We start from the raw sequence: 91503 nt of genomic DNA, 5'->3' as shown, positions 1-91503 counted from the left end.
GCAATCTTGCTCTTTTCGCTCAAGTTGGTCAGTCAATTGAAGACACTTCTGTTCCCATTGTGCAATAATATCTTGATGTCCAGCGCAATCTTGCTCTTTTCGCTCAAGTTGGTCAGTCAATTGAAGACACTTCTGTTCCCATTGTGCAATAATATCTTGATATCCAGCGCACTCTTGCGCTTTTTGCTCAAGTTGATCAGTCAATTGAAGACACTTATATGCCCCTTGTGCAATAATATCTTGATATCCAACGCACTCTTGCTTTTTTTTCTCAAGTTGTTCAGTCAATTGAAGACATTTCTGTTCCCCTTGAGCAATAATATCTTGATATCCAGCGCACTCTTGCTCTTTTTGCTCAAGTTGTTTAGTTAAATGCTTGTTCTGATAAATTGCCAATGCAAGCATTAAGCTTCCCCCACAACACACTATCATTGCCAAACCGAACAAAAAATCCACTGAGTATCCCGAATACCACGACTTCCCCATCCATATGATGCAGAAAATCATAACGCCGCATCTTACACTCCCACATTTTTTCCCCCATTTCCAAATGACCTTAATTATAGCTATTATGAAAGCTATTGCCAATTTTATGTCTTCTTCCATTCTTGCTCTCTTTTATTCCCACCAATATTTAACGCAGCTCTTTTATCGATCCCTCGATATTGTATCATTGTGTGTACATCTGATTTGAAAATCACTACATATTATATTTTAATAAAAACAATACACAAAATATAGATGTTTTTATTGGTAAAATAAAACAATTTGTATTTAATAATGCTGTTTTAATGATTTATGTACTTTAAAGAAAAGCCTTATAAGCCCTCAAAATGCATGATCCATGAAATATTGATTTTCAAAGTAATAAAAACCTTAACTCAACCAAACAGCAAAACAAACTGCGTGCTTTGTTCGCACTGTTTTATAACATCAATAAAAAGCGCCTCTGCCTATTTAGCAGTTCTTCTTTAAGTAGCCCAGCACCATCATACTCTTATGCCAGCGCCCCCCGTTGTGATAGCCCTTGAAACTTGAGACGATTCATAAAGAGGACTTATTCTTTCTAAAGTGTTTTATTCACGCGAGCTCTCTCTGCTTGCCACATACAAGAGACATGGTTTTGATTGATTTAATATAACTACATTTGGCATGAGAAAATCCTATGTTTTTCATGATCTTTCATGAAAAACAATGAGTTATCATTATAAATCAACGTGACAGTGCTGTTATGAAGAGAACTCTCCCCTTAATTATTCATAGAGATTAACGTGGCATCGTTTTACATTCTATACACAGAAGTGTCTTTATAAAAATGTCAGGCAGAAAAAAGAACAGCCCGTTAAAAAAGAAAAACACCTCAATGCTTGCTTTTCTTTTTTCCATGAGAGATTTAAATTGATAAGCCTGTCTGAAAAGAATACTGTTTATGCCCTTAAAGATACTGCTCTTGTATCAAGATCACTTACTCAGATGAAAATTGCAGTTGAGCCAAATGCGCATAAACATTATTTTTTATAATGAGTTGTGTGTTCCTTCTTCCACAAAAGCGCCTTTATCCATCACGAGAATACGATCTGCTTTTAAAATTGTTGCCAAACGATGTGCAATGACCAGGATTTAGGATTTTGCATCAATCCTTCTAAGGTATCTTGCACCAACTTTTCACTGTTTGCATCTAAAGCAAATCTTGCTTCATCAAGTGGCAACATTTTGATTTATAATAATAATTCATTGTCTTGTATGTTGAATGAGAATCCCGAATACCGTAAGATTCTCTCATTTCAAACCTGTTCCATGGTGAACCAATCAAAACCATGTCTTTTGCACGTACCAAGCGGAGAGAGCCCGCGTGAATAAAAAACTATTAAGAAAGAACTTAAAATGCCTATAATAAATTATCTCAAGTGCCAAGGGCTGTAGCAACATCCACGAGTTGGCAAATATAATGACGGTGCCAGCTTGCAACAAGAGGGCTGCATTTCTTAAAATCGCCAGTACAATACCAATGCGTTGTTTTTGCCCCCCAGAAAGCATAGTACCACGTTCTTCTACTTGCGTATCCAAGCCATCTGGTAAAGCTTGAATAAATTCAAATGCATTGGCAGCTTTAGAAGTGGCCAAAATTTCCTCTCCATGGGTATGTTCAGTTCCAAAAAAAGAAGAAAAGTTTGCAATTATTTTATTTCAAGTCTTTATACTCTAGGGAAGAAAGGATTTATGCATATATTCAAAATGATTTTTTAATTTAAAAAACGCAACCACAATGATTTATAAGTGTTTAAGACCCATCTGTTTATGTCGGATGCGTTTTTGAATTAATATTTAAAGTGCACTCTTTGATAGGATAAAAATCCATCCATTTGCAATCGATTTGTTTAAAACCTTTGTTCCCCATAAAAAGGAGGCTTTTACATGCCAATATTACCAAAACGATTTTTGAATTTAGAAAGACGACCACCACGATCTACGAGTGTTTGGGAGCCACCTGTCCATGCCGGATGCGTTCTTGGATCAATATCTAGATTAAGAGTATCGCCTTCTTTTCCCCAAGTAGAGCGCGTCGTATATTGGGTTCCATCCGTCATAACAACGGTAATTTTATGATAATTGGGGTGAATATTCGCTTTCATGCGTCAAACCTTTTGCGTTTATAGAATGAAATAGCACTTGCTTGTTTTTTTAAGTGCACTTCCTTTGTCTTTTTGATACATTGATTAAAGTATTTATTTCTATAACTGAGCACGCATCAAAAAACAAGTGTTCAAGATACATCATTGTATCAAGTGTTACAAATCCAATACAGTGAGCAAAATTTTATGACATTACGTTCTCGTTCAGAAAAATCGACAAAGTCTTCCCCTAAAAAATCTTCATTCTCTTCGCTTGCAATTTTTGTTCCTTATCTTTTGCGCTATCGTTGGTTGTTTATCTTTGCTTTTCTAGCGTTATCTGTTGCTGCTCTAGTCACATTAGCTTTGCCTGTGGCTATCCGCCAAATGTTTGATCATGGGTTTTCTACTTCAAGCCATGGACATATCAATTTTTACTTTGGAATTTTGTTTATCTTAGCCTTGTTTCTCGCATTTGCTTCAGCAGCCCGTTATTACTGTGTTATCACCTTGGGAGAACGGATTGTTGCCGATTTACGGCGTGATGTGTTTGTCCATATTATGAAACTTTCTCCTGCTTTTTTTGATCGATCACATTCAGGAGAGATTGTTTCAAGGCTTCTAACAGATACCACACAAATAAAATTAGCTGTGGGCTCTACCGCCTCTACCGCTTTGCGTCAGCTGATTATCGTGATCGGAGCCGTCGTAATGATGGTGATCACCAATGCTAAATTGTCTTTGTTGGTTTTAGCAGCTATTCCTGTTGTGGCCATTCCCTTGGTAGTCTTTGGACGTAAAGTTCGCTCTCGTACCCGCGCGGCGCAAGATCGTCTCGCAGATGCCAATGCTGTTGCTACAGAGCAGGTAAGTGCTATTCGCACTGTGCAAGCTTTTACCGCTGAAAAACTCGTTACAATACGTTTTTCACAATTGATAGAACGTGCTTTTCAAACAGCACGTGCTTCTGTAATCTTGCGCTCCTTTTTTACGGGGTTTGCAATTTTTTTGGTTTTTAGCAGTGTGGTTGCTGTTTTATGGATTGGATCGCGCGATGTTTTGAATGGAACGATGACAGGAGGGACATTAGGGCAATTTGTCCTTTATGCGGTTTTTGGAGCTTCTACTTTTGCGCAATTATCGGAACTTGGGGCAGAATTAATCCAAGCAGCAGGCGCTGCTGAACGGCTTGCCGAATTATTACAAGAACAACCTACTATTGTAGCACCTAAAAATCCTTTATCATTGGCGCAACCTGTTCGAGGTGAACTTGTTTTTGATCAAGTTGATTTTACCTATCCTTCTAGACCACAAGAGAAGGTTTTACGCTCACTTTCCTTTTCTGTAAAAGCAGGCGAAACGGTTGCTTTTGTTGGGGCTTCCGGAGCAGGAAAAAGCAGCATTTTTTCTTTGATCCTTCGTTTTTATGATCCGACAAATGGAACAATTCGGTTGGATGGCACAGAAATTAATCGCCTTTCTTTACAAGATTTACGCAGTGCAATTTCCTATGTTCCACAAGATGTTGCTATTTTTGATGGAACATTGCGTGATAATATTATTTTTGGAACTGAAAATACCCATGAAGAAGAAATCCTTGCTGCTGCTAAAGCGGCTAATGCACTTGAATTTATTCAAGCTTTACCAGATGGCTTGGATACGCAAGTAGGAGAACGCGGTACCATGCTTTCTGGGGGACAAAAACAACGCATTGGTATTGCGCGGGCAATTTTAAGAAATGCACCCCTGTTGCTGCTTGATGAAGCAACATCGGCTTTAGATGCAAACAGTGAAAAGTTGGTGCAAGACGCCTTAGAAGGGTTGATGCAAAACCGCACAACCTTGGTCATTGCACATCGTTTGGCAACAATTTTAAAAGCAGATCGCATTCTTGTTATGGATAAAGGCGCCCTTGTGGAAGAAGGAACCCATGCCGAACTTGTGGCAAAAAATGGCGTTTATGCTTACCTCGCAAAACTCCAATTTTCACCCGAATAAGTAATCTTGATACAAGAGCAATATCTTTAAGGGCATAAACAGCACTTTTTTCAGACAGGCTTATCAATTTAAATCTCTCATGGAAAAAAGAAAAGCAAGCATTGAGATGTTTTTCTTTTTAACGGGCTGTTCTTTTTTCTGCGCAAGATGGAGTATTTTTATAAAGACACTTCTGTGTACAGAATATAAAATAATACCCAGTTAAATCGCTATGGGCTATTAAGATGTGCAAGGAGTTCTCTTCATAACAGCACTGTCACGTTGATTTATAAGGATAATTCATTGTTTTTCATGAAAGATCATGAATACCATAGGATTTTCTCATGTCAAACCCTCATAGTGAGTCAAACAAAATCTCTTGGCTTGCTCATCACAAGCAGAGTTGGTGTGTGGAGTAAAACGGTACAAGAAAGAGGTAAAATACCTCCCTTGCCCCTTTACGTTCTAAGGGCTGTCAAAACATTGGGGCGCTGACAAAAGAGTATACGCTGGCAAAAAGTATAATAGGTGCTCGCTTGCTGAAACCCTTATGCGGCTCACTTGATAGGCTCTAGGGACACAAGCACTACCCTAAAGACTGACCACACTCTTTAAAAAACTGAATATGAAAAACTTTTCATACCCTCTCTCACCGCTATAAATAATAGTGTTTACCGAAAATCATGACAAATTGTAATTCACAAATACGCTTCTCTCTATTACAAGAATATCCTTTTCTTCTCTTTCAAAAAAACGAACACTGTTTGCAGATCCATATTATTGAAAAAGAGCAAAGACTCTTTTAGCACTTTTGAGCTTCTTATAACTTTGTGAGAGCACATGAGCAACAGCTTTTATAATAAACTGGCTTTTGGCAAAATTGTAAAATTTTACCAAATTTATTGTTTTTAAATATCACCACGACCACTGTTCTGCTCTTGCAGACACGCAACCTCAAAACAACGTCTCTTTGCTCACAAATCGTCTCTCCAGCTCTCTCTTTCAGTCATAGCCCATAAAATAAGGATAGAGTACTTCGATTGAATACCATCTTCTCACCCCCTCCAAGCCCAATATATTTTACAGCCCTCAACTTTATAGCACCCCCTGTCGTGCTTTAAGAAAGCATTTTAACGATGATAAGAACATGTACAAAGAGGATATATCTTTAGGGTATTTATGTTTTAAAGCTTGCACTAAATCATAATTTTTTTGTATAGCGAGCCAAGTGTGTGTAAAATACACACCCTAACCATTTCAAATCATTCAGCTGTTTCAGGAACAGATAAGCCAAGTTCTACGATTATATCTTCAATCACAAATTCATCGAAGTGCAGCGGATTTTCATCATTTTTTAGCGCTCCTCTTCAGTAATCCTCTAGATAATTAACTCATTCAGCATCTATACCAGCAAAGCGAAATATTATGTGCTAATTTTTCTTTACATTCATTAACCAAGAACCCTCAAAATGACCTTTTAGCGGATAGAGCTAAAAGGATAAGTCTTCAAAACCATTTGGTGAGATAGCTATATCAAGAGCACCTAAAATACGCCTTAGTTTCTAAGATAGGCAACTTCCCCCTTTTATCGTATCAGTCTTGTAGAAGGCTTTAAACCCTTTATGTTTAAATCAATAAATCATAATTGGATTATATTGCATAAAGATGCTTTTTCTCATTTTTCCATTTAACACACGATAAGTTACCATTTAGGCACGATGAGAAGCTTGCCCTTTATATCATGATTTCAGAACCGCATGAGAAGAATAAAAGATGATGTGGCTTAATAAGAGAGTTTGTTCATAAGCCGTTTGGGTGTCTTAATCAAGGATGCCGTTAGGCGCACCGCCCTTGTAAAGGGTTGCCTTGAGGCTTAAGGACCCAAGGCTTGTTAGTCCCTTCATTAAAAGCGGGTTTGATGTTATGATTTTGGAGAGCGATTATTAAGAATTTGAGAGGCAGACAGCCTCTCATTTTTATTTGTATGCAAACGAATTGCACTCTATTTATTCAGGGAGAATAAGAACATACCCAGGAGGTGCTAAACGGAATAAGAGAGCGTCGTAACCCCACGCAGCAGACAGGCAGCAAATAGAAGAAACGCCTTCAGCAATTGCCATGAGTAATGCGAACGATATACCGGCTTCATCTGCTGTTGCGTCACGGCGTTCTAAGTAGTATCCGACAAAAAAGAAAAAGCACCCTATTCCACTCACCGACCCAAAAACTTTTAATGCGGTATGAACCGGTCCACGTATGCTGAGCAAGATAATAAAAATTATGAAAGTAAATACTGTAAAGATCCCTTCGAATACCCCACGCACCATATTGCACAATTTTCGCATCATAATTGCAGAAAAGCTCTGTTCTGCGTATCGATTTTTTCTTTTGATGCTTGTATTCTTAGAAGATATGCTGTTATTTTTAGAAGATATACCGTCCACAACTCCCCCCGTTTTAAGCCAAGATGCTATGAAGTTATTTATTTTTAATTATATCATCACAAAATACAAGAAAAATTTATCCATTTTAACGAAAAAATAGGTGTTTTATTGAGGTACAAATCTATTTTCTTTCGCAAGAGTTATTCAATTCGTTCGCCAATAGAAAAACTACCCCCATTGAAGAGGAAGCTATCCTGACGCAGAAAAGCTTCATAAGCTGTATTCCAATCCGCTCAGAAATCGCAACTCTCTAATCTACCCGCTTAATCCACCTTTGAAACTGCAATAAAATAAATTCTGCTGATGACAAGTAATGATAACATGAAAAAGAAAAAATATCACAATATCAAACTCTTCAATACAGTATGAGCTTTCTGATTTTCACTCAAAAAGCAAGTGCCCACCCATGAACGACACCATACTAAAGTGCTGTGCATTCACAAATTTCCTAGCATTATCTCCCCTTCTCGAAATTGCACCTCTCCCGCAATCTTATCTCTCGATAGCACCCATTAAAGACTTTTAAAAGGTCCAAGGAAAAAACTCTCTGAGAAAGCTTTCAAGTCTAAAACGCCCCCGCCATTTTTATCATGATGAGGGCACAAAAAATCACGCAGAAATATGAAAAATCTCTCCGCATTTAAAAACAGAGCTTGTGCTTCAAGCGCACGCTTTTTCTTGTTCTTTTGTCCATTGTCCCAAAGCCGCAAGATGATTCATCCGAGCCCGATGACGAAATGCCTTCTGTGCAACAGCAATATTCTCATCTTTTCCTGCCCATGCTTTTAAGGCAGCTGCTTGCAATGCGCGTCCATAGGAAAAGGTCAATTTCCAAGGCAATACGCCCAAAGAATTCATAGCAGATAAATGCGCCGTTGCTTCCTGATCAGACTGCCCTCCAGAAAGAAAAGCAATTCCTGGAACAGCAGCAGGAACAGTTTGTTTAAGCACTTGGACGGTCTTTTCAGCAACTTCTTCAACAGAAGCCTTGCGTGCATCCTTTCCATCAATCACCATATTGGGCTTTAAAATCATCCCCTCCAAAAGAACACGAGCTTCAAACAATTCTTTAAAGACAGCCTGCAAAACAGTGCGTGTCACCTCAAAGCAGCGTGTGATTGAATGCCCACACGATGATCCATCCATCAACACTTCCGGCTCAACAATGGGCACAATATTGAACTCCTGACATAAGGCAGCATAGCGTGCAAGAGCTTGTGCATTTTGTCTTATGGCGCCTCTTGTTGGCAAAGTGTGTTCATCAATAGCAATTACCGCACGCCATTTAGCAAAACGTGCTCCCAAAGCATAATAATCTTTTAGCCGCTCACGAAGACCATCCAACCCTTCGGTAATTGTCTCTTGGGGAAAAGCCGCCAAGGGTTTTGCACCGGTATCAACTTTAATGCCTGGCAAAGCGCCTGAATCCCGAATAAGATCCGTCAACATTTTCCCAGTTGATGCTTTTTGCCGAATGGTTTCATCAAATAAAATAACCCCAGAGATGGCGTTTTCCATCGCTTCTTTTGTACTAAAAAGCATTTCACGATAAGCACGGCGCTTATCTTCATTGGATTCAACACCAATGCTTTCAAAACGCTTTCCAATGGTCGCCCTACTTTCATCTGCCGCCAAAATACCTTTACCCGCATGCACCAAAGCAAGTGCAATATCTTCAAGCCGTTCATTCATAAAAAAATTCCTCTTTATTTTGTCTTAATTTCTAAAAATGCGCAACACTATCAAAAACACTCTACACGACTGTATAATTTTTCTTTAACCTTCCCCTTCAAAGAAGCCCTTTAAGCCTGCATAAGGGCAAGAATACCAGGAAGAACCTTACCTTCCATCCATTCCAAAAAAGCTCCTCCAGCAGTTGAGAGATAAGTAAAATCATTGGCAACACCGGCATGATTAAGGGCAAAAACCGTATCGCCCCCTCCCGCAATTGAAACCAACTTTCCCGTCAAACTACGTTCTGCTGCATGGCGTGCAACGGCAATGGTTCCCTTATCAAAGGGAGGCATCTCAAAAACACCAAGGGGTCCATTCCACACAAGAGTAGCAGCTTCATCTATCGCAGTATTGATATGCGCAATAGAGCGCGTCCCAATATCCAATATCATGCCATCTTGTGGAATATCTTCAATGTCATAAAGACGATGCGGTGCATCTTTTTCAAAACGAAATCCAACGACAGCATCCTGAGGGAGCAGAAGCGTACAGTGACACTCTTGCGCTTTTTTAATAATTTTTTTTATCGTTTCCATCAATGCATGTTCACACAGAGACTTTCCTACATGGATACCTTGCGCAGCTAAAAAACTGTTAGCCATCCCCCCACCAATAATTAAGGAGTCAACTTTTTCCACCAAATGATTGAGCACAAAAAGCTTACTAGAAACCTTTGCTCCTCCCACAAGGGCAACCACAGGACGTGCTGGATTGCCAAGTCCTTTTTCTAATGCCTGCAATTCACCTTGCAAAGAGCGTCCTGCATAAGAAGGCAACAAATGCGTTATTCCCTCCACCGAAGCATGGGCACGATGAGAAACTGAAAAAGCATCATTGACATAGAGATCTCCATTATGAGCCAAAGCTTCTGCAAAAGAACAATCATTCTTTTCTTCACCAGCATAAAAACGAACATTTTCAAGCAGTAAAACACCACCATTTTGTAATGACTCAACTGCAACCTGAACCGCCGAACCGATACAGTCAGGAGCAAAAGCAACCGGCTGATTAATGATCTTTTCCAGCACTTGCACAACAGGACGGAGTGAAAACTCTTGCTCTACCTTTCCTTTGGGGCGACCACAATGAGAAAGCAGAATAAGTTTAGCACCACGCTTTTGTAGCTCAACGAGTGTCTCTTTATGTCGTACAAGACGCGTCTCATCGCATACCTTACCTTGCGCCATAGGAACATTAAAATCTACGCGCACCAGAACACGTTTACCCAAAACATCAACATCATCAAGTGTACGAAACCCCATCACTGCTTCCTCTTCACTTTCCATTGTTTCAAATAAAAACGCATCCAACAACCCTGCCCACTTTTCTTTCCACTTATCCCCCCTCTTTGCTTTTACAAGAGATCCACGACAGCCCATCTCTCACCCTCTGTTTGAAAAGCCAAAGCTTTTATCGTCAAATGTACAAAAGCCCACCATTGCTCTTAATCTTCATATTCCATTGTGGCAAACAAATGCATTGGCTCAACTTGATCTCTATTAAAGCTTCCTTTTACTTCTAGGAAAAAGAGTTTACATCTCCTGTTTTCTAACGTTTTCTCAAAAGGTATCTCGTTCAGATCTTACTTTTTCAAAGTTTACTCTTTCATGCATCTTTTAAAAGCACGTATTGACACAGTATTAAAACAAAACACATCATCAATTTTTCAATAGCCTCTTCTCTCTAGCGCATGAGAACAACAGCCTCTAACTGTTTTTCTCAAAATTGCACAAAAATGAGACTTTTCCCTATAAAAAGAGGACCCTGAGGTCCTCTTATATTGTCTTAGCAAAAGCCACAGCCGTATCACTCATACGGTTAGAAAAGCCCCATTCATTATCATACCAAACCAGAACGCGACAGAGCTTACCATCAATCACTTTGGTTTGATCATTGTGGAAAATAGCTGAATGAGGATTATGATTAAAATCACAACTCACGAGTTTCTCTTCTGTAGTGTCCAAAACACCCTTCAAAGAACCTTGTGCAGCAGTAGCAATAGCTGTATTAATTTCTTCGATTGTTGTGGAACGCTTAGCGATAAATGTCAAATCAACCACAGAAACATTAGGGGTCGGAACACGAATCGATACACCATCAAGCAATCCCTTTAATTCTGGCAAAACCAATCCCACAGCTTTTGCCGCTCCTGTTGAGGTAGGAATCATAGAAAGAGCTGCCGCACGTGCACGATAAAGGTCCCGATGCATTGTATCCAATACAGGTTGATCACCCGTATAAGAATGGATTGTTGTCATAAAGCCCTTTTCAATGCCCACCGTGTTGTGTAAAACTTGTGCAACAGGCGCCAAACAATTGGTTGTACAAGAAGCATTTGAAACAACGCGATGCTCGCTGCTTAAAGATTGATGATTAACCCCATAGACGACCGTAAGATCTGCTCCTTCAGAAGGCGCAGAAATAAGAACACGCTTTGCCCCCGCATCTAAATGAGCACTTGCTTTATCACGCGCAGTAAAAATACCCGTACATTCCAAAGCAATATCGATATCCAAATCTTTCCAAGGCAATTGAGCAGGATCACGCTCTGCGCATACCTTTATTAAACCACCTCCCACATCAATAGCATCCCCTACCACCTTAACGATCCCAGGAAAACGCCCATGAACTGAATCATAGCGTAATAAATGGGCATTTGTTTCCACCGATCCCAAATCATTAATTGCAACCACTTCAACATCTTGTCGTCCACTTTCCACAAGTGCACGTAAAATATTGCGACCAATACGACCAAACCCATTAATTGCAACACGAACTGTCATTTCACATGTTTCCTCATCAATTTTTAAAAGCACAACATTTAAAACACAATAAATGGGTATTTCACCAATCCAAAATCATTAATTCCCACAATGTCAATATCTTGATCACTCACTCACTTATCCACAATAATGCACAAGATCATCCACAATACTGCACAGAATATGATGCCCTACAATCACCCCATTCATGACAACACAAGCTGTCACTTTGTCTTTTCCTCTTTGATCTTTTCCAGCCCTTTTTCAACGGTGGCAACAACATTTTCCCAAGTAATACCAAAATGCGCATAAAGGGCATCAATTGTTCCACTTGCCCCAAAGCCCTCCATACCAATAAACACACCATCACAGCCAATAAAACGGTCCCATCCTTGGGCGACAGCAGCTTCAATGGCAACTTTAATCGGTGCATCTCCAATGAGAGCACGCTGATAGGAGAGAGATTGTTGAGAAAAAAGTTCAAAACAAGGCACAGAAACCACACGCGTTGGGATGCCTTTTTCTTCTAACACCGCATGTGCTTCCACTGCAATTTGCAATTCTGAACCAGAAGCAAACAGCGTCACTTGTGCATCATCGCTAGCTGTTAGAAATTCATAAGCACCAAGCATACAGAGATTTTCTTCTTCATACTCTTGACGCAAAAGCGGTAGATTTTGTCGACTTAAAGCCAAGGTAGAAGGCGTCCCGCATGCTTTCAAAGCCAATTGCCAACACTCGACTGTCTCCATAGCATCGGCAGGACGGAACACAAAATGATTAGGCATTGCACGCAGGCAAGCCAAATGCTCTACGGGTTGATGGGTCGGACCATCCTCACCAAGACCAATAGAATCATGAGTCATGACATAAATCACCCGCAACCCCATGAGAGAAGACAAACGCATAGCAGGACGCATATAATCAGAAAAGCATAAAAAGGTTCCCCCATAAGGAATAAAGCCGCCATAAAGGGCAAGACCATTCATCACAGCTCCCATTGCATGTTCGCGAATTCCATAATGCAGATAGCGCCCTGAAAAATCTTCAGCAGAGATACTTTTCATCTGGCTACTTTTTGTATTATTAGATCCGGTTAAATCAGCCGAACCACCAATAGTCTCAACAACGACTTCATTGATCACTTCAAGAGCCATTTCCGAAGCTTTACGCGTAGCAACAACGGGGCGCTCTTCAACCAATTTCTGTTTATAAGTATCAATAGCGCCATCAAATCCGCCCACGAGATCGCCCCGCATCAATCTTTCAAACTCCACACGCTCTGAGACAGGAAGATCAGCAAATTTTTCTTCCCATTTTTGGCGTTTTTTAGCAGCATTGAGACTAGCCAAGCGCCAATTATCGAGAATATCGGCTGGAATAACGAAAGGCTCAGCATCCCACCCTAACGCGATACGGGTTTCAGTGATTTCTCGTGCGCCCAAAGGGGCTCCGTGAACTTTATTGGTACCCGCTTTATTGGGTGCTCCAAAGCCAATTGTTGTTTTACAAGCGATCAAAGTTGGTTTATCGGAATTTTGTGCCGCCTCAATAGCCCGCGCAATTGCTGCTTGATCATGCCCATTGACTTTATGTGTCTCCCAACCAGATGCCTTAAAACGCGCAATCTGATCTGTACTGTCAGCAAGGGAAATCTCTCCATCGATAGAAATATTATTATCGTCCCACAACACAATAAGCTTATTGAGTTTCAAATGACCAGCAAGGGAAAGTGCTTCTTGAGATATCCCTTCCATAAGGCATCCATCGCCCACCAACGCATAAGTGTAATGGTTGATAAGATCACCAAAACGAGCATTTTGCAAACGCTCTCCAAGAGCCATCCCCACAGCATTAGCCAACCCTTGTCCAAGAGGACCAGTCGTTGTTTCGATTCCTGCCACATGCCCATATTCTGGATGCCCAGCAAGCTTTGCTCCTAATTGGCGAAAATTTTTGAGATCTTCAATGCCAATATCTTCATAACCAGAAAGATACAAGAGAGCATAAAGCAACATAGACCCATGTCCTGCTGATAACACAAAACGATCACGGTTAGGCCAGCGAGGTTTTTTGGGGTCATGAGCAAGGAATCTTGTATAAAGAACCGTAGCAATATCGGCTGCTCCCATTGGCAAGCCCGGATGACCAGAATTTGCTTTTTCAATCGCATCAATAGCAAGAAAACGGATAGCATTGGCCATCTGATTCTGTTGGTGGGTGTTTGTCATGAATACTCGACCATTTCGTTAAATACGTTATTCTGTTGCTTTTTCCGTATTCTCTTAAAATTCTCAAGAAATACTATTTTCTAACCATTAGCGTGAGACTTTTTGCCACCACTTCAATAATATTAATAACATTCCCCTCACGCGTTCTGTATATCCATGTCATTTATGCCAATACGCGCAAAAAATCCAGCTTTTAATTTATATCTATCCCCTGCTTTGCTTGCTAAAATATCCTACATACTTAAAAATAAAATGCACACAACACAAGAGTGAAAGTGATTCGTTTTTGCATAACACATTGATAAAGGATACAATTACCCAAAGGATAAAAGCAATGAACCAAGAGACTACAGTTCTACAAGATGCTTTAGAGCACCTAGAAAAGGCACTTAGAACTTTAGAGATCACCATAATAAACCGCAATGCCGTTATTGATAAAAATAACGAATGGGAAGAAGAAATCCAACGAATGAATGCTGACCGCAGCCATCTTGCCCAAGCGCTTGACAAAGCTGAAGCCCAAATTGAACGCTTAGAGTCCGTAAACAAAGAAGTTTCCAAACGTCTTATTAAAGCAATGGAAACAATTCGTGTTGTCATTGATAGATAAAGGTTTGAATGTATGGAAACTGTTTCCGTTACCATTGATGGTAAAGTTTATCGCATGGCTTGTGACAAAGGACAAGAACGTCGTCTTATTGCGCTTGCTGCTCAATTGGATCAATATATCACACATTTAAAGAACAATTTTGGTGAAATTGGCGACCATCGTTTATCGGTTATGGCTGGCATAATGATTATTGATGAAATGGAAGAAATAAAACGAGAAAATAAAAAATTACAAGAAGACTACAATACTCTTTTACGACTCCACAACGAAAGAGACCGCACCATGGGGAAAATTATGCGTGACACCACACAACGCATTGAAAATCTCACAAACCAATTGCTCAAAGATGATCAAAACCGCACAAACCTTCAAGAACAAGAACAGGAACAGGAAGATTTCTAAAAAGTACATCAGCGCATAATAAACCAGAGATTTGACTTGTCCGCCACATCTCACAGGATAAAAATTCTTAAACCCACACCAGTGTGTAAACAGTCTGGTTTTTTATAGGAAGGATTCCAGCTACTCACGACTTATGGGATTAACTTAAACCTCAACAAGAAAGCCCTACCCTGAATATTTACCTCCGCACAAACGCTTCCTACATCAAGGAGACTGCCTTATATCACCACATTTCAAATGAGATGTCTTTTAACCGCGCAATAAGATAACAAAATCAACATCATTGTAAAAAAATCATATAAATGACAACAGCAACAAACAAATAAAGCACCCTTCGAAAAAAAGAGCTATATTCATGTTCCCTATGAATGCATGCCCAAAAATCCTTGCCCCTTAGATAATATCAAGCAGATTCAATATATATTAAAAAATAACCTTATCTATTATACCGTAAAACACCGCTATTTGATACTATAAGCACCATGGAGTCTTTGCACCTGAGATGTCCATCCGATGAAACCCACCGAAAAGAACCGTATCATTTATAAACCAGCGTGAATTAAGTATTTTCATCCTTTAGAGCAGGAAAAAAGTCAAACCCGAAGAGTATGTTAATCTCATACAACCTCAAACATCATAAACAACAATAATAGCTCTTGAAAACATCCTCTACCGCTATTTTTATCCTTATAACAATTCATCCATATTTCTCTCCCCACCCCTCAAAATCTCCAAGCTTAATAAAAGAAAGAGCAAGTCGGCATCATCATTATAGTCAGCCCTCAATATTGCGATAGCCCCCTTGGCTCGTAAAACGATTCATAAGAGGGACGCCTTTCTTGTACAGCTTTTTCCCATAAAACCCACCCGCTTGTGATGTACAAACAAAGAGTTATGATTAACAAAACATAAATAAATTTAAGAGAATCTTACGGAATTCGGGGTTCTAATTCAAGTTTAATAACGATAAATTATCATTATAAATCAATATGTTGCAAATGCTTCGACAAAGCATATTTTAAAAACACATTCACCCATCACTTTTTCTCATAACATACCAGTACGATTTTTTAGGCACATAATTTTAATTTTATTCAATTCTGTTTGCAAAAGTTTAAAATGGGAAAAATTTCAAGGCTCTTATCCAAAAAGCGAAAGAATGAACTCTCATTATCAATAAACATCTCGCTCGTATAAACATCAATAAAGCATCCCCAATCTGTCTCAATGAAATAAAAGGGGGGCTCCCATTAAATGCCTACCGTAAAAGCAGTTTCCTCAGAACTAAAACAAAATCAACAGACAACATCACCGCATCTGCTTCCATCCCCAAACTGGACGACCTAATGCAACACCTTGCTATCTTACGATAGGAGATAAAAGAATAATGGGTCTATGGAGGCATTCACAAGAAGCGCACACCCGTTGTTTTTAAAGCCTGTTCAAAGGCGCATGAAAAAACACCATGCGTAAACGGCTCAAATCCCTTTCGTTCCATCTTGAGAGACAGAAGCAATACGCAAGAGATTTGTCGCACCAGGCGTTCCAAGGGGAACACCAGCTGTCACAAGGAAGCGATCTCCCCCTTTGCAAAAACCTTCCTGAAATGCAATGACTGCTGCTCGATCAACCATATCTTCTAAATTGCGAGCATCTTGCGTGACCACACAATGAAGCCCCCAAACGAGAGCCAAACGCCTTGCTGTTTCCACAATGGGCGATAAAGCAATAATCGGTCTATTAGGGCGTTCACGAGAGGCGCGCACCCCCGTTGTTCCTGAAGCCGTATAGGCAACGATAGCGGATAGAGCAAGTGTTTCAGCAATCTGACGCGCAGCAAGAGAAATCGCATCCGTTCCTGTTGATTCTGGTGCTGGATGTTGTGCTCCAACCTGAGCGGCATAAGTGTGATCCTGTTCGATTTGTCGCGCGATTCGGTCCATCATAAGCACAGCTTCTTCAGGATAACGACCAGAAGCAGATTCAGCAGACAACATCACCGCATCTGTTCCTGCATAAACTGCTGTAGCAACATCCGACACTTCTGCGCGTGTGGGAACAGAAGATGTGATCATTGATTCGAGCATTTGTGTTGCCACCACAACCGGTTTTCCAGCTAAACGACAAGCTTTTATCAACTCCATCTGAAGTGCAGGGACCTTTTCCAGAGGCATTTCCACACCGAGATCACCCCGTGCAATCATAATACCATCGGAAATTTCAATAATCTTCTCTATATGCTCCAAGGCTTGAGGCTTTTCGATTTTAGCCATCAAAGACACCTTACTTTTCGTCAACTGACGCACCGCCATAATATCTTCTGGACGTTGAATAAAAGAAAGAGCAACCCAATCAACAGGCTGCTGTAAAAGAGCCTGAAGATCCTCCTTATCTTTTGACGTCATCGAATCAAAAGGCAAAATTGTATCGGGAAAACTCACACCTTTTCGATCAGAAATACGGGTACCAGAAACCACACGACACTGGACAGAATAACCATCACATACTTGCGCGCGCAGTTCCACCCTTCCATCATCAATCAACAACCGGTCCCCTGGTTTAACAGCCGCAAATACATCCTCATGAGGGAAAAAAACACGCTGCGCATCGCCAAGAACATCGCGATTATCTAATGTAAAGCTTTGCCCAACACGCAAATCTTCTTGCCCCTTAGCAAAACGCCCCACACGCAGTTTTGGCCCCTGAAGATCCACCAAAATACCTATGGGACGTCGAACTGTTTTTTCAACTTCTCGTATAGACTCGACCAAATCACCCAGCATATCACGATCAGTATGGCTCATATTAAGACGAAAAACGTCTGCTCCTGCCCTAAAAAGCTTTTCAATCATCAAACGAGAAAAAGAAGAAGGACCAAGAGTCGCAATAATTTTTACTTTACGTGCACGTTTCACGGTGGAGAATTTCCTGAAAGAGAAGGTATAACTGAATTGTTTAACAAAGACTCATCCGTCAACTGTACCATCCAACTGGTTTGATTTCCGGTATCGATCTCTTTAAATTCAGCCTTTTGATATCCTCGAGGGAAACAATCATGAACCCCTTGAATAGTAAATTGGCTATCTTGCACACACATGGTCACAGAGCCTGCCCAGTTCCCTTTTTTTTGTGCCCCTTCCGCATAAAAATAATAAAACCGTGAAGCAAGAGGCCCCTCAATTAAAGTTTTACATTCCGTCACTGGTACCGTCCACCAGCCTTCGCTCACCCACCCTGAAAATGTACGATATCCAAGAGCAACCCCTACAGACTGTTGGGTTGTATTACAAACTCTAAAGTCAGCTTTTGCAAAAACAACAAGGGGAAACAAGAGCAAAATGCTCAAGAGAAAAACTTTTAATCCTTTCTGAAACACCCAATATCGCTTTTTTAAAATCACAAAACTTCCTCTATAATGCCAAATTCTCAAAACAAATTACACATTTCTTTTTTTTAAAGCTTTTCAAATCTAAAACGTATATTTTTATATTTTTCTTTTTATAGCCCTTTTATCAATGCATATATCTTAAAAATTTTACAAAATATTTAAAGTCAATTTGTAAAAAAGCTGTGTAGCTTGATTTACTTTTTATTTTCAAGCTTTTTTAACATAAATTCGTCGTCGAAAAACAACTTAAAATATATAACCTGGAGAAAAATACAATGAACGATACAGTAACCGATCAAACACACGCTATATCCGTAAACCAATTACGCTCTTTTATCGAACGTATTGAACGGCTAGAAGAAGAGAAAAAAACCATTTCTGATGATATTAAAGACGTTTACACTGAACTTAAAGGCTCTGGTTTCGATAGTAAAGCTGTTCGAAGCATTATACGGCTGCGTAAAAAAGAAGAACATGAACGAATGGAAGAAGAAGCAATCATTGAACTTTATAAAAATGCGCTTGGTATGAATTAAAACCATTGATAACGTTGGAAATTTTTTTAAGAAAAGAAAATGCAAAAAACAAATGAATGTATAAAAATTTCACCCAACAATAAGCCGTTTGTGTAACTTGTAACGAGACTATCGGTCACAGAATACACAATATTGCAACAGCCCTCACATTTAAAAGGATTTATACAGAGAATTTTTATTCTTGTTCTTCAATAATTTTTATCCACATAAACCCTCACTTGTATGCCAACCTATGCCAACTCAGTTTGTGATGTGCAAGAGAGGTGTTTTTTATGATTAAACATCAATAAATTTGAAATGAGAAAGTCTTCCGATATTGAGGACTCTCTTCAAATTAAAAAAATGAGTTATGATGATAAATCAATTTCTTATCTACGAAAAGAAACATATGAAAGCGGTCAGCCGTTGAAATCCGCTAAACGAGAGTCTGAACCGTTTACAAAAGAAGAGGTGGTTAAGGATCTTCGTCTTTTAGGATAGGGAAAAGTGCAGCAATATTTACACATTTGATAAAAAGACCCTTAACAAAACTTTATTCGAATCTATTAACGGACTCATAAAGATCATTGATTCGAGAGGTTAGAATGTGATCTCTCCATTTTCCAGAAATCATCAAATAGTCTTTGGCATAGCCTTCTTTTTCAAAATGAAGGCGTTTTAATAAACGTTCGCTTTTTATGTTCTCAGGTCTATAATTTGCCATCACTCTATGCAGATGATAAACATGAAAGATATGGCGTATTAGAGCCGATAAACTCTCAAACATGAGACCTTTGCCTTGTTGTTTTTCATCAAGAGAAAAACCAAGATGACAGGCTTGAAAAACACCCCGAACCACATTTGTAAAATTCACAACACCGATGACTGTGTTTTCATTTTTTAATCGTACAGCATATCGGTATGCTTGTCCCTGTGCGCTTTCATAAGCAAATGCATTGGCTCGTGTTTCCCAAGCTGTTAGGCTGTGGTAACCATCAGATCTAACAGGTTCAAAAGGACGCAGATGATTCGCATTACGGAGGAAATAAGAAGACAGTTCAGCTGCATCTTCTAAACCGATCAATGTGGAAATTGTTCGCTTTGTTTTAATTGCCATCATTTTCTCCTCCTAGACAATGTCACAATAACACGTTGATTTATCTTAACAAATCATCATTTTTAAACTCAAATCATAATGTCGAATACAGTAAGCTTTTCTCATCACAACACTTCTTACGTTAGAATCAATGAGGATCTTTTGCTTTTCCGTCATAAGTGGGGGTGGTATGTTTAAAGCATAAGGTAAAGACAGGGGAATATTTCTTATGAATGCTCTCAAGTTCTAAGGGGCGCTGTAGCAACATTGGGGACTGGCAAAGTATGCAAGGGAATTGGCGTACTTCCATATACGAAATTTTGAAAAAACTTACGGCAAAGATAGTTTTGTTTCTTTGCCTTGTAAGCTCAGAGCATGCTTGTTTTGCGCTACCATATCACTGCTCCCCCGTATACAAATCCCAATGACCATCGCCTTGAGATGCTATATGTTACAGTGCAATCTAAAAAGTCTCTGCCATAACTCGTCAACAACACTGTTCCCGCTAAATCAGCGACAAACTCTTGTAACAAATTAAAGAAAAGCGATGATGCAATACAAATCTTTTAAAGTTTTTAGATATTATCGTGAACACGATTCCATTTCTTCGCGTAAAATTTCAAGTTCTAACCATTCTTCTTCTTTTTGTGTGCAAGTATTTTTCTTTTTTTCCAACGTTGTTGATAAACGCTCAAAACGCTCTTTATCACTGCGATAAAGGGCTGGATCAGAGAGTTCTTGCTCAATTTTTTTGATTTCGTCCTGTAAAACAGCAATTTCTTCAGGCAATTTTTCCAATGCATAAACCTGCTTATAAGACAATTTACTTCGTGTTTTTTTCTCTCGCCCTATCAAGCTATGATCTATTGATGTATCCTGTTTTGAAAGCTCTCCCACATGAGATTTTGAAGGTGTTTTACGTTGCGATAATTCTGTTTTTTTGCGTTGTAAACGAAGAGCATGCTGGTTTTGCGCCATCATATCACTATAGCCGCCCGCATACAAAATCCAATGACCATCACCTTGAGGTGCCAACATATGCGTTACAGTACGATCTAAAAAGTCTCTGTCATGGCTGACCAACAATACTGTCCCCGCAAAATCAGCAATAAATTCTTGCAACAAATCCAAAGTTTCCATATCCAAATCATTGGTCGGTTCATCAAGAATCAAAAAGTTTGCAGGACGAGAAAGAAGTCGTGCAAGCATGAGGCGTGCTCTTTCTCCCCCTGAAAATTCTTTAAGGGGAGTGCGAGCTTGTTCCGGTAAAAATAAAAAGTCTTTCATATAAGAAACCACATGCCGCTCCAGCCCATTGATCACAAGAGTATCACCTCTTCCTCCCGTTAAATAATGCGCTAAAGTTTCTTCTTCATTTAAAATACGTTGCTGATCAAGCAATGCCATAGAGAGGTTATAGCCATGCCTCACCGTTCCACTATCCACGGCTTCTTGCCCAATTAATGCAGAAAGGAGCGTTGTCTTTCCGATTCCATTGGGTCCTACCAAACCGATTCGATCACCCCGCTGAATGCGCAAAGAGAAATCTTTCACGATAATGCGATCACCATAGGATTTTGAAATTTTCTTTGCTTCAAGCACCAATTGCCCAGAATCATGACTTTTTGCTGCTGTCAAAAGTGCATTTCCTGGCTGCCCTTTATAGGTTTGATGACGCTGTCTTAAGTCTTTTAATTCGCCTAAGCGCCGTACATTACGCTTACGCCGTGCGCTCACGCCATAACGCAACCATTGCTCTTCACGAGCAATTTGGCGCCCCAATTTATGCTGTTCGATGGCTTCTTCTTCCAGTGCTTTATCACGCCAATTTTCAAACTCAGAAAAACGCTTTTCCAGTCTTTTGGTTGTGCCACGATCAAGCCATACCGTTGACCGTGTAACATTTTCTAAAAATCGTCGATCATGGGAAATCACCACAATCGCTGAACGCAAAGAAGCCAAAACAGCTTCCAGCCATTCAATAGTTGGTAAATCAAGATGATTGGTTGGTTCATCTAAGAACAAAATATCGGGTTTTGCAGCAATGGCCCGTAACAATGAAACACGCCGCTTTTCGCCTCCCGAAAGCGTTTCCAATTTTTCCGTCCCAGAAAACCCTAAATTTGTGCGAAGCGTATTAATCCACTGAACATCAGATATATCATCCAGCCCCGCTTCCATATAAGCGTTAATATCTTCAAATCCTGAACAATCCGGATTTTGTGAGACATAACGGAGCGTTACTCGCGGGTGGCGAAAAATTTCGCCACCATGAGGTTCTAATATTCCTGCGGCAATTTTTAATAAGGTCGACTTTCCACAACCATTACGGCCAACCAACGCAATACGCGCCCCCTGCTCAACCGATAAAGAAGCTTGATTGAGCAAAGGCGTTTTTCCAAAATTTAAGAAAATGCGGTCAAGCCGCAAAAGCGGCACCGCCATTAACGAACGCGGCGCGGACAAGGTGCTTTATACATCACCCCTCTTGCATCACGGTAAGCACACAATTGCCGTACAGGAACTCTCTGTCCACAAGGTGCTTGGTAAACATGCCCTCTACGACCACGATACGTGCACAATTGTGATACCTGTCTTTGTTGTTTTCTTTGATTTGCAGCTGCACCTGTTACTGTTCCAGCCAAAGCACCAAATGCTGCACCGGTAAGTGCTGCTCCAGGCGTACTTCCACCAATAGCAGTTCCAGCCAAAGCACCGATCGCCGCTCCTCCTACGCCGTAACGTGCAACGCGTTCATCGTTTGTAGTACAAGCGACTGAACTGAAACCAATGGCTGAAACAACGGCCACTTTAAAAATTGATTTTAACATATCAAAACCTTTCCTTCTCAAGATCAATACATATATCGTTTATGTCGGCACTTCATCACTAGGCCCCCCCCTGCCTTATTCAAAATATATTGGAAGAGCTTTATGGAATAGGTACAGACGCTAACAATATAGCTTTTCCAGAACCTAAATAGCAAGAAAAGGTTCCACAAATACGGTTAGAAAGTGTTAAAGAAGAGCCAAATGACACATTTTTGTCACAAATTGGCCATTTTACCCCTTTAAGAGTCAAGCCTTTTAAATCAGAAAAGCCGATAATACTAAACAAACATCCCTTAGGCAAATCATACGAACAAGGTTTTGACAAAACCGGCCAACCTTCTTCCGAACCGCTTGTCAACAACACTGAAATACCCCTTTCAGCCATCATCAACGCTTGCGTCATATGAGAAAGGCTATGATCACTTCGCTCCCCTCCCAAAGCACCGCACAAAATAAGCTTTTTAGCGCCATTTTGCAGCGCTCTTTCACATGCCAGAGCACTATCTGTCATATCTTTATCAGAGGGAAAAACTTCACGCGGAACATGACTATATTGACGTATTAAGTTCTCATCTGATGAATCAAAGTCCCCTAACCACAACTCAGGCGTCACATTAAGCGCTGCCGCATGACGCATACCACCATCAGCAGCAATTACCCGACTGTTTTGAATTTTATTAAGCAAACGATCAGTGATATGAACATCCCCATTTAATAATATCGTAAATGTTGTCATGCCATACTTTGCCTTTCACAAAATTTTCTTTACAGTGCATCTTTTTATAAGTGAGAGTCATTTTTTATAAACAAAAAGCGTGATATAGCCAAACGAATCCTTATTCTTAATGCCTTTCTTAAAGAAACATACGATACAAAGATACAAATGCAATTTGCCAAATTACTCCGCAGAAATAATGTGCACCATGGTCCAACGCACCCCATTTTTCACCGCAATTTTCTTTTTCGCTCTTGCCTGTATAAAGCCACTCTCATAAGTTTAACGTTTCTCCTTTCAGCTTGTCATACACCCTTTTCTCAAAATGATAGGCTTTCTTCCACTTCTTCTAAAACGATCAAACGTACCAACAACCACAATATCTATGTCACATTAAGCGCTCTGCAACACCCACGTATTTTGCAAATGTATGGTGGCGCTTATCATGACGCAAAACTTGAACACCTTTTAGCAAAGATTGTCCGTAAACTAGCAGTTGCATCCCATAGTTCTCATCAAAGCTATTCTGTAACAATTTTAAACTCAGAAACTATCAACGCTTTTGCGCTCCCCAACGGCTCGATCTACATCACTCGTGGTATGCTGGCATTAGCCAATGATTCTTCAGAAGTTGCAGCCATTTTAGCCCATGAGATAGCACATATCAGAGCCAATCATGGCATTTTACGCCTGCAAAAAGAAGCCCAATTAAAGATGACCAATCATATGTCTTCACGTCTTCTTTCTTCTATTGGCAAAAAACTTCATAACCCTATGCAAAACAAGCAACAACTCGCGCAATTTTCCCGCAATCAAGAGCTGGAAGCTGATTCCCTTGCGCTCGAAATGCTCCAACAATCAGGATATGATCCTTTTGCTTCACCACGCTTTCTTCAAACAATGGAAGCCTACAGTGCTTTTCGTAATATTTCTGGCACCCAAAATGCCTCTCTAGATTTTTTAGCCTCCCACCCAACTACCCCTCAACGCATTCGGCTTGCGATAGAAAAAGCGCGTAAAATCAGTAAAGGGAATAGTAAAATATCCGATCATGATTCTTTTCTCAAAAGCATTGATGGCATAATTTTTGGAGGAGGCTTTTATACAGGTTTTGTACGAGGCAACCAATTTATTCACCCACAATTGCGCATAGCTTTTTCTGTTCCAAACAATTTTACAATAGAACATTCAGCACACACTGTTTGGGCCAGTGGACCAGATAAAATTGCGATTCGTTTTGACGCTATCCCACATCCTGCTGAAATATCTGCGATTGATTATTTGAAAAGCGGCTGGATTATCGGTCTAGATCAATCATCTATCCGCCCCATCACAATTCAAGGGCTCCCCAATCAAGAATTTATGCGCCAAGAATCCCAAAGCCAAAGTTTACTTGGAGCAAGGGCCCATGCTACCAATGATCAATGGCAATTTGATGTGGTTGTCATTCCATTCAACAACCACATCTTTCGTTTTTTGACGGCCGCTCCACATAATTCTCGAAATTTTGCAGAAATTGCCCAAAAAACGCTACAAAGCTTTCATTCTCTTTCATCTTCACAGTTAAAAAAATTGCAGCCCTTAAAAATCCGTGTTGTCCGTGTTAAACAAGGAGAAACCGTTGCCAATCTTGCAGATAAAATGCAATACACACCATATAAAGAAAAACTCTTTCGCATCCTCAACGCCCTCTCACCAACGCAAACTTTACCCGCAGGTACAAAAGTGAAAATTATTACAGAATAAGCCTTTCTTCTCATCCGTTACAGTTTTGATTCTTTTCTGCCTGTATCACGCCCTCCCCCTTAAAGCATATTCGAAAATAAAGAGGAACACTTTAAAATCCAACTTCATCATGCCTTTATAGGTCTCCGTTTGATATATATATTTCCTCCAACTAACAGCCCCCTATCTTCCTCTGTTTATCAGTAGCGCCCCCAAGGAGGCATATTCCTAAACAAATATGAACACCCCCTAAAACTGACTTTATCATATTCTCATATGCCCCCACTTAATACATTCTCTTTCCTCCCCCCCCCCAAAGCCTTTCACTGCTTATATATCGTAAGCGTCTTCTGAATGAACCGTAAGGAGAGCAGAACGCAATTTTTGCAAAGCCCTAGCTTCAATTTGACGCACGCGCTCTTTCGAGATTCCTAACTTTTCACCTAAAACTTCGAGAGTCGCCCCCTCTTCATTTAAGCGACGAAAGCGAATAATTTCCAACTCCCGTTCGTTGAGAATTTGCAACGCATCGTAAAGCCATTGTGTACGCCGTTGACCATCAATGACTTGCTCAATTAAAGCATCAGGAAGAGGACTATCATCCACCAAAACATCCATCTTAGCAATGGGATTATCACTGTTCTCAGAAACAGAAACACTCAAGGAATTATCAGAACTGGAAAAACGAAAATCCATCGTTTCAACATCGCGCACGGAAACACCGAGTTTTTCAGCGATTGTGCGAAAAATATCCTGTTTTGACAAAGCACTATCATCTTGTATCAGTTTTGCACGCAAACGCCGAAGATTAAAGAAAAGTGCTTTTTGCGAAGAACTCGTTCCCCCTCGAACGATTGACCAATTTCGCAAAATATAATCTTGAATAGAAGCGCGTATCCACCACGTTGCATATGTTGAAAAACGCACTTCCCGATCAGGTTCAAAACGTGCAGCTGCTTCCAATAGTCCCACATACCCTTCTTGTACCAAATCCCCCAATGGCATTTTGAAACGTTTAAACCGATTAGCAATAGCAATCACTAAACGCATATGAGCCGCTGCAATTTGATGCATGGCATCATCATCACGTTTGTCTTTCCACCGCAGAGCCAAATCATGCTCTTTTTGTCGTTCAAGATAAGGTGCTTGCATAGCAGAACGCATCATATTACGTCCTAAGCTTTTGTCTGCATCGCTATAATTTTTGCTGCTTTTATAAACAGCATTTGAAAGATTACCCATAATAACCCCTTGCGATTAAAATTATCAAAATTGATTTGGCAACGACATCATTGTTCTTCGCTTAAAAAGAACGCAAAAGTTGTTAACTTCTGTGACCACTACTTTAACGTGTAATTTTATAATCGCAATTGTTTTTTTTACTGTCATGGTAAAACTTCTTGTCATAAGACACAATTTCACCTGCAAAATGCCTTTACAATATGCCTTTTAGCCTATGAAATATTTGAAAAAACTTTCTCTTCACTTTTCATGACAAAACAGCAAAAAAATAAAGTGATCATGCAAAAGAAATGCCGTTTTTTGATAACCGGTTCCGTTTCCTTTTAAATTGAAGAATTTATTTATGCTTTTAGCTTTACAATACAACTAATAAGTGTAATTTGCAAATATAAAGCATCCAAACTGAATGAAAACTGAATGAAAAAAGAATCATTCAAGTTTTAAAGGCGCAAAGAAACAGCAAAAAATGACAAGAGTGATTGAAGCAAACGCAACAAACGTGTTAAAGAAAGAGCACCATTATGAAATTGTCGCAAAAAGCTTTTGACCAGTGTCACACTGAGAAAGAAAATGATCATGGATAGCAAGATTGTTCAACAGAATGAGATTCTTCAAGATGATATTCTCATTGAAAAACACGGAAGGGGTAAATTTGAAGGTTTTCGTTTTTATGCCAACAAAAACAGTACCGATCAAATAGCTGAGAAGCAAATTTCAACAGAGAATGAGAATTTGATTCTTGCTTTTTCCAAACGCGCGACACGTTTTTGTGCTTCTGCAAATGGAGATTTTACCCTCAGTTCTGATGGAATTGTGCGCTGGATTGGTCAACCCGTAGGACAACTTGTAGCAACAGAAGATTTTTTTAAACCAAAACTGATTGTTTTAGCAGATGAACAACTCACGGGAGAATCCCGCAATAACGTTGTGAAACGATTAGAACGCTTTGTCACCTTTCATTTTGAAACGACTTTAAAACCCCTGTTTGATTTGCGCAATGCTGATAATTTAACGGATTCAACAAACAGTCTTGCTTTACAACTTTTTAACTCTTTAGGGATTTTACCACGCCGCGAAGTCTTAGACATTGTCAAAAACCTTGCGCAAGAATCACGTGCCGTTCTTCGGCGTCTAGGCGTGCGTTTTGGCGCTTTTCATATCTATGTTGCCGGAATGCTTAAACCTGCTCCGGTTCAAGCCATTACTCTCCTGTGGAATCTTCAAAATGCGGGACAAGATCAAACTGGTTTGGGTGAAGTTTTTTCAGCATTATCTGCTGGTCGAACCTCTTTAATTGTTGACCCTACCTATAACCGCCAATTTTATCAATTAGCCGGCTACCGAATCTTAGGACAACGTGCTGTACGGATTGATATTTTAGAACGTCTTGCCAATCTCATCCGTCCCGCACTTCATTGGAAACAAGGAAGTGATCCTAAACCCGATGGAGCCTATGATGGCAAAAGTTTTTTTGTTACACCAGCCATGATGTCCATTCTTGGGGCCAATGGAAACGATATGGAAGAAATCCTCAAAGGACTTGGTTATCAATCGTACAGCATAAGCAATACTGTTTTTGAACAAAATCTCTTTGCACACCAAGCCTCTTCCCCTGTCAATAGGGCAATGCAAGATGTTCCTGCAGCAGAATGCGTTGGAAGTCAATGGCAAACAGTAAGCGATTTAGAAACAACACGAGAAGAAAAAAATACCTCATTCCCAAACACTTCATCCTCTGGTATTGAAAAACATCTCCATAAAACCAATCGTTTACCAGCAGCTGAACCTGTTGGGAATTTTGCCAAATCCCCTCGCTCTACAGAAGAAGATAAAGTTATTTTGTTATGGCATTATAAGCATCAATTTCCCCACCATGCACAAAAAAAACGTGATAAATTAGGAAATAAGTGGCAAAATAAATCGAAGAACGCTGTAAAAAAAGCGGAATACAAAAATGAAAATTCCCCTCAAGAAGCACCATCACAAGCAAAACGCTCTCATAAGTTCCACAAATCCCAAGGGAAACATGCAAATCATAAGCCCTTTCAAAAAGAAAAGCGCCTTAATCCTGATTCACCTTTTGCGAAACTAGCTGTACTACGCGATCAACTCACCAATCATAAAAACACGCACACACTTTCCTCTAAAGAGAATTAAAGTAACAAATGGAGTTTGATCTTGACCCACGTAGTAACCGACAACTGCATTCACTGCAAATATACGGATTGCGTTGAAGTCTGCCCAGTTGATTGTTTTTATGAAGGGGAAAATATGCTTGTTATTCACCCCGATGAATGCATCGATTGTGGTGTTTGCGTGCCAGAATGCCCAGCAGAAGCGATTTTACCTGATACAGAACCAGGATTAGAAAAGTGGTTAGAACTCAATCTTCATTATGCAAACAAATGGCCTAATCTAACCACCAAAAAAGATCCTCTTCCTCAAGCAAAAGAAATGGATGGTGTTCCAAATAAATTAGAAAAGTATTTTTCAGAAAATCCAGGAAGTGGCGAAGAGTAATGATAAAGTGTACACTCTCCTCCTTCAACGATTGAAAGACTTCTCTTGTAAAAATAAAAAATCCTTAAGCGAAATGATTGATTCTTTTAAATTTTGATGTTAGTGTTATTTTAACATGATCATCTTTCTAAGTATTTTTCTTTGCTTGTTATAGTAAAGCGGTGTATTTTTTTTTGATTTAAAAGTACTCGGCTTTTATGCTCACTTAATTGGTACAATATACTTGGTTAAAGAAAACTCAACCCTCAGGTTTATAACCTGTTTTCCGATACATTTGTTGATCATAAGGGAGTAAACTAAAATATGGCATCCCAACATGGAACGTCTTCCAAGACCAAAGAATTTGCAACCTCTGAATATATCGTCTACCCTACGCATGGAGTAGGACAAATTATAGCGATTGAAGATCAAGAAGTTGCAGGACATAAATTAAAACTTTTTGTCATTCATTTCGCGAAAGATAAGATGGATGTCAAAGTCCCCATTGCAAAAGCCCTTTCCGTTGGAATGCGTAAATTATCTGCTAGTGATTCTGTCGAACGTGCCTTAAAAGTTTTACGTGGAAAAGCACGCGTTAAACGGACCATGTGGTCACGTCGTGCACAAGAATATGATGCTAAAATCAACTCAGGAGATCTTATTTGTATCGCCGAAGTGGTCCGTGATCTTTTCCGCTCTAATCTACAGCCTGAACAATCTTACTCTGAGCGCCAACTTTATACAGCTGCTCTTGAAAGAATGGCCCGCGAAATTGCGGTTATTAATAGTCTTTCTGAAACAGAAGCTATCAATCTCATAGAGATGCATCTCTCCAACAAGCCGGAACGCGAGTTTAAAACTGAGAGAGAAGAAACAGATGAAAACAGTAAAGCTGTCTACGCTGCATAATACACTCTTTCATCATAATGATGATATTTCGATAAAACCAGCGAAAAGCTGGTTTTATTTTTTAACATCCTCTCTGCCCTTAAGGACAAAGTTTCTTAACCAGCGCCAATCTATAAACAATCTAACTTTTCGACAAATTCCTCTTCCTCATTTTCTTTCTTCATAGATAACAAACTGATTAATCATCATAATCTAGCATTATTCATATTAAATTAGAATCTTGAATATGGTAAGATTACTCATTTCAAATTTCTCTCATGTTGAAGCAATCAAATCACTTGCTTGTCAATCACAAGTGGAGCTGATCTGTGGGTAAAAACTGTACAAAAAGAGCGAGACACTGTCTCAAGCACCAAAGGATATACCAACATTGGAATCTGGCAAGATGTGTAAGGCTGCAGGCTTGCTTTTTTATTAAGCGTAAAGATCATAGTGCCGTTTATACACTACACCGAAACTTTACCATTTACCCCCTTCTACAAAACCATTGGAACATTCAAAAACACCGTCATAAAATGGATGCCACAAATATTGAAAAATATTCCTTTTAAAAAAAGCGTGACAGTACAACATAAGCATATTTTGTCTTGGGCACTCTATTTTGCATGAGAAGCATTCCCCCCATTAAAAAACGCGATAAAAAAAGCATGAACTAAAACCATCATCTCCATTCTGTAAAAGGCATTCCAAATACTTTTGAAAGCTGTAAAATTAACTTAAAAAATAACAATAAAAATGAACGTTAGCATTGCCCCTTTCAATTTCATATTTTTCCAAAATGAGGTTTCTTATTTCAGAGATTACGAAATATATGCAATATTCTTACTCCAATCGGACACAAAAAATCTAGAACGATTCATAGAACTCTTAAAAGTCTCAATCTCTGTTTCAAACAAACCGCTAAAGATTGGATATTCTCAGCAGGAATTGTCCAGATATCATCTTCAATCTGATCTTCACGAATATGACGCAAAGGATTAGTATGAACGCCTGTCAGGATAAGCAAACGCAAAGCCAGTTGTGTTATGTTTTGTGTTTTACAGAGTAACTGATAAAAAGCAGGGACATCTTTCCAATCCATAGCTGGTCTATTTTACGTTTTATGACGTTGCTTACCTTAAGAGCGCGCGTGCTTTTTTTGCTTGTAAATCAACATCCAAACCCTAATGCAACCGCATGTTTAAGACAAAGATTAAGACGCTTCAGTGCTGTCTGAGCTGTTCCAGCTTTTGCATGCCAAATGGGAGAAAGCGTATTGCGTATCTCAGTTTGCGTAATCTCTGAAACGGGCAGACAACCTAATTTGGGGAGAATATAAAGGCGTCAGTGTAAAAACCAATCACACGCCTCACCATCATTTTTTAATTCAGCTTTACGGCTTTCAAAAGCATCTAAAGCAATATTTTTTAAATAATGGAGATTGCGCATTGCCTCACGCTTTTGTTTCTCACGTTCTTTAATGGGATCACGCCCCTCACGTAAAACAGCACCCCACCCAATTGCCAATTCACGGACTTGTTTAAAGAAACATCTCGCAACGCTCCCAAGCCCATTTCGCGGCCCCCGTGAAAGGTATAACGGTAAATCCATTGACCACCCCCATCTCTTACGTTTGTGAAGAAGCAAGCCGGTACCATCATTATATTTTCCAGCTCGTGGGTGTTACGACAGCCCTTGGCTCTTAAGACGATTCATAAGAACCATTTCTAGTCCTTTCTTATACAAATTTTATCCACACACTCATCCCACTTGTGACGTGCAAACGAGTGGTTTTGATTGATTCTAGATAGAGAGATTTGAAATAAGTGAATCTTACGTTATTCGGGGTTCTAATTCAATATGAAAAACAATGAATTATATATATAAATCAATATGTTGTCTAGTGATGAACAGATAACAAAAAAATCATAAACTTAGGTAAGAAACACTATAAAATCATTCATAAACCAGCTATGAACTGGAGAATCGTACCGGCTTTGATAAAATACTTTGCTCACCCCCACACATAACATATCTGGTTTTAAGTTTACTTATTTTTACAAGCTGTTCGCAACAAATCCCTTATATTCACAAAAATACGAAAAATATATGGACAATTCTTAGTTCAAAAATATGAAAAGACAGCGTGATATTCATAGAAAAGTCTCATGCACTTTTATCATAAAAAGCACTAAAGATTATTGAATGTGTACAACTTCTGTCTTGTAACGGTTTTCTCTTTTCTGCTCATAAGAAAGCACGCTGGCATCAGCATACACTTAACCCCAATGTTACAACAATTCTTACATTTGAAAATATTCATTATAAACATTTTTCCTTTTTTATAGAGTTTTCACCCACATGCCAGCCCCACTTGTGACCGAAAAGCAAGTGATTGTCATTGATTCAACATGGGGAAAAATTTGAAATGAGAAAATCCTACGATAGAGCTTCCATTCAAGGCGCAAAACAACAAATGATCTTTATAAATCAATGTGATGTCGATCTCTATTTTTTTAAGGAGAATCACATGTCACAATATAAGTCTATAGACAAACCATTGCCTTAAATATTCTCATAACAAACACCGGAAAACACCGGTATGCTTAAATCCTTACATAGATCAACCGCCTTAAACGATGATATTTTACGGTCTAATAGGATTCTCTCTATAGTCAATAAAGATTAAGTGCGATACAAAATGATTCTATTACTGAGCTAACTTATATCAATACCCAAGCTCTTAACGAAGTCATCATAAAAGACACTGATACAAGCAATCCCTTATAGCCTCTCAAGAAAACAAGAAAATCATCTCCCACAATAGAATCATTTCTCTACAGCAAAACTTTATCCCACACATGTTCTCAAGAAAAAGTGAAAAACGCATCTTACCCAATGCATTCACTAATGAAATAAAAGAAGTTCACCACTGGAAAAGAAAGAAAACGCTAAAGTTTTAACCACTAAAACAGAACGCCCACGATACATTCCCTGTTCCACATCGATAGAAGACGACGCAAGGGAACCTCAACATTCATCTTAAAGCGAAAATGCACGCCCCAAGCGTGCATTGATCGATGAAATAAAAGAAGTTGACCTCTGGAAAAGAAAGAAAACGCTAAAGTTTTAACCACTAAAACAGAACGCCCACGATACATTCCCTGTTCCACATCGATAGAAGACGACGCAAGGGAACCTCAACATTCATCTTAAAGCGAAAATGCACGCCCCAAGCGTGCATTGATCGATGAAATAAAAGAAGTTGACCTCTGGAAAAGAAAGAAAACGCTCAGTCTTTAACCACTAAAACGGAACGCCCACGATACATTCCCGTTTTCAAATCAATGTGATGAGGACGACGTAATTCACCAGAATTTTTATCTTCGATATAAGTCGGCGCCTTCAGAGCATCAGCCGAACGGCGCATGCCCCTCTTCGCTGGAGAGGTTTTTCGTTTAGGTACAGCCATAAAAAGACACTCCAAATCCATTAAAACAGAAAAAGCAATGTCAAAAATGACAATGCTTCATTTAAAATACCATAAAATTTGAGTATATTATACACTGATAAAAAAGAAGAGGCAATGTCAAAATGATCCTCCTCTTACCAAAAATGACCTTCCTGTTATCAAAAATGGTGTCACAATAATCAAATGAATATCAAAAACACTGCAAAATTTAAGAATTTTATACACCAATGAAAGCTTTTTTATAAGCCCTTCATTCAATTTTTATTTGGTTTAAAAAGGGATTTGCGCATACAGTAGAGATACGGATAAAAAGAGAAGTTGATTTTTAATAAAAAACGACGCCAATTTATGAAAACAAGAAAAAGCGACAACCTTTCTCTTTAAACTTCATAATTTCATTTTTGTAAAAACAAAGGAAGCAAGAATGCACGAATTTACCACCCTTCTTGCAAAACATAGAGACACCGTTGAAAAACGGCTTGATACCCTGTTAAGTGATCAAATCCAAAATGGTGAAATTTCACGCCCTAAAAACTTAATCAAAGCCATGCGCTATGGTGTGCTGAACGGTGGAAAACGCTTGCGTCCTTTTCTTGTAATTCAAAGTGCTGCACTTTTTGACGTCCCTGTAGAACATTCTCTTGATGTTGCATGTGCCTTAGAATGTATCCATTGTTATTCGCTCATTCATGATGATCTTCCCGCTATGGATAACGATATACTCCGGCGTGGAAAACCCACCGTCCATATAGCATTTGATGAAGCAACAGCAATTCTAGCAGGCAATGCCCTCTTAACATTTGCCTTTGAAATTATTGCTCATAAAGCTAGTATTTTATCTACAGATATTAGAATCAAGCTGATCACGTCTCTTGCACAATCGGCAGGACTTGGCGGTATGTTAGGTGGACAAATGCTGGACCTTGAAGCTGAAAAAAGACCGCAAGAAAGTACTGACATCATCACTCTACAACACATGAAAACAGCAGCCCTGATAAGCTTTGCTTGCCAAGCAGGTGCCATCATTGGCAATGCATCTAAAGAATTAACTGAAAAACTTACTGATTTTGGTACCTATCTTGGTTTAGCTTTTCAATTAACCGATGACCTTCTTGATGTCACCGCCAACACGCAAACCCTAGGAAAAACGGCTGGGAAAGATGAAACGGCACAAAAAGCCACTTTTGTTCATCTTTACGGCATTAAAGAAACCCAAAAAAAGCGAGATACACTCATCAGTAAAGCAGAAGCATTCTTACATCCTTTTGGCGCTAAAGCACTCCCCCTCCAACAAGCAGCACACTTTAGTGCAATACGCCAAAATTAAACTTCATCCACCTATTGTACATAGTGTACACCGTCATATTTATTGAATGCATAATAGACTTTTCCAAGAAACATTACCATTAATCTCCATTATAGTCCTTATCATGAAATGGGTGCGACAAATCTTAAGAGGAATTTCATTAAAACAAGCCGCGTAAATTTATAACACAAATGCATTCTAGGTATCCTATTTTGCATGAAAAATGCCTTTCATTAAAGACTAAAAGAAACAAAATGTAAAACAATGCGTAATCACCATGTTTTAAAAGATATTACAGTGGGTAGTGGGTGCTTTAAAGCCGAATAAAAAACAACCGGAAAGAGAAAAACTCGTTTTCTCCTTTATGTCTTTAATCTTCTAACGATAAGGCAAAAAATAAACAGAATAAGTAATAAAACAAGGCATTTTATAAACCCGCAAAAAACAATAAAAATGCCGATTGGCTTTGTAGCCTTATCAAAGTCATCTGTTGTTTATTGCCAACCCTAGGAGTACACTGCCCTCAGTAAAGAGTCGTAATTTTTATGCCTTTCCACGCTATCTTGTTGTAAAAGATCAAATATGGTCACATTCTGTAAATTCACTCGTGTATTACTTGCTCTCTAAAAACACTTTTACAAAAGTGCTCGTTGTTTAGTTTAGGCATCATTTTTTTGAAGCTCGTATTTAAAATATCAGAAAAAAATGAATATAATCGCTATTTTGATTTTTATGCCACCCTCAAAGAACAAAGTCTTTTAATCCAATCTGCTCTGTAAACAGTCTAGTGTCCTACCGAGTAGGTTTCTCTCGTTTTCCACGCATGCGATTCACTTAAACTAAAGACGCAATAAACAAGACTTAAGAATATTCACCATACACTTCTTAAAATACTTAATGTATCAAACAAGATACCTTCACCACCCCTCAAATGACAGTATGTTACGGCATAACAGGATAAATAAAGCCATTAATTTCAATAGAACGAAAGACCAAAAAAATATTATTACCGATCTCTCTTTTCTTAGCAAGAAATATATAATACATTGATTTATAATGATAATTTGCGGTTTTTAACTTGAATAAGAACCCTGAATACCGTAAGATTCTCTCATTTCAAATCTGTGTATGTTAAATCAATCAAAATCACTTGCTTGCACGTCACAAGCGGGAAAAGCCGTGTGGGGCAAAACATCAAAGAAAAGACTAAAAACTGCCTCTTATGAACCGTCTTAAAAGCCAAGGGCAGTCCGCAACATTAGGGGCTAGCAAAGTGAATAATTGTGTCGGCATGCTCCTTCAAAAGCAGAAACATTTTTATTTACAAAAGTGTGTAATAACTTCAATTGAATAATAATCATGATCACTGTACAACTTTAATTCATCACGCTCTTTATCTCGTTTATTCAATTCATCACATAAAAAGAAAATTGATAAGATTAAACAGAGAATGATCATTGCAACAGAAAGATAAAAAAAGTCCTTATTATTATATATAATAGCGCAATCTAATTTGTGATAAGTAGTTTTTTCAATCCAAGTGCAAATTTCCTCCTTTAAATGCAATTTTCTTATTAAGATGAAAAGCATCATTGTAAGTGAACCTATGCCTGTTGTAAAAGCTGGAAAATATGTCCACCTTTTGAAGCCATAATAAAAAAACATGCAACATGGCCAAGAAAATGCCGCGATTATCAAGAGTATTATAGCCATTGAATATCCTTCGAGAGAATTTTTCTCATTATCCATTCAATGTCATTTGTAAATTCTTCTTGGTTTCATCATGTCATATATCGTGTTTAGCTCTATGCAAAAACGCGCTATTTGTTTAACATTTTCATCATCACCGGTCCTCATACTCGACACGAGATCAATCATTTGTGTTTTGAAACTCATGCCATTTTCACTTGAAGAATTAAGAAACTTTTTCGCGTAATCAATCATGGGGTCGGTAGAATTCATAGACATATTATAAGCCCAGATAAAATCGCTTTCTCTCCAATTATAGTCATAACGCAAACTGCTTATGACATTGAGTAACATATCTGCTGATATCCATTCATTATAATCACCACGCAATAAATTAACAAAACGTCCACATAAAACAATCAGTATGTGACGATGCCGTATAATGTCAAACTTTGGTACGATATTCTGATAGCCACGGCTATAGACGAAATTTCTTGCTTGTTCCTGCTTTTGAAAATGTTCAAAAGCCTCGTATTTTTCACTTATATATTCTTCGTAAAGTTTATTATACTACTCTAGACTATCTACGCGCGTACATCCCAACAACACAGATACAAAAAAAGAGTTATAAATGTTACAACACGCGTTATGGATAACGATTTCATCGCTTTACCTTTTAATGACCATAATTTGTACGGCTTAACAGATTCCTATCAAATATATCAATATATGCTGTTTTCTTGTGGCTTATTTATAGCAAATTGTACTCAACAATATTTCTGTACTTGGTTTTATTCCCTCTCAACGAGGGGAGATATCATTCAAAGTTTCCATAGATAAGTTTATTATCTGGATAAGAGTATTTTCTAACATCAGAAAATACAGAGCTAACGCCACAATCAAAGAGAAAATACTCAAAAATGAGAATGTACAACGTAAAAAAATTATCTCAACAAGATGATTGATATTTTAAAGGAGGCAATGGTAAAATCCGCTAAATATACCAACAATAAAATAGATCATCAAAATATCAAAATCGATCATACGGGAATTCTTATGAGGACAGGCTATAAATTGTCCGACTGCTTAAATTAGCTCTAATGAGATAAAGGGTTACCAGCAAGGAACCAATGAAAATGGGAAAACTGCTCTATCACCATTCCTTAATAAGCATATAATCTGGCACAATCATTTTCTTTATCAGCGTCCACTCTTGTCAGCAACTCTTTGTGCAATATTCATGAGCAGCATTTTCATTTCTTTTGTAATGATTGTTATGCCACGCCCACTTATAACGTACAAGCAGGTGACTTTGATTGCTTCAACATACATAGATTTTAAATAAGAATAACTGAGACTATTCAGCTTTCTCATTCAACATGCAAAAACAACGATGCGCCTTAATAAATAAAAGCCTTGCCCCACTATGAAACCCTATAAAATACGTATCGTAATAAGTTAATATTTTCACTGAACTTTTTTGAGAGTTCCTTCTAAAAAAAATACCGCCAACAAGTAAATCAATAAATAAATAGCAAAAATATAAACGAGTGAGAAAAAGCCAAATATATTGACCATATACGCACTCATGTAAAAAAATACCAATAAGCTAAATCTCCCAACGGTTGACAAGAAAGATTCATATGTAGCCCTGAAATGATCACTAATACTATCGTGCAAGATAACTTCTACACGAAGATATGTATACTTAATGAGATAAAAAATCATACAGACTAAAATGACAGCCATTTCTTTTCTTGGTTCAAAGAAAGCGACTGTAGAAATCAGTAAAGCCGAAAGAAACAACAGTAAAATAAAATTCACTCTTTCACTTAGTTTTGTAAAGAGAAAACTAGCCAAGAGCTGAGAGAGCAATATCAATGAAAATGTCACACCAAGATCAAAATAAGTGACATTAATATTATGATCTTTAAATATCCACTGCCAATACTGCGAGAATATATTGAAAAAAATCAATGAAAAATAAAAGCATAAAGAGATATAAGGAACTTTAATAAAAATAGATAACATCTCCTTAGCTTCACAAATGAGAGAATTCGCTTTATTTGGTTTTTTCTCCCCCTTCAAGTCATCAAGAAAAAACAAACCAAATAGTGTTGTCATCAACATTAAAAACGCCGCGATATACCATATATATTGGCTCGAATAATCAGCAAAATATGCCCCGATTAAACTGAATATAAACATGCCGATGTAATTATATTGAGAGCTGGAACCAAGCACTTTTTTAGTGGATGTCAATTTTTCTTTTGCATATTGAACAAGTAAAGCATTATAGGCTCCAGCAATTAATGTCAGCGATAAGGCATTAAAAGTTTCTGCCAAAAGAAAACCATAAAAGCTTGTAGAAAATCCCATGAGAAAGAGCCATGTGGCAGCAAAAGCCGCTGCCAAAACGATCGATATTTTATAACTTTTTCGATCAGCAAAATATCCCAGAGGAATATCGGTAACCATCATAATAAAAGCCTGAAACGACTTAATGACACCTATATCAATAAGCGTTAAGCCTTTTTCAAGCATATAAAAGACAATAAAGGCGCCAGTTAAAATCCTTATACCGTTAAATAAAAAGCCAAACGCTAATATACTTGTCATGCACTCCCCCAATAACGCCAAAAAAGGCACCCGTATACATCATTTTATATCAATATAAAAGCTTACATTTTACGACAAATAGGACTATAATCGCTATAAGGATTTCCAATCCTATCAATTTGATACCCCAAAAAATGCTGGGAAAATGCCTGAAAAATCAATAAACAATGTTCTTTCTATAATTTGATATTTGAAGAATCCGTTAAATATTTTACTGTCTCAAGAGCAGCCAAAAAACCAGCAACAACATTTACGGATCTATTTAAAGTATTCATATCGTTTTGCTTAATAGTCTTAACACACTCAAACTCATTAATATCCTTCATAAGCTTCTGATTCTAAAACAGGCATATCATCTGGTTTTACCTAAAATAATAAGCAACCAACAACAGTATTGACCATAGCTAAAGCAGCATACAACAGCACCATCTTCACATTGAAGACAGCTTGTTTAAAAAAAAACGACACACCCTTTTTACTTCAACCTTATGCGATTTTTACCTCAACCTTGCCCAAAGCGTGTATGAATATAATCACTCAAAAGCGCTTCAAATTCTTCAGCAATGTGATCACCCCGTAAAATTTTTACCTTTTGTCCCTCAATAAAAACAGGTGCCGCAGGACTTTCCCCCACTCCAGGCAAAGAGATTCCAATATCCGCATGCTTTGACTCCCCCGGTCCATTGACGATACATCCCATCACAGCAACCTTCAAGCTTTCAACGCCAGGGTATTTTTCACGCCAAACAGGCATATTTTTGTATAAATCTGCTTCAATTTTTTGTGCCAATTGTTGAAAGACCGTTGAGGTTGTGCGCCCACAACCAGGACAAGCCGCAACAACAGGCAAAAATTGCCGAAACCCCATCACTTGCAAAAGTTCTTGCCCCACCTTTACTTCTCGTGTCCGATCACCACCAGGTTTTGGTGTTAAGGAAATTCGTATCGTATCACCAATCCCTTGCTGTAATAAAATACCCAAAGCCACCGAAGAAGCAACAATGCCCTTTGTTCCCATCCCAGCTTCCGTTAATCCCAAATGAAGAGCATAATCACAACGCGCCGCCAAGGTGGTATAAACAGCAATAAGATCTTGGACATCACTCACTTTAGCAGAAAGAATAATTTTATCACGCCCCAATCCTAACTCTTCTGCTAAAGCAGCCGAAAGCAAAGCCGACTGAACAACAGTTTCCCGCATCACTTCAGCAACCGATAAAGGATTTTCTTGCTGTGCATTTTCATTCATAAGCCGTGTTAACAACGCATTATCAAGAGAGCCCCAATTCACGCCAATGCGAATAGGTTTATGATACCGACAAGCAATCTCAATAATTTCTGCAAATTGACGATCTTTTTTTGCGCCAAAACCAACATTTCCAGGATTGATGCGATATTTTGCAAGCGCCTCAGCACACGCAGGATGCTCTGATAAAAGCTTATGGCCAATATAATGAAAATCCCCCACCAATGGGATAAAAAATCCTAACCTCTCCAATCGCTCCCGTATTTTTGGTACAGCTGCCGCCGCTTCATCGCGATCAACAGTAATTCGAACCAATTGTGAACCAGCTTGCCAAAGAGCAGCTACTTGAGAAACAGTTGCATCAACATCAGCGGTATCTGTATTGGTCATTGACTGTACAACTATCGGGCTCTGCCCCCCAATAATCACATCACCAACAGCAACACCAACAGATCGACGACGCTCAAGTGGTTTAGATAAAAAATAGGTCGTACTCATCAAGTCCTCAAATTTTTAAAACCTGCGCTATCAATCATTATTTACATTGACTTCCTCCGCGCTTCAAAGGACGAAAATTACACCGCCCACCAATCTTAACAGATTGCTCTCAAAAGGTTCTACCTACTAACACTGATGCAATACAATTCATAGGTGGATTCATTCTATAGACGCACCGGATAAGTTCTACTACTTCTGTTCAAGTTTATACTTCTACACTTGGTTGCTTCAAAAAGAAACTGAAACAAAACAGAGACAATACTGTATTTTTAAGTTGCATGCCGATACCTTAATCAACGTCACCACAAAACAGTGTTTACAACACAACAGATAACGCCTAACAAAGCGCAATTTTTAAAAATGCATGAAAGACATCGCCAAATTAATCCAACATATTGATTTATAATAATCTATTTTTTACAAATTTGAATAGCAACCCCAAATATCGTAAGATTTCCTCATTTTAAATCTTCTTAATTGAATCAATCAATACCACTCCCTACAGCCACAAGAGAATAGATAGATAAAAACTCCTTATAAACTATTTCAAGTGCCAAAAGCTATCCCAACACTTTAAACAAACAAAAAAATGAAGACATCGCCCACCATCTTTATGAATGAATCTTACACCATTTTGTAAAAATTTTTACCTTACATCCTTAACAAACACCATCACGAAATGAACTCAAGTACATTAAGAAATGCCTCATTAAACCCAAACTTTTAATTCTCATCTCACCCACGCGCGGCATTATCAATGCAACCTTTCAATGTTCAAGCCGTTATAGCAAAACCCCAAACACCATCCCAACTGTCACACAACAATTTAACACATGAAGGAGTCAATAAATGTGTCTATTTTCACCCCATAGAAAAAATGCTAAAATTAAAAAACGTATAGCACAATTAAAAAGAGAGCTGGTCCCCGTAAATCATTGGAGTTTTCAAAATGATAGCTTTGAAAATATTTCTGAGCTGTTTAACACATGGAAACAAAAAGGCCGTCACGCACTTTATCACCTCAACGAACATGCTACAGAATTAAAGAAAAAAGCGAAAGAAAATCCTAAAAAAACCCTCGCATTAGCAGCAGGAGTCGTTTTAGTAAGCTTCTTACTGATCCGTAAAAATTAATAACACAACCAATAACCTTCCCTTTTAATGCCCGCCTTAAAACGGGCATTTTTATGGTTTACAAAATATAAACTTTACGTCTTCCTCCTAACTTTACGCCCTCACCCAAAAGGATAAGTTTCCCATCCGACCCAGTCTATAATCCAATTTTTTATCTGGCTTCCCCCTACCCCCATCTTCCAAACATGCGGTGACACCACACCTCAAAGGACAGTGTTGTGCAAAACCACAAGCAAAGCTTCCAATACTCCACCCCCCCTACTGAGTTAGTTCAAAAGAAATGGAAGTGAGTAAAGATGCATGCGCTTTAATATTCTAAGGAACATTATTTTACATCATGACATAAAAGTATAAGAAGCCTAAGAGCTTTAAAACATGTAGTATAGCAAACCAAACGAAATCTTCCAATGTAAACAACCACTTGCTATAAGTAAATGACGCAAAAATTAAACTGAAAAAACCCAAAATTTCATCCTCCAGAATCGACTCGCTGCGAAGTATCTACATAGGTAACCACGGACATGCCAGGAATGAGTTTTTCAATCCCTTCCTGCCCAGGATCTAAAGCAATCCGTACTGAAATACGTTGCGCAATTTTGATAAAATTACCAATTGTCGTATCCGTTTTTAACAATGAAAACTCTGAGCCTGTAGCAGGTGCAAAACGAACCACACGCCCTGTTAACTTTTTGTTGTTCAATGCATCAACAGAAAAAACAACCGGTTGTCCCACACGCATCTGAGAAAGTTGCGTTTCCTTATAATTAGCAATAATCCAAATATCATCAGAAATAACAGAGACCAATTGTGTCCCCGGCATAACATATTGCCCTACCCGCGCTCCAACTAATCCAATATAGCCTGTTCGAGGAGATAAAATCTTTGTGTGATCGAGATTAAGTTTTGCCAACTCAACACTCACCTTCGCTCCCGCAATTTCTGACTGTAAACTTTGCCGTTCAAGATCCAATTGTTTTTGCAATTGGCGTTTTGTTTCAAGAGCTGTCAAGAGTTGTGAAAGAGGACGAGAAACAGAACTTGCCGCATCACCAAAACCTAACTTTTTACTATCTGGAACAACATTGGAAAATGCTCGTGAACGCGCCAATTCCACCTCTGCTGTATTAATTTCGCCCTGCAAAAGCTGTGCTTGTAATTCAATACTTGCCAGTTTTGCATTTTTTGAATCGAGAACAGCCTGTGCCCGTGCAAGCTGCTGCCGAAAAAGAGAATCATCGAGCTCAAAAAGCAGCATTCCCTTTTCAACGCGTTGATAATCTTGCACATAAATCCGTGCGATTACCCCAGAGATCTGTGAACTAACCAGAGTAACATTGCCCTTAATAGAAGCATTATCCGTTATTTGAATGTTACTCACAAAAGGAGGAAGCCTCCAAGCCCACAAAATCAGCAAAACACCCGTAATGCCCGATAGGAATGCAACAATCGTAGCTTTTGACCGTAATTTTTTTATCATTTTTTTTGCACCCCTCTTTTTATGACATTACTCTACTTTTCTAATGCACGCAAAGAGCATGACTTAACAATCATTGTGACAAGAAAAATAACGAATACAACCATTGAAATATAAAAATAAAGCCGAAAAACGTCATCATAAGCAAAAATATTTGCTGTTAACTTAAATTTCTCTATCAACATAGAAGTACCCTGCTCACTTCTCAAGCCATTGGGAACAGAAACACCATAAGAAGGCGAAAATAAAGTATTCATCTCACCAGAAATAAGCGGATCAGTAATAATAATATTTTGTGTTAAGGACTCAAAGTTCTTATGGGCAAAATAAAACTGAAGGCTGCCAAAAAAAGCCGACCCCATCAATCCCCCTGTCACTTGCGTTAGCAAAAAAACAGCAATAAAACTTAAAACGTAACGCGGTCCTCGCTCACCAGCGATCACAAACCCTTTGAAAAGAGCAGGAGGCAAAAAAAGTGCATAACTAAAACTCACCAACCCTTGGCTCAACATCATATCTTGTGGGCGCGTTAAATGGTTTACATGACTATCTAAATAAGCTCCTAACGCCAAACAACCCAAAGACAACAAATAAAAATAATCCTCACGCCCCGCCCGTAAAAAAAAGACACAAACAGCCCCCCCTAACAGAATCCCTAATGTCACCGCAAGATACATGGGCGCCATCTCACGATTGAGCAAACCAAAAAGATTAAAAAACCCTACGGGCAAATTTGACCGCTCCAATAAAAAAACATGAAAAATAAATAAAATAAAAACAGATTGGACCATTTCTTTACTGAAAATCCAACGGAGATCAATCAACGGTTTTTCTCTATTAAGCTCAATAATAATAGCAATAGCCAACGAGAAAATAGCAAGTGCGAGCCCCCAACCAATCCATGGTGCTTCATACCACCAATACAATATGCCAACAGACATGATCACAGCATTTAATCCAAGACCAAGAGCAATCAAACCATAGCTTATCCAATCTAATTTTTGAATAACCTTACTACGCACAACAGGAGTAAGAGGCAAAGTATAGATACAGACCAAGCTGATAAGAACCAACCCCATTTCCAGAGCGGAAAGACTGGAAAAACCACCATTTTCCAGCAAATCAGGAGAAATCAAACGTGATAAAGGTGCCGCTAAAGCCGCATTCATATAATTCAAACTAAGACCAACAGTAAACTTCTTTGCTGGAGCAAAAGCCTCCATCATATAAAGCAGCGCAAGCGAAGCCAAAGGAGCAGCAGCAATCCCAGCAAAAAAGCGAATAATCAATGCAGAACGCAAATCCGTAACAAAGAGCTGCAACACGCAAACCAAAACAAAGCCAAGAATTGATAATTCAGCAAAAGCGCGCAGCCCAAATTGATAGCGGATTTTGATCAACATAATCGCTACACTCACATTTGGCGCCATATAAGCCGCTACCAGCCATGTCGTCTCGGCCAAAGTTGCATGAAAATCACCCGTAAGATGGACAATGTTAGACTGAACAATATTAGCCCCTAAACCATAAGCCCATTGCAAAATAAGAGAAGCAAAAATATAAACAAAGCACTTTGGCAAAGGTCCCGCAAAGACACGACCAGGATGAGGAAAAGGTTTTGCACTCCTTTTAGCAGACACAACCGTACTCTTTTTTCCGCTCATGTCATCTTTTCCTGTAACTCTGCTACGCTTCTATCAACACAGCACCATCAGCTGACAACTGCTGGAAAAAAGCCTCTATTTTATGATTGTCCTCATCACTTGTCCCTCCTTCTAACGTCGCTTGAATCTGCAAAATCTGCTGTTCTAATACATCAAAAGAAAGATTCTCTACAGCCACAACGTGCTCTACCAATAAAGAGCAGCCTGAAAAGGTAATATTTGCAACGCCCCCGCATACAGCAAATAATTTTTCACCCAAAGAGGTGCGAACACGAACACTGCCCAACACAATACTTGCCGCCAATGGCGCATGGTGCGCCATAACTGTCAAATAACCTGAGGCTGAAGGAAGAACAACAGACACGACCTGCTCTGAAAACACAATTTTTTCAGGCGATATAAGCTCAAATAAAAAATGCTCTTCTCTATTGTTTTCCACAAAAGTCTCCACAATACCCGATATAAGGACTCTTTGTTTTCTTCAACGACTCGTCCTTTTTAACGAAAAATACCCATGACAGTTTTCTCTTGAATAAGAAGCCTCTTACTAAGAAGCCTCTGCCATGAGACGCTTTCCTTTTTCAAGTGCTTCATCAATCGAACCAACCATATAAAAAGCAGCTTCTGGCAAATCATCATAATCGCCAGCACAAAGACCTTTAAAGCCTTTGATTGTCTCTTCTAAAGGAACGAGTTTCCCCGGTGAACCAGTAAAGGCTTCCGCAACATGGAAAGGTTGTGAAAGGAAACGTTCAATTTTACGCGCCCGCCCCACCAGCAACTTGTCATCTTCAGAAAGTTCATCCATTCCAAGAATAGCAATAATATCCTGAAGCGCTCTATAACGTTGTAAAATGGTTTGTACTTGACAAGCAACTGTGTAATGCTCTTCCCCCACAATCAATGGATCCAACATACGCGAGAAAGAGTCAAGCGGATCAACCGCTGGATAAATCCCCTTTTCCGCAATAGAGCGCGAAAGAACAGTTGTTGCATCCAAATGAGCAAAAGACGCTGCCGGCGCCGGATCCGTCAAGTCATCTGCCGGAACATAAATTGCCTGAACGGAAGTAATAGAGCCTGTTTTTGTACTGGTAATACGTTCTTGCAACGCCCCCATATCCGTTGCCAAGGTAGGCTGATACCCAACAGCAGAAGGAATACGCCCTAAAAGAGCAGATACCTCAGCTCCTGCTTGCGTGAAACGGAAAATATTATCCACAAAGAAGAGAACATCTTGTCCTTCATCACGGAAACTTTCTGCAATTGTCAATCCTGAAAGAGCCACACGCGCACGCGCTCCTGGTGGTTCATTCATTTGCCCGTAAACAAGAGCACATTTTGACCCTTCCGTTGAACCATTATTCTCTTTTGGATTCACATTCACGCGACTTTCGATCATTTCATAATAAAGATCATTTCCTTCACGTGTACGTTCTCCCACACCAGCAAATACAGAATAGCCACCATGTGCCTTTGCAATATTGTTTATAAGCTCCATAATGAGAACGGTTTTTCCAACACCAGCACCACCAAACAAGCCAATTTTACCCCCTTTAGAATAAGGGGCTAACAAATCCACGACTTTAATACCGGTGACGAGAATTTCCGAAACAGTCGATTGCTCAACATATTCAGGTGCCTCTTGGTGAATAGAACGTGTTTTGGTTGAAGCGATTGGTCCCACATTATCCACCGGTTCCCCAATCACATTCATAATACGTCCCAACGTTGCTTCTCCTACAGGAACGCTAATTTGTGTGCCTGTATCCACAACCTTTTGGCCCCGCATCAAACCATCAGTCGTATCCATAGCAATCGTACGCACAGTATTTTCACCCAAATGCTGCGCAACTTCTAATACTAAGCGATTACCTAAATTCTCTGTTTCCAAAGCGTTGAGAATATTTGGCAATTCACCTTCAAATTGCACATCAACGACAGCACCAATAATCTGCTTGATTTCACCAACAGCGCCTTTTGCATGCTCTTCTTTTTTTGCGGATGTATCTTTTTTTACAGGTGTATCTTTAGCTGCATCACGCGCAGGTACAGAGGAAGCCTTTACATCCACTTGAGATTTCGAAGCGGCTTTTTTCACGCCGGAACGAGCAGCTGGTTTCTTTTTTTCACCTTTTTCTGTTCCTTTGCTTGAGGTTACTGCTTTTACCATCAATTCTTACCTTCTCCATTTAAAGCGCTTCAGCGCCCGCAATAATTTCGATCAATTCTGTCGTAATCTGTGCTTGACGTTGACGATTATAAGCCACCGTCAATTTACTAATCATTTCACCCGCATTGCGCGATGCATTATCCATAGCTGTCATCTTGGCGCCCATTTCACCAGCAACATTTTCTAGCAAAGCCCGAAAGATTTGCACCGAAAGATTACGTGGTACAAGGGCCTCTAAAAGAGACGCAGCATCAGGTTCATATTCATAAACAATCGATTGTGAACCTTTGTTATGATCGGTTTGCTCCACAATATCTATTGCCCTAACAGTTGCTTTTGGAGCAACCATTGGAATCAAATCCAAAGCTGTTGGACGCTGATTAATTACGGAAACAAATTCAGAATAAAACAGCGTACAAACATCGAAAGCGCCTTCATTGAATAAATCAACAATCCGTTGACTAATCATCACTGCTTCTGCAAAACCAATTCGCTTTACAGCATGCAAATCGATATGATCAATTATCAAGCCTTTGTAATCACGCGATAAAATATCCGCGCCTTTTTTACCCACAGTGATAATTTTTACTATTTTATCAGCCGCCAACAATGCCTTAATCTGTTCACGTGCACGACGAGCAATTTGCACATTAAAAGCACCACACAAACCGCGCTCAGCAGTACACACCACCAAAAGATGCACATCATCGCGCCCCGTACCACGCATAAGAGTAGGCGCATCAACACCATCTACATCAGCAGCAACACTGGTCAAAATATCAGCCATTCTCTTCGCATAAGGGCGTGCAGACTGCGCTGCCTCTTGAGCACGATGCAACCTTGCCGCTGCAACCATTTGCATAGCTTTGGTAATCTTTTGTGTTGCTTTAACCGAAGCGATACGGTCTCTAAGATCTTTTAGTGAAGCCATTCAAGCATTCCATCAATTCATCACGAGAAATTTTTCGCATAAGTATCAAGAACAGTTATCAACTTATCTTTCAGCTCATCTGTTATTTGCTTTTGCTCAGCAATTGCCTTTAAGAGATCTTGATAATCACTACGCAACAGCACTAAAAGTCCCTGCTCAAACCGCGCAACATCAGAAACCGCCAAAGCATCAAGATAGCCATTCACACCCGCGAAAATAACCACCACCTGTTCTTCTGTTTTGAGCGGAGAAAATTGCGGCTGCTTCAACAGCTCTGTCAAACGCGCACCCCGATTTAACAGACGCTGGGTTGACGCATCCAAATCAGAGCCAAACTGCGCAAAAGCTGCCATTTCACGATATTGCGCCAATTCACCTTTAATCGAGCCAGCAACTTGCTTCATTGCCTTAATTTGTGCAGCAGAACCAACACGCGATACAGAAAGACCAACATTTACAGCAGGACGAATTCCTTGATAAAACAAATTAGTCTCTAGAAAAATTTGCCCATCAGTAATCGAAATCACATTTGTAGGAATATAGGCAGAAACATCATTTGCTTGCGTTTCAATAACCGGCAAAGCTGTCAACGACCCAGATCCATTTTCCGCATTCAACTTCGCAGCCCGCTCTAAAAGACGCGAATGCAGATAGAAAACATCTCCCGGATAAGCTTCACGACCTGGAGGACGACGCAATAAAAGAGACATTTGACGATACGCCACCGCCTGTTTTGATAAGTCATCATAACCAATCAAAGCATGTTGCCCATTATCACGGAAATACTCACCCATAGCACACCCAGCAAGAGGTGCAATAAATTGCAGTGGTGCTGGATCAGAAGCGGTCGCTGCAACAATAATAGAATATTCCAGCGCTCCACGTTCTTCTAAAACTTTAACGAATTGTGCCACCGTCGAACGTTTTTGACCGATAGCCACATAAATACAATAAACTTTGTCTTGCTCTCGTCCAGCCCCTGTCTCATGAAAAGGTTTTTGGTTTAAAAATGTATCGAGCAAAATTGCTGTTTTTCCTGTTTGGCGATCACCAATCACCAATTCACGCTGCCCCCGTCCAATAGGGATGAGTGCGTCAATCGCTTTCAATCCGGTCGACATCGGTTCATGGACAGACTGACGCGGAATAATTCCAGGAGCCTTAACATCGACACGACGACGCTCTGTTGCTTTAATGGGCCCCTTACCATCGATAGGGTTTCCCAACGCATCAACCACACGCCCAAGCAAAGCGGGACCCACAGGAACATCGACGATAGCACCTAACCGCTTTACACAATCACCTTCACGAATATCACGATCTGAGCCAAAAATGACCACACCAACATTATCAACTTCCAAATTGAGTGCCATACCACGCACACCGTTTGGAAAAGCGACCATTTCCCCTGCTTGGACATTATCCAAACCATAAACGCGAGCAATACCATCCCCTACAGAGAGAACCCAACCAATTTCTGAAACCTCAGCCTTTTGGTCAAAGTTTTTGATTTGCTCTTTTAGAATTTTTGAAATTTCAGATGGTCTAATATCCATCAGCTGACCTCTTTTTTCAATGCAAGCTTAAGTGAAGACAATTTTGTGAGAAGAGACGTATCAATTTGAGACGACCCCACACGAACGATTAATCCACCAAGAATTGTTGGATCCACAACGATGTGCAGCAAGACTTTTCCTCCAACAACACCTTCCAAAGCCTCACACAACTCTTGTCTTTGTTGAGAACTTAAGGCGCGCGCAGAAACAATTTGCGCAGTAACCTGCCTACGAGCGCGTGCAACACAATGCTGGAAAGCACGTAAAATACCAAATACAGCACTAAGCCTACGGTTTGTGGCAATAACGCGTAAAAAATTACCAATGACCTGCCCTGCATTTTTATCAGCAAATTTGATGTTTGCACAAACAGATTGCATCACCTTAATTTGCTCTTTAACTGAAAAGAATGGACTAAGCACAAAGCGTTTTAAATCCTTATGCTCCAAAACAAGCAAAAGATCCTCTACTGCCTTTTCAACCTTTTCAACGTTTCCGGCTTCTTGAACGCAATCAAAAAGCGCTTGCGCATAGCGTTGATCTACCAACAGCAGCGGTATGAGAGAAAATGAATCCGACACGAAATACCGCCTCTTTCCCTTGAGCGACTCTCTGATAGTTATCAGATGAAATGAAACAGACATTCTCAATCTTAAGAATCTTTTTCTTAAAACCTAGAACAAAAATCACTTGGTTTCTAGCATAGACATAGCCGACTCGCAACACCACAAATCGCTGCTTTTTAAAAATTTTAATAAAATATTCAAAATATTTTTGAAAAGCATTTTTTTTAGATATACAGGATGGCATCACAGTTTTTTTATGCCTCTTTTTGACATTCTCTGAGCGATTTTTTCACTCTCTTTGATTTTTCTTCAAATGCCCTTGCCACCAAACGCTCTTGTCACCATAAAAAAACACTCCCTTTATCACCACAAGACCTTTAATGAGATGCAGCTGCGATTGAAAAAGTCTATTATTTCAAACTGATAAGAAAGAAAAAACAATGAATATCCTCCTAAAAATTAAAGAAAACATTGATTTATAATGATAATATATCATTTTTCATACCGGATAAGCTTCAAATATCGACAAATTCTCTCTTTTCAAATTTTTTTATCAAAATCACGCCCTTCATTAAGCCCGCGTAGCTTCACTTTATATGGCACTATATTGCACTGATTTTAGAAGAAACATAGATCAATATCAATTTGAACGCGAATAGAATTGGGTATTTTGGGTGTACAACTAAGCATTTTCAGCCCTTATAATCCGCCTATCAAAAGAATACTGTCCCTCATACAAAAAAGAAGTAAAAGCCGAAATGATAGTGCCCTCGAAGAAGAGAGGCCCTTCTGCTGGTTCTATAACAAAGATATTTTTTCCCGTGGCTCCACTTAATGCAATGGACATGTATCATATTTTGCTGCCTGGATGCTTATTCTGAATAATATAAGAGTTCAAGTAAAGCACCTTAAGCAAAGAGACCTTCACTTTATGCGATACTGGTTTTAGAAAAAACTTTGCGGATCAATATCAATTTGAACCCGAACGGAACTGGGCATTTTGGGTGTACCGCTAAGCATTGCACGTATAAACCCTTGTATATCAAAAGAACGCTGTCCTTGCAGCAAAAGCCGAAAACGATAACGCCCCCGAACCAAAGCCAAAGGCGCTTCTGCTGGTCCCATAACCGAGATATTTTTTTCCCGTGGCGCTGCCTGACGCAATGCGCGCGCATAATATTCTGCTGCTTGGCGCTGTTGTGCAGACACAATCAAAGAGGCAAGCCGCCCATAGGGGGGCAAATGATAATGCTGACGCGCTGCAATCTCACGTGTGTAAAAATCTTCTGGCTGGCATGCAAGTAAGGCTTTGATGACCGGATGATCTGGTTGATAAGTTTGCAATAATCCTAAACTTTTCAATCCCACACGCCCTGCTCTTCCGGTAACTTGAGAAAGCAGCTGATAGGTACGTTCACTTGCGCGTAAATCGCCATTGGCAAGACCAAGGTCAGCATCAATAACGCCAACCAAAGAGAGCTTGGGAAAATGATGTCCTTTAGCGACCAACTGTGTTCCAATAATAATGTCCACATCGCCATTGGCAATGGCTTGCAATTCGCTTCGCAACTGCCCAATTCCTCCTTTAAGATCTGTTGAAAGAATCAATGATCGTGCCTGTGGAAAAAGCATTTTTGTTTCTTCTGCAATTCTTTCCACACCCGGTCCACAAGCTACAAGATGATCTAAAGTTCCACATTCAGGACAGGCTTCAGGAAGCGGTTGATGATATCCACAATGATGACATTTCAGTTGCCCTTGCGCGCGATGTTCTACCAACCAACTTGAACAATCGTTACAATGAAAACGATGTCCGCAAATTCGGCATAAAGTTAAAGGTGCATAACCACGGCGATTAAGAAAAAGAAGAGCTTGTTCACCCTTATCAAGCGTTTGTTTTAAAGCTCTTTCAAGAGCAAAGGAAATAAAGCGCCCCTTTTGCACCCCTCCTTGACGCATATCAACCACCCGCAACTGTGGAAGTGCGACTTCTTTAAAACGGGATGGTAAATGCACCTTTTGATAACGCCCTTTTAAAACATTGGCTTGGCTTTCAATCGACGGTGTGGCTGAGGATAAAATAACAGGAAAATGCTCAAAAGAGCCCCGTGCAACAGCCATATCACGCGCATGATAAAAAATGCGCTCTTCTTGTTTATAAGCGCTATCATGCTCTTCATCGACAACAATCAAGCCAAGCTCATGAAAGGGAAGAAAAAGTGCCGAACGAGCCCCCGCAACGACACGCACCCGCCCTTCTGCAACTTGCCGCCAGACGCGTTCTCTACGACGTGGCGTCAAATCAGAATGCCATTCTGCTGCCGCAGCGCCAAAGCGTGCATAAAAACGATCTAAAAACTGCTGAGTTAAAGCAATTTCCGGCAATAAAATTAAAACCTGCTTGCCCCCTTTGAAAGCTTGAGCGACCGCTTCAAAATAAACTTCCGTCTTTCCTGATCCGGTAACACCATCAAGCAAAAAAACTTGAAACTGAGAAGATAAAACACCTTCCCGCAATAATGTTGCTGCTTCATTTTGCGCTCCCTGCAACTGAGGGGGACAAAAATCAGGATCAGGCATTGCCACAAGATCAGGAGCAGGAACCTTAACATCTTCAAAAATTCCTAGCGCTTTTAAACCTTCAACAACAGAAACCGAAGTTCCAGCCGCATGTGCCAGACCAGAACGTGTCCATATCTTCTCATTACGCACCAATTCCAAAATCCGTGATCGCGCTGGTGTGAGACGTTCTACATTTCCACCACAATATCGCAAACCCAGCATCTGCGCTTCCGGCTCTAAAGCAGCCGGTACCGACAAAACCAATCGTGCTACAAGACCAAAAGGTGCCATTGTATAGCGACTAACAAAACGCAAAAATGTGATCATTTCTGCCTTTAATGGGGGACAATCAAAAACATGAAGCAGAGAGCGTAATTTTTCACGCGCCACAGGAGCAGACTTTTGCCCATCGGCTGTCTGCTCTCCAACGTCCACAACAAAACCGCAAAGCTCACGCCCCATCAACGGAACCCGAACAAAGGAACCAACGTTCACCTCCATAGAAGATGGAACTTTATAACTATAAGCGTGAGCAACAGGAAGAGGAACCAATACGGATACAATCTTTTCCTCTATCATGTTTGAATTCATCTTTTAAACCAATCTACGACCTATTGAACACCAACAGGCCTAAACCTTAATCTTTAAACACTCTTATAAAATTCATTGCAGGATTCAATCCCCCCGATTACAACACTTTTCTAACAAAAATTCTTTTTAATACTCATTTCATCACCAAAGTGCCAATAAAAGAACCAATCTCATCGTCTATAATAAAAAACTCTATAGCAAAAAAAACAGCGCCATTCTTCTGTGCAAATAAAGCGCATCACTATTAAGCATTCAACATGCTATCGGTTAAGTGCATCCTTCAACAAAGCGATCCCATAGTATGACTTCTTCCCAACGCACACTTTTATTTTTTTACCGCCTCATATCTCAATTTATCTTCAACAAACTGATTTATAAAGATATAATCATCATTTTACCTATTGTAATAAAACCCTCAATACGATGAATTTTTCTCATTTCAACCCCATCGAGGAACATTTGTAAATCCTTATTGATGAAAGAGTATCCCATGATTTTAATTATAGGGAGAATAATATTGCAAATGGAGCCGTTACAATATTCACCTTGGCTTTGTGCCAAAACGTGAAAACACGTGTATACATCTTTCAGCTTGATTGAGAATCAAGCAACAATACAAGCAGCACAAAAGCGTATTGTTGAAGAATGGAGAACACAGAATAAATCAATGTAATTGACCATAAAAAAACCCTTCATGCGTAAAATTTTACAGGCGTTCTTCAACAGTGTTTTACGACAAAATAAATCCATCCGCTTTCATCAAAAACAAAGTTAAACATACCCCCTAAAAAAGGAAGGTATCTTATGATGCACTCTCAAATATCAAGAGCAATCGCAAATAGGAAATGAGCAAAGTGTTTGATAATGCTAGCTTATTTCCATAAATATAAAAACACCGCTACGCAAAGATGCCAATACGCAAAAATGTTGGTACGCAATGAATTCTATACCTTATCACGAGTAACACTATGAAATGGGTGTGGAAACGATAAATCATATTTCTTTACCGAAAACGGGTACATGATTAACACCATAGCATTCTTGTTCTTTACACAGATATTAATTCTTTCTCTTGCTTTTGCAGTCAACAATAGCGCATAACAAAAAATAGGATAAAGCTAAAAAGAAGAGGTTAGAGATGAAATTTTTTGTGGATAGCGCCAATATTGAAGAAATTCAAGAGTTACAGAATTTAAGCCTTGTTGATGGTGTTACCACCAATCCCTCTCTTATCCTAAAATCAGGACGCAATATTCTTGATGTTACAAAAGAAATTTGTGCTCTCGTTAGCGGACCTGTTTCTGCTGAAGTTGCAGCAACGGAATTTGAAAGCATCATGAAAGAAGCAGCTGTTTTAGCAAAGATTGCCGACAATATTTGTATCAAGCTTCCTTTAACACTCGATGGATTAAAAGCCTGTAAAGCCCTCACAGCAGCAGGACTAAAAACAAATCTCACACTTTGTTTTTCTGCCAATCAAGCCTTATTAGCCGCCAAAGCAGGCGCAACATTCGTTTCACCTTTTATTGGTAGACTTGATGATTGTGGAAATGATGGAAGTGAACTGCTTCATGAAATTCGCACAATTTATGATAACTATAACTTTGAAACACAAATCTTGGCCGCTTCAATCCGCACCGTTAATCATGTCAAAGAAGCAGCACTCAGTGGTGCTGACATTGCAACAGTTCCACCAGCAATCTTAAAAGCACTGGTCAAACACCCTCTCACCGACAAAGGGTTGCAAATATTCCTCGACGACTGGAAAAAAACAGGACAAAATATTGCTTAATATCTAGAATTTTTATTGGAAAGATCTTTTGAAAGTAACAAAAAGATCTGTTCAGCCAACTCTTCCGCAACACGTTTTTTTGCATCTTCTTCTGCTTGCAGCGTTGCATATTCTTGACGAAGTCGCTCAAAAGATGCATTCATCATTGCTGTTCCTTTTGCAACAAGAGTATTTTTCATATCCTGCAAAGTGTAAGAAGCTCTGCTCATAACAGTTCCAACAGAAGGTCGTCCCTTTCTCTTTTTCTCGAAATCAACCTCTATCTGCATAGATTCTCTTGTAAAGACGGATATCTGTAATGCCAATTGATAAGCAGGTAGAGAAGGTTTAGCACCATTTCCATACAAAAGAAAAAGCAGATGGTTGCGCACCATTTGTCCAAAACGATCCGAAGGTTCTTCCACAACAATAGAAGCAAGCTTTTGCGCTAATCCCAAAGAAGCTTGTCCAGAAGGGTATCCAGAAGCAGGATTCCCATAAGAAGCAGAATCCATTGTCATTGCACTCTGCAACTCTTGACGGTAAAGCGGTTCAACTTTGCATCCACACAACAGTGTGAATACACCAGCTAAAATGACAAGAATAGAACTTCTAAAAAACGACATTCACAATCCTTTGTGGAACAACAATGATTTTTTTCACAGGCTTTTCAATTAGCTGCGCCTTTACAAAATCTAACGCCAAAACCGCTTCTTTAATCATCACCTCATCAGCAGTTGCTGCAACGCTCACCTCACCACGTTTTTTACCATTAATTTGTACTGGCAAAGTATAGCATTCCGCAACGGTTAACGTGGGATCATAAATAGGCCAAGCAAGCGCAGATATTAAATTTTTTCCCCCTAAAGCAGCATGACATTCTTCTGCTAAATGGGGCATCATGGGTGCAATCATAGCAAGAAAAAAATCCATAGCTTGACGTAAAGAAGCTTTCATTTCATCGTCAACACTTTCTATCCTATTTAACAACGGCGCCATAATATTCAAGAATTCATAAAGGCGTGCAATAGCCCGATTAAAAGCGAATTTTTCCAAATCATCTTCTACAGCGTGGAGCGTGCGATGTGCGACCTTTGAGAGTTCCAAAGCCGCTCCCTGATGCCCTGCACAAGGCGCCACATCCTTTAAAATAGAAGCACTCACAGCCACATGGCGCCAAACACGCTGTACAAAGCGATGTGCACCTTCAACACCAGATTCTGTCCAAATGACATCCCGCTCGGGAGGAGAATCTGACAACACAAACCAACGCACAGTATCAGCGCCATAAGATGCAATAATATCATCAGGATCAACGACATTCTTTTTTGATTTTGACATTTTCTCAATCAAACCAATCGTCACTTCACTTTGATCGGTTAATTTATAAGCACACCGCTTTCCATCTTTTTCAACAATCGAAATTTCTGCTGGAGAAACCCACCCTTGATCATCCCGATAGGTTTCATGCACCACCATCCCTTGGGTAAAAAGCCCCTTAAAAGGCTCATCTACCGTCACATGACCGACCAATTTCATAGCACGCATAAAAAAGCGCGCATAAAGAAGATGCAAAATGGCATGCTCAATTCCACCAATATATTGTTGCACAGGCAACCATTCAGCTGTTGCTTGTTTGTCAACAGGTCCCTGCGCAAAAGGAGCCGTAAAGCGTGCATAATACCAAGAAGAGTCAACAAATGTGTCCATGGTATCGGTTTCGCGTTTGGCAGGTTGACCACAGGAAGGACAAGTAACATTTTGCCATGTTTCATGTCGTGCAAGAGGATTTCCTGGTTGATCAAAAGTAACATCATCAGGCAACACAACCGGTAAATTGGCACGTGGAACAGGAACAACCCCACAAGTTGTACAATGGATCATCGGAATGGGGCACCCCCAATAACGTTGACGTGAAATCCCCCAATCACGCAAACGAAATTGCACTGTTTTCTTCCCTTGCGGTTGCCCATTGAGCATTTGTTTTTCAAGCTTTTTAGCAGCTTCTTCAAAAGCTTGTCGGGGTGTCAAACCATCCAAAAAACTGGAATTGATCATCACCCCATCACCCGTATAAGGTGTTTCAGGTGTGACAAAATCTTCTGCTTGCTCTCCTTTTGGCAAAACCACGGGTTTTATTGGAAGATCATATTTACGCGCAAAATCGAAATCTCTCTGATCATGAGCTGGACAACCAAAAACAACCCCTGTTCCATAGTCCATAAGCACAAAATTCGCGATATAAACGGGAATATGTACTGTTGAATCGAAAGGATGAACAGCCAAAAGGGGCGTGAGAAACCCTTGTTTTTCAGCTGTTTCAAGTGCTGCCGTTGTCGTTCCACCACACCGACAATTTTCAATAAAAGCACTCAACGCTTTGTCTTTTTTTGCCAAAGCTTGTGCAATAGGATGATCAACAGACAGAGCCAAAAAGGAAGCGCCAAACAGTGTATCAGGACGCGTTGAATAACAAACAACCTCATCAAATTTCTCACAAACATCATCAGCATCACCCGCCGACTTTAAGGCCCAACGAATCAGCAAACCTTGTGATTTTCCAATCCAGTTTTTTTGCATGGTGCGAACTTTTTCCGGCCATTGGTTCAGCTCTTCAAGCCCTGCCAAGAGATCTTCACTAAAGTCGCTAATTTTGAAAAACCACTGCGTCAACTCACGTTGTTCAACCAACGCACCAGAACGCCATCCCCGCCCATCAACAACCTGTTCATTGGCCAAAACAGTATGATCAACAGGGTCCCAATTCACCTTAGCCACTTTACGTGCTACCAACCCCTTTTGATAGAAATCAAGGAACAACATTTGTTGGCGGTGGTAATATTCCACATCACAAGTTGCAAATTCACGCGCCCAATCTAATGAGAGTCCTAATTGTTTTAATTGCCCGCGCATGACCGCAATATTTTGATAGGTCCAAGTTTTAGGATGCACTTTATTTTGCATAGCGGCATTTTCAGCCGGCATCCCAAAAGCATCCCACCCCATGGGATGAAGCACATTAAACCCCTTGGCGCGTTTATAGCGTGCAACCACATCCCCCATGGCATAATTGCGCACATGCCCCATGTGAATGCGCCCAGAAGGATAAGGAAACATTTCTAAAACATAATATTTTTCACGAGCATCTTCTTGAAGAGTCTGAAAAATTTTCTTTTCATCCCAAATTTCTTGCCATTTTTTTTCTCTCGCACGTGGATTATAGCGTTCGCCTATATTATAATGTCCAATTGTCATTCCCATTATACTCTTTTAATAAAACAGAACCAAAAACTTGTTTTATTATGCTTGACCATGGATTAACCTCATCGTCAACATTTTCGTGAAATATTTCCCTAAGTATTTTATAAAACTTTAAAAAAAACGACCAACTCTTGAACAAAAAAGGTAAAGCACAAAAACATGAATACACAAACGCCCCTCGATGCCCCTTCCATTGAAGCATGGCAAAACCTTCAAAAAGACATTGCTGAAACATGTCAAGAGTTACAACGCCCTGTAGAAGAAATTGAACTTATCGCTGTTTCAAAAACTGTTTCTGCTATTGATATACGACCCCTTTTGCAAGCAGGCCAATCTTTATTTGCAGAAAACCGCGTACAAGAAGCAGCACAAAAATGGCCTGCTTTACGTCAACAATTTGAAAATATTAAACTCCATCTCATCGGTCCCCTACAATCAAATAAAGCCGCTGAAGCTGTCAAAATTTTTGATGTTATTCAAACGGTTGATCGTGAAAAAATAGCCAAAGTTTTGATGGAAGAAATGCAAAAGCAAAAAAAGAATCTCCCCTGCTATGTTCAAGTCAACATTGGGTTAGAACCGCAAAAAAGTGGTGTTGCACCCCAAGAAGTGATCCCTTTTGTTTCTCAATGCAAAAACAACTATAGACTCGATATCATCGGACTTATGGGCATCCCCCCTGTCGACGAAAACCCCGGTCCCTATTTCGCTCTTCTAGCAAAATTAGCAAAACAAGCAGGTCTTCCAAAGCTTTCCATGGGTATGTCCAGTGATTTCAAAACCGCTCTACAGTTTGGCTCTAATGTCCTTCGCATTGGCTCCGCTTTATTTGGAAAACGCCCTGTGTAAAGCAATTTCCCCTCATATAAATCTATTCCCCCTTCAATAAATTCCCATTGAAGATTCTACGAACAAGCCAAAAACAGCAGAAATGAGAAAAATATTTCCTTCAATCTCAATAAAAGAGCAATTCTAGCAAAAAAGCTGGTCTTCTCAAATTTCTCACCGGCACATCCACAACGCGTACAATAGCTTCAAAATAGCATTACAATTTTGCTCTCATATTCTCGCACATTGCTTCTACTTTACTCCCCTCTGACCGCCTCTCCAGCAAAAGCAACATAAAAAATAAATCCTTATATAAAAGCAAAATGATAAGAGGGGCGTTGAGCATGAATGAAAAAACTGTCGCAAAATCACTAATAGCAAAAGAATATTGAATACGATTATCGCAATGATTTTCATTGAAAATCACGCATTCTCTTAACTTCTCCAACATGCGTAAACAATTTCCCCGCATGCCAATGGCGTAAAGCAGGCAAAAGAGGCTTATGGCTGCATAATACAATAACAAAACTCTTTCATGTAAGTCACTTGAGCAAAATAAACATCTCAAATACCCAATAGAGCACCAAGAGCCGCGCTAAACAACATGCTAGCAATCTATAAGATCAACGATAGCATAGAGGCTTTCTATGCTCTACAAAGCGTAAATACAGTCAATATCCGCCTGAAAAATAAAAGAACTAATCCCAAGCATATGCGCATAATACATGCAGGCAAAACAATGGCAATGAGATAGATCCCAATAACGATATTTCTTTATCGTTCTCGTAAACAAAGAGAAAAACTTCAACTTTTCATATACGCAATTTTTCTAAATTTAAACTTTAATTAAGAAAAAATATGGTGTAATTTCTTATATTTTAAAATATTGAAAATAATATTATTATATTTTTTAAGAAAAAATTTCATATATACATAATATAGTTATTATTTATACAGTATTTTTATCACCATTTTTAAAGTTTATATTTGTAATTTCTCTAAAAATACGTGATACCAATTTGAAATGTATCATTATGATACTACTTTTAATGTAGATAATTAAGGAGAATTAATATGTTTGGTTCATTCAACACATTCGGTCATATGGCGACAAAGCCTTCTTTTGGTCATTCGCACAATTCAAGACCTTTTCATGGAATATCAAAACATACTCATGGAAATGCATGTAGCTTTAATGGTTTTGCTAATAACATGATTTCACACGCCTCTACACTAGGAGCTCAGGGAGGGCTAACAGGAGCAGCAGGGGGAGCTCTGTTTGGAGGACTAGGAGGTGCTCTTACAGGTGGAACTGTAGGTTTGGGAGGGGGGCTCATTGGAGGTGCTATTTATGGCTTTGGACAGTCAGCTTGGAATTGTTGGTTCTAATTTATAAAAAGTAGCTACAAAGATATCTCTGAAGATAAATAATTCTGTAAATATATTCGAAAGAATATACCAAAATTAAATATCTACATCTGTGGATAAAATAGTTTTCGGAGATATCTATTGTGAATCACATCTTATAATCAGGATTTTGTTATAATGAATATTCTTTATGAAATCATAAGACTGTTTTGCATTCTCATTGTATTCATCCCTATATATACTATTGGTTTAAAAAAAATTGGTGGCTACAGTTGGAAACTATCTATAAAATCAACATTATATACAGTAATTCTGTTCATTATTTCTGATAGTTTATGTAGATACTTCGGTTTATATTAATTATTTATCGGATGAGTTTCGAGTATACTGAACAAATTTTTTTCATAATTATTTATTAATCTCATTACTATAACTAGGATTTTGTTATAATGGATATTCATTATGAAGTTGTAAGAATGTTTTGCATGTTAATTATAATTACTCCTAATAATTGCCATTTCTTTTAAAATATTCAATGGCGTAGGTTGGAGATTGTCTATTATAATGGCATTATCGTCATTTATTATGTTCTTTATTTCTAATTTTTTGCGTAGATATTTTGGTTTATATTAATATTTAGTAAATTTATTCTTTTAAAAAGCATTCTCATTCCCTCTCCTTTATAGGGGTATTTTTTTAATATCTTTATGCTTTTATAAAAAGCTCTATACCGCAATAGTCTTTGCCATATTTGAATATCCTAAAAGCATAAAATACCTTTTTAAGAAAAACGTATCAGATTTAAAAATTGACTATTCTAATCTTTGTCATTTAGTCTAACCTCATAATGAAAAGCTTTTGGGAAAACTCTGCCACAAATATAACCATACAAAAATACAGAGGCAGATTTTTCCAAACAATAAAAAGAGGGAAACATGACTGAAAAAATTTATCCAATATCAGAAGAGATCAAAAAAAATACTTTACTCGATGAGGAAACTTATCAACAATGGTATCGAGAAAGCATTAATGATCCAGAAAGCTTCTGGGCAAAACATGGTCAACGCATTGAATGGTTTAAACCTTTTACAAAAGTAAAAAACACTTCTTTTAACGGAGATGTCTCCATTCAATGGTACGAAGATGGGATAACAAATGTTACCTATAATTGCATTGATCGCCACCTGAAAACCCATGGAGACAAAATCGCGCTCATTTGGGAAGGAGATAATCCTTATCATGATAAAAAAATAACCTATAACGAGCTTTATGAACATGTTTGTCGTTTTGCCAATCTTTTGAAAAGTCGTGGCATTAAGAAAGGCGATAAAGTAACCATTTATCTTCCTATGATTCCCGAAGCAGCCTATGCTATGCTTGCTTGTGCTCGCATTGGAGCTATTCATTCGGTTATTTTTGCTGGCTTTTCTGCTGAAGCAATAGCAGGACGCCTTGTTGACTGTGAATCAACCTTTATGATTACCGCTGATCACGGCTTGCGTGGCGGCAAACGGATTAACTTAAAAGACAACGTTGACCATGCTATTGAGATAGCAGCGCGCCAAAACGTGCATGTGGACCAAGTCATGGTTATACGGCGGACTTGTGGACCCATTCAATGGATAGAGGGACGTGATTTTTGGTACCACGAAGAGATAGCTCATGCCAAAACAGCTTGTCCACCAGAACCAATGAACGCTGAAGATCCGCTTTTTATTCTTTATACTTCAGGCTCAACCGGCAAACCCAAAGGTGTTTTGCATACCACAGCAGGCTATCTTGTTTTTGCCTCGATGACTCACCAATATGTTTTTGATTACCACCCCGATGAAGTTTACTGGTGTACAGCTGATATTGGTTGGATTACCGGTCATTCTTACTTGGTTTATGGACCTTTATGCAATGGTGCGACCACTTTAATGTTTGAAGGCACACCAACCTTTCCTGACAAAGGAAGATTTTGGCACATTGTCGACAAGCATCAAGTCAATACACTCTACACCGCACCAACAGCTATCCGCGCCTTAATGGGAGCAGGAAATTCATTTGTTGAACACTCAGACAGGACGTCGTTGCGTCTTTTAGGCACAGTAGGAGAACCTATTAACCCAGAAGCATGGGAATGGTTTTATCATATAATTGGAAATGACCGTTGTCCGATTCTCGATACATGGTGGCAAACGGAAACAGGAGGGCATATGATCACACCCTTGCCTGGTGCAACCCCCCTCAAAGCAGGATCGGCCACACGTCCTTTCTTTGGTGTTCAACCCCAAATTGTTGATGCCCAAGGCAATGTTTTAGAAGGTGAAGCAGAAGGCACTCTTTGTATCAGTGATTCATGGCCAGGACAAATGCGCACACTTTATAAGGATCATGAACGCTTTATTCAAACTTATTTTTCCTCCTATAAAGGAAAATATTTTTCAGGCGATAGCTGTAGGCGCGATAGCGACGGTTATTATTGGATCACAGGACGAGTTGATGATATTCTCAATGTCTCGGGGCACAGATTAGGAACCGCTGAAATTGAATCAGCTCTTGTTTCTCATCCCTCTGTATCAGAAGCAGCTATTGTGGGTTACCCGCATCCCATTAAAGGACAAGGAATTTATAGTTTTGTGACCCTCATGGAAGGAACAGCGCCAAGTGAAGAATTGCAAAAAGACCTTATCAAGCATGTGAGACAAGAAATAGGCTCTATTGCCATATTGGATAAAATTCAGTTTGCTCCGCAGCTTCCCAAAACGCGATCAGGGAAAATTATGAGACGTATTTTACGAAAAATCGCTGAAAACGATTTTGATACTCTCGGAGATATTTCAACCCTTGCCGAACCACAAGTTGTTGAAGATCTGATTGCCAACCGACAAAACTAAAAAACACGACGCAATACAACATACGGTGGTTTTTGTTTTTTTTGCTAAAATTATCTCAGCATTATTACGAAAACCACCGAGGAGAATAAAAAATAAAACAATTCACGAGAAGCTCAATCATTCTAACAACAAACGCTTTTTTTCATAACAGGTAAGAAATAATTTAAGCAAAAACCTCAGGATTGGGATGCGAACAAGAATAAGAAAGTAAGATAAAAAGAGCAACATAGCTTTTTAAAATCACCTAATGTCCACTCAATGCAAAAAAAGCCTCTGAGTAAGAAGGAAAAATAGTTCTGATGTTTATGCTAGAATCCCTTTGAAATTCCTGCTAAAATCATAAATAAGGCTAAAAAAAGAAAGTATAAGTGATAATATTCTTGAGCAAAAATATTTATCTATAACGAGGGTGTATAAAAAATATTGAAAACCATGAAATCTAAAATAAACAAGCTTACAACAAAAATCTAAAGCAATGAAAGTAAGAGTTTTTAGAATAAATGATGCAATATAAAATCAGGAGTAATAATAAAAAGTGATTCATTTTGAAAATGTCGGCCTACGCTATGGAATGGGCCCTGAGGTCCTTCGTGATATTAGCTTTCATATTCCTCCTGGATCATTTCAATTTCTCACAGGTGCCTCTGGAGCAGGGAAAACGTCGCTGATGCGTCTTATGTTTTTAGCACTCAAACCCACCCGCGGTCATATTGATCTCTTTGGAACAGACACAGCATTACTCAAACGACAAGAGCTCCCTGCGCTGCGACAACGTATCGGGGTGGTTTTTCAAGATTTTCGTTTACTCGACCACATGACCACTTATGAAAATGTCTCCTTACCTTTACGCATTAAAGGACAAGAAGAAGCAACCTATCGCAGTGAAGTGGAAGATCTTCTCTGTTGGGTAGGTCTTGGAGATCATATTCATGTTTTACCACCGGTTCTTTCCGGTGGGGAAAAACAAAGGGTAGCCATTGCACGCGCACTCATTGATCAACCTGAAATTCTACTTGCCGATGAACCCACCGGAAATGTCGATCCGCCCTTGGCAAAACGCCTCCTCCGTTTGTTTATTGAATTAAACCGTTTTGGAACGGCTGTTATCATTGCCACCCATGATATTGCCTTAATGGAACAAGTTGCAGCACGGCGTATGCTTCTCCATAACGGACGGATGACGATTCATGAATAAGTCTTTCCCCATTTTTACAAGCAATAAAAAAAATACAACAGCGATTATTCCCAGTGGTAATATTTCTGGAAAAGCATTAGTTGCCGTGATTGCTATTATGACATTTCTTTCAAGCCTCACCTTAATCGGTGTTGATTTGGTCCAACGTGCCGCCCAAAATTGGAGTAATCAGATTAGCTATGAAGCAACAATACAAATACGCCCCATTGACAATGTTGATATCAACAAAGCACTCCGTGATGCCGTACAATTGGTTAAAACATTTTCTGGTGTACAAGATGCAAAAATTGTTGACCAAAAAGCTACAGAAAAGTTACTGGAGCCATGGCTTGGAACAGGCTTCAATGTCAATGAACTACCCCTTCCCCGCCTCATCATTGTGACCCTGAAGAGAGATGAAAAAATCAATTTTGCAGCCATTAATCACGCCATTAAAACCCAAATTCCAGGAGGTCAATTTGATGATCACCGTGTTTGGGTTCATCGTTTTGCGACCATGGCACACACCACTGTTTTCATTGGTTTTTCAATTTTAGCATTGGTTTTAGGCTCTCTTATCCTCACCATCATTTTTGCCACCCGCAATGCATTGGCAGAAAATACACATATTATCAATGTCTTATATTTCCTTGGTACTGAAACTCTTTTCATTGCTCGCCAATTTGACTGGCATTTTTTTAAAACTGCGCTGCGTGGTGCTTTATATGGTGGTCTCACAAGCATATTTCTATTTTCAGCCTTTTGTCTCTGGACGAATTATAACTTGGGAAGAGTAGAAGCTAGCCAAGTAACAGCTTTGTTTGGACATCTTTCCATAAGTTCCATCCCCTACGGAAAAATCATTTTTCTTATTATTTTCGTTTCTTTTCTTACCACCCTTACAAACCGCATGACTATTTTAGCGCAACTGAAAAAAATTGATCAATGTGAAAACGGTTTATTTTAATTTTATGACTTACAATACTTTCAACTCATTGACGCAAAACAATTTAGAACGTCCTCTTCCAAAACGGACCCACTATAATAGTTGGTCTCCATGGCTTTTATTTCGCTATTTTCCACCGACAACCCTTACTCTTTCAATCATTGTTTTAATTTTCTGGGGCGGTTTTATTATTTTTTCTGAAAAAACTGAACGACTCTCTCCCCCAACACCTCTCCCCAAAGCGGATGCCATTATCGTGCTTACAGGCGGAGAAAACCGAATAGAGACAGGACTTAATCTCTTACAAAGGGGGCTTGGTTCACGTCTCCTCATCAGTGGCGTAAACACCACAACCAATCTGAAAAGTCTCATGCACAACATGCATATTACCCCACGGCTTATCTCCTGTTGTATTGACATCGGGCATCAAGCGATTAACACCAGAGGAAATGCTAAAGAAAGCGCCGATTGGATCAAAAAACACCACTATAAAACCCTTTATATCGTCACCCATGATTACCATGTGTGGCGCTCAATGCGAGAACTTAAATATTTAATGCCTGATATCCATTTCATTGCCTATCCTGTTAAAAAGAACAATGCTGAAAGCGCAATACAACAGATCAATCAAATCCGCATTCTTATATTCCAATATATTAAAACGCTCCAAGTCTATATCAGAACCGCATTCTGACCTTTCTCCCTGATCTTTATTCTTGTGACTTTAAACCTTGCTACCCTCTGACTGCTTTACCCTTCTCTCCATACCTTTCCACACGAATTACCGCCATAAAAGCCCGCCAGAACTTCCCCCCATACAAAGCACAACGCCCCGATACACGTGTCACTGTCTTGCACATTAACCAAAAAACATCTCTTACATCCCAAACTTGATCTCACAACACGTGATCTATCTAATGCCATCCCCAATATAGAAGACAGCTCTTGTAAATAAATCTTCCCAGATAGCTATAAAATCAAACTTGTCATAAAAATCTATTTACACCACTGTCTTACCCTTCATAAAAAATGCAAACCGCCCCACCCTATATTTTGCCACCCCCCAAGTATTACGATAGCTCTTAAACCTCTTGGGATGATTGGTAAGAGGCATGCATTACGCCTTTCTTAAACACGAACATACCAACCTCATATGACATGCAAAGAAGTAATTTTAATAGATTTAAAATAAGAAAATTTATAATACTTAGATTTCTCATTTAACAGAGAGAACATTAAACTATCATTATAAGTCAATATATTAGTAACAATCTCTTATTCTAAAAAGCATCTTCATAAGAGCATTTTAGATCACAGATAGGAATAAGCTCAAAACGCACACCGCGACAAATACCCTACATTTTTTATCGCAATCTTTTTTGAAATCATTTCGCTCTCTAAGATCACTTTTTGTCTGGTTTCCTCTCCCAAAAAGAACGAAAATTTTTAAACTCTATTGATCTGTAAACAATAATAACTCAGCTTCTTGTCTAACGCGTTCCACCTGCTCACTTCAATATCAGAACATCTCAAAAGACAGATTTCATGAGAATTGTCATTTCCTCTCAACATCTCAAAAGGCGACGATTCTTATTAGCAACGATTTGTAAACAATCCACTTTCTCTGGACAAGTTCCTCTCAGCTTCCCCATTTATATGGTTTACTCACATAAAGCTCGATAAGAAAACCCTGCCTGAGAATATTCATCACTGCCGCTAAAGCTCATGCGTCATAATTTTAGCGACCTCACTGCCTAAGGTGCTTTATCACATACAATATATTGATTTATAATGAAAATTTATTACGCTACAACTTGAATGAGAGCTCTCAATATCATCAGATTCTCTCATTTCAAATCTGTTCTCTATTGAATCAATCAAAACCATTTTCTTGCACATCACAAAGGAAGAGAGCCTGCGCAGCGTAAAACTGTACAAGAAAGACATGCCTCTTATGGACTTGTCTCAAGTGCCAAGGGCTGTCGCAATACCCACGAGCTGGCAAGGTGTATGATAGTGCCAGTTTGTTACGACTCAACACTTTTTTACCGCACAATGGATAATTTAACCTTTTCAGTTTCTCTCACTTCCAATTTTGGCAGGTTGCGCACAATTTTCATTGTTTCCAAGCTTACAGTAATAACCCGCTGAAACAATTCCAATGGATAAGCTGGATTACCCACCGTTTCAACAGCATAGCGATTGGCATCATTCACAATCCCACTCGCTTTATCCGTTTTGACAACCTGCCGCTCCATAACCCATTCAAGAGCAGGCCTGCCATTGATCACATACTCATAAGCTTCAAGAGGAATATTCTGCATCGTGATATGCGCATTATAAATCACTGTGCTTTTGTCAATAGCACCACGCTTACCAGCAAATTTCATTGCTTCAACACGATAAAAACTCTTCTCATCAGAAATCACCCAAGTTCTTGGATCACCCTGTTTATAGGTAACGGGATAGGGTTCAACTTCTTCATAATTCATATGCAAATCACCAAGCTTTCGCCCCGCTGTAACAAAAGCCCAAAAATCCTCTACCTTTTTAACTGTTGGAATACGCGGCAATTGTTTAGACAGATTATGCGCATAACGAGCACGATAATCTTCAGAATGCAAAATCCCATAAACATAATAAAACAAATCATCCTTTGTAATCATTTCACCAGGATAAGCTGCCTTAAAATAAGCCAACCCTTCATCCGTAAGAGCATCACGCCGCTGTAAACCAGTTTCTTTGCTTTCCTCTGCAAAATTTGCAAACAAATGAACCTGATTCCCTTTTTTAGCTCCTAAGGGTGCAACATCTTCATAAACATACCGTGGAAAACATTGACCAGTATCCATTGCATGAAGATTAGATAAATTCTTAGTCATCAGAACAGAAAATCCACTGCTTGCTCCAACTCCCGTAACTTGTATTACTCTGTTTTCAACCGCTTGCTTCATAGGGAATATACGCGGCATTTGATATACTCTTTCGTTAAAAGTACGGTTATAATAAAGCCATTGTTGTGTAAAAGGACGATAAAGACTTTGAACTAAGCAATTACTTTCAAATTCAGAAAACTTTCCTCTTACCAATTCCTCTTTAAGACTACTGCTCCAACTGATTTTTTGGGTATCTGTATCAACAAAATCGTTCACAGCATTTGCACGTGCTTTGCGGTCAGAATGCGCATAAACATTATTAAAACGTTCCACTTCATTGTTATAGAAAGTTATCGTGTTACGCATATTCTTCGCTAGATTTTCACGGCTTGAATTATATGCCCAGGCATCGCGAGTAGTTATAATCCCACGAGAAAACGTTTCAAAGAGCTTTTTATCACTGCCTTTCTTATCACCTAAGGCCAGAAATTTTTTAAAATCACTGTTGCGCTGATTCAGCCAATCGCCATATTCATCTGGCGTAATCATCTGCCAGCCGTGTTCACGCTTGATACCGCCAACACTACCCAACCGCTGAAGTTGAGATAATTTCTCCTTTGTCGTGAGATTATCACCAATATTGTAATAGTGAATTTTGCAATGCTCCGTGACATTTGGATTTTTAATAAATAGTGTCACAGCGATTCCTGCCATACTTCCACTTCCGAAAACATTTTGCCCTTCTCGAGCAGCTCCTTTGCTCATCATATTTTTGCGAATATCACCACGCAAATTGAAAACATAAATGCTCGAAAATTCTTCATTCAATTCTTTTCGTAATCCACTCGTAGAATATCCATTGATAAAACCTGAATTTGTCACAAAACCAATAACACCACAGTCTTTTATGCGATCACTTGCCCAACGAATGGCACGAATATAACTGTCATAAAGTCCATTAACATTGCTTGCTTTGGATTGAGCAGCATAAGTTTCACGAATGCGACGATCCAATTTAGGATAGCCAATATTCTGCGCATTGTCGTTTTCACTTTTTTGTCCAGAAGAATAAGGGGGGTTGCCAACAATAACACGAATATCCAGTTCCTTCTGGTGCGCCCGACGTGTACTGTTATCCACCAGCAAATCACTGATCAGGTCTTTTTCTTGCTCATAAAGCTGGAATGTATCGGTCAAACAAATTCCCTCAAACGGAACATAATCGCCCCCCATCAGACCATGATAGGTCGTCTCAATATTAATGGCTGCAATATAATAGGCTAAAAGCACGATTTCATTGGCATGAATTTCACGACAAAATTTGTGTTTCATCTCCTCTAGTTTTATCAAACCCGATTGTAAAAGCCGTGTGATAAAAGTCCCCGTTCCAGTAAAGGGATCCATGATGTGCACACCCGATGAGCCAAGCGTTTGCCCAAATTCTTGCTCTAATACATCATTGACAGAGTGCAAAATAAAATCCACAACCTCGACGGGGGTATAAACAATGCCTAATTTTTCTACAGTGCGTGGAAAAGCATAACGAAAAAACTTATCATAAAGCTCTACAATCAACCTCTGTTTTGCTTTTGGATCCGTAATGCCACTGGCTCGTAATTTTACACTTGCGTAAAATTTTTCCAGATCTTTGGATTCCTTATCAAGATTTGCCTCATCAAGCACATCAAGCATACGCTGCATAGCACGCGAGACAGGATTCTCACGTGTGAACTGATAGCCTTCAAACAACACCTGAAAGACAGGACGCGTGATAATATGCTGTGCCAACATCTCAATCGCATCAGCTTCTGTAACAGCATCATTTAAGTCATCACGCAGTTCTGCCACAAACCTGTCAAAGGCTTGACGCGCCTCAGTATTTGGCTCTGCCAGAATGCCTGTTAAGCGCGTGATATGATTCTTAGCAATTTCAGCAATATTGCTCGCCCAATCCTCCCAATAATCTCGTGTCCCACACTTTTTGACAATCTTTGCCATGATGGCACGCGAAATCTCATCCACAGGGAAAGCAAGCTCCCCTTGTTCATCTGTAAAAAGGACATCACGCTCCGCTGTACCAATACCCAATCGTGCTGGTTGTGCGCGTAGTGGAAGATTGTCTACAATAGCCGTAATAGCCTTTAATTCAGTGCTCTGTGTGACACCAATAATCTCAATCACATTGCTAATATCTTGCCCGAGGGATGCCTTATTAATCGTTGCATCAAAACGATCATCATGTGCACGCAAAGCATTTAAAATTTGCCAGATAACCCGATATTTATCATTGTTGTTCAAAGCCTGTTCCACTGGAGTATCAGGAGGAATACCAATTGGCAAAATGACATATCCCATCTTTTTACCTTCAGAGCGACGCATCACCCGCCCAACCGCTTGCACAACATCAATCTGGCTCTTGCGTGGATTTAAAAACATGATCGCATCAAGAGCCGGAACATCCACCCCCTCAGACAAACACCTTGCATTGGTTAAAATACGACAAATATCATCCCCACTATCAGCTTTCAGCCAATCAAGTAATGCACCACGATCCTTTGCATTGAAAGTGCCATCAACATGCTCAATTTCACACTTCAGAAAATGTTCATTTTCTGTATCCTCTTTCGTATAATCAAGATATTCTCTAACAACCGCAGAAAACTCATCACGAACGAGTTTAGAACTTTGAATAGTTTTACAAAACGCTAAAGCACGATGCATAGGATATGAATCCGTACCAACATCAGCCTTCATATTTTGTTTTGTCAAAGCCTTATAACAGCCAATAATCTTCGTTGCATCATCAAGAATAAGCTCAGAATCGCTATCACTAAGGCGCTTCTGAACAGCGGAACTGACCAATTTTTCGTCCATTGCTAAGACAATAACCTTATAATCTGTTAAAAGATCATTTTGTACTGCCCATGAAAAACCCCGATAAAAAAGTGTTTTACCAAAAAGCTTTTCATCATCCATCGAAGCAAGAACAGCATTAACTTCATTCGCGCGACTTTTTGCGTTATCACCAAAAATACGTGGTGTCGCTGTCATATAAAGGCGCTTCTTGGCGCGAATAACATCATTGGAATGCACCTTAACAAAATTGGATTCATCCTCTCCCACCAGCGTTGCCCCTGTTGTACGGTGCGCTTCATCACAAATGATAAGATCAAATGTTGGCAAACCATAGTTTTTCTGAGAATCAGCAATCACCTGAATAGATTGATAGGTTGCAAACACCACGATCATCTTATCTGCAACACTCTTCGCCACCTGTTCTGCAAGTTTAGCAGCATCGGTTGTCGCCGGAAAAGCAAGATCAAACACATCAATTTCAGCAACATCATCACTATTTTTACGACGCTTTCCCACTTGTGTATCGGAACAAACAGCAAAAGATCTCAATCCGATTCCTGCATCCGTTGTCCATTCACGAACCGTCTGTGACATCAGTGCCAAGGAAGGAACAAGAAACAAAACAAACTTGCCTTCACCCGCCAAATCCTCAGCAATTTTAAGACTGGTAAATGTCTTACCAGTACCACAAGCCATAATAAGCTTCCCCCGATCTGCTTGAGCAAGCCCAGCACGCACATCACGCAATGCTTCCAATTGATGTGGACGGATTTTCTTTTTATCCTCCAAAACAACTTTGCCTTGGGCTGCAAAAGTTTCCCAACGGATCGGACTTTGTTGTATATCGGAAAGATTAATCCGTATAACAGGAATATCCTGCCCCCGTATCATTGTTTCAGCGTTATCACTCCAAGTACTTTCAGTACTATCTATAATAACACGCCGCTTGAATGGAGCTTTCCCTGATGCCGAAATAAAACTATCAATATCTGCTTTTCTAATCCGATAGGCTGCATCATAAAATTTACATTGGATTGCCGCAAAACCCCCTCCATCACGAAGCTTTGCCACAAGATCGATACCAGTATCACGACCATCCCAATCATTTTCATGAGCCCAATCTTTAAAGGTTTGAACCTTCTCATAACACCCAGACTGAAGAGGATCATGTGTCAGATAAGCAAGAGCAAAACGCTCAAAATATGTACCTTTATCTCGTTCGGTACGCGCTTCATCACGATAGCTCTGTAAAAGCGATTGCAGCGTCGTCATGCTTTTCTCTCTATTAAAAACATCTTCAATTATCGAATCTAGACCTATTCATTAATGCCTCTTGTTCTACCCAAAAAACTTAAAAAAAGCTTAAAATTGCTTGATTTTAAGATATTTCTTCTATGCTTAATTAAATCAACAAGAGAGAATCTTTTGATCTTTTTGAGTATCCCCCAAATCATATGATGCATTTATTGATGTCTATATCCCTATGGAAATAAACGGTAAGGCGTGATGATTTTGAAAATATTTTTTGCCTTTTGTTAAGAATACACAATAAAGTGCGCAATAATTTTAGGATTTAGCTTAAGAATGAGAGGAGGAAATGGATAGGACACCTGCGAACACACAAGACACCAAGGAAGAAACTCCACACACAAAACAGCGCATTTTACGAACGATCATGCATATAATTTCACTATAATACGCAAAATATTAGTCGTGATATTCAAAATATTGATTTTTGAAATATTTCTTTTTCTTTTGTTCTTTCGTAGACTAATTATTCGCTTCTTATACTTTATAGCGGGTGGTTTTAGAATTCTTTTTTATATGTACAATATATTGATTTATAATGATAATATAGCGTCATTCATATTAAATTAGAACTCTGAATAACGTAAGATTTTCTCATTTCAAATCTGTTTATCTTGAATCAATCAAAACCACCTGCTTGCACATCACAAGCGGGATGAGTGTGTGGAGAAAAACTGTACAAGAAATGACTAAAAATGGCTCTTATGAACCGCCGCCTTAATGCAAGGTCTATCGCAACACCCACGAGCTGGCAAATATAATGATGGTGCCGGCTTATTACTTCATAAGCGTAAAGATGGAGGTGCTCAATAGATTTACCATGAACAGCGTCGCAAAATAGGCTTGGATACCTTGAGAAATGTTTCTTTAAAACAAGAGTGTTAATGTGCAACACAATGGCGCTCTGTATCGAACTTGTAGCAGGAGGAAGAATACCATACCAACTAGACATACCATTGCTCATCACTAGCGCCATTATGTTCTTTAGCAGCATAACTGCAGCTTGGTATTACGATGCTCTTACTTCATCTCACATCTGCTGAATATGAGCTTATTCTTTTTCAATAAATGAAAGCCCCTTTCATTCATACATCATTCAAAATAAGAAGCTATCCGCCTCTCAAACTTTTTGTTGTCCTCACCAAACTCATGAAATCAAACCCGCATCTCACGGTATTAGTTCTTAAGATCACGCGCCCCCTACCGAGTATCTGACGGCATCCTTACCCTAGAAACTCAAATGGCTTGTTTATCCTTCAGCTCCAAAATCATGAGATAAGGCAGAAAAAAGCGATGCCTTAAACAAAATATTCTAAAGAAAGCTAAGTTACTCGCATAAAGGAACAGAAAATGGCTGTGTCTTAGGTCACATTTTAAAACTTGAGCACGATCATAATTTATTTGCATAAACCTAAACACCTATAATTTGCACCACCTTCTGCAAAACTAAAAGTGAGAAATCCTCATAACCTCTTTTCCGAAAATCTTAAAAAGACTAAACGAAACCTCTTAAACTGCTCAACTATCTCGATACCAGTTCATTTTTTTGGAAGAACGGAGGTTTAAGCTGTTTTTGGCATCAACCTTCTTTTTTGTTCTTTTGTTTGTTAGCAGATATACTATTCACTTCCCCCGCCTCTTTTTAGGTTAAATCTTAAGAATCGTCGCGCAGTATATTTTATTTGTCCTCCTCTTCACATCTCAGAAGACGAGAATTTTTAACAAAATTCAGTCTGCAAGCAATCTCATTCTAACGGGTTCTATTTAATTTCTCCTTAATAGGATTTACTTCCATAAGACTCGACAAGAAAGATTTAAAATATTCATCATGCATTCTCAAAACATTTAATGCCTCAAGAAGGCTTATATGCCTACCATATCTCACATGATGGGGTGCCTTATAAAACGTTCACCTCTAGTGGTACGCTCCACTTAATGAACAAAGCGTTTTCTAAAATAGAGCAGCAAATAATGCTAAACTTTTTCCATTCATGTTTCGCTTCATAAATGCTTCATCCAAGTGGAAAGCATCACGAACAAACATGCCCCAATTGATAAAGCTTAATCGCGTGAAAGGGCGACAACAGGGTCAAGCCGTGAAGCTTGCCGCGCTGGAGAAAAGCCAAAACATATTCCTATGAGGGTTGAAAAAGTAAGAGACATAATGATCGATTCAATAGTATAAACCAAATGAATAGGTGCCTTAAACAGAAGAAACAAGCCACCTATAGAAAGTCCAAGCAAGATTCCCAAACCACCACCAATCACACAAACCAAAATCGCTTCAATGAGAAATTGCTGTAAAATATCACTTTGCCGTGCACCAACTGCCATACGCACGCCGATTTCATTGATCCGCTCAGAAACAGTGACCAACATAATATTCATCACCCCTATACCCCCCACAACCAGGGAAATAGCTGCAATTGAAGAAATTAAAAGTGTTAAAATATTTGTACTCTCCATAACACGTTCACGGAAAAATTCAGAATTTCTAATGAAAAAATCCTCCCCGCCATGCCGCATAATGAGAAAACGTTTTATCATGGTCTCCGCTAAATATGAATCAATATCATCAGCAATCCTAACAATAATTGCACGAACTTCTGTTGTACCAAGAAAACGCGTCTGCACTGTTGTATAGGGTAAATAAAGCTGTAAAGTATTTGATGTATCTCCACTTGCATTATTTTGCGAATCAACAACACCAATAATACGCGCAGGAACATTACCCACATTCACCACCTTTCCAAGGGGGCTTTCATGGCTATGGGGGAAAAGAACAGACAATGCTTCTTTCTCGATCACGAGATCAACCGCCCGATCATGGACACTTTTTTGATCAAAAAACTGTCCTTTGAAAACTTTGAGCCCCTGTGTCTGAAAAAATTGTTCTCCCACCCCCGCAATAATGGCATTGACTTCAACTGCACCAAAACGCACTTTCGAGCTTGCTGAAATCTGTGGTGTCACACCAGAAACATAAGGTAATCCAGACAAGGCTTCTGCATCAGCTTCAACCAAACTGGTTATTTTTTCTGCTTGTGGATCAGAAAAACTTTTACCAGGAAAAATGGTTAATGTATTAGTACCCAAACTTTTAAAATTTTCCAGAATTTTCTCTCGTGTACCATTCCCTAAAGCCACCATAGCAATAATCGCCCCAATACCGATAATCACCCCAAGCATTGTTAGAAAAGTCCGCATGCGATGTGCATTCATTGCCAACAGAGCCATCACAAACGCCTCACGGAATCGCTCAACAAAAGAACGAAAAAAGCCCAGTTTTTGTTGGCCTTTTAGATTTTGTTGTTCCTGAAGAGATTTTCCACCAACTTTTGTTTTTGCAACCCTTGACTGCTTATCAGCAATAATTTCCCCATCACTGATTTCGATAATACGCTCTGCTCTTTCAGCCACCTGCATATCATGGGTTACAATGATAATGGTACGCCCCTCTTGATGAAGTTCATCCAAAATATGCAATACTTCTTGCCCACTCTTTTTGTCCAATGCACCAGTTGGTTCATCTGCAAGAATGACCTCCGCATTATTCATGAGCGCCCGAGCAATAGAAACACGTTGTTGCTGACCACCAGAAAGCTGATTTGGACGATGATTTATCCGATCACCCATGCCCAAACGCGTTAAAAGATCCTGTGCCCGCTGTTTCCTTGCTTCCACGGCACATCCCGCATAAATAGCCGGAATTTCAACATTACCAAGAGCTGTCAATTCATTCAACAAATGGTAACGCTGAAAAATAAAACCAAAATGATTACGTCGCAAAGCCGACAATTCATCCGCAGAAAGGGAAGCTGTTTCTTTACCAGAGATCCAATAACGACCAGAAGTTGGACGATCAAGACAGCCTAAAATATTCATCAAGGTCGATTTACCTGAACCGGAAGCACCTACAATTGCCACCATTTCACCACGTTTAATGGTAAGATTGATGTTTTTCAAAACGGTAACAAACGCTTCGCCCGCAGGAAATTTGCGCACAATATTTTCCAAGACGAAGACAGCATCTGCTTGATTTGTGCTCATGCTTTAACTCTCGTCTTCGCTGTGCATGTGAGAAGACTCTGGCATCACTCCATCAGACGAACTAGTGACGACGACATCACCCTCGTTAAGTCCTGAAACAATCTCTGCCATAACCTTATTATTCAACCCAACGCTCACCTGTTTAGTAACCACCTTATTTTCCCCCACCAAAACAGAAACCCATGCTTTACGCTCTCTTGTCTCATCGCGTAAAGCATCACTTGGAACCAACAAGACATTCTGCGCGCGCCCTAAGATAATATGAACTTGAGCAGTCATATAGGTTCGCAAAAAATTGTCCGCATTATCAACATGTAGAATTCCATTGTAATAGATAGCCGATGATATTAAAGCACTAGAACCACTCACCATACCAGGATTAATACTCACATCAGCACGAATTGCTTCAGGAGCCGGCTCTACTTTTTCTAAAACGCCTTCATAACGACGCTGTGAATTACCTAGAACTGTAAAATAAAGTGGTTGTCCAGCTCGGACTTTAAGAACATCTGCTTCTGAGATTTGCGCCTTGATCGTCATCTTTGATAAATCACCCAAAATAACAATCGTTGGCGCCGACTGAACCGCATTCACATTCTGCCCTTCTTCCACAACTGTTGCCAAAACCGTTCCCGCTGAAGGGGCAGTGATGCGTGTATAACCTAAATTAACCTCTGCACTCTCCACATCAATTTGTGCTTGCACAATCTGCTGACGAAGTTGTTCAATTTGCGCCTCGCGTATTTTCACCTGTGTCGTAGCCTCATCGAGGTTCGCACGTGAAACCGCACGTGTTTCAATCATTTTTTTCTGACGCTCTAAATTTTTCTGTGCAAGAGAAAGATAGGCTTCTTGTTCTATCAAACTCGCATAATAATGCGATAATGCTGCTTTTTTTCTTTTTAAATCATTTTCCTGATCTGTAGGATCAATTTCTGCCAAGAGATCGCCTTCTTTCACAACACTCCCAGGGGAAACATGCATTGACACCACACGCCCTGTTGCTCGCGCACCAACAGCCACCAACCGGTAAGGACGTACAAGACCAGAAGCTAAAACACTTTCCTCAATATCCCCACGTTTCACCACCGCTGTTATATAAGTTGGAGTAGATGTTCCAAAAAAAACAGAACGTAACCATAACAACAAGAGAATGAGAAATATAGCAGTTAAAAAGAAGGAAAGTTTTTTGTGTTTTGTAATGAAATTTTTGAGTAAGTTTTTTTTCATTTCCCTACCTTTGCACGCGAACGAGGTGCATTATCAACGACTTCTGGACGCGATACATCAACAACGCCATCCCAGCCCCCCCCCAATGCTTTCATCAACGTGATATATTGCGTAACCAAAGAAACACGGCTATCTTTAAGCGCCATTTGTGCAGAATAATAAGAGCGATCAGCATTTAACAATTCAAGAAAACTAGTATTTCCATTCTCAAAAAGGTTCCGTGAAAGTTTTAAGGAATGAAGAGAAGCTTTATTCGCAACGATTAGCTTTTCTAAGCGTTGATGTTCCTTCGTTAATCTTACAAGCGCATTTTCTACATCTTCTAAAGCTTCCAACACAGCAGCTCGATAAGTAATAAAAGCTTGATCACGCTGCGCGCGCGCTACCGCAATAGAAGCCTCGACCTGACCTCCATTAAAAAGAGGAAAACGAAGACCAGGTCCAAAAGACCAGCCAATCGTTGAATTTTTCCATAATTGATCAATTGCCGTTGCTGCTGTCGAAATATTACCTGTTAAAGTAAGTGATGGATAACGATCTGCTTCACGTTGACCAATCCGTGCTGTCGCTTGCGCATATTGACGCTCTGCCCGTCGCAAATCTGGACGTGTTAACAAAATATCGGCTGGAATTCCTGCTGGTATCGGCCAGCGTGGTTGTGGAATCTTTGCATGCTTAGCATTTTTTTGTAAAAGATCCTTCAATGCCGTAGGCACACGACCAGTTAAGACAGAAAGGCGATGAACGCTCATTGCTAAATTCGCTTCCATCTGTGATATATCTGCTTCTGTATTTGCCATTTGTGCTTGCGCATTTGAAACATCAAGCTCAGAAACATCACCAGCTGTTAATCTAGCGCGCATCAGTTCATAAGTTTTACGTTGTGATACAGCAATTTGCCGCACAATAAACAACTTTTGTTGCCAGCCACGCATTTGCACATAATTTGTTGCCACATCTCCTAGTAATGTCACCATGGTAGCGCGCATATCTTCCACAGCCGCATCAAGGCCATAACGCGCTGCTTCAACCGCACGTTTATGCCCACCAAAAAAATCAAGCTCCCAGCTTGCATCAAAACCACTACTATACTGGTTTAACAATGCATCAGACTGTCCAGAACGACTACGGGTTCCTGAAATTGAATTGGACACATTTGGCAAAAGAGTTCCCACAACCTGTCCTAAACCCGCACGCGCCTCACGTACCCGAGCTTTGGCAACAGCAACATTATTATTTCCAGAAATCGCGTAATCCATTAACGCATCTAGAACAGGATCATTCAAATGCCGCCACCATCCGGCAAGCGCAACGGGCTGCCGTGCAGTCTGTGCAGATTTTTCTCCCCAAACTGCTGGAACACGAAAAGATGTTTTCTGGTAATTAGGACCAACCATACATCCTGACAAAAGCAAACACAACAAGACACTAAAAAATAATCCACGAGAAGCGCCCCATTTGAGATTTCTGATATACATCCAGTCTCCCGCATTCTTTCAGAATCATTATTTAATATTAATACTTTATTTACCTCTTATTTCAAACTTGACGTGAAAAATCAAATACAGTTTGCACAGGAATATGATCTGAAGGACGTTCCCATCCGCGCGCATCACGAAAAATCGAAAGATCTACAACAAAAGGGGCTAAATCTTGAGAAGACCAAACATGGTCAAGCCGCCGCCCATAATCAGTAAATGCCCAATCGCGAGCACGATAACTCCACCATGTGTAAAGCTTGGTAGGAACAGGAATATGCAACCGCATCAGATCAACCCATCCACCTTGACAACACAAATCCTGTAAACGCTCGGTTTCAATGGGAGTATGGCTTACAACCTTCAACAATTGCTGATGAGACCAAACATCCTCTGCCAAAGGAGCAATATTTAAATCTCCCACCAAAAGAGAAGAAAGACCATCGCCTTGATCCGCACGAATGGAGGACATTTCTTCTAAAAAATCAAGCTTATGACGAAACTTTTCATTCACATCAGCATCAGGGATATCTCCCCCAGCAGGAACATAAAAATTATGAATCCGCAAGCTTCTCCCATGGGCTTCCACAATAACTGAGATATAACGGCAATCTTGGTTTTGGCAAAAAAAACGCTTTTCTACCTTTTTAAAAGGCAAACGAGAAACAATAGCCACCCCGTTATAAGATTTTTGTCCACTCAATGCGATATGCTTATAACCCGCTGCTTCAAAAGCCTCCACTGGAAATAAAGCATCTGGACATTTTGTTTCCTGTAGACACAAAACATCTGCGGAAAAGAGTTCCAAATACTGAAAAACCTGTGCAAGACGCAAACGAATAGAATTAATATTCCAAGTCGCAATACGAAAGAACATTTGTTTTAATCCCAATGACGTAACACTCTTTCTTCATTTCTTCGAAGGAAGTGTGAACATCCCATTAGCGAACCGGACGTCTGTCCGCACATTCATAATCTGCACAGTAGTTTCCAAATTTTGTTGGTCAACAATTGTCCACTGTCGCAAAGCAGAGCCTTTAGAATCAAAAACCATCCTTATTTGCCCTGCCCCAATCGTCTGATCACGCAGAACAATCGTCACGGCCCCTGGATCTTCGCGAAATGCGAACAAGCGCCCAGAAGATACATCAATTTTATCATCCAACAGAAATTTCATTGGCGTTTGCGAAAGTTGTGAAAAGTTCCAAGTATTCAAAGCCCGATTGTTAATGCCCACAAATTGACCATCTGCAATAATCTGTAAAGGCATTTTCTTGTAAATAAAACGAATTTTCCCTGGACGCTCTAGATAAAACGTTCCTTGAGACATCTTTCCCTTTGGACTAAATTGAATAAAATCACCTGTCATTGTTTTGATTGCCGCAAAATGGTTCACAACATTCTGCGCCTTTGCCACTTTATTAGAGGCTTGCGAAAAAGCAGGAACAATTAAACACCAAAAGATAATAATTCCCACCAACCCAAAGACTCTTCTTTGCAGTAAAAAAGACGTTTTCATAAAAAATGCTCCCAAGCAATACTTAATTGACTTTATAATTCATAACTTAAGTGATCAACGACGAATAAATACCCTTCTTTATAAGATAAAGATATTGTTTGAAAAAAATATCAAAAGATTTTTAAAAGTATTCTTCTTCGACAGTCTCCAAAACTTTTCGCTTACCCATATCATTAGCTGGACTAATGGTGCCTTCTTCTTCCATCCTTTCGATCAATGTGGCGGCACGATTATAACCAATGCCTAAACAACATTGAATATAAGAAGTTGAAGCCTTACGATCACGAAGCATAATAGCAACAGCTTGACAATAGGAATCATCTGCTAAAGAAAAAACTAAAGAAACATCCTTTTTTATTTCTTGCGGTATCGTTTCCAAATAACCAGTCTGCGTTTAAGTTTCCGAAATCATCAAATTTTCCTGCTTTTCTGCTGATTTTCTAAACGCATAATATATTCTTTCCCACCCCTAATCTATGAAGCAACATAAATTATAGTCAATACATAATGGATTAAGGACTAAACATATTACTCGCGAACCTGAAAGCTCTTTTAAGTGTCAAAAATGCTTTTTTGACTTCCTTCCCACCCAAAAGAATAAAAATCTTCATCCGAACCACTCTGTAAACAGTTTGGAGTTTAGCAAATTTCACTTAGCTTCCCACCCCATATAATTCATTTATATTAAGACTCGACAGATCAGCCTTGCCCTAAATATTTAGAACGCACTTAAAAAGACACTAAAATATCAAGTCTTACATGCTTTTACACCCCTATACTCGCAATAACATTATTTTATACCAAGATATTGATTTATAATAATTTATCTTTTTAACTTAAATCATAACGCCAAAGACAATAAGATTCTCTCATCACATACTCTCTCATATTGAATCAATTCAAATCATTTGCTTGCACGTTACAAACAAGGTTGGTGTATGGATAAAAGTTATATAAGATAAAGAATCCCCTTATAAGGAGTCTCAAGTACCAAAGAGCTATCGCAAATTGAGAGCTGGTATATGAAAATGCAGACTTTCTACGATACAATAGGATAAACACTTGTTTTACAAGGTATTATAAAAAACAACTATAAAGATTTTTCAAAAGCGCTCTTCTTCAGCAGGCACTAAAATTTCTCGTTTCCCTGCGTGATTTGCTGGACTAATAATACCTTCTTCTTCCATCCTCTCAATCAATGTCGCAGCGCGGTTATAACCAATGCCTAAACGGCGTTGAATATAAGAGGTCGAAGCCTTACGATCACGAAGCACAATAGCAACAGCTTGACTATAGGGATCATCTTCTGAAGGAGAAGACAAAGAAACATCAGCACCATCCTCTTCAACTTCTTGCGTAATTGTTTCTAAATAATCCGGTCGTGCTTGCGCTTTGAGATGCGCAACAACCTGCTCCACTTCATCATCCGCAACAAAAGGCCCATGCACACGCTGAATACGTCCTCCTCCCATCATAAAGAGCATATCTCCTTGTCCCAATAATTGCTCGGCCCCCTGTTCGCCTAAAATTGTTCGGCTATCAATTTTTGAACTCACAGAAAAAGAAATACGTGTAGGAAAATTGGCTTTGATCGTCCCAGTAATAACATCGACAGAAGGACGCTGTGTCGCCATAATTACATGGATACCGGCAGCACGTGCCATTTGTGCTAAACGTTGAACCGCTCCTTCAATATCTTTACCAGCAACCATCATCAAATCAGCCATTTCATCAATAATGACAACAATATAGGGCATAGGACTAAAATCAAGTGTTTCCGTTTCATAAAGAGGCTCACCAGTCTCACGATCAAATCCAACTTGAATTGTCCGAACCATTGTCTCTCCCTGACTTGCAGCTTCCCTAAGACGTGCATTAAACCCATCAATATTACGAACGCCTAGTTTTGACATTTTACTATAGCGTTCTTCCATTTCACGAACAGCCCACTTTAAAGCAATCACGGCTTTTTTAGGATCCGTCACCACGGGTGTTAATAAATGGGGAATGCCATCATAAACCGAAAGCTCAAGCATTTTCGGGTCCACCATAATGAGACGACATTGTTCAGGTGTCATACGATAAAGCAATGATAAAATCATTGTATTGATAGCAACAGACTTTCCCGATCCTGTTGTACCAGCAACCAAAAGATGGGGCATTTTTGCTAAATCTGCAACAACAGCTTCCCCCCCGATTGTCTTACCCAAAGCAAGTCCTAGCTTGGCTTTGCTGTCAATAAATTCTTGCGCCTGCAACATTTCTCGTAAATAAACCATCTCACGCTTTGCATTAGGCAATTCTATTCCAATAACATTACGTCCTGGAACCACCGCAACACGCGCCGAAATCGCACGCATCGAGCGTGCAATATCATCTGCCAAACCAATGATACGGGAGGACTTAATGCCTGCAGCCGGTTCAAATTCGTACAAAGTTACCACCGGTCCAGGACAAGCATCTATAATTTTTCCTTTGACTCCAAAATCTAACAAAACCCCTTCAAGCTCCTGAGAATTTGCTCTTAAAACAGCAGGAGAAAGTTTTGCATCCTTAACAGACGGTGGTGGAACCGAAAGATAATCTACAAGAGGAAGAACAAAACCACCCTTTGAAGAAGCTGTTAAAGACTTTCGATTTTTAACAGGAGAAACATAGGCTTTATTTTGATTTTCCTCACACTTTACTTTTTCACCTAAAAAAGTTGGCTCAATCCGATCAAATGGCTTTCCTTGCCCTTTACTCTGAAAACGCCTTTTGAAACAGAATAAACGAAAAAAACGCGCTTGTAAAAAATAAAAAAGATGCAAAAGAGCGCCACAAGTTGTCGCAAAAAAACCATGATTTTCACGATCCTCCTCTGCGGCATATTCCGTATCTTCTTCCAACTCAAAGACTGGATTAACGATTTCGTCTTTTGGAATGCTTTTTTCTTTTCTTTTCTTTGTTCGACGCCGCCATATTACATTACCAGCAAAAGCAGCGGTGAAAAAACCTAAAAGAATAAAAACAACACTGAAAAACACCGTGTAAGGAGGAGAAAGAAAAAGAGGAAAGACTGAAGAAGCAACACTTAAAACTTTATCTCCTAAAACCCCTCCCAATCCCATTGGCAATGGCCAATAAGTAAAAGAAGCAATAGGTGACATAAGAGCAAAAGCAATTAAAAAACAAATCGTTGATAGCACCCATAAAAAAAAGCGTAAAGTCAAATTGTAGATATTCTTTTGCGCCAACAAGAGAAAAGACCAAAATAACGGTGGCAACAAAACAGAAAGACTTGCCAAGCCAAAAAACTGCATAATAAAATCTGAAAAAATTGCCCCCATCCACCCCATAAGGTTTGTAACCTCATTTGTACTTGCATGAGTTAAAGATGGGTCCGCAACATTCCACGTCGCCAAAGCAAACACACAAAAAATAATAAAGCCCAAAAGCCCGAGCCCAATAAATACTCCTATCTGACGTAAAAACATCTCAATAAGACGCGAACCTTGAGAATTTCGCACTTCTAATGAATCATAAGGAGAAGAACTTCGGTGCATCTATCAATTCCAAATACAAAAATTTTATATTTTAAAGAGTTATAACTCCCTCTCTCTCTTAAAAAAGGATGAAGCTTAAACTCTGTACCAATTTGTAAACAAATAGCCTGTAAACAATCCGACTTCTTATCTAGCGCGTTCTACCTTCTAACCACTTCATATCATTCATATACCCACCACCCTAAGAGACAATCCTTCATAAGGCGCACAAAAAGCTCTCCCTGAATATTTATCACACGATCAACCAAAAAACACCCTATGTGTAAAGTGTTACATGGGTGCTATAGGCACCTTCTTAAACAAATAATATTTTTTACGCTACATCATGATAACGGCGAAATATGAATACTGTTTTAACCATCACGAATGACCACAATTTTTTATCTATTTTTATCTATCATACTAACGAAATGTCCCCCTTCAGGACAAGCATACTGAAGTAACTCACACAACTTAAAAAATACACGACCATCTTTGTTTATTTTTAGTTTTCTTTTTTATCAACCAAGTGTAAAAAGAATTGAAGAAGATATTTAAAAAAGCTTATCCGATAAATCTGTAAGATGAATCACATAAATGATTAAGCAGAAAAACTCTGAAAAACCAATCTGTCATCAGATTGGCGCTAAAAAGAAACCTCGTTTTTGTAAAGCAGAGAGAAAAGTAAAAGTTAAGATATTTTAGGCAATGTAAAAAGATATTCTTTTTAAAAGAAAGCAAACTATAAACAATGGAAGAAGTATTGTGTGTTCTAATCGCAATAAAGACGTACAACCCAATAAAAAAATTAAATCTCATAAAACTAAACAATGTGATCTGCTCATTGCAGGAGGAGCGGCTGTCGGTTTAGCCCTAGCGATAGCACTCAAGCAAACAGCCCCTAATCTGAAAATAAAAATCGTTGATGCTGCTCCACAAGGAGATCCCCCTGCTTCTAACATACGAACCATTGCCCTTGCTGCTGCTTCTATTCGTATGTTAAAACAATTACAATGTTGGGAATCTATAAAACTCTATGCGCAACCCATTCATTCAATGATCATCACAGATACAAGCACAAATGATCCTGTCAAACCCACTCTTTTAACCTTTGAAGGCGACATTAATCCCGGCGAGCCCTTTGCTGCTATGGTAGAGCATAGAGAACTCATCAACACTTTAAAAAAACGTGTCAAAGATCTCAATATCCCTGTTATTACAAACACCCGTGTCATTGATTTTCATCAAGAAGACCAACATACAACCGTCACTTTAAATAATGAAGAGGTTTGGCAAACAAAATTGCTTATTGCAGCTGACGGAGCCCATTCGAAATTACGCCAAAAAGCAGATCTTAAAAACTTTTCTCATCCCTATAAACAAACAGCAATCATCTGCACAGTTGAACATGAAAAAACCCATAATGGTCAAGCAATTCAACATTTTTTACCTGCCGGTCCTTTTGCTCTTCTCCCTCTTAAAGGCAACCGATCCGCCATTGTGTGGAATGAAGATCATAAAACTGCGCAATATTATCTCAAAGCTGATGCACTTATTTTTGAAACAGAACTCGAAAGACGCATTGGCCATCGATTAGGCAAACTCTCTTGGGATGGCGAACGTCAAGCTTTTCCTTTGAGTCTTTCTTTAACACGTCAATGCGTTAAACCACGTTTTGCTCTCGTTGGCGATGCCGCCCATACCATCCACCCCATTGCAGGACAAGGACTCAATTTAGGATTACGCGATAGCGCTGCGCTGGCTGAAGTGATTATTGAAACAGCACGACTAGGTCTTGACATTGGCTCCCTCACGGCTTTAGAGCGCTATCAAAGCTGGAGACGTTTTGAAATTGTCCGTATGGCTTTAAGCAATGATTGGCTTAATAAACTCTTTTCTAATGATAGCCTTCTTTTACGGATGCTCCGCGATACCGGCCTTGGAATCATTAATCAAGCACCAAAAATAAAAAAATACTTCATTCAAGAAGCTGCCGGACTCTCTCCAAATGCCCCACGTCTTCTACGCGGCTTCCCACTTTAAGAAAAAATTCATACTATTTTACAACCTTTCCCTTCCTCCTTCAAAGAACAAAAAATTCCTATCTCATCCAATCTGTTTACAAACCGGATTCCTGTCGAGTAATTTTTTCTTGACTTCCTCCTCCCATATTTCACTTAACATAAAACTCGACAAGCAAGCTACATTATGAGAGTATTCACTACGCACTGAAAAAAACGTTTAATATCTCAAAGAGGTTGTTGCTTTATATCACCACACCTTAAAAGAAGCCATTTCACGGCATAATAAAATAAACAAGACTTTTTAGCACACAACACTTTTATTTATAATAATAAGTTCATTGTTCTCATATTGAGTGAGAAATCTAAAGATCATAAAATACCCTTATTTCAAATCTCTCTCATGTTGAAGCAATCAAAATCATTCGCTTGCACATCACAAGCGAAAGTGTCGTATAAATAAAACAATTAAACAAAGCGACAAAAGCCTCCCTCTCTCAAGAACTAAGGACTTTAGCAATATTGGAGGCGAGTAAAGTGTATAAGGACGCCGGCTTATACTTTTTATTGAAGTAAAAATGGTGGTGTACAATGAATTTTATATGATCATAGGGGCTTTTACGTTATACTATTCATGAGAAGCGCCATAAAATAAGCTTAGTTGCATTGAAAAATTTTCTTTTAAAAAAGCGCGTAAATTGGAAACATAAATGTATTCCGTTTGGGGCATTCTGCTTCTCAGACAAACTCTTTAACTTATTGTGGAATACCACACAATTTTAGAAAAAATATTCCGATATATAACAAAGTGTTCCGCACTCTATACCATCACACACAATTGTAAACCTGCATACCCCCCTATTTCACACCATAAAAGAAGATAAACCGCAATAGAAATGATCCAATCCTTTTATTTTCAAATACACTCTTTATTCATTATTCATAAACGCTCATAAATGAATTTTAATCACAAACGCTCAGAAATATGTCATAAATTCTATAAAACCCATAACAGCCATAGAAATTTTCCATTTTTCTACACACTCACTCATCTCAACTAAACGAACGATAAATAAAGTAAATGCCTCATATATAATCTTACAGAAAAAAGACCAAACAAAATCTATAACATCAGGCTTGTTCTACAGAACAGTATTTCAAAAATATAAGTATGCTAATTTATTAACATATTAATTGATAAAATTATCATTTTACATATTGAGTTAAAATCCCTATGCAATAAATTATTCTCATTTCGACCATTTTTGTAAATAATCAATAAAACTATTTATTTACATAGACTAAAAAGAGCAACGTTAATGAAACGATAAAAAGAAGTAAAATATCCCCCCTCTCTCACATGCCAAAAGCAATTACAATATTCCAATCTGGCATCATCATTATGCTTGCCAGATTATGACAACAAGACCTTTTGCATTTAAATAAATTGTTCACGCTCCCTATCATTGTATTTGGTAACTCAATACTTTAATATATTCGTTCAGTATATTTATACAATTAAATTACCCAAAAGAGCATACTTCTTGCATTTACATTCCTTGGTATTCCCTTATCTTGTAAAGATCGCACACGTGTTACGTTACTTCGAGTTCATCAAGTGTATACCCATTCTCCAACCACTCTTTAATCCACTTAGGTCTACGTCCACGCCCATTCCATAATTCCCATTGGTTATTGGGATTTCTATAATGGCGCTCTTTGCTCACAAGATCAGCGATATCAATTCCATGGGCATTAGCAATTTCAAGAATTTTTCGTCGCGCATTTTGCTTTTCCTTTGCTTGCCGTTTTTTTAATTCCACATCGATTTGTGTACGCATCTCTTGTAGCTCATCAAAATTCATATTTTTGAGATCATTCACCTTAATTACTCCCCTTGCAAAAAAGAATCTTTTCTTGCCATATTTTAAACACAATTATAGACAATTTCTGTCTATTTATTATCGAAATTAAAATTACGATACATATATCACTTTGACGGAGATGTGCTTTGGACCACAAAGAGCTGTTTATTGGTATATCAGTTACCACCACTGCATCTTTTTTCAGTTCAATTGCTGAAACTACTAAATGCAGTGCTCAAGCGCCATCACACCTCTCTGAATCTTATGAATCAGTAGTCAAAAGTAAATATAAATCGTCACTCTATAAGTTATGGCAATACGCAACAAAGAACAAGCCCTCTCTGTATAATGATAGTGTAGTTCATTATGACAAGAAAACCTCCCCTCATACACAACGGCTTTTTACTTCGTATAAATTTTTTTTGAAAAGATTTTTGCAACTAGAGGATTATATAAAACAAGCAGCTTCAATACAGTATCAAAGATTATTATTTTTTAAAAGCAGCGCCTTTCTTCGTGATTCGAATAATATTGGTTGGCGTAATGTGCTCTATTTTATTCCACACTTTTATCTTGTTGGTTGGATATTCGCATATATTAGAAATATTCTTAGAAGAAAACAAAGCAATAATCACAAGGAATATTCTAAGCTAAACAATCTCATTCTGCAAATTTATAAAATCAAAAGACAACGAGAAAAAGCACAACACAGAATTAGCATTTGTATTAATAAAATTCTTCGTAATAAGGTGTATTGCTAATGATTGTTCCAGATTTCACATTTTTTGCTGCTGCATACATATCCAATACGCCCCCCATAGCATTTTCAGTTATCGCCAAACAAGAAGCGCGGGACAATGTCTATGTAACAGATGATAAAGATAACTTCTTCTATCAATCATCTCAGCTTAAGGAAACAATCGCAACAGCTGAACAGAGTGAACATAATTTTAACATAATTTTAGGGCAAATTGGTGTTGGAAATGTGAAATTGTTTTCTCTTTTTGATGCATTTGATTTTTGCAGAAATCTTACAGCTGCACAAAGCGCTTTAACTTACTGCTATGAACAAACAACATCAAAGTGCGTCTTTGAAAAAGCGACTTTGCAGTCTGTGCTGAATTTTTACAATACAGAAAACTCAAGCCACACCCGTATGCAAAAAGTTACTTCATATATTGGAGTAAAAGCTGCTGTACGAGGAAATGAAGACTTGCAGGAGCCTGTAAAGCTTAAAAAAGAAGAACCAGAACAGACAACTAAAGTAGATTCTCTTTCTCTCTCTTCAAAAGGAGAAGAAGATGCATTTACACATAAAGAAAGTAGCGCCAGAGATGCTTTTTCAGCTGAAGATTTTTCTTCATCGAGAAGATCACTGAGTGATGACTGATATTTTCACGAAAATCTAGAATTTTGATAGGATATTATAATGAAAGGTAGATAAGAAAATGTTAAAGCTCTAATTAGTAAGATTGAACAAAATCTCTTCTAATTGAGGGCAAAGATAATGAAAATGATAGAACAAAACAGCGTTGATATGGCATTTAGTCAAAAAGCAGCACGTGAGATTACAGTCGTGATGCTTTCAGAAAGAGAATGGTATTTCACATTTATTTCTGATGATCCAATTACCGGAAAGCCAAATAAATATACATTACTTACACAAAGAGGAAAACTAAGAACTTGGGCTGATCCAAAATATCTCTTTAAGTTTCTTCATGAAAGAGGGGTCATTTGTGGGAGTTTTAATCTTAATCAGGATAAAGAACATGAAACAATTAAATATTCTTCACACAACAGCTCGTAATAAAATTGCTGCATTGTCTGCAGCTTTAACTGTGTTTTTTATGGGTAGTTCAGCTCATGCACAAGCCCAAGCAAAAACTTTAAAAAATGCGGAGACAGCTCTAAAGGGTTTACAAGGCGATATTGAAAAAATTATACCTATTGCTGCTGCTATTATACTATTATGCTTAGCAATTGGTTATGCAGGACGCTACATCGGAAAAGACACATTTGTACGGTGGGCAATCGGGGTCGTTATCGCAGGTTCAGCAGCCCAACTTGTTTCACTGCTATTTAAAACAGCGTAATAATGGTATTAATTATAAATTATAAAATACAATATGTTTATTTGTATAAAAATATTATTTAGAATTTTAATAAGAGTGAGATATGCAAAATTTAATTAATCTCAAATCGAAAAGTAACAACAAAATCATCGCATTTTCTGCTGCTGTGACTGCGTTCTTTATGAATAATTCTGCTTATGCCCAACCATCCGTTTTAACAAATGCATCGAACGCTCTAACAGCTTTACAGAAAGACTTGAAAGCAATTATCCCTATTGCTGCTGCTGTTATACTTTTATGTTTAGCAATTGGCTATGCAGGACGCTACATCGGAAAAGACACATTTGTACGGTGGGCAATCGGTGTTGTCATCGCAGGTTCTGCAACCCAACTTGTTACACTGTTATTTACAAAATAGTAGCAATAGCATTAGTTATAAATACAATATGTTTATTTATATAAAAAATATTATCTAGAATTTTAATAAGAGTGAGATATGCAAAGTTTAATTAATCTGAAACCGAAAAGTAACAACAAAATCATCGCATTTTCTGCAGCTATGACTGCGTTTTTTATGGATAGTTCTGCTTACGCCGCCAGCGCAAGCATTTTACAAAATGCAGAGACAGCTCTAACAGATTTACAGACAGATTTAAAAGTGATTATCCCTATTGCTGCTGCCGTTATACTGTTGTGCTTAGCAATTGGTTATGCAGGACGCTACATCGGAAAAGACACATTTGTACGGTGGGCAATCGGTGTTGTCATCGCAGGTTCTGCAGCCCAACTTGTTTCACTACTATTTAAAACAGCGTAATAATAGCATTATATAAATTATAAAATACAATATGTTTGTTCATATAAAAATATTATCTAGATTTTAATAAGAGTCAAATATGCAAAAATTAATTAGTATTCAATCGAAAAGTAACAACAAAATCATCGCATTTTCTGCTGCTATGATTGCGTTCCTTATAAATAGTTCTGCTCATGCACAAGCCAAACCATCGGTTTTAACAAATGCATCGGACGCTCTAACAGCTTTACAGACAGATTTAAAAGTGATTATTCCTGTCGCTGCTGCTGTTATACTTTTATGCTTAGCAATTGGTTACGCAGGCCGCTACATAGAAAAGGATACATTTGTACGGTGGGCAATCGGGGTCGTTATCGCAGGTTCAGCAACCCAACTTGTTACTCTGCTATTTAAAACAGCATAATAATGGCATTAATTATAAATACAATATGTTATCTAGAATTTTAATAAGAGTGAGATATGCAAAGTTTAATTAATCTGAAACCGAAAAGTAACAACAAAATCATCG

At 39.0% G+C, this 91503-nt stretch carries 64 protein-coding genes and 5 pseudogenes; 26 read left to right on the top strand and 43 right to left on the bottom strand.

Going from position 1 to position 91503, the window contains the following annotated elements; genetic code table 11:
- The 5 genes and pseudogenes from ACFINK_RS03660 to rpmE form a co-directional block, all read right to left on the bottom strand.
- A pseudogene (locus ACFINK_RS03660) lies at positions 1-396 on the bottom strand (hypothetical protein); the annotation flags it as partial.
- Complete coding sequence (locus ACFINK_RS03655) at positions 365-532, bottom strand: hypothetical protein (protein ID WP_273790483.1); 168 nt, start codon at positions 530-532, stop codon at positions 365-367. The gene ACFINK_RS03655 and the pseudogene ACFINK_RS03660, both read right to left, overlap by 32 nt.
- A 933-nt stretch (positions 533-1465) precedes the next feature.
- Positions 1466-1712: pseudogene (locus tag ACFINK_RS03650) on the bottom strand (ABC transporter); the annotation flags it as partial.
- A 97-nt stretch (positions 1713-1809) separates the two neighbouring features.
- Positions 1810-2124, bottom strand: a complete 315-nt coding sequence (locus ACFINK_RS03645; protein WP_375638269.1) for a P-loop NTPase family protein — start codon at positions 2122-2124, stop codon at positions 1810-1812.
- 287 nt (positions 2125-2411) lie between these two features.
- Positions 2412-2633, bottom strand: coding sequence for a 50S ribosomal protein L31 (gene rpmE / locus ACFINK_RS03640; RefSeq protein WP_005774581.1), 222 nt, complete (start codon positions 2631-2633; stop codon positions 2412-2414).
- Between the two features lie 186 nt (positions 2634-2819).
- Between rpmE and ACFINK_RS03635 the strand changes: the two genes are divergently transcribed.
- Positions 2820-4610: an ABC transporter transmembrane domain-containing protein gene (locus ACFINK_RS03635; protein ID WP_375638268.1), complete on the top strand. Its 1791-nt coding sequence runs from the start codon at positions 2820-2822 to the stop codon at positions 4608-4610.
- Between the two features lie 1985 nt (positions 4611-6595).
- Here ACFINK_RS03635 and ACFINK_RS03630 read toward each other — a convergent pair.
- From ACFINK_RS03630 to tkt, 5 genes are all read right to left on the bottom strand, one after another.
- On the bottom strand, positions 6596-7033 hold the full coding sequence (locus ACFINK_RS03630) for a hypothetical protein (protein ID WP_375638267.1): 438 nt from the start codon (positions 7031-7033) through the stop codon (positions 6596-6598).
- A 660-nt stretch (positions 7034-7693) separates the two neighbouring features.
- Positions 7694-8725 carry a class I fructose-bisphosphate aldolase gene (locus tag ACFINK_RS03625; protein ID WP_375638266.1) on the bottom strand — a complete coding sequence of 344 codons (1032 nt, stop codon included), beginning with the start codon at positions 8723-8725 and terminating at the stop codon, positions 7694-7696.
- A 110-nt stretch (positions 8726-8835) separates the two neighbouring features.
- Positions 8836-10029, bottom strand: coding sequence for a phosphoglycerate kinase (locus ACFINK_RS03620; RefSeq protein WP_375638314.1), 1194 nt, complete (start codon positions 10027-10029; stop codon positions 8836-8838).
- A 513-nt stretch (positions 10030-10542) separates the two neighbouring features.
- Positions 10543-11550, bottom strand: coding sequence for a type I glyceraldehyde-3-phosphate dehydrogenase (gene gap / locus ACFINK_RS03615; RefSeq protein ID WP_375611739.1), 1008 nt, complete (start codon positions 11548-11550; stop codon positions 10543-10545).
- A gap of 203 nt (positions 11551-11753) precedes the next feature.
- Positions 11754-13760: a transketolase gene (gene tkt / locus ACFINK_RS03610; protein WP_375638265.1), complete on the bottom strand. Its 2007-nt coding sequence runs from the start codon at positions 13758-13760 to the stop codon at positions 11754-11756.
- A gap of 334 nt (positions 13761-14094) precedes the next feature.
- Between tkt and ACFINK_RS03605 the strand changes: the two genes are divergently transcribed.
- Together ACFINK_RS03605 and ACFINK_RS03600 are read left to right on the top strand one after the other, a co-directional pair.
- Positions 14095-14370, top strand: coding sequence for a DUF4164 domain-containing protein (locus tag ACFINK_RS03605; protein WP_005774573.1), 276 nt, complete (start codon positions 14095-14097; stop codon positions 14368-14370).
- Positions 14371-14382: 12 nt separating this feature from the next.
- Positions 14383-14772 carry a cell division protein ZapA gene (locus ACFINK_RS03600; RefSeq protein ID WP_375613188.1) on the top strand — a complete coding sequence of 130 codons (390 nt, stop codon included), beginning with the start codon at positions 14383-14385 and terminating at the stop codon, positions 14770-14772.
- Positions 14773-16250: 1478 nt separating this feature from the next.
- Here ACFINK_RS03600 and pyk read toward each other — a convergent pair.
- Entirely contained in the window at positions 16251-17687 is a 1437-nt protein-coding gene (gene pyk, locus ACFINK_RS03595; RefSeq protein ID WP_375638264.1) for a pyruvate kinase, read from the bottom strand.
- A complete protein-coding gene (locus ACFINK_RS03590) occupies positions 17684-18172 on the bottom strand; it encodes a DUF1036 domain-containing protein (protein WP_273790491.1) in 489 nt (162 codons plus the stop codon). The genes pyk and ACFINK_RS03590 overlap by 4 nt, the downstream gene beginning before the upstream one ends.
- Before the next feature lie 263 nt (positions 18173-18435).
- Between ACFINK_RS03590 and ACFINK_RS03585 the strand changes: the two genes are divergently transcribed.
- The gene (locus ACFINK_RS03585; RefSeq protein ID WP_005774567.1) at positions 18436-18696 is read left to right on the top strand and encodes a DUF2312 domain-containing protein; all 261 of its coding nucleotides are present in this window, start codon (positions 18436-18438) and stop codon (positions 18694-18696) included.
- 532 nt (positions 18697-19228) lie between these two features.
- Here ACFINK_RS03585 and rimJ read toward each other — a convergent pair.
- The 4 genes from rimJ to ACFINK_RS03565 form a co-directional block, all read right to left on the bottom strand.
- Entirely contained in the window at positions 19229-19792 is a 564-nt protein-coding gene (rimJ, locus tag ACFINK_RS03580; protein ID WP_375628687.1) for a ribosomal protein S5-alanine N-acetyltransferase, read from the bottom strand.
- Positions 19793-20353: 561 nt separating this feature from the next.
- On the bottom strand, positions 20354-22216 hold the full coding sequence (locus tag ACFINK_RS03575; protein ID WP_375611776.1) for an ABC-F family ATP-binding cassette domain-containing protein: 1863 nt from the start codon (positions 22214-22216) through the stop codon (positions 20354-20356).
- Entirely contained in the window at positions 22216-22602 is a 387-nt protein-coding gene (locus ACFINK_RS03570) for a YMGG-like glycine zipper-containing protein (RefSeq protein ID WP_375611735.1), read from the bottom strand. Before ACFINK_RS03570 ends, ACFINK_RS03575 begins: the two co-directional genes overlap by 1 nt.
- Before the next feature lie 100 nt (positions 22603-22702).
- Entirely contained in the window at positions 22703-23338 is a 636-nt protein-coding gene (locus ACFINK_RS03565) for a thiamine diphosphokinase (RefSeq protein WP_375611734.1), read from the bottom strand.
- Between the two features lie 147 nt (positions 23339-23485).
- On the opposite strand from ACFINK_RS03565, the gene ACFINK_RS03560 reads away from it, so the two are divergent.
- Entirely contained in the window at positions 23486-25063 is a 1578-nt protein-coding gene (locus ACFINK_RS03560) for a M48 family metalloprotease (protein WP_375638263.1), read from the top strand.
- Positions 25064-25372: 309 nt separating this feature from the next.
- Here ACFINK_RS03560 and ACFINK_RS03555 read toward each other — a convergent pair whose 3' ends face one another.
- Positions 25373-26284, bottom strand: coding sequence for an RNA polymerase factor sigma-32 (locus ACFINK_RS03555; protein ID WP_015856975.1), 912 nt, complete (start codon positions 26282-26284; stop codon positions 25373-25375).
- Positions 26285-26860: 576 nt separating this feature from the next.
- Here ACFINK_RS03555 and ACFINK_RS03550 point away from each other — a divergent pair.
- The 3 genes from ACFINK_RS03550 (at position 26861) to ACFINK_RS03540 (ending at position 29692) form a co-directional block, all read left to right on the top strand.
- The gene (locus ACFINK_RS03550; protein ID WP_375613182.1) at positions 26861-28441 is read left to right on the top strand and encodes a hypothetical protein; all 1581 of its coding nucleotides are present in this window, start codon (positions 26861-26863) and stop codon (positions 28439-28441) included.
- Between the two features lie 21 nt (positions 28442-28462).
- On the top strand, positions 28463-28804 hold the full coding sequence (fdxA, locus tag ACFINK_RS03545; protein WP_015856977.1) for a ferredoxin FdxA: 342 nt from the start codon (positions 28463-28465) through the stop codon (positions 28802-28804).
- A 303-nt stretch (positions 28805-29107) separates the two neighbouring features.
- The gene (locus ACFINK_RS03540) at positions 29108-29692 is read left to right on the top strand and encodes a CarD family transcriptional regulator (RefSeq protein WP_273790499.1); all 585 of its coding nucleotides are present in this window, start codon (positions 29108-29110) and stop codon (positions 29690-29692) included.
- 907 nt (positions 29693-30599) lie between these two features.
- Here ACFINK_RS03540 and ACFINK_RS03535 read toward each other — a convergent pair.
- From ACFINK_RS03535 to rpmF, 3 genes and pseudogenes are all read right to left on the bottom strand, one after another.
- Positions 30600-31318, bottom strand: a pseudogene (locus ACFINK_RS03535) (tyrosine-type recombinase/integrase); the annotation flags it as partial.
- 1319 nt (positions 31319-32637) lie between these two features.
- On the bottom strand, positions 32638-32832 hold the full coding sequence (locus tag ACFINK_RS03530; RefSeq protein ID WP_375638262.1) for a hypothetical protein: 195 nt from the start codon (positions 32830-32832) through the stop codon (positions 32638-32640).
- A gap of 131 nt (positions 32833-32963) precedes the next feature.
- On the bottom strand, positions 32964-33143 hold the full coding sequence (rpmF, locus tag ACFINK_RS03525; RefSeq protein ID WP_005774555.1) for a 50S ribosomal protein L32: 180 nt from the start codon (positions 33141-33143) through the stop codon (positions 32964-32966).
- A 424-nt stretch (positions 33144-33567) separates the two neighbouring features.
- Between rpmF and ACFINK_RS03520 the strand changes: the two genes are divergently transcribed.
- Positions 33568-34470: a polyprenyl synthetase family protein gene (locus ACFINK_RS03520; protein WP_375611731.1), complete on the top strand. Its 903-nt coding sequence runs from the start codon at positions 33568-33570 to the stop codon at positions 34468-34470.
- Between the two features lie 1734 nt (positions 34471-36204).
- Here ACFINK_RS03520 and ACFINK_RS03515 read toward each other — a convergent pair.
- From ACFINK_RS03515 to ispG, 3 genes are all read right to left on the bottom strand, one after another.
- Entirely contained in the window at positions 36205-36528 is a 324-nt protein-coding gene (locus tag ACFINK_RS03515; protein ID WP_375611730.1) for a hypothetical protein, read from the bottom strand.
- Positions 36529-37605: 1077 nt separating this feature from the next.
- Positions 37606-38757 (bottom strand): MFS transporter, encoded by a 1152-nt coding sequence (locus ACFINK_RS03510; RefSeq protein WP_375621014.1) that lies wholly within the window; start codon positions 38755-38757, stop codon positions 37606-37608.
- 502 nt (positions 38758-39259) lie between these two features.
- Positions 39260-40501: a flavodoxin-dependent (E)-4-hydroxy-3-methylbut-2-enyl-diphosphate synthase gene (gene ispG / locus ACFINK_RS03505; protein WP_375638261.1), complete on the bottom strand. Its 1242-nt coding sequence runs from the start codon at positions 40499-40501 to the stop codon at positions 39260-39262.
- A gap of 849 nt (positions 40502-41350) precedes the next feature.
- Here ispG and ACFINK_RS03500 point away from each other — a divergent pair.
- Positions 41351-41635, top strand: a complete 285-nt coding sequence (locus ACFINK_RS03500; RefSeq protein WP_375611728.1) for a hypothetical protein — start codon at positions 41351-41353, stop codon at positions 41633-41635.
- A gap of 469 nt (positions 41636-42104) precedes the next feature.
- Here ACFINK_RS03500 and ACFINK_RS03495 read toward each other — a convergent pair whose 3' ends face one another.
- The 8 genes from ACFINK_RS03495 to ACFINK_RS03460 form a co-directional block, all read right to left on the bottom strand.
- The gene (locus ACFINK_RS03495; protein WP_375611727.1) at positions 42105-43112 is read right to left on the bottom strand and encodes an HlyD family secretion protein; all 1008 of its coding nucleotides are present in this window, start codon (positions 43110-43112) and stop codon (positions 42105-42107) included.
- A gap of 32 nt (positions 43113-43144) precedes the next feature.
- On the bottom strand, positions 43145-44773 hold the full coding sequence (locus ACFINK_RS03490; RefSeq protein WP_375638260.1) for an MFS transporter: 1629 nt from the start codon (positions 44771-44773) through the stop codon (positions 43145-43147).
- 22 nt (positions 44774-44795) lie between these two features.
- Positions 44796-45212, bottom strand: a complete 417-nt coding sequence (locus ACFINK_RS03485; protein WP_375638259.1) for a F0F1 ATP synthase subunit delta/epsilon — start codon at positions 45210-45212, stop codon at positions 44796-44798.
- A 108-nt stretch (positions 45213-45320) separates the two neighbouring features.
- Positions 45321-46946 carry a F0F1 ATP synthase subunit beta gene (gene atpD / locus ACFINK_RS03480; protein ID WP_375638258.1) on the bottom strand — a complete coding sequence of 542 codons (1626 nt, stop codon included), beginning with the start codon at positions 46944-46946 and terminating at the stop codon, positions 45321-45323.
- A 19-nt stretch (positions 46947-46965) separates the two neighbouring features.
- A complete protein-coding gene (locus ACFINK_RS03475; protein WP_375611723.1) occupies positions 46966-47877 on the bottom strand; it encodes a F0F1 ATP synthase subunit gamma in 912 nt (303 codons plus the stop codon).
- Positions 47878-47897: 20 nt separating this feature from the next.
- Complete coding sequence (gene atpA / locus ACFINK_RS03470; protein ID WP_375611722.1) at positions 47898-49433, bottom strand: F0F1 ATP synthase subunit alpha; 1536 nt, start codon at positions 49431-49433, stop codon at positions 47898-47900.
- Positions 49433-50014 carry an ATP synthase F1 subunit delta gene (atpH, locus tag ACFINK_RS03465; protein WP_375638257.1) on the bottom strand — a complete coding sequence of 194 codons (582 nt, stop codon included), beginning with the start codon at positions 50012-50014 and terminating at the stop codon, positions 49433-49435. Before atpH ends, atpA begins: the two co-directional genes overlap by 1 nt.
- A 930-nt stretch (positions 50015-50944) precedes the next feature.
- Positions 50945-53140 carry a primosomal protein N' gene (locus ACFINK_RS03460; protein ID WP_375638256.1) on the bottom strand — a complete coding sequence of 732 codons (2196 nt, stop codon included), beginning with the start codon at positions 53138-53140 and terminating at the stop codon, positions 50945-50947.
- A gap of 1150 nt (positions 53141-54290) precedes the next feature.
- Between ACFINK_RS03460 and fsa the strand changes: the two genes are divergently transcribed.
- Positions 54291-54944 (top strand): fructose-6-phosphate aldolase, encoded by a 654-nt coding sequence (gene fsa, locus ACFINK_RS03455; protein ID WP_375613172.1) that lies wholly within the window; start codon positions 54291-54293, stop codon positions 54942-54944.
- On the opposite strand, the gene lptE is transcribed toward fsa, so the two are convergent.
- The gene (gene lptE / locus ACFINK_RS03450) at positions 54941-55549 is read right to left on the bottom strand and encodes an LPS assembly lipoprotein LptE (protein WP_375628707.1); all 609 of its coding nucleotides are present in this window, start codon (positions 55547-55549) and stop codon (positions 54941-54943) included. The genes fsa and lptE overlap by 4 nt on opposite strands.
- Positions 55536-58178, bottom strand: coding sequence for a leucine--tRNA ligase (gene leuS / locus ACFINK_RS03445; protein ID WP_375638313.1), 2643 nt, complete (start codon positions 58176-58178; stop codon positions 55536-55538). Before leuS ends, lptE begins: the two co-directional genes overlap by 14 nt.
- Before the next feature lie 165 nt (positions 58179-58343).
- Between leuS and ACFINK_RS03440 the strand changes: the two genes are divergently transcribed.
- Complete coding sequence (locus ACFINK_RS03440) at positions 58344-59033, top strand: YggS family pyridoxal phosphate-dependent enzyme (protein ID WP_375632073.1); 690 nt, start codon at positions 58344-58346, stop codon at positions 59031-59033.
- Positions 59034-59229: 196 nt separating this feature from the next.
- Here ACFINK_RS03440 and ACFINK_RS03435 read toward each other — a convergent pair whose 3' ends face one another.
- A complete protein-coding gene (locus ACFINK_RS03435; RefSeq protein WP_375638255.1) occupies positions 59230-59439 on the bottom strand; it encodes a hypothetical protein in 210 nt (69 codons plus the stop codon).
- A 647-nt stretch (positions 59440-60086) separates the two neighbouring features.
- Here ACFINK_RS03435 and ACFINK_RS03430 point away from each other — a divergent pair.
- The 5 genes from ACFINK_RS03430 to ACFINK_RS03410 all read left to right on the top strand — a co-directional run bounded on the left by ACFINK_RS03430 (position 60087) and on the right by ACFINK_RS03410 (position 66073).
- Positions 60087-60401 carry a hypothetical protein gene (locus ACFINK_RS03430; RefSeq protein WP_375633465.1) on the top strand — a complete coding sequence of 105 codons (315 nt, stop codon included), beginning with the start codon at positions 60087-60089 and terminating at the stop codon, positions 60399-60401.
- A gap of 914 nt (positions 60402-61315) precedes the next feature.
- A complete protein-coding gene (acs, locus tag ACFINK_RS03425; protein ID WP_375638254.1) occupies positions 61316-63259 on the top strand; it encodes an acetate--CoA ligase in 1944 nt (647 codons plus the stop codon).
- Positions 63260-63794: 535 nt separating this feature from the next.
- Positions 63795-64454, top strand: coding sequence for a cell division ATP-binding protein FtsE (gene ftsE, locus ACFINK_RS03420; protein WP_273723097.1), 660 nt, complete (start codon positions 63795-63797; stop codon positions 64452-64454).
- A complete protein-coding gene (locus ACFINK_RS03415; RefSeq protein ID WP_375611715.1) occupies positions 64447-65400 on the top strand; it encodes a cell division protein FtsX in 954 nt (317 codons plus the stop codon). The genes ftsE and ACFINK_RS03415 overlap by 8 nt, the downstream gene beginning before the upstream one ends.
- Positions 65401-65404: 4 nt before the next feature.
- The gene (locus ACFINK_RS03410) at positions 65405-66073 is read left to right on the top strand and encodes a YdcF family protein (protein WP_375638253.1); all 669 of its coding nucleotides are present in this window, start codon (positions 65405-65407) and stop codon (positions 66071-66073) included.
- A gap of 1351 nt (positions 66074-67424) precedes the next feature.
- Here ACFINK_RS03410 and ACFINK_RS03405 read toward each other — a convergent pair.
- Positions 67425-72383: a DEAD/DEAH box helicase gene (locus ACFINK_RS03405; protein WP_375638252.1), complete on the bottom strand. Its 4959-nt coding sequence runs from the start codon at positions 72381-72383 to the stop codon at positions 67425-67427.
- A gap of 731 nt (positions 72384-73114) precedes the next feature.
- On the opposite strand from ACFINK_RS03405, the pseudogene ACFINK_RS03400 reads away from it, so the two are divergent.
- A pseudogene (locus ACFINK_RS03400) lies at positions 73115-73301 on the top strand (integrase); the annotation flags it as partial.
- Between the two features lie 1179 nt (positions 73302-74480).
- On the opposite strand, the gene ACFINK_RS03395 reads toward ACFINK_RS03400, so the two are convergent.
- From ACFINK_RS03395 to ACFINK_RS03365, 7 genes and pseudogenes are all read right to left on the bottom strand, one after another.
- Complete coding sequence (locus tag ACFINK_RS03395) at positions 74481-76469, bottom strand: MacB family efflux pump subunit (protein WP_375638251.1); 1989 nt, start codon at positions 76467-76469, stop codon at positions 74481-74483.
- 3 nt (positions 76470-76472) lie between these two features.
- Positions 76473-77699, bottom strand: a complete 1227-nt coding sequence (locus ACFINK_RS03390) for an efflux RND transporter periplasmic adaptor subunit (protein ID WP_375638250.1) — start codon at positions 77697-77699, stop codon at positions 76473-76475.
- The gene (locus ACFINK_RS03385) at positions 77696-79177 is read right to left on the bottom strand and encodes an efflux transporter outer membrane subunit (RefSeq protein WP_375638249.1); all 1482 of its coding nucleotides are present in this window, start codon (positions 79175-79177) and stop codon (positions 77696-77698) included. Before ACFINK_RS03385 ends, ACFINK_RS03390 begins: the two co-directional genes overlap by 4 nt.
- Positions 79178-79238: 61 nt before the next feature.
- Positions 79239-80054: an exodeoxyribonuclease III gene (locus ACFINK_RS03380; protein WP_375611707.1), complete on the bottom strand. Its 816-nt coding sequence runs from the start codon at positions 80052-80054 to the stop codon at positions 79239-79241.
- Positions 80055-80087: 33 nt separating this feature from the next.
- Positions 80088-80696: a LolA family protein gene (locus ACFINK_RS03375; protein WP_375638248.1), complete on the bottom strand. Its 609-nt coding sequence runs from the start codon at positions 80694-80696 to the stop codon at positions 80088-80090.
- A 121-nt stretch (positions 80697-80817) separates the two neighbouring features.
- Positions 80818-81078 (bottom strand): annotated as a pseudogene (locus ACFINK_RS03370) (DNA translocase FtsK); the annotation flags it as partial.
- A gap of 721 nt (positions 81079-81799) precedes the next feature.
- On the bottom strand, positions 81800-84241 hold the full coding sequence (locus ACFINK_RS03365; protein ID WP_375638247.1) for an FtsK/SpoIIIE family DNA translocase: 2442 nt from the start codon (positions 84239-84241) through the stop codon (positions 81800-81802).
- 744 nt (positions 84242-84985) lie between these two features.
- Here ACFINK_RS03365 and ACFINK_RS03360 point away from each other — a divergent pair.
- Positions 84986-86263, top strand: coding sequence for a ubiquinone biosynthesis hydroxylase (locus tag ACFINK_RS03360; protein ID WP_375638246.1), 1278 nt, complete (start codon positions 84986-84988; stop codon positions 86261-86263).
- A gap of 1573 nt (positions 86264-87836) precedes the next feature.
- On the opposite strand, the gene ACFINK_RS03355 is transcribed toward ACFINK_RS03360, so the two are convergent.
- Positions 87837-88124 (bottom strand): H-NS histone family protein, encoded by a 288-nt coding sequence (locus tag ACFINK_RS03355; protein ID WP_015857007.1) that lies wholly within the window; start codon positions 88122-88124, stop codon positions 87837-87839.
- 128 nt (positions 88125-88252) lie between these two features.
- Here ACFINK_RS03355 and ACFINK_RS03350 point away from each other — a divergent pair, with 128 nt between their 5' ends.
- The 7 genes from ACFINK_RS03350 to trwL (ACFINK_RS03320) all read left to right on the top strand — a co-directional run bounded on the left by ACFINK_RS03350 (position 88253) and on the right by trwL (ACFINK_RS03320) (position 91398).
- Positions 88253-88867: a hypothetical protein gene (locus ACFINK_RS03350; RefSeq protein ID WP_375638245.1), complete on the top strand. Its 615-nt coding sequence runs from the start codon at positions 88253-88255 to the stop codon at positions 88865-88867.
- On the top strand, positions 88867-89496 hold the full coding sequence (locus ACFINK_RS03345; protein WP_375613159.1) for a lysozyme family protein: 630 nt from the start codon (positions 88867-88869) through the stop codon (positions 89494-89496). The genes ACFINK_RS03350 and ACFINK_RS03345 overlap by 1 nt, the downstream gene beginning before the upstream one ends.
- A 117-nt stretch (positions 89497-89613) precedes the next feature.
- Positions 89614-89913 (top strand): KorA family transcriptional regulator, encoded by a 300-nt coding sequence (gene korA, locus ACFINK_RS03340; protein WP_375613158.1) that lies wholly within the window; start codon positions 89614-89616, stop codon positions 89911-89913.
- Positions 89876-90199: a VirB2 family type IV secretion system major pilin TrwL gene (trwL, locus tag ACFINK_RS03335; protein ID WP_375638244.1), complete on the top strand. Its 324-nt coding sequence runs from the start codon at positions 89876-89878 to the stop codon at positions 90197-90199. Before korA ends, trwL (ACFINK_RS03335) begins: the two co-directional genes overlap by 38 nt.
- Before the next feature lie 82 nt (positions 90200-90281).
- On the top strand, positions 90282-90596 hold the full coding sequence (trwL, locus tag ACFINK_RS03330; protein ID WP_375638243.1) for a VirB2 family type IV secretion system major pilin TrwL: 315 nt from the start codon (positions 90282-90284) through the stop codon (positions 90594-90596).
- A gap of 78 nt (positions 90597-90674) precedes the next feature.
- Complete coding sequence (gene trwL, locus ACFINK_RS03325; protein WP_375638242.1) at positions 90675-90995, top strand: VirB2 family type IV secretion system major pilin TrwL; 321 nt, start codon at positions 90675-90677, stop codon at positions 90993-90995.
- 79 nt (positions 90996-91074) lie between these two features.
- Positions 91075-91398 carry a VirB2 family type IV secretion system major pilin TrwL gene (trwL, locus tag ACFINK_RS03320; RefSeq protein ID WP_375638241.1) on the top strand — a complete coding sequence of 108 codons (324 nt, stop codon included), beginning with the start codon at positions 91075-91077 and terminating at the stop codon, positions 91396-91398.
- Positions 91399-91503 lie beyond the last annotated feature (105 nt).

It is taken from the genome of Bartonella sp. AA16NXGY, from assembly GCF_042197325.1.
Classification (GTDB): Bacteria; Pseudomonadota; Alphaproteobacteria; order Rhizobiales; family Rhizobiaceae; genus Bartonella.
Note: the sequence above shows the minus strand (reverse complement) of the source record. Positions and strands in the feature narration are given on the sequence as shown.

Excerpts from the sequence above, each read along its gene's own strand:
- ACFINK_RS03655 (WP_273790483.1), bottom strand. The coding sequence starts at position 532 with ATGTGGGAGTGTAAGATGCGGCGTTATGATTTTCTGCATCATATGGAT.
- rpmE (WP_005774581.1), bottom strand. The coding sequence starts at position 2,633 with ATGAAAGCGAATATTCACCCCAATTATCATAAAATTACCGTTGTTATG.
- ACFINK_RS03635 (WP_375638268.1), top strand. The coding sequence starts at position 2,820 with ATGACATTACGTTCTCGTTCAGAAAAATCGACAAAGTCTTCCCCTAAA.
- ACFINK_RS03625 (WP_375638266.1), bottom strand. The coding sequence starts at position 8,725 with ATGAATGAACGGCTTGAAGATATTGCACTTGCTTTGGTGCATGCGGGT.
- ACFINK_RS03620 (WP_375638314.1), bottom strand. The coding sequence starts at position 10,029 with ATGGGGTTTCGTACACTTGATGATGTTGATGTTTTGGGTAAACGTGTT.
- gap (WP_375611739.1), bottom strand. The coding sequence starts at position 11,550 with ATGACAGTTCGTGTTGCAATTAATGGGTTTGGTCGTATTGGTCGCAAT.
- tkt (WP_375638265.1), bottom strand. The coding sequence starts at position 13,760 with ATGACAAACACCCACCAACAGAATCAGATGGCCAATGCTATCCGTTTT.
- ACFINK_RS03605 (WP_005774573.1), top strand. The coding sequence starts at position 14,095 with ATGAACCAAGAGACTACAGTTCTACAAGATGCTTTAGAGCACCTAGAA.
- ACFINK_RS03600 (WP_375613188.1), top strand. The coding sequence starts at position 14,383 with ATGGAAACTGTTTCCGTTACCATTGATGGTAAAGTTTATCGCATGGCT.
- ACFINK_RS03585 (WP_005774567.1), top strand. The coding sequence starts at position 18,436 with ATGAACGATACAGTAACCGATCAAACACACGCTATATCCGTAAACCAA.
- rimJ (WP_375628687.1), bottom strand. The coding sequence starts at position 19,792 with ATGGCAATTAAAACAAAGCGAACAATTTCCACATTGATCGGTTTAGAA.
- ACFINK_RS03575 (WP_375611776.1), bottom strand. The coding sequence starts at position 22,216 with ATGGCGGTGCCGCTTTTGCGGCTTGACCGCATTTTCTTAAATTTTGGA.
- ACFINK_RS03570 (WP_375611735.1), bottom strand. The coding sequence starts at position 22,602 with ATGTTAAAATCAATTTTTAAAGTGGCCGTTGTTTCAGCCATTGGTTTC.
- ACFINK_RS03565 (WP_375611734.1), bottom strand. The coding sequence starts at position 23,338 with ATGACAACATTTACGATATTATTAAATGGGGATGTTCATATCACTGAT.
- ACFINK_RS03560 (WP_375638263.1), top strand. The coding sequence starts at position 23,486 with ATGCAATTTGCCAAATTACTCCGCAGAAATAATGTGCACCATGGTCCA.
- ACFINK_RS03555 (WP_015856975.1), bottom strand. The coding sequence starts at position 26,284 with ATGGGTAATCTTTCAAATGCTGTTTATAAAAGCAGCAAAAATTATAGC.
- ACFINK_RS03550 (WP_375613182.1), top strand. The coding sequence starts at position 26,861 with ATGGATAGCAAGATTGTTCAACAGAATGAGATTCTTCAAGATGATATT.
- ACFINK_RS03540 (WP_273790499.1), top strand. The coding sequence starts at position 29,108 with ATGGCATCCCAACATGGAACGTCTTCCAAGACCAAAGAATTTGCAACC.
- ACFINK_RS03530 (WP_375638262.1), bottom strand. The coding sequence starts at position 32,832 with ATGTATCGTGGGCGTTCTGTTTTAGTGGTTAAAACTTTAGCGTTTTCT.
- rpmF (WP_005774555.1), bottom strand. The coding sequence starts at position 33,143 with ATGGCTGTACCTAAACGAAAAACCTCTCCAGCGAAGAGGGGCATGCGC.
- ACFINK_RS03520 (WP_375611731.1), top strand. The coding sequence starts at position 33,568 with ATGCACGAATTTACCACCCTTCTTGCAAAACATAGAGACACCGTTGAA.
- ACFINK_RS03510 (WP_375621014.1), bottom strand. The coding sequence starts at position 38,757 with ATGACAAGTATATTAGCGTTTGGCTTTTTATTTAACGGTATAAGGATT.
- ispG (WP_375638261.1), bottom strand. The coding sequence starts at position 40,501 with ATGAGTACGACCTATTTTTTATCTAAACCACTTGAGCGTCGTCGATCT.
- ACFINK_RS03500 (WP_375611728.1), top strand. The coding sequence starts at position 41,351 with ATGTGTCTATTTTCACCCCATAGAAAAAATGCTAAAATTAAAAAACGT.
- ACFINK_RS03495 (WP_375611727.1), bottom strand. The coding sequence starts at position 43,112 with ATGATAAAAAAATTACGGTCAAAAGCTACGATTGTTGCATTCCTATCG.
- ACFINK_RS03490 (WP_375638260.1), bottom strand. The coding sequence starts at position 44,773 with ATGAGCGGAAAAAAGAGTACGGTTGTGTCTGCTAAAAGGAGTGCAAAA.
- atpD (WP_375638258.1), bottom strand. The coding sequence starts at position 46,946 with ATGGTAAAAGCAGTAACCTCAAGCAAAGGAACAGAAAAAGGTGAAAAA.
- ACFINK_RS03475 (WP_375611723.1), bottom strand. The coding sequence starts at position 47,877 with ATGGCTTCACTAAAAGATCTTAGAGACCGTATCGCTTCGGTTAAAGCA.
- atpA (WP_375611722.1), bottom strand. The coding sequence starts at position 49,433 with ATGGATATTAGACCATCTGAAATTTCAAAAATTCTAAAAGAGCAAATC.
- ACFINK_RS03460 (WP_375638256.1), bottom strand. The coding sequence starts at position 53,140 with ATGATAGAGGAAAAGATTGTATCCGTATTGGTTCCTCTTCCTGTTGCT.
- fsa (WP_375613172.1), top strand. The coding sequence starts at position 54,291 with ATGAAATTTTTTGTGGATAGCGCCAATATTGAAGAAATTCAAGAGTTA.
- lptE (WP_375628707.1), bottom strand. The coding sequence starts at position 55,549 with ATGTCGTTTTTTAGAAGTTCTATTCTTGTCATTTTAGCTGGTGTATTC.
- leuS (WP_375638313.1), bottom strand. The coding sequence starts at position 58,178 with ATGACAATTGGACATTATAATATAGGCGAACGCTATAATCCACGTGCG.
- ACFINK_RS03440 (WP_375632073.1), top strand. The coding sequence starts at position 58,344 with ATGAATACACAAACGCCCCTCGATGCCCCTTCCATTGAAGCATGGCAA.
- ACFINK_RS03430 (WP_375633465.1), top strand. The coding sequence starts at position 60,087 with ATGTTTGGTTCATTCAACACATTCGGTCATATGGCGACAAAGCCTTCT.
- acs (WP_375638254.1), top strand. The coding sequence starts at position 61,316 with ATGACTGAAAAAATTTATCCAATATCAGAAGAGATCAAAAAAAATACT.
- ACFINK_RS03415 (WP_375611715.1), top strand. The coding sequence starts at position 64,447 with ATGAATAAGTCTTTCCCCATTTTTACAAGCAATAAAAAAAATACAACA.
- ACFINK_RS03410 (WP_375638253.1), top strand. The coding sequence starts at position 65,405 with ATGACTTACAATACTTTCAACTCATTGACGCAAAACAATTTAGAACGT.
- ACFINK_RS03405 (WP_375638252.1), bottom strand. The coding sequence starts at position 72,383 with ATGACGACGCTGCAATCGCTTTTACAGAGCTATCGTGATGAAGCGCGT.
- ACFINK_RS03395 (WP_375638251.1), bottom strand. The coding sequence starts at position 76,469 with ATGAGCACAAATCAAGCAGATGCTGTCTTCGTCTTGGAAAATATTGTG.
- ACFINK_RS03390 (WP_375638250.1), bottom strand. The coding sequence starts at position 77,699 with ATGAAAAAAAACTTACTCAAAAATTTCATTACAAAACACAAAAAACTT.
- ACFINK_RS03385 (WP_375638249.1), bottom strand. The coding sequence starts at position 79,177 with ATGTATATCAGAAATCTCAAATGGGGCGCTTCTCGTGGATTATTTTTT.
- ACFINK_RS03380 (WP_375611707.1), bottom strand. The coding sequence starts at position 80,054 with ATGTTCTTTCGTATTGCGACTTGGAATATTAATTCTATTCGTTTGCGT.
- ACFINK_RS03375 (WP_375638248.1), bottom strand. The coding sequence starts at position 80,696 with ATGAAAACGTCTTTTTTACTGCAAAGAAGAGTCTTTGGGTTGGTGGGA.
- ACFINK_RS03365 (WP_375638247.1), bottom strand. The coding sequence starts at position 84,241 with ATGCACCGAAGTTCTTCTCCTTATGATTCATTAGAAGTGCGAAATTCT.
- ACFINK_RS03345 (WP_375613159.1), top strand. The coding sequence starts at position 88,867 with ATGATTGTTCCAGATTTCACATTTTTTGCTGCTGCATACATATCCAAT.
- korA (WP_375613158.1), top strand. The coding sequence starts at position 89,614 with ATGAAAATGATAGAACAAAACAGCGTTGATATGGCATTTAGTCAAAAA.
- trwL (WP_375638244.1), top strand. The coding sequence starts at position 89,876 with ATGAAACAATTAAATATTCTTCACACAACAGCTCGTAATAAAATTGCT.
- trwL (WP_375638243.1), top strand. The coding sequence starts at position 90,282 with ATGCAAAATTTAATTAATCTCAAATCGAAAAGTAACAACAAAATCATC.
- trwL (WP_375638242.1), top strand. The coding sequence starts at position 90,675 with ATGCAAAGTTTAATTAATCTGAAACCGAAAAGTAACAACAAAATCATC.
- trwL (WP_375638241.1), top strand. The coding sequence starts at position 91,075 with ATGCAAAAATTAATTAGTATTCAATCGAAAAGTAACAACAAAATCATC.